Here is a 115343-nt window from a genome sequence, read left to right as displayed (position 1 = left end):
CGTGTTTATTTTTCTGGCGGTTGCCATTTATCATGTGGCCGGGGGTGTTTATCCCATTGCGAAGGTATATGCGTATATCTTTCCTGTCACTATTATTATTTTCCTTATGCTTCTGATGTTCAGCTTTCGTTTATTTCAATTAGATTTTATCCGACCTGTATTTGAAGGCGGTTATCAAAGTTTTTTCTCCTTATTTCCCAAAACCCTTTTATATTTTTCAGGATTTGAAATTATTTTTTATCTCGTTCCCTTTATGAAAGATCCCAAGCAGGTAAAAAAAGCTGTCGCTTTAGGCATTGCAACCTCGACTGTTTTCTATAGCATTACTTTGTTTATGGTCATTGGCTGTATGAGTGTGGCTGAGGCAAAAACAGTGACATGGCCGACCATTTCACTCATTCACGCTTTAGAAATTCCAGGGATTTTTATTGAACGATTTGACCTGTTTTTGCAATTAACTTGGACAGCCCAGCAATTTGCATGTATGCTCGGTTCCTTTAAAGGAGCGCATATCGGCTTAACAGACATCTTTCACCTGAAAAATAAAAACAATCCGTGGCTGCTTACTGCATTGCTGGTTGTTACATTTTTCCTATCAATGTTTCCTGACGATCTTAACGCCGTGTTTTATTACGGTACACTTCTCGGATATGTATTTTTAGGTGTCATTGCAATACCATTTCTTATCTGGTTTTTAAGCTGGGTACAGAAAAAACTGGGGAGGGGTCAGCTGCAATGAAGACAATGATGAAGCTTGCATCAATGGTTCTGATGCTGCAGATGCTCTGTGGATGCTGGGATGTCAAAGATATTGAAAAACTGTCTTTTGCCAGAGGACTTGCGATCGATGAAACTGATGACCATCAGTATAAATTAACGTATCAAAACCTTCTTCCCCAAAGTGAAGACAGCCAAGCATCCGGAAAACCCGAATTTGTCAATGTGACGTCCCACGGGAAAACCATTTTAGAAGCAGTCAGTGATGTATCCATCAAGGACCCTCCTATCTATAGCGACCATTTAAAAGTCATTCTTTTGGGAGAAAAGCTAATGAGGAATCAAAACATTGATCAGGTCTTCAACCATTTCATCCGGGATGATGAGCTGCGGCGCAGCAGCTATTTGATGGCTGCCAGAGGGAAAGCCGGAGATGTTTTTACGAAAGGAAGTCCAAAGCAGCAGCAGCCGATGCCTTCCGAAAAGCTGATTGAACTGACCAATAACAGCGGGTATAACGGGAAGATTATGATGCCGCTTCGCATCGGCAGGGCCTCTATCTATTGCCAAAATGGCTACAGTTTTCTCATTCAAGCCATTAGTAACCAAAAGGGAAAAGCAAAATATGACGGGGCAGGCATTATCAAAAGCGGCAGTAATAAACTCGTTGGATTTCTTTCAGCTGATGAAATCCAGACACTGACATGGGTCATGGGGACGATCCAAGGAGGCGTCATGCCGACGACAGATAAAGGACATCCGATTACATTTGAGATTAAAAAGTCGAAATCTAAAATCAAGCCGGTAATTGAAAACGGAAAGCCTGTCTTTCAGATTTCTGTCAAAACAAAGGGTATCCTGACAGAAGACCAAAATCCGAATGAAAACTCCTTTCATAAAAGCTATTTACACAGGCTTGAGAACATTTTTGAGAAAAAGCTTGAACGCGATGTAAAGAAGGTTATGGATAAACTGCAGCATGAGTATAAAAGCGATCCGATCTTTTTATCGGACTACATCCGGATTCAACACCCTGAATACTGGCATAAAGTAAAAGGACATTGGGATGACATATTTTCTGATGCTGATTTTACATATGATATTTCTTTCAAAATCGTTAACTTCGGCACAGTAGGATCGTGAGAAATCAAAAGGGTGCGCATGCTCGCGCACCCTTTTTTATGTTCCGACAGTCTGCTGTTTTCCAGCCGATCCTCCCTGTCCGTTTTTGTCCCGTAAATCCTGTTCAATTTCTTCAAGGCTTTTTCCCTTCGTCTCTGTCACTTTAAAACGGACAAATAAGAACGCCATGATACCGATCGCGGCATAAATCAGGAATAAATAACTGATGCCGATCGCTTCCATTAATATTGGATAGGTAAGTGAAACAATCAGTGTCCCAACGTGCAGCATCAAGGTCGATACCCCGGTCCCGATTCCTCTGACATGGAGCGGGAACAATTCAGGAAGCATCACCCAGACAACCGGGCCCCAGCTGACCGCAAAGACAACGATAAATACGCCTAAACAAATGACAGTCGTCCATGAGGCAGCCGGGGTGTTATCGAAAAAGAGATTCACCAGCGCAAGAACGATTAAGCTGATCACCATCCCGGCATTCCCGAATAACAATAGCGGCTTTCTTCCAATCTTGTCGATGATTTTAATCGCTACTAACGTCATGAGAACATTGACTGTACCGATTCCGACCGTTCCTAAAATCGATGCAGAGTTTCCGAATCCAACGTTTGTAAAGGTCTTTGGCGCATAATAGATGATCGTATTTGTTCCGATAAATTGCTGCAGAAACGCCAGTCCCAGGCCGGCAATCAGAGCGGGACGCACCCATGGATCGAATAGTTCCTTCAGGCCGCCTTCATCCTGCTTTTCCGCTTCTTGAATATCATGTATTTCCTGATCAATATCTTTTGTGCCACGCAATTTTTCGAGAACCTTTTTCGCTTTATTCTCTTCGCCATTCGTAAACAGCCAGCGCGGGCTCTCCGGCATGAACAAAATGCCAATGAGCAAAAGCAGCGACGGCACAGCAGCTAATCCAAGCATCCAGCGCCATGCTTCGGCATCGGCAAATATGTAATTGACAATGTAAGAAAGAAGGATGCCGACCGTGATCATCAGCTGATTCAGAGATGACAGCGCCCCGCGCTTATGTTTTGGCGCCAGTTCAGATAAATAGAGCGGCACGATCGTCGTCGATGTTCCGACTGCAAGTCCCAAAATGATGCGAAACAGCACCATGACTCCCGTATTCGGGGCAAATGCCACACCAAGCCCTCCTATACAAAACAGCAGTGCTGCCGCCATAATTGCTTTTTTTCTTCCGAACCGGTCAGTCAGCTTGCCGGCCGCTCCTGAGCCTAATATCGCCCCCACCAATAAGGAGCTGACAACAAGTCCTTCCGTAAAGGCATTCAAGCCTAAGTCCTTTTTCATAAATAAAATAGCTCCGGAAATCACTCCGGTATCATAACCGTATAACGCGCCTCCAAGAGCGCCGAAAAAATAAAGCCATATATTGGACTGCTTTTTCATAAAAATGACTCCCTTTCTCCATCAGCTGGAATGACATTGTCTGTGGAGTTTTTTTAGAAATCTTTTAGCCTTTTTTTCTGGCCATTAAACCTTTTCATTCTTGCTGATCATGAGTTTCCAATCATTTACTTGCATTTTTTTCAACGCCATCGAAACATTTTCTCTGCTGCGGCGTCTAATATAGGTAGTTCTGCACATCCGGAATATTATTCGTATAATACTAACATATAAATATAGGGATTTTTTTCGAATATTGTCATTTTATGAGTTGTGATATGGCAAAAAAAATGGTACGCTTCAAATATTAAGGAAACGTGAGGTATTGATATGGAGGAACGATTACAACACAAGAAGAAAAAGAGACGTCTGAAAAAATGGGTTAAATTTACAATTGGTTTGTTTGCTATTCTAATTATTGTAACTGGTTCAATTGGTACCTATGCTTATGTAAAGTTAAACAATGCGTCAAAACAAGCACATATTGATCTAAATGACAATGGTCAATCCGTTAAACGAATAAAAGAATTTGATCCTAAAAAAGACTCATTTACTGTATTACTTCTAGGTATTGATTCTAGAGATTCCAAAGGTGAGACGGTTGATGATGCTCGAAGTGACGCTAATGTCTTAGTTACCTTTAATCGAAAAAATAAAACAGCAACAATGTTAAGTATACCGAGAGATTCTTATGTCAACATTCCCGGCTATGGTTATGATAAATTTACACATGCCCATGCATATGGAGGAGTTAAACTCTCAGCTAAAACCATTGAAAATCTTTTAGATATTCCAGTTGATTATGTTATAGAAAGTAATTTTGACGCTTTTAAAGATGTTGTGGATGAATTAAATGGAGTTAGTGTAAATATACAAAGTGAAAAAATCGTTAATCAAATTAAAAAAGATACAAAAGGAAAAGTCTTGTTGAAAACTGGCGTTCAAACTCTAAACGGTGAAGAAGCACTAGCTTATGTAAGGACACGTAAAGCTGATACAGATTTTCAACGCGGACAAAGACAAATGGAAGTTCTAAATGCTATAATCAAAAAATCTAAATCATTAAGCTCTATACCAGCATATGATGATATTGTTGATAGTTTAGGGGAAAATTTAAAGATGAATTTATCGCTAAATGATGCAATCGGTTTATTCCCATTTATAACCACTTTGAAATCAGTTGATACTGAACAGCTTACCGGATCAGACATGTATCTCTACAGCTCTCGTGAGCGTAAAAAACTTTATTATTTGAAACTTGATAGTGAAAAGCTAGAAGAAGTCAAAACTGAACTAAAAAATGACATAAACGACTGATTTAAACGGAATGGTCTTTACCATTCCGTTTTTTTACTCATTTTGTTGAAAATTTTCAAAGTAACGTTTAGCCTTGGTTTATATGGATTATGTTTCACAGAAAAGCTGAACATACTACACGAAGCAGCTTCATTTTTAAGGAGGTTCCCCCTATATATGAAATTAATTGCGATTGATTTAGACGGTACATTACTGAATAAAGAGAGCGTCATTTCTGCTGAAAACAGAGCGGCGATCAAGCGGGCCGTTGATGCCGGCATCCTCGTCACCATTTGCACGGGAAGGGCAACATTTGATGTAAAAGCGCTGCTGGAAGACTTGGATATCCCTATCATTGCGGCTAATGGCGGAACGATCCACGACACGGGTTACCGTTTGATCAGCCGGACATTAATGGATCAGGAGGCCGGTAAAGCGATCGCTGATTACTTACTGTCAAAAAACATTTACTTTGAGGTATATACAGATAACCATCTGCTTTCTCCTTTTGACGGCGAAGCTAAGCTGCATGCGGAGCTTGATATTCTAAAGAGCGCAAATCCAAACGAGAAGACGGATGAATTGTGGCAAGGAGCCATGACTCAGTTTAAGCAGTTTGGCATTAAACCAATCCCTCATATCGAATCGGTTTTTGACGGTAGTGAAAACATTTATAAGCTTCTTTGCTTCTCCTTTGATATGGACAAGCTGAAACAAGCGAAGGAAGAACTGAAGCATCATAAAAAACTGGCGCAAACCTCTTCTGGAAAACACATTATCGAAATCTTGCCAGCCTCCTCAGGAAAAGGACGCGCGCTGACAGAGCTGGCTGAAAAATACGGAATTGAAACACAGGATATCTATGCGATCGGCGACAGTCCGAACGATTTTTCCATGTTTGAAGTCGCCGGACACCGTATCGCCATGGAAAATGCGATCGATGAATTAAAAGAAAAAAGCACCTTTGTCACAAAAAGCAATGACGAAAATGGTGTGGCCTACTTTATAGACCAGCTTCTTTCCGGCCAATATGCATAAAGAAAAGACTCCAGAGATTCTGGAGTCTTTGTCTTTTATTGCACCCGTATACTTCCCGCATATTTATCTTTCCAATATGTGCTCGTGTTCATATTGGTGATGGTCACACCGTTTGATAATGTGACATGAACAACTTGTCCATTTCCGATATAGATGGCCGGATTTAGGCTTGTTGATTGGAAGAACACAATGTCTCCCGGTTTCAGGTCCGCCTTCTCAATCTTAGTTCCGGCTTTGAACTGGCTTGTTGCGTACCGAGGCAGGGAAATACCAGCTGCTTTCTGATATACATACTGGACAAATCCAGCTGTATCAAATCCTGTCTCTGGAGACACTCCGCCCTGTTTGTAAGGGACTTCTCCGATATAAAGTGTTGCCTCAGACACAATCGGATTTTCTTTCGGGATTGTCAGGTTGTCAAATCGGCGAATGCCTGTCATCTTCGATTTCCAGTAATCCTCTGACAAGTAAGAAATGGTTACTTTTTCTGACCGGCTTGCCTGAATAAACCTTCCTCCGCCTGCATAAATCCCTGCATGTGAAATTCCCGATTTATACGTATTGCTGAAATAGACAACATCACCAGGCTTTATGTTCTGAGGCGCCACCTTCTCACCCACTGCCCACTGCTGTTCGGCTGATCGCGGCAGATAAATGCCGAGTGCCTGTTGAAACACATATTGCACAAGCCCTGAGCAATCAAAGCCCTCTGACGGTGTGCTTCCGCCAAACACATATGGAATGCCGATATACTTTTCGGCCTCCTGAACGACAGGAACATCAGCGGTTGCCGGATCGACTGCGATTCGTCTCGCCCCAATATAAGACCCGCTCCAATAGCTGCTTTTTGCGTAATTGGTAATGATAACCCCTTTTGATTGCGTACTGTGAATCATTTGGCCGTCTCCGATGTAAAGTGCGTCATGTGTCGGAGTTGTCCCGCTGCTTCCCTCTTTCTTGAAAAACAAAATATCGCCCGGCTTCAGGTCTTCGGGCTTTATGGCCGTTCCGACTTTATACTGGTCGTTCACAGATCTCGGCAGATGAATATCAGCCTTACTGAAAACATATTGAATCAATCCCGAAGGATCGAATCCCTCTTTCGGCGTTTCACCGCCGTATTTATACTGATACCCAAGCAGTTTTTTTGCTTCGCTGACGATCAATTCAGATGATGTATCAGCCTCCGCAATCTCCGCTTTTGTCATAATTGGAACCAAAAAACAAATGATAACCGCCACAAGCAAAAACTTCTTCCAGTTTGCCAGTGTCTTCACTTTTATTATCTCCTCCTCTATTTGCAGTTTTAACATCGGTATTTTTTTGAATATGTTAAGAGCCTTTTTGATATTTTTACAGAATGAATGTGCTGGGCAAATAAAAAGAGAATGTCTCATCAGACACTCTCTTTTTGAATTATTTATTAGCGTTTGCCGGTTCTTCCTGCTGTTGGATTTTATGCATTTCCGTATCAATCTTCTGCTTTTCCTGATCTGTCAGCTGATCATTGAATTTAAAAGCTGACATAAACATGAACACGATAGCTACGGCAACAAACGGCCAGATGGCTTTGACAAATTTCATCTTTATCACTCCGATTATTTAGATTTTAGTTTGTCGCTATGATCAACATCAAACGTCAGTTTTCCGTCTTCTACTTTCCATGCGAAGTTAGAATCTTTCGTGAGTTCGCGAATAATCGTTTTTTGTTTAAGGCTTCCTTTTTTCACCGGTGCAGGCGTCGCTTCGTGGATGTCAATCGGCGTCACTTCAAAGCGGCCTATTCCGTTTTTCTTCAGGTGATACTGAACCAGTGCACTGTCTCTCGTTCTTGTCCAGCCTTGGTCAAAGACAAAGTTACCGAGGCTGTAGAAAATGACGGTTCCGTTATATACTTCAATCGGTTCTAAGACGTGCGGGTGATGGCCGACAATGATATCAGCACCAGCATCAGACATGGCTCTTGCAAGCTGACGCTGACGGTCGTTTGGATCATTGTCATATTCTTGTCCCCAGTGTGACTGCACAACGACGATGTCCGCATGTTTTTTCGCCTCTGAAATCATAGGGATGAAGATTTCAGGATCTGCAGGCAGAACGCCCGGCGTATTCTTTTTAGCCGCGAAACCTTTTCCAGACACATCGGTAAAGCCGAGCGTCGCGATGGTTACCCCATTGACTTCCTGGTACGAAATATTCTTTTTCGCATCACTTAAGCTGTATCCTGCTCCAACGATATCAAGGTTTTGCTTCGCAAACTCTCCAAGAGTATCTTTCATGCCTTGAACGCCGTAATCCATTGCGTGGTTGTTTGCGCTGTTGAGAACCGTGAAGTTCATATCCTTCAAGACTTTCACTGATTCCTTATTCGTCTGTAGATGAATCTCTTTATCTGCTTGTTTATAATTCTTTTGATAGGTTACCGGGTTTTCAAAGTTTCCGGCTACATAATCAGAGGCTTTAAAGATCGGTTCAACATACTGAAAAATACTGTCTGCCCCTTTTTGCTCCGTTACTTTTTCAACATAACGCCCCATCATAATATCTCCGACAAATGAGGCTGAGAGAACGTCGTCAGAATACGTTTTGACCTTCGGCGTTTCTGCTTTTCCCGCCCACATAAAAGCGAACATGAGGACAAAAACGATCGGAATGGCAATAAATACGTGCTTATTGGTTTTCTTTTTTTGCTGTTTTGTCAGCTTCAGCAGCTTTTCATGAAAGCTCAGTTCTTTTTTCATCGTTTGACACACCTTACATTAAATTAAGTAGTAAACAAACATGATAGCAAAGGTCGCTCCGCTCAATAGCAGCGTGCTTCCGAACGTAATGGTTAAACCTTGTTTCTGAATGGTATTGGCAATTAAACCTGGCACGATGATGCCGATTCCTCGAAATTCTGCGATTTCAAATGGTACAATCGGGTATAGAAAATCAAACGCGATTTTCAGGACGATCCCTGTTATCAGCATGGCAGCAAATTTTCTACGTCCGTACAAAATCATAAATTTGGATAAACCATATTTCACAATGACATAAGTGAGCAAGCTCACTAGCAAAACGAGTAAAATAAAGACCGGCTGATTAAACACAAGTCCTAAATATCCCGGTACAACCAGTCCTGCCGGCACGATCCCTGTTTTTTCTGCAAAAATCAAACTAAGTAGTACACCTAAAATTAGTGCGATGTATAAATCTGATCCGAACATGTCTGCATTTCCTCCTAGCTTACGAGCTGCTTAACCTTGTATTCGTGGATTTTTTCAATTAAAGGCTCTGCGGCACCATGAATATTGCCGACGCCATATATGACACGGTTGTGCATTCTTTTCTTTAACAATTCCATAATTTCTTCTGTTGACTTGTACTCTAGATCATGCAGTTTGTCTGCAGGAATTTTGCCTTCTTCATAGGCTTTTACGATCGGTTCTGTTGTTTCACCGATTAAGATCAGTTCACTTGCTTCAATATAAGGCAATACGTCATTTGCGAATTGCTGTGTCCGATCCACACGGTCTGCGCGGCAGTTCATGATGATGATTGGATCATCGGTCGGGTAACCGATTTCTTTTACACGTTTCCATATATTCAAAGTAGAAGAAGCGTCGTTTGCGGCAAACCCATTAACAAAGTGCCCAGGCTCGCTCGGACTGATCAGCGGAAGAATTCTCATTGCTCCCGGATCTGGCGGCGCATTCAGCATTCCTTTAAACGCTGTTTCTTCATCAATGCCGAGTGCTTGAGCCACACCCAGTGCGAGAGAAGCGTTATCAGGGAATACCATATATTCAAATTTACGAAGATATTCATCAGTAATTTTCGAGTTATCAGCAATGATGACTTTTGTGTTTCGCTCTTTGGCTTTTTGTTTAAAGAACTCAGTATATTCACTATCAGTAATGACAAGATGGCCATTATAAGGAATAGTAGCCGTAAACGCTTCTGCAATTTCATCAAGCGTCGGCCCCATAACATCCATATGGTCTTCTAAAACGTTAACAATAACACCGATATTGGCTTGCAGAAGTTCTTCCTGAAAGATGATTTGATAATCCGGATTAACAGCCATGCATTCACTGACGATAGCGTTAGCTCCTCTTTCTACTGTTTCTTTCATCACTTCTTTTTGCTCTCCGATATTCGGCCCTTGAGGTTTCCGTTTAATCGGCTTTTCCTCCGGTGTGTCCCAGTAGATCATTCTTGCATCTGTCCCTGTTGTTTTTCCAACAGTTTTGTAACCGGCTTCTATTAATATTCCGGTTGTCAGCCTTGTCACAGTCGATTTTCCTCGGATGCCGTTAATATTCACTCGCACAGGGAGGGCATCAATGTTTTTCTGATGTCGTCGTTTTTCTAATATTCCGATGACCAGTATGACAGCACAGGCTATAATGAGTAACCACATTGCTTTTCGACATCTCCTTCTATATTGTTGTAAATTCATTCATCAGTATATAGAATCACTATGAATTCTCAATCGGCATTATGTAACATAATCTTCCCTAATCCACTAAGCCAAACTTCTCTTTTGAAAGAGATTTTGTACCTACAAACTGTTTTCTATTTTTGGAAAACAGCAGGACTTACACCTCATCTCTTTTTTTAAAAAGCAAAAGGAATGCGCTTACATTTCTCCCCTGATATCCTTCTGGACGTATAGTCACACCTTGGTGTTTGCATTTAATATGCATTTCAAATCAATCTTTTTTACAGCCCGTGATATCAAGCTTTTCCTGCTACCATGCGTGTTTCCGGTTCTTATGAACACAAAATATTTTTTCCTGTTTCTTAAGAACAAGGTCATAATGTCATCCTTTCTGCATGGAAGTGGAAAAATTAGTCCCATTCCAAAATGACTAATGGGGCTATCTATGAAAACGCTAAACATACGGGTCCGAATTCTCTAACATAATTAAACATTTTCTGGGCTGATAGTCTTTTCCGTTTCTCCTCATTTACAGGTCTAAACGCATGACTTTGAAACAATTTTAATAAAACTTAATATTTGTTCAAGAAATCTTCATCCAGAAATGTGAAGACTTTGTCAAAAAAAGAGTGAAAACCTTAAATTTCTCAATTATATATACAATTTACAATAGATTTCTTTCGATATTTTTATTGCCAACTTCGGATTGCTCATGATAATCTATCTATGTAAACGGTTACATAAACAAGGAGGAGCTGTTTTGGCTACAATTAAAGATGTCGCCGGAGCGGCGGGCGTTTCAGTTGCGACGGTTTCCCGCGTCCTGAATGACAACGGCTATGTACACGAAGAAACGCGAACGCGTGTCATAGCGGCGATGGAGAAGCTGAACTATTACCCGAATGAAGTTGCCAGATCTCTTTATAAGAGAGAATCCCGGCTGATCGGGCTTTTGCTCCCGGATATCACAAACCCTTTCTTCCCCCAGCTTGCCCGCGGTGCGGAGGATGAATTGAACCGGGAAGGCTATCGCCTTATTTTTGGCAACAGTGACGAGGAATTAAAAAAAGAACTTGAGTACCTTCAAACCTTTAAGCAAAATCATGTCGCAGGCATTATTGCCGCAACGAATTACCCGGATCTTGAGGAATACAGCGGCATGAATCACCCAGTCGTTTTTCTGGACAGAACACCTGAAGGCGCTCCTTCTGTATCCAGTGACGGCTATACAGGAGGAAAATTAGCCGCCGAAGCCATCATTTACGGAAAAAGCCGACTCATCACGCTCTTGAGAGGCCCCGCTCACCTGCCGACCGCTCAAGACCGCTTTAACGGCGCTTTGGAGATCTTACAGCAGGCTGAAGCTGATTTTCAGGTCATCGAGACGGCTTCATTTTCTTTTGAGGATGCGCAATCGATGGCGAAGGAGCTGTTTGCCGCTTATCCTGAGACAGACGGTGTGATAACGAGTAATGATATTCAAGCCGCTGCAGTTTTACATGAAGCATTGCGGCTCGGAAGAAACGTGCCGGAGGACATTCAAATTATCGGCTATGATGACATTCCGCAAAGTGAGCTGCTGTTCCCTCCCCTGTCTACAATTAAACAGCCCGCATATGACATGGGCAAAGAAGCGGCCAAACTGCTTTTGCGTATCATCAAAAAACAGCCGCTGACAGAAACGGCGATTCAAATGCCTGTCACCTATATAAGAAGAAAGACGACAAGAAAGGAAGATCATGATGCGTAATATTTGTGTAATTGGAAGCTGTTCGATGGATTTAGTGGTTACCTCGGACAAACGCCCAAAGGCCGGAGAAACGGTACTTGGCACGTCGTTTCAGACGGTGCCGGGTGGTAAAGGAGCAAATCAGGCCGTTGCTGCTGCCAGACTTGGCGCCCACGTGTTTATGGTCGGGAAGGTCGGAGATGATCATTATGGAACAGCCATTTTGGATAATTTAAAAGCAAACGGCGTGCGCACCGACTATATGGAACCGGTTACACATAAAAAAAGCGGAACCGCCCACATTGTGCTTGCTGAAGGTGATAACAGTATCGTCGTTGTCAAAGGTGCGAACGATGATGTCACTCCATCATATGCGATAGACGCGCTTGATCAGATCGAAAAGGTCGATATGGTCCTGATTCAGCAGGAAATTCCGGAAGAAACGGTTGATGAGGTGTGCAGATACTGCCATTCTCACGATATTCCGATCATGCTCAACCCGGCACCGGCCCGCCCGCTGAAACAGGAAACAATTGATCATGCCACCTATCTCACGCCAAATGAACACGAGGCGTCGATCTTATTCCCTGGTCTTACCGTTTCTGAAGCCTTGGCTCTTCATCCAGCGAAGCTCTTTATTACGGAAGGAAAACAAGGCGTCCGCTATTCAGCCGGCAACAAAGAGCGCCTCATCCCGTCCTTCCCCGTAAAGCCCGTTGATACAACCGGAGCCGGTGATACGTTTAACGCAGCCTTAGCCGTGGCTCTGGCTGAGGGGAAAGACATTGAAGCCGCATTGCGGTTTGCCAATCGTGCTGCTTCCCTTTCTGTCTGTTCCTTCGGCGCTCAAGGCGGAATGCCGACTAGAAAAGAAGTAGAGGAGCTGCTGTCATGAAAAAACACGGTATACTGAACAGCCATCTTGCCAAGCTTTTAGCCGACCTTGGCCACACTGATAAAATTGTCATCGCAGATGCAGGGCTGCCGGTTCCAGACGGCGTTTTGAAAATTGATCTTTCACTGAAGCCGGGTCTTCCGGCTTTCCAAGATACAGCGGCAGTGCTCGCGGACGAGATGGTCGTCGAAAAAGTCATTGCTGCAGCTGAAATAAAAGTATCTAATCAGGAGAATGCGAGATTTCTAGAGAACCTTTTTTCTGAACAGGAGATAGAATACCTTTCTCACGAGGAGTTTAAGCTGCTGACAAAAGAAGCAAAAGCCATTATAAGAACAGGTGAATTCACACCGTATGCCAACTGCATCCTGCAGGCGGGTGTGCTTTTCTAGAAAGGAGGATGGGACATGCAGATTGACATGAAAGACATTCATAAAGCATTCGGAAAAAACCAAGTGCTGTCAGGCGTTTCCTTTCAGCTCGTGCCTGGCGAGGTTCACGCATTAATGGGAGAAAACGGCGCCGGCAAGTCCACTCTTATGAACATCCTGACAGGCCTGCATAAATCGGATAAAGGGCAAATCCGCATAAACGGAAACGAAACGTACTTTTCCAATCCGAAAGAAGCAGAACAGCATGGAATAGCCTTTATCCATCAGGAATTGAATATCTGGCCGGAAATGACCGTTCTTGAGAATCTATTTATCGGGAAAGAGATATCCTCCAAGCTGGGCGTTTTACAAACAAGAAAAATGAAAGCGCTGGCAAAAGAGCAATTTAACAAACTGTCTGTCTCTCTTTCTCTTGAGCAAGAAGCCGGCGAGTGTTCCGTCGGGCAGCAGCAAATGATTGAAATTGCAAAAGCGCTCATGACAAATGCTGAGGTGATCATTATGGATGAGCCTACCGCTGCTTTGACGGAACGGGAAATCAGCAAGCTCTTTGAGGTCATTACAGCGTTAAAAAAGAACGGCGTATCCATTGTATACATTTCTCATCGCATGGAAGAAATCTTTGCGATTTGCGACAGAATCACCATCATGCGTGACGGAAAAACGGTAGATACAACAAACATCTCAGAAACCAATTTTGATGAAGTTGTCAAAAAAATGGTCGGACGCGAGCTGACTGAACGATATCCGAAACGCACTCCTTCTCTCGGCGACAAAATATTCGAGGTGAAAAACGCCTCCGTCAAAGGACGTTTTGAAGATGTCAGCTTTTCCATTCGTTCCGGTGAAATCGTCGGTGTCTCCGGATTGATGGGAGCCGGCCGGACAGAAATCATGAGAGCGCTGTTCGGCGTTGACAGGCTGGACTCGGGTGAGATATGGATCGCTGGAAAAAAGACAGCCATTAAGAACCCGCAGGATGCGGTGAAAAAAGGGCTCGGCTTTATTACAGAGAACCGCAAAGATGAAGGGCTGCTGCTCGACACCTCGATTCGCGAGAATATTGCGCTGCCCAATCTGTCCAGTTTTTCTCCAAAGGGCCTCATTGATCACAAGCGGGAAGCTGAATTTGTCGATCTTTTAATTAAACGCCTGACCATCAAAACGGCATCGCCGGAAACGCACGCACGCCATTTATCAGGAGGCAACCAGCAAAAAGTGGTGATTGCCAAGTGGATCGGAATCGGACCAAAAGTGCTTATCTTGGATGAGCCAACCAGAGGTGTGGATGTTGGCGCGAAACGGGAGATTTATTCGCTGATGAATGAGCTGACTGAGCGCGGTGTCGCCATCATTATGGTGTCATCAGAGCTTCCGGAAATTCTCGGGATGAGCGATCGCATTATCGTTGTCCATGAAGGCAGAATCAGCGGAGAAATCGATGCGCAGGAAGCAACTCAAGAACGAATTATGACACTTGCCACAGGAGGGCGGTAATATGAAAACGGAACAACTGCAAACAGAACAAAAACGGATTCACTTCGACGGAGTCATGCAAAAACTCGGCCCGTTTCTCGGTTTATTTATTCTCGTTATCATTGTATCTATTTTAAATCCCAGCTTTCTTGAACCGCTGAATATTTTAAACCTGCTTCGTCAGGTAGCCATTAACGGATTAATCGCGTTCGGCATGACCTTTGTGATTTTAACAGGCGGCATTGATCTTTCTGTCGGCGCTATTCTTGCTCTGTCCAGCGCTTTAGTTGCGGGGATGATTGTATCTGGTGTCGATCCGGTTCTCGCGATCATCCTCGGCTGTATCATTGGTGCCGTACTCGGGATGATCAACGGACTATTGATCACAAAAGGAAAAATGGCGCCCTTTATCGCTACGCTTGCGACCATGACTGTATTTCGCGGACTGACGCTTGTGTATACAGACGGAAATCCGATTACCGGACTTGGCACAAACTATGCTTTTCAGCTGTTCGGACGCGGTTACTTTTTAGGCATTCCTGTACCGGCGATTACGATGGTTCTTGCCTTTGTCATCCTTTGGGTGCTTCTTCATAAAACACCGTTCGGCCGCCGAACGTACGCAATCGGAGGCAATGAAAAAGCCGCGCTCATTTCAGGCATTAAAGTGACGCGCGTAAAAGTGATGATCTATTCTTTAGCCGGGCTTTTATCCGCTCTCGCCGGCGCGATATTGACTTCCCGCCTGCATTCAGCCCAGCCGACTGCCGGGGAATCGTACGAACTGGATGCTATCGCGGCGGTCGTCTTAGGCGGAACAAGTCTTTCCGGCGGCCGCGGTCGCATTATCGGTACGTTAATCGGGGTGCTGATCATCGGCACACTTAATAACGGGCTCAACCTGCTTGGCGTCTCATCGTTTTATCAGCTGGTTGTCAAAGGGATTGTCATCTTAATTGCGGTATTATTAGACCGCAAGAAGTCAGCATAGGAGGGTTTTTTACATGAAAAAGGCTGTATCCGTCATTTTAACGTTATCATTGTTTTTATTAACTGCCTGTTCGCTTGAGCCCCCCCAATGGGCAAAGCCGACAAATTCGGGTAACAAAAAGGAATTCACCATCGGCTTGTCCGTCTCAACGCTTAATAATCCCTTTTTTGTCTCATTAAAAAAGGGCATCGTAAAAGAAGCTAAAAAACGGGGAATGAAAGTCATCATTGTCGATGCACAAAATGATTCATCGAAACAGACGAGTGATGTGGAAGACTTAATTCAGCAAGGTGTCGATGCATTGTTAATCAACCCGACTGATTCTTCGGCGATCTCAACGGCAGTAGAATCTGCAAACACAGTCGGTGTGCCCGTCGTAACAATCGATCGTTCCGCCGAACAAGGAAAAGTTGAAACGCTCGTTGCTTCCGATAATGTAAAAGGCGGCGAAATGGCCGCAGAATTCATTGCTGACAAACTTGGAAAAGGAGCAAAGGTGGCAGAGCTCGAAGGCGTGCCCGGCGCATCTGCCACACGAGAACGCGGCTCAGGATTTCATAACATCGCAGATCAAGAGCTCGAAGTTGTCACAAAGCAATCAGCCGACTTTGACCGCACCAAAGGCCTGACTGTCATGGAAAACCTGCTGCAGGGACATCCGGATATCCAAGCTGTTTTTGCTCACAATGATGAAATGGCGCTCGGTGCTCTTGAGGCAATTAACAGCTCGGGAAAAGATATTTTAGTGATCGGTTTTGACGGCAATAAAGATGCGCTCGCTTCCATTAAAGACGGAAAGCTCTCAGCCACCGTCGCTCAGCAGCCTGAATTGATCGGTAAACTGGCTACAGAAGCAGCAGACGATATTTTGCACGGAAAAAAAGTGAAAAAAACAATATCTGCGCCTCTCAAACTAGAAACAAAAAAATAATTGCCACGGATCAGATTTTTATCTGATCCTTTTTAATGTTTAGGAATCTGTGAAAACGTGAATAGGGATATAGAGTGAATTATTTCTCTTACGTGAGGAGAGGAACGAAATGAACAAAACAACAAAAATACTATCAACTTTAGCACTTGCAGCTGGGATGACTGCGGCTTCTGCAGGGGGCGCAAGCACGATCCATGCACAACAGCCAGAAACAACGGTAAGCATTGATGATTTATACAGTTATCCGATTGATTCTTATTTGGTGTCAGCAGAGGCGCTAAATGTCAGAACGAAAGCTTCCGCATCAAGTCAGAAAGCCGATACGCTGTACTTGGGCGACAGCTTAAAACTGATTTCCTTTTCAAACGCTGACTGGGCAAAGGTTCATTATAAAAACGGCAAAACAGGCTTTGTCTCCACTCATTACATTGTAAAAGCAGCTACAACAGTAAAAACCAAAACAAAAACGAAAGTATATACATCCGCTGAAGGAAAAAGCATCAAGACTCTTCCAGCAGACACTAGCGTTTCTTTTTTAGGCTGGAGTAAAACGAAAAAAGGCGGTTTTGATTTTGATTGGGTATTCGTTGATTACGGCGGTGCGACAGGCTATATGAAAACAAAGGACTTACACATGACAAAATAACTGAGAGGGATTCCGTAATTATGCGGAATCCCTTTTATTATGAATTGATTTGTCATATTCTCTAGATATTTCTCAGGAAATATTGTCGTATGCTGTGTCGAAACCTTACATGATCATCGACATTTTTGTTCACGCTAAAAAGTGGAGGTGTAAATATGGATCAATTTGAAACAGCATATGAATCGTATAAAGCCCGGCAAACAACTGCCGATCAGAAAGATGTTCCATCTGGAAAAGAAGAAATTATTGCGGTCAGAAGAAATGAGGAAGACAATATTATCGCAGTAAAAACGAACACAGGAAGAGAGCTCGACTATCCCACTGCGCTGTCAGAAGCAAAAGCGGGAAAACTCGCTCATGTTGATGTCTTCCATAAATACGGGCGTGACACTTTGCGAAGTGAACCGGACGGCTTAAAGGAAAATAACCTGTCTGAGCTTCCGGACTTTTAATCATAAAAAAGCCCTGCCGCATGCCGGACAGGGCTTTCTTTTAAGCGAAAGGCTTCTGGATGTATTCAGCTAAACGTTTTGCACTGAGAGAAATATCCTCTGCAGTTGCATAATTCACGCCGTAGAATACATATGGGGGCAGGTATTTCATGCCGATCAGATTGCTCGTGGCCTGAAATGGTTTCAAAAGCTCACTGATTGAGTAATGATTTGCTCCGCCTGCTTGATATTTTTCTGCTTCGCTCCCTGTTGATACAGCCAGCATCAGCTCCTTGCCATGCAAGGCGTTTCCTTGTGAACCAAAGGCCCAGCCGAAGGTCAGCACAAGATCCTGCCATTTTTTTAAGAGCGGCGGAGAGCTGTACCAATAAAACGGAAATTGGAAGACAATCCGGTCGTATTGCTCGCACAGTTGCTGTTCCTTCGCAACATCTATCGCTTCATCCGGGTACTCCTTATAAAGCTCCCGTACTGTGATATTGTCATGATGACTCAATTCCTCTGCCCATGCCTTATTCACAACTGAGGTTTCCATATGAGGATGAACTGCCAAAACCAATATTTTCATCAGACCACACCTTTACCCTTTTGACGTTATTTTATCTAAAATCAGGAAAAGAGCCAAATAAAAAGAAAGCCCCTCACAAAGGGGCTTTCTTTTTTTCTTTATTCAGGGCTTCCTTCAGTTGTTTCAATATCTTTAGCAAAGTCAGGGTTATCCAGATTCGCATTAAAGAAATCCGCTGTATTCGGAAGTCTGAGATTCATGTTCATTTTTTGAGAAATCGTAACCGTGCAATCCTCAAGCACATAGTCAAAAACGTGTCCGCCTGAATTGCGTCCTTCGTCAATGAAGTGCAGGTGATAGCCAGAAACGGCGATTCCGTTTGCATAAGCTGGTGTTAAGAAGCCTACGATCGTTCCTCTCACGTTGTCGAAGTTAAAAATCGGCTGTGTTTTAACCGCTTCAACCATTGGCACGTAAGGTTTTTCTTGCAGTTCTACCGTTCTTGTCTGCACTTTTTTAAACAATCCGTCAATGCGGATAGCGTAAAATAAGTTTTTGCTTGGCAGAATGCTGTTGATCTCTTTTTCAAACTCTTCACGTGTCATTTTCGCATCAATTTTGTGCGTCATGTCCGGTGTAAAGAATGTAAATGAACAGAACGGAGAACGGTCCCCGTTTTGGACCGGTGTCGCAGTTCCATCTGAACGGAGACGGTAAAATTCACCGTCAAACCCAATCAGCTCTCCGTCAAGCTTGTTAAAGGTTCCGATCCCGAAGTCTCCGTATTTCGGGATCTCTGACAGTTCAAAATCGCCGTCATATACCCCGTCTAATAGAGAAGTCATTGTTGATACTTGATAAATCTGGCTCACAGGCTGATCTTTTTGCCCGCGGCTGAGCACTTGAATGTTGCTTTCGCGTTTCATAATTCCCTTCACTCCTTTTTGTTTAGTGCTGTTCATCAAACAGTGTCGTGATGCGCAGAGTGCTAGAGAGCTTTCGTTTTCATGAGTTCCCCGAATTCTTTCGGAAGCTTGTCACTTGCTAAATTAATGTTATCACTGTAGTCAACCGGGACATCAATGATAACAGGACCCTCAGTGTTCATACCTTGACGCAGAACATCTGCCAGCTGGTCTGGTGATTCAACGCGCAAGCCAGTTGCTCCGAAGCTTTCCGCATATTTCACGATATCGATATTTCCGAAATCGACCGCAGATGTACGATTATATTTTTTCAATTGCTGGAATGCAACCATGTCATATGTGCTGTCGTTCCATACAATGTGTACAATTGGTGCTTTTAAGCGGACTGCTGTCTCTAATTCCATTGCTGAGAATAAGAAACCGCCGTCACCAGAGACTGAAACCACTTTTTCTCCCGGTTTCACCAATGAAGCGCCGATTGCCCAAGGAAGTGCAACGCCGAGTGTTTGCATACCGTTACTGATCATTAATGTTAACGGCTCGTAGCTGCGGAAATAACGTGACATCCAAATCGCGTGTGAACCGATATCGCAAGTCACTGTAACATGATCATCGACTGCGTTTCGCAATTCTTTTACGATTTCAAGAGGATGCACTCTGTCTGATTTCCAGTCTGCAGGCACCTGCTCACCCTCATGCATATATTGTTTTAAATCAGAAAGGATCTTCTGCTCACGTTCCGCAAAGTCTACTTTCACAGCATCGTGTTCGATATGATTGATCGTAGATGGAATATCACCGATCAATTCAAGCTCCGGCTGGTAAGCATGATCAATGTCAGCCAGAATCTCGTCTAAATGAATGATCGTCCGGTCTCCATTGACATTCCAGAATTTCGGATCGTATTCAATTGGGTCATAGCCGATTGTCAGAACAACATCAGCCTGCTCAAGCAGCAGATCGCCAGGCTGGTTACGGAATAAACCGATCCGGCCAAAATACTGATCCTCTAAATCTCTCGTAAGTGTACCGGCAGCTTGATATGTTTCAACGAATGGAAGCTGAACTTTTTTCAATAGCTTGCGAACTGCTTTAATCGCTTCCGGTCTTCCGCCCTTCATGCCGACTAAAACGACAGGAAGTTTCGCTGTTTGGATTTTTGCAATGGCCGCACTGATTGCGTCATCTGCTGCGGGACCAAGTTTTGGCGCTGCGACAGCACGTACGTTTTTTGTGTTTGTGACTTCATTCACAACATCTTGCGGAAAGCTCACAAAAGCGGCCCCAGCCTGCCCTGCTGACGCTATCCTAAATGCATTTGTAACTGCTTCCGGTATATTTTTCACATCTTGAACTTCTACACTGTATTTTGTAATCGGCTGGAATAGTGCCGCATTATCCAAAGATTGATGTGTCCGTTTTAAACGATCTGCACGGATCACGTTCCCAGCAAGCGCAACGACAGGGTCACCTTCAGTGTTTGCTGTCAGCAGTCCTGTTGCCAAGTTAGAAGCACCTGGTCCTGATGTGACTAACACGACTCCCGGTTTTCCAGTTAAACGGCCGACTGCTTGCGCCATAAATGCTGCATTTTGTTCATGCCGGGCAACGATAATTTCAGGCCCTTTATCTTGTAAAGCGTCAAATACTGCATCAATTTTTGCACCTGGAATGCCAAATACATGTGTGACACCTTGCTCCGCTAAGCAATCAACAACAAGCTCCGCCCCTCTGCTTTTCACAAGGGATTTTTGTTCTTTTGTTGCTTTTGTCAACACCCTCACTCCTTATTATGCATTTTAAACATAAAATTTTAAATATTTCTTGTGATACGTTTCACTATACACTCTTTGGAAATTGACCTCCAATATCGATTCGCCTTATGATTAATATGTATTACGAATTATTAACCTATGGAAAGGAATGCATATTGAATGGAGCTTCGCCATCTTCAATACTTTATCGCAGTAGCCGAAGAGCTTCATTTCGGAAAAGCTGCGCGGCGGCTGAACATGACACAGCCTCCTCTCAGCCAGCAGATCAAACAGCTGGAAGAAGAAGTCGGGGTGACGCTTCTGAAAAGGACAAAACGATTTGTCGAGCTTACGGCGGCTGGTGAAATCTTTTTAAATCACTGCCGATCAGCTTTGATGCAAATTGGTCAAGGAATTGAACTTGCCCAACGGACGGCTCGCGGCGAACATGGCCATCTCGTTATTGGTTTTGTCGGATCAGCTACATATGAATTTCTGCCGCCGATCATCCGGGAATACCGTAAAAAATTCCCTTCTGTGAAAATTGAACTGAAAGAAATCGCTTCTTATCGGCAGCAGGAGGAATTGCTCAAGGGAAATATCGATATCGGCATTCTCCATCCGCCGTTAGAGCATCCCGAGCTGCAAATTGAGACAACCCAGAGCAGTCCATGCATCCTCGCATTGCCGAAGCAGCATCCGCTTGCATTAAAAGAATCAATTGACATTACAGATTTGGAAAATGAACCGATCATTACCCTTTCCAAAGAAGCGTGGCCTACGCTATATACCGACTTTATTCAGCTCTGTGAAGACGCAGGTTTTGTGCCGAATATCGTTCAAGAAGCGACAGAATATCAAATGGTGATCGGGCTGGTGACAGCAGGCATCGGCATTACCATTGTCCCATCCTCTGCCAGACGGCTGTTTAACCTTGATGTCACGTATCGCAGCGTGGATCATTTTCAACTCAAAGCAGAATGGATCATCGCATATCGAAAAGACAGCCAAAACCCTGTACTGAGGCAATTTGTGGATATATCCAAATCGTTAAATGAACGGAAATAAAAAAAGGCGCTCCGTTCTCCGGAATCCGCCCGTTTATCGTCAGGATAAAAGATCAAGCTCACTTTTGAGGTAATCAGCTCTTTTTATAATATACTCGCAAATCACATCCGGCTCACGGTCAAAACGCTCAATATCATTCTTTTTATATGGGTCCATCAGGACAAACGGCCTAATCTGCTCATATATCGCCATTATTTTCGGTTTCATATATTCTATTGTAAAAAGAGATTGGAGCGTTTTCTCTAACAGTTGCTTGTAGGACTTGCGAAAATCGGGTTCATCCAAAATCCGGGCGGTTAGTGTATTAAATCCTTGAATTCTTACATAATCGGCAGCCATCCGCTCTCCATGGATATCCCTGCCCCAAGTCGCATCATAATCCCAAGGAATCACCTCAAATAATCCGGTTTCACTGCTTCTGTACAACGAGTAGTTGTGGACAAACCCGTCATAGTTTGAGGTGAATACAATGCCGGCGAGCCAGCGCAAATACTTATCGACATCCACATGCTTTGTCACTTCTGATTTAAACTGGGCTTTAGGGACAGTATTAATTTTAAAAATCATATCCTGTAAATAAAAATCGTCTTCCTCAGTCCCTGTCTTCTTTTCATATCCAAGCTCAAGCGACGTCTTCGTTTCCCTTTCCAAATCGCTCATCAGAGAGAAATTAGCATCATCATCAACCGCGTAAAAAACCGCCCCGTCCGCCAGCTTCCTTTTCGCTAAATAAAATTCATCGACGGATTCAAGTTCAAGATAAACCCCTTCATTCTTCCCATTCACTTTTAAAAACACAAACTCCGCCTTTGGAGACAGCGTCCCAAGCTCTGAGAAAAAATCCAGTGACAACTTGTTTCTCATCATGGAAGGATCTTTATATTCTGCATTCAGGTGAACCTCGCGGGCGCCGCGGAATGTTTTTGGCTGATAAAAGGAAATATGGTATGACTTCTTTTTGAAGTCTCTAATATGTGATCCCCGGTAAGCAATATCAATATCCAGCCTTTTTTGATTTACCTTCATGACAGCCGGCACCGGATCATCGTCCCATATATCTTTTTTTAATTCACGCAAATCTTTTGGATGAACAAACAGCTGATAAAGCGGCAAATTGGATTGATTCTTCATCCATATTCCCCCTCACAAATTTAGGCTTTTATTTTTGTGTGATCTCAGCGGAACACTTATACACTTTTTAAAACTGCGCGTACTATGTGGGTAGTAAGGATCTTCATCCTTAACATCATTTTCAAAAGGAGGATTTCAAATTGGGCCACTATTCCCATTCTGACATCAAAGAAGCGGTGAAATCCGCAAAAAAAGAAGGTTTAAAAGATTATTTATACCAAGAGCCTCATGGAAAAAAACGCAGCCATAAAAAGTCGCACCGCTCTCACAAAAAATCTCGCAGCCATAAAAAATCATACTGCTCTCACAAAAAATCTCGCAGCTACAAAAAATCATACTGCTCTCACAAAAAATCTCGCAGCTACAAAAAATCATATTGCTCTCACAAGAAATCTCGCAGCTACAAAAAATCGTACTGCTCTCACAAGAAATCTCGCAGCTACAAAAAATCATATTGCTCTCACAAGAAATCTCGCAGCTACAAAAAATCATACTGTTCTCACAAAAAATCTCGCAGCTACAAAAAATCTTACCGTTCTTACAAAAAATCTCGCAGCTACAAAAAGTCATACTGTTCTCACAAGAAAAAATCTCGCAGCTATAAGAAATCATGCCGCACACACAAAAAATCATATTGCTCCCATAAGAAAAAATCCCATAAGAAATACTACAAAAAACCGCATCACCACCATTACTACAAAAAAGAGGATGATTATCACAGCAAAAAAGAATTCTGGAAAGACGGCAATTGCTGGGTAGTCAAAAAGAAATACAAATAATCTAAGATTTCATTTTCAATAGGCTGCCGGCGGACGTACGGAAGCCTATTTTTACATTTCCCCTGTATTAGATATATGTCATGACATAACATATGCAACCCACATCATTTGGTTTCCTTGAAACCATTTCGTTATAATCAAGGTATCCTACGATAAAGGCGGTTGTTGCTATGTACATATTTCAAGCGGATCAGCTTAGTGCCAAAGACACATACAAGCTATTGTCGGGTGCTGTCATCCCCCGTCCCATTGCATTTGTAACCACCCTTTCTTCAAGCGGAGCGGTAAATGCAGCGCCTTTCAGTTTTTATAACGTTGTCAGCTCAGATCCTCCGCTTCTCAGTGTTTCTGTTAACAGGGCTGGAGGACGCCAAAAAGATACAGCCCGAAACGCAGTGGAGAACGGAGAATTTGTCGTTCATGTCAGTGATGAAGCCATCATTGAAGACATCAATGAAACGGCGGCAAGCTTAGATCCGGACGAAAGCGAGCTCACACGCACCTCGCTTCATCCCGTCGAAAGCAAAGCTGTTTCAGTTCCCGGCATTAAAGAAGCACGCATCCGCTTTGAATGCACATTAGAGCGGCATATGACGTTCGACAATGATCAAGGCGTTACTACAGCAGATCTGCTTATCGGGAGAGTCGTCTGCTTCCACCTTGATGAAAAGGTGTATGATGCAGAAAAAGGCTATGTTTTGACAGATGAATTAAAGCCTGCTTCAAGATTGGCGGGAAATCACTATGCGAAGCTCGGCGAAGAATTTACGCTGGTTCGTCCAAGCTAAACAGAAGGACTATTTAAATAGAAGAAACTAGTCTAAAAGACCTTGCAATCACAAAAAAGCAGGAAGAAAAATATAGTTAAAAAACACCCGGAGAAAACTCCGGGTGTTCTTTTATGAAACATTTTTCCTTTTCCACCCGTATATAAGATAGATAGGAGGGGTATATATGACAGGCACTCATTTTTTGATTGTGTTACTGGTTGCAGCTTTAATCAATACTACTTTTTATATCTATGCCAGAAAAAAACTAGGCATCCCTAAACCGCCTTGGTGGTATAAACCTGTAAATAGCACACAAGGGCTGCTGGAAATCATCATGCTCATTTTATTAGGTTTTTCTGTTTTATGCTTTCCTCCAGAGATTATGCTTATTTTCTTTCTATTCCTGACGAGTTGTTTTCGTACATTTATGGAATGGAAATATAAGCGTGAAGAAAAACAATATATACACTATTTATTTGGCGCAGTCCTCTTTCTAGTCGTTTTTATTTATATGTGTATTTTCTTCTGATACCTCAAACCCCCACAGCCGCGCCGTCTCCCCGCGGGTCGACTCCGCCTTGGAGAAAGCCTTCCTCATCAACTTTGATTGCTGCTGCGTGTCCCATCAGCGGATCATAGTCACCGACAACCTCGACAAGATGTCCGCTGTCTTTCAGCTTTTCTATTGTTTCCTCTGAGAATCTGCCCTCGACTCTAAGCCCTTCATATTCCTCTCCCCACGTTCTGCCCCACACCCAGCGCGGTTCGCTGATTGCCTGCTGAGGATGCATTTCGTAGTCCAGCATTCTGGTAATGATTGCCGTCTGGGTCTGCGGCTGGCCTTCGCCGCCTTGTGTGCCGTACAGGACTTTCGGTTTTCCGTCTTTGCAGGCTATAGCCGGCATCAGCGTATGGAAGCTGCGCTTTCTCGGTTCAAGCGTATTGACATGATTTTTATCCAATGAGAAAAATGACCCGCGGTTTTGCAGTAATATGCCTGTATCACCAGCGGTGACTGCCGAGCCAAATTCAAAGTACAGGCTTTGAATGAAAGATACTGCATTGCCATCCGCATCGATGACGGCCGCATATGCAGTATCACTTCCTACTGGCCTGCTTTCCGCCGGTTCTGCCAAATAGCCGATTTCTTCCGCCAATTGTTTCGCGTAACGTTTGTCCAAAAGCCTTTCAAGTGGGATGTCCGCAAACGCCGGATCAGTCAGGACGGCATTCCGATCTAGAAAACTCTTTTTCAATGCCTCCACAAGCACATGATAATACTCAAATGAACCGTGTTCGATTTGGGTGAAATCATAGTTTTCCAGAATGTTCAGTGTTAATAAACCGGTAAATCCCTGAGAATTCGGCGGCGCCTGGTACACACTGTATCCTCGGTAATCACTTGAGACAGGCTCCGCCCACTCGCCCCGGTGCGCTTTAAAATCATCGAGTGTCATGTAGCTGCCGTTATGCTGTAAATACGAGACAATCCGCTGAGCGATATCTCCTTCATAGAATGCGCTTCTTCCTTTTTTGGCGACCATGTTCAGACTTTCTGCAAGCTCTTTTTGCACAAACCGCTCTCCCGGGACAGGCGCTTTTCCGCATCTCGTGAAGATGCCGGCCGTGTAAGGCGTGGAGGCCAGCAGTTCAAGATTCGTTTCTGTGTGACGGCACTGATCAGCTGATACTGGAAAACCATTTTGGGCATAGTCCCTTGCGGGCTCCAACACGTCCGCAAGGGACATACGTCCGTACTCCTTCAACACCGCATCCCAGCTATCAACCATCCCCGGAACGGTAATGGCACTGTCGATTCCCCTCAGCGGAATCGCGTTTTTTCCCTTATATACATCTCTCGTTACATGTTTTCCTGAACGGCCGCTGCCATTGTAGACTCTTACCGACTTTGTTTCCTGATGAAAGGTCAGCCAAAAGGAATCCCCGCCAAGCCCCGTCATATGCGGATACACAACTGCCAGACAAGCACTCACAGCAACGGCGGCGTCAAACGCGTTTCCTCCCTTGTCCAGTATTCGGTTTCCGGCTTGAGAAGCGAGATAATGCGGACTGACGACCATTTGTTTTGTACCGATGATAGATTTGTTCATCACAAGTCCCCTTTATCATGAGATTTTCTTCAGTATAGAGAGCTTGATTTTTCACATCTACTCACCCGGCAGAAAAGCTGACGAACTTTATTCCTTTCGTAAACAACAAACCATTTTTATATTCATTGTGAAAATAAATTAAAATTTCATCGTACGAAACGAAACTTATATGATAAAATAACGTCTAAAAGGCTTACGAAAGCAGGTGGAGCAAATGAGCAATGAATACCAAATCCCCAACCTTGTACTTGATGAGATCGACAAACAAATCCTCACCATTTTGCATGAAGAAGGAAGAATTTCTTATACGGATCTTGGCAAGAGAGTCGATTTATCACGGGTTGCCGTCCAAGCTCGGATCAATCAGCTCATTGAAGCAGGCGTCATTGAAAAATTCACAGCGGTCATCAATCCCGCTAAAATCGGCATCCATGTATCCGTGTTTTTCAATGTCGAGGTAGAGCCGCAATTTTTAGAAGAGGTCGCTCTCAAGCTTGAGGAAGAGCCTGCGGTCACCAGCCTTTATCACATGACAGGCCCGAGCAAGCTGCATATGCATGGGATCTTTGCCAACGATCAAGAAATGGAAGAGTTTTTAACAAAACGGCTGTATCCGCTGCGAGGCGTCGTCAGTGTTGATTGCCAGATGCTGATCAAACGATACAAAAGCCGTATGGGAATGAAGCTGTAAAGGAGAGAAACGAATGAAAAACCATCCTTATCGGGATATGACGGCCGCAATGGTGCGCACTGGCATACTAGGGTTCGGTGGCGGACCTTCCGTGATTCCGCTGATCCGCCATGAAGCGGTCAATAAATATAAATGGATTGATGATGATGAATTCGGAGAAATATTAGCGATCGCTAATGCGCTTCCCGGACCGATTGCCACAAAAATGGCTGCGTATCTGGGCTTCAAGCTAAAAGGCACGTTAGGCGCACTCGTGGCGACACTTGCCCATATTCTGCCTACATGTCTTGCGATGGTGGGCTTGTTTGCGGCTGTAAATGTCTTAAGCCATTCAGCAATTGTTGCCGGCATGATTGGTGCCGTAACGCCGGTGATTGCGGTAATGCTTGGCATAATGGCGTACGAGTTTGGCCAAAAAACGCTTAAAGGTTTCGGCTGGGTCACCGGCATCCTGTTTTTTATTATCGCTTTTATCGGCCTGCAAACGTTACAGATCAATCCCGGCCTTGTCATTATCATTTTCTTAGCGTACGGCGCGTTTCATTTTAAACTGAAAGACAAAATCACAAATAAACATTCAAAAGATAAAGGAATGTCGGCCTCATGATATCGATCTATTTATTTATGGCGTTTTTTATCGCAAACCTACTCGGATATGGCGGCGGACCTGCGTCTATCCCGCTGATGTTTGAAGAAGTCGTAAACAGATACAGCTGGCTCTCAAACGACCAATTCTCAAACATGCTCGCACTTGCGAACGCATTGCCGGGCCCGATCGCAACCAAAATCGCCGCGTATGTCGGCTACAGCGCAGGCGGGTGGCCCGGCTTCTTGATTGCGCTGATCGCAACCGTCGTACCGTCGGCGCTTGCATTGATTGTCCTGCTGCGCATCATTCAGCGCTTCCGCCAATCACCCGTTATCAAAGGCATGACGCTGTCCGTTCAGCCTGTCATCGCGGTCATGATGCTCATTCTTACCTGGCAAATCGGCGCAGACGGCATCAAAGCTATCGGCTGGATCCAATCTATAGTGATTGCGGGGATTTCCCTCCTTGCCATGACTAAATTCAAGATGCATCCGGCATTTCTGATTATCGCGGCATTTTTATATGGCGGCCTTGTCATTCCTCATTTATAGAAAAAAGCACCTGGACAGGTGCTTTTTTATTTTGGTCCCGAAATGCCGTTCGATATGACAGTTGTTTCTTCTCCTGCATCACTCTTGATGATGTGCTTGACTTGCAGCGTGGTTCCTGCCATTCTCATAGATTGCTTCAACTGAGGCGAATTGGTTTCAACATCTATCCAAACAGGAGGCTGGACCTTCCAAAATAAAAAGAATGCAAGAATCAGCATGCCAGCAATGACCGACAGCAAAAACTTCATATAGCATCGCTTCTTTTCAGTAAGCGGCTCGCAGCGGACAGCGCCTGATGATCACGAAGAATATCGCCTGGGCGATTGCCTTCTCCCAGCACATAGCCTTTAAAGGGCAGCCCCATAAAATCAAAAATATGTTCAAATTGCTGAATCAGCGGCAGCCCCTTTATTTTTGGATTGTCTCCGCCCACTGCTGTCACATATGCTTGCTTCACCGACATTTGTTGTTGAAAATCAGGAAATCGGGGATCTCTCAACGTCTGTGACCAGCGATCAATAAATAGCTTTAACGTCCCTGACATGCCGAACCAATAAATTGGAGTAGCGAATATGAGAATATCGCACGGCAATATCCGCTCAATAATAGAATTGTAGTCATCATGAACAGGACGGAAGCCGTCTTGAGTGTGACGATGATCTTCAATTGGCTGGATCTGATATTTACGCAAATGAATGTGTTCCGCATCGAATCCTTGAACAGCCTTCTCCGCAAGAATATCCGTATTTCCGCCAGACCGAGTTCCGCCGTTAATAACCGCAATTTTCATGATGCATCTGCTCCTTTGTTTACGAATGATTTTCTTCATCATATAATGGATTCACCAATCATTACAGATGATTATTTTGATTAATTCAATCGGTAAAACCGATTTAGAAAGGAAGAGACAGGTGGAATTGAAGCAGCTGATCACCTTTGTTACGGCGGCAGAACATGTAAACTTCACCCTTACCGCCAAGATGCTTAATTATGCACAATCAAGCATTACCTCCCAGATCAAATCACTTGAAGAAGAAATCGGGACTCCTTTATTTGAACGGCTTGGCAAACGGCTTATCTTGACAGAAGCAGGAAAAACGTTCAAATCCTATGCAGAGAAGATCATTACTTTAACAGAAGAGGCGAAAATGGCCGCAAATCAAGTAAGAGAAACAACGGGAACCTTAAAAATCGGGGCGACGGAAAGCCAGTGCACATACCGCCTTCCGCCTATCATAAAAGAATTTAAACACGCTTTTCCCCAAGTAAAGCTCATATTCAAACCATATATATCCAATGAACAAGCAAAAGAACAGCTCTTACAGGGCCAGCTTGATATCACCTTCATCTTGGATGTAAACCGACCGGACGACACATTGCACATTGAATCTTTGATTCAGGATGAGATCAAAATGGTGGCTGCCAACGACCATCTTTTTCCTGCGGATTTACCAGTAACATTGAAGGATCTTCAAAACGAAACTCTTCTGCTGACAGAGGACGGCTGCTCGTACCGCACGCTCTTTGAGAATACTTTACATGACTCCGGTGTCTACCCTAATAAATTGGAATTCGTCAGCATAGAAGCCATCAAACAATGCGTGATGGCCGGACTTGGGATTGGAATCTTGCCTGAAATGACAGTAAAAGATGATATTGCAGCAGGCCGGATGAAAGAACTTAATTGGCAGAGCGATTGCCCCGTTTTCACTCAACTAGCATGGCATAAGGACAAGTGGATGTCTGCGCCATTAAAGGCTTTTATCGATTTGACGCGGAAAACATTCAAATAAAAAACTTGCGGCCCATGGGTCGCAAGTTTTTGAGTGAACAAGCTTCATATCGATATGCATTCAATGTAAAACCATTTTTTCATTAATCATCCTTACCCCAAACACTCCGCCGGCTGCTGTTCCCTCACTTGATTTGAACGTGACAGTTACTCTCTCTTTTCCTTTCGTATATGCAACTGGAATGTCATAACATACATCAAAAAGCCTTCCTGGGTGATTTGCCTTTAGCTGCTGTCTGGCCAGTAGTTGATCATCTATCATGATCTCAAAATTTCTTTCGTATGTTTGTTCCTCCGATTGAAAGGTATCATCACTTCCAAAATAAGTGACCAGCAAATACATGGGTTGACTCGGCTCTGTTTTCATCTCATAACTGAAAAAACCATCTCCTCTGCTGTCTCGCCAGCCTCTGTGAACGATACTTGCGTAACCGGAGTAAGAGTTTTCTTTTTTCAAGTGATGTTCTATCTCCTGCTGCTGTTCATTCGGCTGAACGGCATCAACGGTTATGCGTCTGATGATTTCCTGCCTTTCTTTTTCTTCATCTGTAAAATCAAGATATTCCTTTTCGGTCATCACATACCAGTAAACGGAATACCGCTGATGATGCACATTGTAGAACGGCATGAATGTGATTTCTTCATTCCCCGGCTGGCCAATCGGTTTCGTTTGAAATACGAGTGATGTTTCATTTACCCGCTTCACCCAATGATCCAATTGACGCTGATCCGCCACCAACACAGGGACATCAATTAACGGATGGTTATTGAGGGCGAGATGATCAGCAAGTATATCTGTTTCAGGGAAGTCCTCTCTGCCTAGTGCTCCTGCCAATACAACCGGCCCATACATCAGGACGCTTTTTTTAGGATCATCCTTCGCTTGATAGATGTGGAGTTTCATCGGCAAATCAATCTCAATACAATCTCCTGTATTCCAATGTTTGTGAATAACGAGGTACCCATTTTTCTCAACCGATTGAATTCGTTTCCCATTGACCGCAGCTTTAAGGCCGCCATTTGTCCAATAAGGAATACGAATATGCAGTGTCATAGGCACACCGTCAGCTTTTTTGACAACTAGCCTGGTTTTTTCGGCTGCTGGAAAAGAGGTTTCCTGTGTGATGATCAGTTGTTTTTCTTGCATGTTTATTTGTGAAGGAATAAATAAATTCACATACAGATCGTTTTGGTCTATATCATAAATATGCTGCGTATAGCGCGCAGGGTTTTCCATCCCGGTGCCTGTACAGCACCAAAAAGAATCTTCTGGTGCACAATACACCTTGAAATGCCCCGGCTGTGTGGAAACAAAATAGGTTTTCATGCCTGATTCGGGATCTTGGGAAGCAAGAATGTGATTATAAAGCGCATTCTCATAGTAATCCGTAAATCTCGCTTCGTGAAACCACCGGAATAAATGCCCAGTCAATTTCAGCATGTTATACGTATTGCACGTTTCTGCGGTTGTCACCCCCAACTCCTCGCTGCCTTCCGCTCCGAAATGCTCTCCAATACTGTTGCCGCCAATTGCGTAGGAACGCTGATATACAACCTGTTCCCAAAAGAAGAGCGCGGCATTTCTATATGCTTCATTACCAGTAATGTCATACAGCTTGGCGGCCCCGATCACCTTTGGAATTTGGGTATTGGCATGCTTTCCTTCAAGCTCATCCTTCCCCTCTGCCAGTGGCTGAAGAATGGCACGATGACAGAAACGTTCCGCAAGTTCAAGATATGCTTTGTTTTTCGTCAGCATAAAAAGATCGGCCATCGCCTCATTCATCCCGCCATGTTCACATATCAGCATACGCTGAAATTGCTCGTCCGTCAGACGATCCAGCCCCTTTTTTGCCCAATCAGCCAGCTTGACGACGACACGTAAAGCCGTCTGATTGCCGGTTAGCCGATACGTATCTATTAATCCCGCAAACAGTTTATGGATGCTGTACCACGGCACCCAAGAACCTCCCAGACTAAAGTGGTCCACCCGAAAATCACCGCTGAACACCTCATCAAAACACGCTCTGGAGAAACCGCTTACATATCCCTCTTCATCAAATTGTTGGATATGACTCAGCTCATTCACTGCGTACTCTGCTTTTCTTTTCAGTTCTTCATCTCCGGAAGCCTGGTACATGGCTGATGCGGCTGACAGCCAATGACCGATCGAATGCCCGGCAATTTCCTTTGCCTCCCACCCGCCGTAGCGCGGTTTTTTAGGCGTCTGTAATACAGCCTCATAACACGGAGCCAAAAGACGGTCTACATCCAAAAAAAGCAAATATTCCTTCCCTTTCATCTGGGAATCATAAAACATACCTTTTAATAATGTTACATCTTTCATATCTCGATCTCCCCCTATCACGTTTCATCATTCATGGTGATGCTTTCATTATCCAAATGATGATATGGGATGTGAATTCATTATTTATCAAAAACATATCCTTTTTTTAGATTGAACCGTTACACTGGAGATAAGAATAGCGAAAGATGGTGAAGCCATGTATAAAGTAAAACTCCAAGCCAATCATCTCCCTAAAATCCGTGAGGCCGGACATATGAAGGATACAGAAGGGACTTTACGTCACCCTGACAGGACGATGGATAGAATCAGTGTATTTTTTTACGTAAAACAAGGCGCGATCCATGTATTTGAGAACGAAAACGAGTACCGCATTCAGGCGGGGGGATATCTTTTTCTTAAGAACAATACACCGCATTGGGGAGGCGATTTTTATACACCCGGCACCGAATGGTACTACATTCATTTTTATGCCGAACCTTCCGTGGATCAGGAGGACGAGTTTTCTCCATTTCACAATTCACCAATCCTTCTCGACAGCATCTATTCATCACAATTAACCTTTCCGAAAAGCGGTTCTGTCTCTCATCGTGAGTACACAGAAAAACAGCTGAGCAGCATTGTTCATGCCTTTGAATCACCAAGTGCTTTCAGGGCGCTCCAAGCGTGTTCTCTCACCTATCAACTCTTCATTGATCTGTATAGAAATGCTATAAACAGTCAGGCCGGCACACGCTCTTCAAGGGTCATCAGCCGAATCATTGAATTTCTGCACCGTAACAAGCATGCAAAGCTGGTCAGCAGAGACTTTGAGGATGCTTTAGAAATGAATTATGCCTACCTTTCCTCCCTCTTCAAAAAGCAAACCGGGAAAAGCATAACAGCTTATAAAAATGAACTGCTGATTGCACAGGCAATTGATCTATTCAAAACAACCAACTTAAATGTAACTGAAGTCAGCAGCACATTAGGCTTTTCTAACCCTTATTACTTCAGCAGAGTGTTCAAACGGGTGACTGGAGTGTCCCCGTCTTTATATATAAGCGAAATATACAGAAATCAATAAAAAACACTTGCAGTTCCGGGCCTGCAAGTGTTACACGTGATTTTTCTGATAGAACGTTCGCAAGATATGTGTTTCTAGGTCAGCAAGGCGGACAGGGATTGGCAGCCTGCTTTCTTGATTGATCAGGCTCATCGTGATCTGATAGCTGCTTTCTAAATCAATATGATTTCCGCAAGACAAGAAGATAGGCTTCACGTCCCGCCGCGTCCGCAACCCCCGACCATATACCTCGCCATCAATGATAATATCGGTATATGCACCAACTTCATTTTCAGGCATGACGAAATCACAGTCTTTGATTTTGAGATAGGTTTTCGCAATCCCAATTGTCGGCTTACCGAGAAAAAAAGCAGCATGGGTGGCAACGCCCATATGGTTGTAATGCAGATACCCGTTGCCATCAAACAAAAACACATCGGGCTCCGTCTCCAGTTTTTTCGCCGCCTCGATGATCAGCGGCAGCTCACGAAACGCAAGGAAGCCAGCAACATACGGCACACTGATTTTCCCCATGCTGTGCACTTTTTCAATGACTTCTTTAGTATCAGCATCAATCACGATAATACTACACACCCCGTACGGTTCGCCGTCCTGCTCCCAATAAGCGAGGTCGACGCCTGCGCAGGTGTTGATGGAGTCTGGGGTGATGGAGGGTGATAGGTCGATTTTATGTTTAAGGGATTGTTGTGTTTGAACAAAATCCGATTCATCTTTTAGATGAAAATCGTGAATTTGATGTACTTTCATTTCACTAGTTTTCCTCTCTTTACTTCTTAAAATAGTTTTCTCTGTTCAGATGTATTGAAGGCGATAAAACTTCCATTAGGATAATCTCCATACCATCCACAATGTAATATAATCGACAGTCCAACCCGTTGGAATCCTAAGTTTAAAAAATTGGGAACCTGTTGGCTTAGTGGCTGCAAATCCTCTAAAACCCCACTTCCCACACTCCAGATTTGATATTCTAACTCTTCTAATACATGTTCTATTTTATCAAAAGATTCTACGTCATAAATCTTATTTATTTTTAAGCCAACCACTTTGATATGGTATTGATCCTCTCTATATATTACCTTAATAATGGCATTACGTTTTTCATTTTGCAGTATTAGTAGTTCATATTCTTCTTCCGTTCTTTTTTCTGAATTTAAATTGTTCAATCCTACAGACCAGCCATCACAGATTTTTAATGGCTGCAATTGAGAAATATGATCTCTGCTCATGCCGCTTCTCCTTGTACTCCACATTGTTATCCTATCTATAAAAAAACTTGCCGATGACAACACGGCAAGTTTTTAACTATAGCAATTCTAATACATCGGTAAACAAGGCATCTCCTAATGTTAATCTTCTGTTGAAAGGCTGTAAATCAGGTAATTGATTCCACTCATAAACCGTATCATAGTAATCATATAAATAACTAAGCTCAATAAAACCTTTTTCTTTCATTATTTTATTAATATAGTTGGTACCCTGTATTAATTCTAAAGATTCAGCTGTTCCTACAATATCATAAGCGCCATCAATTAAATCGTGTCTTAGGGAATAACTATAATCTAGTACATAAACAGGAACCAATTTAGATACTTTCATATTGATTTGCTGTTCTAAATGAAATCCATTTTCTCCAGAAAGATCAAGTAGTTGAATAGTTATGTCCCCAGATGGATTATTCAAATCTCTAACTTCAATTTTTTTCAGGTGTTTTATTTGATTAAATTCTTGAGGAACTTGTATTTTTTCCGCACTTTTGTTTTTGTACCATTCGTCTAATTCCCTCTTCACTAAAAGACGATGCAGCAATTCACCTATCTCCAGGTTTTCAACAGTAAATCTTATTCCATGTTCCATGATTTAACCACAATCCGTTCCTATCAATGGCCTTTTCAACATCTGTACATTGATCGAATGCGATATTCTCTTGCTTTCGCAAATTATAATAGAACTATAAAAGCAGGTAGTTTACCGCACCTGCTTTTACGATTAAATTTTATGATCACAGTTAATTTCTATTACTAGGATAGCTTCGTTTCCGTACTTCTCTTCAATATCCTCCTTTAGGAAATTTCTCATTTAAATGATGCTCCCAGCCATCCATAACCTGAAGACGTAAATTAAAATCTCTTCATCGGACAAATCACTGTAGTCTAAATAATCGTTTATGCAGAGCATATTACAGGATGCTTCATCCCCTGTTTTGTCACCATACATTTTCAAAGTTCTATTCCAATTTATAGTTGGACTATCAGTTAACTCATACTCTAGGTCCAGAATAAAGCAATCGTCTACCATTAACTATATTGGGAGAAATAACATCCGTTAAATTAGATATGTCGACCTTTTGTATTGGTCAGATCTATAAGTCGTTCTTTTAGTCTTCATTTTAAAGGGGCCTTTAACAGGCATCAGCCTATAAAGGTAATAATTCTCTTCCTTATTCATATAAATTTTCTATTTCAATATCCCAAAAGCTTCCTTCTTTTATACAATTTGAGTCTACTCTTTTAAGTTCTTCTTTCAACCACTCTATTACATATTCCGGAATGTCATTATCAATAAAGGCATCCTCACCATTTATTTGTACAGCCTTGTCAATCATTTCTGAGAAAAGTAATATACATTCTGCAAATTGATTTATTGAAGAGTTAATAAATACTTCTTTATATTCATCACCATTATTTAGATAAACGATTCTCTCGTTATTTTCAATAATACATATTGGATCTCCAGAACCAGTGGATCCTAACAACCAATATTTTCGAAATGCTTCAGACATATCAAAGATACTCGTAATTGGTTTAAATGATGATTGAGAGGAAGTAAAATCTAAATAAGGTGGAGGTGTTTCAGGTAAGCCACCTAAAGATAAAAATCGTTTAAATTCCTCCGAAAAAGGAGTCTCTATTAGATCATCATATAAAAACTTTAATAATGGACCATTTTTATTAACATCCCAGTTTCTATTAAATTCTTCTGGTAATAACATCTTGTCACCTTCCTGATTCTTTTCTGAATGTTTCTAGTCTATTCGCAATTTGATCATCTACTCCGGTAATTCCCCATTCTTTTTCAACATTATGAATACCACCATATCCAGGATGCAAGCTTTTAGGTAAAGCTGCTGCTTGACCTCCTTCTCCAATATGATGATGTCTCATAGGATCTTTTAAGTAATCTGCATACTGTGGAAAATGTTTTATAAATTGCTCATCAACAACTGGAACTCTTCCTCTTTTAATCTTAGCAGTATTTTCAGCACTCCAAAACTCAGGATTACTTTTAAGTAACGTGTTAAAAAATTTTTTCGCATTTCTTTCCCAGCCAGCTGCATTTGTTCCAGGTTTGCCTTTCCCCTTAAAATTCATCTCTACTACAAGCCTAGGATCGATTAAATACTTATTATCGTATTTTGAAAGATCTCTACCTGTATATCCTCTAATCCGATCATATTCGCCACCATTACTCCATTTCCCCATCATCTTCACAATCCCAAGATCTTTAACAGATTTCGTTTCAACATCTACACGGACTGTCGGGAATCCGAACGTGAGGCCGTCAGGAGTTACTGGGCGTTCTGCGTATACGCGGACGTTTGTTGGGACTTTGAATTGTTTTACTTTTTCTAGTGTCTTGTTAGCTTTTTGGACTTTTGAATGGGTTGCAAGCGGGATGCCTTTATTAATGTGTTTCGCCAATGCACCTGCGCCAACTAAGCTTAAAGCCGCTTCCAGTGCCCCCTGCTTCCGCTTCTCCTCAGACACTTTGTTTCCAAACATGTCTCTGCCTGTCACGGCTTCTGAGAATCCGTTTGAAGCAACAAGACCGTATGCGCCCATTTCTGACATTTTGAGGATATCTAAGGATTTGCCTGTTTTGTAGGCATCTAAAGCGTGATCGGCCGCGATAGCCGCTTTTCCGGTTTTGTAGATGGCTTTTCCGCCTTTGAAGGCGCGGCCTGCCCAGCCGACGACCGGTATGAAGCCAGCTGCTGCCATAGCTCCTGCTGTCACACGTTCTGCGGTGGAGAGTTTTTCTCCGGTAACCGGATCAACACCTTCGGTTGCTCTTTTATAATCATAATAGCCAGTGACTTCTCCAGTAAAGTTGCAAACTCCATCCCATGTTTTTTCGTACCATGGTTTATTTGCTTCTTCTTCAGCCTTTTCCTGAAGCCGTCTGGCTTCGGCTTGCTGGGCTTTTGCATCGATATAGGTCGTTCCTTGCTTTTCTACTTCAATGACGCTTTTGTAGACTTCATTGCTGTGGAAGGCTTTTTTGTCATAGTACATAGGGGATGCGCTCTTCCCGTTGCTGGTGGCCTGCATGAGAACAGAATATTTGGTGAGCACTGCGTTGTCCAGAGATTCTAAATTTTGATACTCAGTGGTCAGGGATTCATCAAGCTTATCGACTGCTGTGATTGTCTCACGTCTGATTTTTTGGGCATCGCCCATCTTATCGGCATAGTCGTCAAGCGTGTACATGTCGAGATCAATAATATCGCTGATGCCTGACAAAATGGAGTCGATTTCTTCTTTATGAGCGGAGACAATTTCTGAGGCTTTCAAGTCTCCATTGGACAGCTCATGATCCAAAAAAGAAGTTTCCACATATGAATCATTCAGTTCTTGATCTTTAATGTCTCCTGAAATGCCATTTAAAAACGCAATTTGAGCAGAGACAAGAGTCAGCCAGCTTTCGACGATTTCCGCCTGTCCCTGAAAGAAATCTTTAATATTGTCCGCGCCTTTTCCTTTAAAATTGTCGCCTAAATCCGCCACTTCCTGAAACGCTTTTTTCAGAGTATTCAGCTGCTCCTCAAGCGTCTCATATTGCTTTTTTCTGCTCTTCGCTTCTTCGATTAAAGATTTAGATTCAAATACTTTGCTCATCGCACTGCCCTTTCTCTTCTATTTTACAGCTATCGCCTCGTCCTGCTCTTTGAGTGAATCTACGTTGTCCTTTGTATCCTCGATATTTTTCTGCACCGCTTTTTTATAATCTCCGAGCATGGTTTTGATGTTCTCCTCACGCTCATGATATTTTTTCGTGTAATCGAGGCTGTTTTTTCCATTTGATCCTGCGGCGCCGATTGATACGTCAGCCAGCGCGTCTTTGACAGAATCTAAGGTTTTGATGACTGTGTCGTACTTCAGCTTAATTTCTGACATAAAAAAAGATCACCACCATTTTAGTTTACTAATTTGTCTTCCCGCTTCTTCCACGAACTCTTCTCCTTTAGCAAGAAGGTCGCCTGCGGCATTCGCTGCGCTTTTTGTCAAATTCAGCTCGAATTTCTCTGTTTCAAGCCAAAATATTTTGCTTTGAATCGAAGCCATATACTCGTTATATTTATCATTCACAATCTTGGATGCTTCCGATTTTGCGTTTTCTCTGCCCTTGTCGAAATCATCCGCTTTTGTTCCCGTCCAGTGCTTGCCTAATTCCGGTTTCACAATGTCTTTGATTTCAGTAATTGCCTCTTCTTGCAGTGTGTCTATGTCCTTTTTTGCTTTTTTCAGCTTTTCGATCTTGTCTTCTACGTCGGAAATTTTTCCGTTGAGCGAACTTTTGATATCCGCTAACATACTTTCATAACCCATCTGATTCACCTCTTAATACTCAAAAAGTCGTATGGAGGGGCTGATGAAGATAGACTTTTCCATACTTTATTTCCATATATTATATTTTAAAATAGCCAGAAGGCGGCTTAAATAGGGTAAACGGCTTAATTTCGACGTATAACGCTCGCAATGTGTAGGTCTATAATCTTGTTTTTGTTCGTTATACAGCCAACGAAAGCGTTTTATAAGATGAAAACACCTAAAGTCGTAGTTATAAAGACACTTGAAAGAGACAGATGTTGATGATCTGTCTCTTGTCGTAAGAGCATATTTTGTTTTTTCCCTTTAAACCGTAGTAGAAAAGAAAAAAACTGGCTTCCAGCCAGTTTTCTCTTTTCCAACTATTGAATTGCACCTGACGGAACAACCGCCTTCCGTCCCACAGAGTAATACTCCACTCCTGCCTCAGCTGCTTCATCCAATGTGTAGCAGTTTCTGCCGTCAAAGATGAGCGGCGTTTTCATCAAGTTCTGATAGGCCGCTAACGGGAATTGTTTAATGTTGGCCCAGTCGGTTAAAATCATGACGGCGTCGGAGCCTTTGACTGCTTCCTCGATCGTCTCTTTATATTCAACAGCTTGCGGGAGAACATGCTTCGCATGGCTGGCGGCAATGGGATCGTAGGCTATAATATGGGCGTCGAGCGCAGCGAGACGGTCTGCAATGACAATCGACGGCGCTTCCCTCATATCATCCGTATTCGGTTTAAATGACAGCCCTAAAAGGGCAATCGTTTTTCCCGTCACCCCGCCGAGCCTGTTCAGCGCTTTATCAACCAGCATCGCCTGCTGATTGTTGTTGACTTTGATGACCGATTTCAGCAGTTCAAAATCATGCGCGACATTGCCGGCAATTTGCACGAGAGCGTTTGTGTCCTTCGGAAAACAAGAGCCGCCGTAGCCTATGCCGGCTTTTAAAAACTGGCTCCCGATCCGCTTATCCTGTCCCATGCCGTACGCGACTGCTTCAATATCGGCGCCAACCTTTTCACATATATTTGAAATTTCATTTATAAAACTGATCTTAGTAGCCAGAAAAGCATTTGAGGCATATTTGATCATCTCGGCGCTTCTGATATCTGTTTGATAAATCGGGATTTGAAACGGACGGAAAAGCTCCTCAAGCGTCTTGGCTGTTTTCTGATCTGCCGTTCCGATCACGATTCTGTCGCCATGAAACGTGTCATAGATCGCCGATCCTTCACGTAAAAATTCCGGATTGGATGCGACCGAAATGCTGACAGGCTCTGCAAGATGTTCAGTGATTAACCCATCAATCAAATCATTTGTTCCGACGGGCACTGTGCTTTTCGTTACCACAATGGTATCCCGTTTGACATGCCGGGCGATGCGTTTGGCTGCATCTGTAATATGCTCCAGATTCGCGTGCCCGTCGCTTTTCTGCGGTGTGCCAACCGCTATAAAAATAATGTCTGCCTGTGCCAAGCCGTTCTCATAGCTCGTTTCAAAGTTCAGCCGTCCATCAGCTGTATTTTTTCTCATCAGCTCTTCAAGACCCGGTTCAAATATGGGGGAAATGCCTTTTCTCATTTCATCAATCTTGTGAGCGTCAATATCAATGCAGGTTACATGATGTCCAATCTCAGAAAGAGAAACACCTGTCACAAGACCGACATAGCCTGTTCCGATGACTGTTATATTCATTGTTTCCCTCCAACAGTTAAATTGCTGCTTTGCAGCTTTCGTATTATCGTATGAGAACATCCTATCATGAATGCGGATGATCTCCCGCATAGCCTGTCGGGTACAGCCTGTACAGATTTCTGAAATGTGATTCAATCATACAGTATACTATTATATCGCTCTCAGAAAGAAAGTGGTGAAATGAGAACCGGCTGTTTAAAAGAGCCCAAATAATTTTCTTCTTTTGAGCGGCTGCGGAGGCTGCCTGTAGATCGTCTGATTCTGAAGGAGAAGCTCGGCATTTTCCGTCAGCATATAAGGAAATTCCGGACCAAATTCGTTCTTAAGAACATGAAGGGCTTCCTGGTAATGAAAGTCTCTTGTTTTCAGATTATGAGCATCTGATGCTACGAAATGAATCAAATTGGCTTCAGCCAGCCGGAGAGAAAATGCTTTCATCTGTTTTCCGAAAGTACCCGCAAGACTTCCTGAAGTCACTTGAGATGCCGCTCCTTTTTCCACAAGATGATACAGCAAGGACGGGTTTTCGCGAATTTCCCTGTTGCGTTCAGGATGGGCGATAACCGGAATATATCCTTTCAGCTGCAAATCATAAAAAAGCTGCTCCGCATATCGGGGAACCTGATCAAACGGAAACTCAATCAGAATATATTTAGTATCGTTCAGTGTAAGCAGCTGCTGTTCAGCAAGATCCCGTTCCAAATCGCCATAGATTCTGATTTCCTGCCCCGGAAGCACGGTTAAAGGGATGTCTTCTTTGATTAAACGTTTGTTTAACTGATCTGCTGCTTCTCTGACTGCGGCTTGACCGTTTTCATACACACCGTTCTTATGATGCGGTGTCGCAATGATGGTCCGGATTCCCTGATAAACAGCAGCCCTTGCCATTTCTATACTGTCGGCTGAATCGCTTGCCCCGTCATCCATTGCCGGAAGAATGTGACAGTGAATATCTATCATGTCTTAGCCTCCTTTTTTTCGCAAAAATAAATAACGGGCAAGCTGCACGTTATTTATTTTGTATGAAATTTTCCTTGTTTCCGTAATATCCGTATTCAGAGTGCTTCGAAAGCTTTTTGCCGTTCATAATCGCCCCAAGGAGCTTGCTTTTGCACGATTCAAGTGCCTCTTTCGCTTTTGCGGCTTGTTCCTTTTCTGTTTTCCCGCTTGAGATAACCAAAACAGAACCGTCTGCCACGTTGCCTAAAATCTGCGCATCCGCTACAGCAAGAATAGGCGGCGTATCAAAAATGACCATATCATATGCCGCACACACTTCGTCTGCAAGCTCGTTCATCCACTTCGAGGAGAGAAGCTCAGCAGGGTTTGGCGGGATCGGGCCGCTCGTCAGCACGTCAAGATGTGTTGCATTTGAGGCTTGTACAGCCTGCTCCAGTGAGCTTTTCTTTAATAAAACAGTTGTTAAGCCAATCATATTTTCAAGATGAAAGGCCGTATGTACTGTTGGTTTTCGCAAATCGGCATCAATTAGAAGCACTTTTTTTCCCTGCTGGGCAAATACGACAGCCAGGTTAGCGGCCGTCGTTGATTTTCCTTCTCCGGGACAGGCCGATGTGATCATCACTGATTTCATTTGGCGGTCCACTGAAGCAAATTCGATATTCGTACGAATCGTTCTATATTGTTCAGAGTTCAAGGATTTCGGCTCTGTCATCGCAATGACATTTCTGCGTATCCAAGAGCCTCTGCTTTTTCTAAGCGCCAAAATGTCCACTCCCCGCTTTTTCAGATTGGATACCGTGTAGGCTCTTCGCTGTTTTCTGCTCATTCGCAATCGTGGAAACCGTCCCTAAAACCGGTATGTCCAGCAAGGATTCGAGCTGCTCTTCCGATTTGATCGTATTATCTAAATGCTCAAGCAGGAAGGCCAGACCGATGCTTCCCGCCAATCCCGCCGCAAACGCGATGGCAATGTTAAGAAGCGGCTTTGGCGATACAGGTGACGGATGGTCTGAAACCTCGGCTTTTGACAGAATACTGACATTGTCAACATTCATAATGGATGTGATTTTGGTTTTAAAGACAGATGCGATGGTATTGGCAATATGAGCCGCTGTTTCTGCGTTTTCATCCTTGACTGATATGTTAACCACTTGGGAGTCCTGCTCGCTGGATACGGTAATTTTGTCATTCAGTTCCTGAGATGTCATCGACAGGCCCATCTCTTTAATGACTTCGTCTAAGATGGCAGGGCTCTTAATGATAACGTTATACGTATTGATTAACTGTAGATTGGTTTGAACATCGTTAAATTGGACTTCTTTTTGGTTGTTTTTCGATTGATTGACCAGAATCTGAGTTGAATTTTCATAGATGGGTGTAAGTGCGAAGAAACTGATGAGTCCGCCGGCAGCAGTGGCCGCTGCGGTTACAATCATAATCAAAAGTATGCGTTTTGTTAACGTTGATAATATCTCTTTTAAGCTAGTAGATTCTCCCATGATACCTCCAAATCTCTTATAACATCCTTTTCCATCTACGATTATACAACGTAGAAACCGCATTTCTCCAGCTTTTCACGTGACATAATTCGACATTTTTTTACAAAACGTTATGTGGCGATTCTTTATGTAAGCGCTCTATTTATTGTTTTGACAAAGCTTACTCTTTTTCTCCTATTCAGGCAGTCACGTATTCACGCATTAAAAAAATCCCGCAAAAGGCGTGCGGGATTCTTATGTTGCATATCCATTTTTAATATGAGAAATCAAATTTTCAAGCATTTCCTTCGTCGTCATTTCAGATGACCGCTCACCAATTTCATGTGCATGCATCAAAATTTTCAGAAATTCTTCTTGATTCAATTTCTTTTCACTCATCTTTTTTGTTCCTTTCAGCTTCCATTAAGTTGAAAACACGATTATTATATGATGCCGGTTATCAATTTGCAATCTCTAATACATCATTCGACACATCCCATTTTTTATGTCCTTTTTTAGGAAAAACTTTTTCAGGCCGATGTGTTGCGATATAATAGAGAAATTGGATCTTTTTATTACGTGACTCGGTTAGGAGCGATAATCATGCTTCAGAATATGATTTCCAAAGACGATGTGCTGGCATCTGCTGAACAGTTGAAAGAACTCCTTCCCTACAATGAGGAAAATGTTCAGCTGATCAAAAAAGCCCTTATTTTATATCGGCAGGATTCAGTCTATCGTTTACAAGCAGTGAGTCCGACGGAAGTTACGGCTTTTGTGCAGGATGTTGTCCCTGTGCGGGTCACATTGAACTTGTTTGTCATAGTCAAAAGCGGCTGTTCATGTCCGTCCGGAAGAATCTGCCGCCATATGCTGGCTGTGTTTTTATATGTATATGCAATGTTTGAGCGGGTGGGTACTTTTACAGAGTATTGGCTTGAGAGGGAAAAGCTTGAGGAAAGCAAAGAGCTCGTCCGCCGCCAATTCCAGGAAAAGGTGCTGCCTAATGAAGAATCGCTTTCAAGCTGGCTCGCTTTTTTTGATTCAGAGTTCTCTCTCTGGCAGGCGCGCACGCCGGAAAGCAGCCAAAACATGCAGGGCCTCTATTACGGCTACCTGTCCGCATTAAAAAAGCATGCGCCGAACAAGCCGGAGCTGAAAAGCCTGTACCAAATTCATTCCGCGATTGCGGTTTGGCTTCGGATGTTCACATTGATTGAAGCGGGCAAGCTGAACCCCGAGCAAGACTTTTATTCCCTCAATCCGTATGTTGAACAGCTGATGGATACAATCTACAGCTCTATTGATAAATTAAAAACATATGCGCTGTCATTTGCGCTTGATCCGTTTTTGGAAAAAACACCGGAAGTTATCCGACATTTGCTGTTGAAAGAAGATATTTTTCAATATGAACGCATCCGCATCTTCGGTGAAATTTGGAGTGCGTTGCTGTCGCGGCCAAAATGGGTGGCGCGCGAACAGGAGATTTTGAAAAAAGAAGCCGGACGGCGTTTTTCTCCTGAATTGCAATTCGGGCGCCTGCACTTAGAATTCTTGCAGAAGAATGATGACGTTATTTTTGCGGAAGCTGATGAATTCCCGCCGGAAGCGCTGCCGTATACGTTTCAGTGGCTGAGTGAAATCACTGCCAAGAAGGATTGGAAACGGCTGAAAACATGGTACCAGCGGATTGAACCGATTGCGATGGGTTATACGAAACTGGATAAGCCGTTTAAAGAGATTCGCGACGTGATCAGCGAATTGTTCCTTCTGCTGAATGCCTATGTGAAGCAAACCAATGACCAATCGCTGTTTGAACGCTATGCTTCGGGCTGTCTGCCGTATACGTTCACAGAATACAGCCATCACTTATATGAGAAAAAACGGTATACCGAGTGGATCGAAATTCACAGCCTTGTCGGCTTTTCCATCTATGAAATGGATAAAATGATGCTGAAGGAAATTGCAGCAAGCGATCCGGAGGCGCTTATCCCGGCTTACCACAGAGAAGTGGCCTTTTTTATCGATCAGAAGAACCGCAGCTCGTACAAGGAAGCCGCACGGTATTTGAAAAAACTGCGCACCCTGTACAGAAAAGCGAAGAAACTGAAGGTGTGGGAGCGGTATATTCAGCAGCTGAGCTCGCATTACAAGCGTCTGCGCGCGCTTCAAGAAGAACTGCAGAAAGGAAAGTTGATTGATGGCGAGTCTTAAAGAAATTCTCATCCACGTCGAACAAATGGAAGATGGTTCATTTACGCTCTCAGCCTTTGATGAGAATGAACAGCCCCTTCCCTACAGCCATATGAAAAGGCATTTGTTCCAATGGCATGAATCCTCATTTTACGGAACCTTTCTTGAGGATGTCAGCTTCATCGGGACAACCGCTGTTTTGCTTTCTCCATGGATGACTGTAGAGCTTCTCGGCAAAAACTCGTTCAACTCATTCAGCTCCGTGCACCTTACAGAAGAAACGGAGCCGCTGATCGAGGCGGCATCGACCATCTATGAATTTATCGCAGACGGCGATTTTCTGCCTGACTATGAAGCATGGACAAACGGTGTTTTTCGCTGGAAGGACCGCGACAATATACTAGATGGCTTTACTGCGGATTGGTTTTCCGCTGCAGTGCAGGACTACATCCAATACGACGATGACCTGCGGGAGAAATGGGAACACATTAAGGAGAAATCGCCTGCGGTCACGACATTCCGCGGACATTTTCTCGATGAAGAGGATTTTCTTGAAGGGATCGGCTGGATTGACGATCAATCTCCATTTACAGTCGGCCTGCGCTTAAATGAGCCAGACTTTGACGGAGACGATTGGAAAATCGAGATGTTTTTACGCGATAAAAAGAGCGGCGCTGTTGAATTCTTTGACGGGCTGAAGAGCCTTAAGAAATCGTGGCAGGCGTACAGCGATAAAATCGCACGTGAGCAGGATCGCTTTCATAGAACGGTTCCGTGGCTGTCATTTGATTCTGGGACAACGCTGATTTCAGAGGAAGAAGCCTGGATCTTCCTGTCAGAAGCAAGTGAGACGCTTGTCGATATGGGGGTTGAAATTCTCCTGCCGTCCTGGTGGCAGATTGTCAGAGACAGCAACATGATGCTGAAGGCAAAGGTGTCGTCCGCCCCGCGCGGCGAGTCATTTGTCGGCATGAATGCGCTGCTTGATTTCAACTGGCGGTTTGCGACAAATGGAATTGAGCTGACTGAGGCTGAATTTAATGAGCTTGTCGCCAGCAACAGGCGCCTCGTTAATATACGCGGGCAATGGGTAAAAATCGATCCGCAGTTTATCAAACAAATGAAACGCCTGATGGAAAAAGCGGAATCGGAAGGACTCCACATGTCTGATATTCTGGCGCGCGAACTAATGGATCAGGGGGAAGGCGGGCTTGAAGATTCAGATCTGATTGATACATCCGCTTTTGCCGGCATTCAATTTGATCTGTCCAAACAGCTCAGGTCACTGATTCGAAAGCTTACGGCCGCGGAAAATCTGCCGGAGCACGAAGTCAGTCCTTCTTTCCAAGGAACTCTCCGCCCCTATCAGAAATACGGCATGAACTGGCTGCTGTTTCTGCGAGAAAGCGGTTTTGGCGCCTGTCTGGCTGACGATATGGGTCTTGGGAAAACGATTCAAATGATCGCCTATTTCCTACACGTGAAGGAAAGCGGCTGGCAAAAAACGCCGAATTTGATTATCGCGCCGACATCCGTACTCGGCAACTGGCAGCGGGAGCTTCAAACCTTTGCACCTGACCTGTCTGTCGCGCTCCATTATGGGCCGCGCCGTCCAAAAGGTGATGATTTCGCCGCGCATTACGAAAACGCAGATGTGGTACTCACTTCGTACGGATTGTCGCATGCCGATTCGGAAGAGATGTCTTCTGTGACATGGAACACAATCTGCCTTGATGAAGCGCAAAATATTAAAAACGCGCATACGAAGCAATCACGTGCAATCAGAAAGCTGAAAGGGCTTCACCATATCGCGCTGAGCGGCACGCCAATGGAAAATCGCTTAACTGAACTATGGTCCATTTTTGACTTCATGAATAAAGGCTACCTCGGCAGTCTGACGGGCTTCCATAAACGCTATGTGCTGCCGATTGAAAAAGACCGGGACGAAAAGAGAATCGGACAGCTTCAGCAGTTAATCCGCCCATTCCTTCTGCGGCGGACGAAACGTGATGAAGAGGTCGCGCTTAATCTTCCTGAGAAGCTGGAAGAAAAAGAATTTATCCCGCTGTCAGCCGAACAGGCATCACTTTATGAGCAGCTTGTCAAAGACACATTTGACCATATGACGTCACTGACCGGCATGCAGAGAAAAGCGTTGATCCTCAGCATGCTCGGACGTCTCAAGCAAATATGCGATCACCCCGCGCTCTATTTAAAAGAGGATCAAACCGAGCTGCTGGCTGGCAGATCAGTCAAGCTCGAAAAATTGCTGGAACTCATGACAGCGATCCGCGTCCAAAACGAAAGCTGCCTTATTTTCACGCAATACATTCAGATGGGGAACATGATGAAAAGGCTGCTTGAAAAAACGTTCGGCGAACCTGTGCAATTTTTAAACGGGAGTCTCTCCAAGCAAGAGCGGGATACACTCGTTGAGAAATTTCAGAAGAAAGAATACCCGACACTCATTCTTTCACTCAAAGCTGGAGGCACCGGGCTTAATTTGACCGCCGCCAATCACGTCATCCATTATGACAGATGGTGGAACCCGGCCGTTGAAAACCAGGCCACTGACCGGGCATACCGCATTGGCCAGGAGCGCTTTGTCCACGTTCATAAAATGATTACAACGGGAACAATCGAAGAAAAAATTGATGTTATGCTCGAATCGAAACAAACCCTGAACGACCAAATTATCCAAAGTGAAAACTGGATTACCGAGCTTTCCACACAGGAACTCGAAGAATTGTTTACATTAAGCGCCTCAGCGCGATGAGAATGACTATAAAAAAGCTGGCTCTTTGAAAGAGCCAGCTTTTTTCCGTTCATATCCGTCACGCCGAATTTCCAAGGAATCCGTTACGCCGGTTATCAACAGGATGCGCTTTTGATGCAGCATATAAACCTACAGTAAATGTTTAATCATATGTGCGACGCCGTGTTCGTCATTGGTCAAGGTGACAGCATCGGCCATCGCTTTGATATCTTCCCGCGCATTGCCCATCGCTACACCTTTTCCCGCCGCCTCCAGCATCGATTTGTCATTTAAGCTGTCACCGACAGCCGCGGTTTCTGCGATCGGGATATTCAGCCGTTCCGCAAGCCTCTTCAGCGCCTGCCCCTTGGAAGCTTTGCGGGAAGATAGCTCAAAGTTGTGCTCAGCAGAACTGACAAGCGTCAAATCTTCGGCATGCTCATATTTTTTCCAGCCTGCCTCGAGCTTCTCCTTGAAGAAAGAAAAACCGAGAATATTATAAAAGTCGATCTCCTGATCAGCCTCAAACAGCTCTTGAAACGAGCCAATATAAGCGAAGCCGGATTGGCTGTATTGCACCTCGGCCGCCTGCATAAGGACAGAAAGATCTGCTTCCGGATTCGCGCTTCTGAATCTGTCCAGCTCAACCTCAAGAAGCTCCTTGCCGTTTTGCGGCGTATATATGGCTGAACCTGTGAATACCTCGTAATAATAGTTTTCCGACTCAAGCCATGAGAGAATATCATATGCCCGCTTCTTATCAATCGTTTCGTGATGATAAAGCCTGCCATCGGGATCGTGAATGACGGCGCCGTTTGCGCTGATGACCCACGTTTTGATCCCCAGCGGTTCAAAGATTGACATGACGTCAAAATGAGCGCGCCCAGTTGACACCACCACTTCAATGCCGTCCCGCTGCGCCTGCCGCAGCGCGTTTTCATTTTCCAAGCTTACCTGATGCTTGCTGTTGAGTAAGGTTCCATCTAAGTCAATCGCAATCAATTTCAAGTTTGTCAGCCCTTTCCTTCATCCTGCTCTGTCACGAGAAGTTCCACTCCGTTACGGTCAAGCAAGTCACAAAACGCCTGATTCGGCAGCTTGTCTGTGATCAAGAGATCGATTTCACTCAGCGCCGCATACTGATAAAAACTGGTGCTCCCCAGCTTCGAATGATCTGCAAGCGCGATCACCTGCTTTGCCTGCTGGATCATTTTTCGCTTCACCATACCATCCTCTTCATGCGCAATTGTAATGCCATGTTCGGAAATGCCGACCACACCGATCAGCGCTTTATCGACGTGGTAGCTTGAGAGCTTTTCAATCACAGAGGCGCCGTACAGAAAGCGGTGCTCCTTTTCAAGCTTGCCTCCGAGCAGATAGATTTCAATTCCCTCTTTATCGGACAGCACTTCCGCGAGATTAATCGAGTTGGTGATCACCGTACAATCATCCGCATTCAAATGCTTTGCACATGCCTGAACGGTTGTAGAAGCGTCTAAAATCACCCGGTCACCATCATGAATGAGCGATGCGGCAAGCCTGCCGATCTTGTTTTTTTCCTCGGACACTGTTTTCAGGCGGCCAGAGTAACTTTGAATTTTTTGATGCACAGTCGGCAAAATGGCACCGCCCCTTGTACGGATGATGGCATTCTGTTCCTCCAGCTTCACAAGATCCCGTCTCGCTGTATCCCTTGACACCTGAAGAAGCGTACAGATCTGCTCCGTTGTAATTCGGTTATGCTGTTTTAAAAAATCCAAAATCGCTACTAATCTTTCTTCTTGGTACACGCCCTCATTCCTTTTCTTATCAATCATCTTTAAGCAATTATAAGTTTTTATTCAATTTCATTCAACATTATTAAGTGAATTTAAGTAAAAATGCATCATAAGAACCAATTTTTCCTAAATGACACAATAGAAAGAACCAGTCTGGTCGACTGGTCAATTTTGAGGGGATGATGCGGAGATCCGGATAATATGAATGGATAGAAAACGGGAGGATCAGGGGGATGTCAATCGGCAGCTTTTTCCCGGGGTTTAGGGTCCATAAAACGAACAGTGTCAGCCAACACTTCCGTTACATATACGGTAACGCCTTCTGCGTTTTCATAGCTTCTTGTCTGAATCCGCCCGCTTACGCCGACGAGAGAACCTTTTTGGCAATACAACGCCGTGTTTTCAGCTGTTTTTCTCCAAAGTGTGCAATTGACGTAGTCGGCCTCGATTTCACCTGAAGCATTTTTGAAGCTGCGATTTACCGCGAGCGTAACGTGTGCGACTGCCGCACCGGCGGAAGTGTAGCGAAGCTCAGGATCTTTTGTAAGACGTCCGACAAGCATGACCTGATTGAACATGCGATTCCTCCTCTCCTTGCGGTTATATGTATTGTAGATGATGCAATGAGAAAAGAAAAACGTGTAAAAGTGACTTTCAGCCTCTGTTTTTATCTTTCGTTTTCATTTTTCCTTCAGCTAAAAACATCTTTTGTTTTTTCCCTTTAAAGAAATATGTACTTTTTAAAAACCGGAAAAATATTTGCTTTGTCAGCCAATTTTGCGTATTCATACACACATAGGAAGAACCATCCCATGCAAACCACTGAAAGCTCAGTTTTTTTTCCGGCAGTGACACCTTAATTTTATACTGTTCCATGCCGTCTTGCGTTTCGTATAAAAAGCTTATCCTGCCTTTCTTGTTCAGATGAACCTCAAACACTTCTTTACGGCTTAACATATAAGTTACTTCCTTTTGAATCAAACAATCCTCAGAAGGAGTGCCGTCAATATAAATTTCTTTTAAACGAAATTGATTCATACCACATCTCTCCGTAATCTATAGTCAGTTACAGTATAATGAAAAAATAGAAATTATTAAATGTTTCGCCAATACAAAATTCTTTAGCCCCAGCATTGCAGCATTTTTTCCTCTAAAACGTTTATGTTATAATGAAAGGCAAGAAAACTTTGGAAGTAATCGGGGTGAGAAAAGGAATGAAAACCTTTAAACTGGTTGATCTGAATGTGGAACGAGTGGACAAGGAAGAAAAAACAATTGAACAGTTTCCCCTTATCGACGGACTAATTATAAATAAAGAAGACGGTGAAAATCACTGGCTGATCGAAGCGCTTGTAGCGAAAGAACACCTGTCTTTTTTTGAACAGCTTCAAAACAGCCAATCTGAAGCCAAAGTATTTGTAACAATCACGAAAAAAAGCAATCGCCCCGCCCAGCTGACAGCAGCAGTGAAAAATATCGTCAAGCTGGAAGAAAGCATACAGGTTTTAATCTACGGACAAATGGTCACAAGAAAACAGCAAGGCACTGAGACCATTCTTGAATCCCTTGTAAAAGAGGGCTATACAGGAACACAACTCATTGAGGCATTTAGGCAAAAAATATAAAAATGAGGGGATATGTCCCCTGAAGCCGGTACAGAAGCGAAGAGCGGCACAATAGACATTTTGAATCAATATGTTCTACATTAAAAAAGCTGCCGTTTTAGAACGGCAGCTTTTATTTTCGTGCTTGCATATTTAATTTGTATGGCCAAAAGAATCAACCAATTCCCCTTTAACAACGAGGCGCCCTTCGGTTTCGGCCGCCTTGTCGCATGTGATTAACGTAATCTCCTTTTCGTTTGTCTCCTCAATCACATCTGCATCCATTTCCGACATGATTTTTTTGGATGTCACAGAATAAATATAGTCTTTTTTAAAATCTGTGATCACAATTTGAGCACCTGTTTTTATGTTTTCAAGAGGTCCGAACAGAAGACTCTTTTGCTTCAAATGATGGCCAGCCAACGGATAATTTCCCTCGCCCATTTTCTGATCCGGGCGCATTGTTGCCGCCCCGATCAGAAGGTTTTCGTTGGTTGTGCCTTTTGCGATCGGAAGCTCTAGATTGACACTTTTAATCGTTATCCGCCCGATAACCGCTTTTTGATCGTGATTAAAGCCAGCCTTTATGGCATCCACCAACTCAGGCGGCTCGATTGAATCAAATTCAAATTCCGCTTCTTTCTCATTATTTCTTTTCAGCTGCTCCATAGTTAAGGCCGACTCACTCTGGCTTTTGCTAAGATAGGCTATGATTCCTCCTTTCAACAGAGGAGAACAGATAAGCAGCAGTCCTAAAAGAATGAACATCGTAATGATCATTTTCTTGTACATGCAAAAAAATTCCTTTCTTATGCTTCATTCTAAAATGAGCTGTGTCACTTTTAAAAAAGCACCTGATCAATTCTTCAATGATCAGGTGCTTTCATATTTATCCCTTTCTTTGCTTCTTTCTTGAGGCAACAGCTAAGCCTCCGCCTGCCATTAGCAGCAGGATACCGATCATGACCGTTAATGTGCTGTCCGCATCTCCGGTTTTTGGAAGGGATTTGTCTGTTTTCGAATCACCATCTGTACCATTAGTTTTCGAATGATGTCCATCTCCATTCACATTTCCATCCGGTGTAGGTTTATCCGGTTTGTCAGGCGTTGGTGTTTTCACTTTTTGATTAGAAACAACGAGCTCAACAGCTTTTGGCTGTCCTTTTTCTATTGTGAATTCAATTGGTGTTTCATCCAGTTTGTAACCTTCCGGTGCCTTTGTTTCAATCAATTGATAGCTTCCCGGCGCAAGGCCTTTTACTATGAACTGCCCCTTTTTATCCGTTTTCCAGAGTTCAGGCAGCTCTTTGCCATAGCCGTCAGTTTTTACAGGCTTGCCGCTTGCGTCCAATAACTTGAATTCAGCGCCCTCCAAAACTGTAGTTTTATCATCTTGATCCACTTTCGTCACATTCACGTCACCTGGTGTCAATATGTTTTCAGCGGTGATATCAACTGGTTTCGTGTCTGTATTTGTGATCTTGAACGATATAGGTGTTTGGTCTAAATGATAATCCTTAGGCGCTTTTGTTTCGACAAACTGATATTCGCCGGCTTTGAGGCCATGAACCGTGAGCTGTCCTTTGTCATCAGTTGTCAAGCCAGATTTCAGTACTTTGCCTTTGGCGTCTGTCAGATTGAACTCCGCGCCTTGAAGAACTTTATTTTTATCATGCTGATCCACTTTCGTGAGAACAACAAGGTTCTTGGTATTAACCGCTGTTACTTTCACTTGTTCAGGTTTGCCGCTGTATTCACCCTTAATGGTGAATGACACTGGGCTTTCGGATAAAAGATATCCATCTGGCGCCTGTTTTTCAACAAATTGATAGCTTCCCGGCGCTAACCCGTCAACTTCAATTTTGCCGCCTTCTTTTGAAACGAGATCGTCTCTCACTGTTTTTCCATTGCTGTCAGTGATTTTGAATACTGCGCCGGCTAAGCCTTTTCCATCTTGGTCTTGCTTCGTCAGCTGAACCGAGCCTTTATCGTTCACGACGATCCCTGCATCTGCAGATTCTGGTTTTCCTGCTGCTGATTCAGAAATGGTAAACTCTATTTTCTCCGTATTTAACACATAGCCAGATGGCGCTTTCGTTTCAACAAAGGCGTAGCGGCCCGGTGCAAGGTCCGAAGCCTTAACTTTTCCGTCTTTATCCGAAGTCAGCTTTTCTTGAACCGTATTTCCTTCCTGGTCGACAATGTTGAAAACTGCACCTTCCAGTTTCTGGCCTTCAGTATTTTCCTTCGTCAACTCAACAGAGCCTTTATAGTTGATAGCGGTCCCGGCATCCACTGGTTCCGGCTTTCCTGCTGCGGAATCAGAAATCGCAAACTCTATTTTCTCCGTGTTTAACACATAGCCGGATGGCGCTTTCGTTTCAACAAAAGCATAGTGTCCCGATGCAAGGCCTGAAGCTGCGACTCTCCCGTTTTCATCTGAGGTCAGCCCTTCTTGGACCGTATTTCCTTCCTTGTCAATAATCCTAAAGACGGCTCCTTCAAGCTTTTGGCCATCGGCATCTTCCTTCGTCAGCTGAACCGAGCCTTTATCGTTAACGGCAATTCCGGCATCTGCGGCTTCAGGCTTTCCTGCTGCAGATTCTGAGATGGTAAATTCTTTTTTCGTTGTATTCAGCACATAGCCGGATGGCGCTTTTGTTTCCACAAAGGCGTAACGGCCCGGCGCAAGGCCCGAAGCTTCAACTTTTCCGTCTTTATCCGAAGTCAGCTTTTCTTTAACGATATTTCCATCTTGATCGACAATGTTGAATACTGCGCCTTCAAGTTTCTGGCCTTCAGCATTTTCCTTCGTTAGAGAGACTTTCCCTTGGTAATTGGTCATTGCTCCTAAATTGACATCAGACACTTGATTCTTTTCATTCTTTGCGATTGAGAAGTGAATCGCTTTTGTATTCACGATAAAGCCTGCAGGAGCTTGTGTTTCTGTCAAGCGGTAGTAGCCCGCCGGCAAACCGTTCATTTCCACTTTTCCGTTTTTATCGGATTTTATATCTGTTCGTATGAGAGTATAGGTACCGTCATTTGATTTTTTCTCCAGCTTGAAAACAGCACCCGCCAAAGGATTGTTTTGTTCGTCTTGTTTGATAAGCGTCACCTTGTTCTGTTGATTTACGACTTTGTACAGTGCCCCTGTCTTGGAGGAATTGCTGTCTATCTTAACAGAGACTCCTTTTGCATAAGCATCGCTGATGGTATATCCGTCAGGCGCTTTTATCTCTTTTAATACGTAGGAACCGTAGCGAATATTTCCGAATGTAAGCTTCCCGCCGGCATCCGTCGTGCCAGTGCGGAGGAGCTGTTTGGAATCCTCAGACCATAACTGGAATTCTGCTCCTTCAAGAGCTTTATCGTCCTCTCCAGTCTTAAAAATCGTCAGGCTTCCTTTATCTCCGGATCCGGAACCGTCACCGCTTGAAATGGCAACAAAGATCGAGCTGCTGTTTTCCTGAGTCTGCTCCTTCACATTTGTTCCCGAAATGGACACTTTATTTTTAACGTGGCCATTCGTGCCGGCTATGTTAATCAGAGACCGGTATTTGATCACATAGGCGCGGTCAATTTGCTTATAGCTGCCTATGAATTTCAGGACAAACGATTGTTCACCTGTTGTATTGTCAGTTTTGATGTCTAACGTGTAGTCTTTGTCTTTTTGAAGCTCGACATCTCCCGCGGTCAGATTTCCGCTGCTGTCTTTGACCACTCCGTTTTCATCATATTTTGCTTGATATACTTTAAAAGAATCCGCATCTAGGATTTGATTTTCATCCGGCGTGTCAGTAACTTTTACGTCATCCAGCGTTGATTGGCTGGAGTTGACATTGATGTTCCAATCGATGTAGCTTCCATTTTGTTTGCCGCCTTTGAAAACCAGACTTCCTCCGTTCGTAACTGAAACAGAGCCTGTCAACGTGCGGTCTGCATAACCGTCATTATGGTAGGTCGCCTTGTTTGTATACTGATTCTGATCAATGACCTGTCCTTTGAGCGATGTCTTAAACTCAATCAAGTATGGCACAGAATCGCCCGTTTTAAGGTGTACCGTCAGAGTGCGTTCATTTTTTTCTGAAGGCTCTTCGACCTCATACTTGGAAGGGTCAAGCGCGTCTCCTTCTGTGATGGAGCCGTTTTTATTGATCGTATAGCTCTTTACCACAACGGAACCCGGCACAAATTGTTGAGGATCTGTTATGGCATCTTTTATATAAGGATTTTTTGTGGGTTCGCCATTATAATTGATGCCGACTTTCCACGTGATTTCCTTTGAAACTGCGTTGTATGATCCGTTTTTGAATCCATTGTTTGTCGTCTGATGATTCGGCGTAAAACCGCTTGATACCTTATTCGTGCGCTCATTGCCGTATTGATCAGTCCATTTCGACTGAGCTGTATTCTTGACGATTTCGTTAGAATAATCGGCATTGAATGTTGTCGTATACGTGATCTTAAATTGACTGTTTGTTTTCGCGTAATCCCCGATCAATGCCAAAGTAAAGCCTTTATGTTCGGGATTTTTTGTCAACGTGTAGTCTTTGTCTTTCTGCAACGTTTTGTTGTTCGTTGTGTCTTGAATTTTGAACGAGTCATCAATCAGAACCAATCCGCCGCTTTCGAATTGATCATCCAGCGTCCAATTGTTCATCTCATAGTTATTTTTATTAACTGTAATCGTCCAATCAACCGTCTTCTTCTCATAATCAACATTTGAATACCCTTTGATAAGGTTCTGTTGAATGGCTATTCCAGAAGCTTCTTTTGAATCCCCTGTTCCGGTCACCACGCTATTGGTGTATGTTGTCGATTTATCAATGATCACTCCGCTGTTGACCTTTGTTTGATATGTGATTTTGTAAGCGCTGGTAACAGATTTATTAAATTTGATTTCAAATCCGCTTCCATTATCGGTAAGCGTGTAGTCCTCGCCTTCTTTTAAAGGCGTTCCAGCTTGCTCACTGCCGTTCTGTCCAAAGGTAATAGGAATAACCTTCAAAGAGTCTTTCACGAGGTGCAAATCGCCAGTTCCAAAAGAATCCTTAATGCTGGCCTTGGATTGGTCGATCTGTTTCTCACCGTAGTTATATGCAATAGCCCAGCTGAATGTTTGAGATTCTCCATTATAGCCGGTAGATGATTTTGCGATCATTTTTCCATATTTGGCCGTAACAGTGGCTTCTGCAGAAATTGGTTCCAGATTGTCTCCACTGAATGCTGCCTTGTTCGTCAGCGTCACATTTCCGCCCTGGCTCGGCTTTGCGCTATTGTCAATGTCGGTTTCGTACACAAGGCGGTAGGCTGAATCAATTGTCCCGTTAAATGTGACATTTCCTTTTGAATCAACGCTATAGCCGGAAGAAACTTCATTTCCTCTGCTTACAGAACCATCAATGTTCACATTGAGTTCATACACTTTAACTGAACGGTAGATTAAGCCATCCGGGAGGCTTTCTGTGAGTTTAGCATTCTTGACTTGATCTAATTTTTTATTGACATCGACCGTCCATGTTACTTTGCCGGGGTTGATGCCTTTATCCAGAGCACCTGATTTATCAATGGTTTTACTCACATTCGGTTTAAAATAAACCGTTGTCTCAGGAGTATCGGAATTCACAGGGAATGGAATCTTTTGTGTTGTCGAACCCGTTATTTTTTTCTCGTTGAACTGCGTATTGATAACCAATGTGCCTTTGACATTAGAAGTTTCTTTTACCTCGCCGTTAAATGTCATCACCACATGTCCGTTCGTATCAATAGAAAATGTCCCGTATGTGGTGTCTCCGGCTCTTAATGGCAGGTTCACAATGTCATTATGCATAATAAATTCTTTAGGCAAATCAAATTCATACGTATCGCCGGCATTGATTGTTTTTCCTAAATCGTCAGGAATGGCCCAATCAATTGAAATTTTCACCGGAGCATTTGTACTGGCACGATTGCTCTTGTCATATGGCTCCCCGTTTTCATCCGTCAGTGTCACGCCGGTTAAAATATGTTGGGTGATTTGTTTTTCTTCAGTTTGCAAGCTTTTGAAAGCTGATTGACTAGAGGATGACACTTTTTTGGAATCATCACTCTTAGAGGAGTCGCTGCTCTTAGAGTCGGCTGATGGCTGTTGTTCTTCCTCTTTTTGCTCCTTGCTGACTGAAGGTGTAGATTTGTCATCTGTCCCTTCCTGATCACCCGCAGTTTCAGAAGAGTCGTTTTTTGGCTCTTCCGCCTCGGCATCTTGTGTCTCATCTTTCTTAACAGGGATGATCACCTGCTGGGTTTTGCCTCCCCCCAGTTGAAAAAGGGCTGCTACTGTATGCTCATCGTCTTTTACATCTGCAGTAAACGTGGCTGACAGTGTAATGGCTCCCTTGGCATCAGGAGAGTCCGCGGATGCAGTTGTTAATTTTACCGTCATGGTGCTGCCGCCCGCCGGCACTTGATAGCTGCCGATGACTTGGTCAGCAGATTTGATCTCACCTTCTGCACCTTTATCAAATGTAAAGCTTTTAGGTATCTCCACATTGATATCTTGTTCGCTTTCTGCGTCTTTATCTTTTTTTAATGACCATTCATATGTCAGTGTCACTTCATCCCCCGGCGTTAATGCCGGTTCATTTCCTTTTGACCCGTCAACAATCTTGTCATTGCCCTCCTTGACCGTCACCGAATCGAAGAATTGGCTGTCACTTGACGTTACGTCAACAGCCTGTGCTGTAAGAGTATAGCTTGCGATCTGGCTGAAGAAGAAAAAGATGGCCAGGCTTATGATCATAACGATTCGCCCGCTTTTTTTCAGCCCTAAGGGAAAACTCCTTGTTCTCAACTTTTCATTCCTCCCTTTCATATCTATTTTTTCACTTGCCGATTGATCCGCGAGACCATAAAGTCATGTCTCATCCCCCAAAAATAACTACTAATGCCGAATGAGTTTAAAAACTAAGAATTGCCATCCGAACCAAACTACATTGTATGAAATGGAACTATACAAATTCTGTACAACTAAAAATGGAATGAGTTGGAGATTAGAAGTTTCAAGCGGAGACATATGGAGAGGGCCTTCCCTTTAAATGACTTGTACAAAAAAACCAGTGTGCATCGATAGGCAATCGACACACACTGGTTTGGATAAGTTTTTTTGCTTCTTCAATTAATCTGATCTTTCATTTGTTTATAACGCTGATATTCTTTTATTGCCTCTTCTACCTTCCCGTTTTTGTTAAATAGCTGCAGCTTGTATTGCATAATTTTATGATCGCAAGGCTCAATTTTCTCGGCCTGCAGGCAAATATCCATTGCTTGATGATCGTTCATTTCCCGAATGAGGAAATCGATCAGTTCATAAGCCTTTCCAAGCCAAAGCTGGGCGAGACGCGTTTTTTCCGGTTCTGCCCACAAATAGCCGTACTCTAACAGGTAATGACTTTGATAGGCCATGAAAATATCCATGTGCAGATGTAATGTAGCTGTATTGAGCGGAGGAGCCTCTTTTAGTGACTTTTCCCATTCGGCAACATCGATTTTTGCGCCTGAAAGCCGAAGAATATATCCTGTATCGGTCTTCTCGATTGTTTGGCTGAACGGGATCTGGCTGAGTAATTTCCGTATCTGATAAATGGTTGAGTAGAGCTGGGTGCTTGCTTTCGACACATCGTAATTAGGCCAAAAAAGATCGATTAGCATGTCTTTACTGACCACGTGGCCTAGGTTATGAAGTAAAAATGAGTATATTTCGCGTGCTTTCGACGTTCTCCACTTGACTGGAATGTTTGTTTTGACACCCTTTAAGGTTTGATAAAACTGCAGGTTTCCAAAACATTGGATAGAAAAATGCGCCTCGGTATTTTCTGCAGATGCTCTGAGCATGTTATTCGTTCTAATTCGTTCAACAGTTGTCTCGAGCCGCTTGTAATTTACAGGCTTCAGCAAATAATCAATGGCATTCAGCTCAAACGCTTTGATAGCGAACTCATTATAGGCCGTGATGAAAACGACTTGGATGTTTTCATTCATCGATTGAATTGCTTCAGCAAGCTCAATGCCGTTAATCCCCGGCATTTCAATATCAAGAAACACTGCATCTACCGCAGGAATCTCTGGGTGCTCCAGAACTTCAATCGGATCTTGATACGCCATAATAGATTGAAATGCGTTTGTCCGTTCAAGCATATTTTTAAAGTGAAGCAATGCCAGGTGCTCATCATCAACAATTAACGCTTTCACAAAACATCACACCCTATAAATAAAATCGAGATAACAGTAAATAACTTCTATTATATCATGCCAAATTGTCCCTTTATCTGGATTCTTTTTCTTTCTATCTATAGTTTTTGAAAGTTTGCACTTACAATATTTATAAAAATAGGAATTTAGAAAAATCCTATTATAAAGGAGCATTGATATGAAAGAAAAATTCATTTTCACTTCGATTATTTTCGGTTATGCCGCATTCTTTATGGTTTTTATAGCCATTGACCATTTTTCTGGTTCAACACTTCCTGCTGCAAAGCATGGGATCATGGACTTGGAAAACTGGGATTTTCAGAAGGATGGAAATGTACAGCTGAATGGAAAGTGGACATTATATCCCAATCAGCTGCTGTCGCCAAAAGAGATCGCTTCAGCAAAAGGAAAAGATCCCCTCTTCGTTGATGTCCCCAGTAATGTGAAGCTGGCCAAGCAGGGTATTAACGTAGATTACGGAACGTACAAGCTGACGATCAGATCAAAGCAAGACAATCAGGTTTTCGGGATCAGCACGTCGTTTATTTACAGTGCAAATCGCATCTATTTTAATGGCCAATTGATAGGACAAAGCGGCAGCCCTTCAAATAAACCTGATTTTACAGCGCAAAACAGACCGTATACGAGCTTTTTTACGCTTCACAAGGGTGACAATGAACTTGTGGTACAATTTTCAAACTTCGGAAAAACGCCGGGGTGGGGAATCGCAAAGCCGATTACTTTTGGAACGCAGGATAACATATTGCGAGAGAACAAAATTTCCTTTCTTAATGATTCAATCATGATTACGGCTTTTTTCATTACCGGATTATATTTTCTGGGCTTTTTCCTGCAAAGAAAAAAAGATAAACATTTGTTGTTTTTTTCTGTTATGTGTCTTCTGTTTTCGTTCATTATTCTGATGATCGGAAAAGAGCGGATTATATTTCTCCTCAATCCGTCAATTTCATTTTCATTGCTAAATTCAATGAGGGCAATCTCTACAGTGTTTGTCAGCATTGCGGTTTTTCTCTATCTCTATTTTGCTTACCGGAAGATTGTTTCAAAGCGTTTTATTCTCATAGCCACTGTTTCTTCCGGGCTGGTCTTGATCACAGATTTTTTAACCGTGGGTTTTATCGGCCATGCCTCATACATATTACATTCTGTGCTAGCCGTTTCGACCCTGGTTTATATTACATATATTTTTACGATTGCAGCGATCCGCAAAATGGAAGGAAGCCTGTATCTTACAATCGCTTCTATATCAATGAGTGCTTTTGTCATTTTAACGACCATCTCCGCTTACAGCGGAAAAACAGCTTTTTCCTTTAATTCGATCTATTCATTGCCAACAGTCATCGCCTTGCTGGCGATCGTTCTTTTGATGGCACAGCAATTTGCCGGCGCTTTCCGCGAAAATGAAGTGCTGTCATGGAAATTGCTCAGAATTGACCGGCTAAAGGATGAGTTTATTGCCAAAACATCGCATGAATTCAAAACGCCGCTGAACAGCATTATCAATATATGCCAGACGCTGCTGGCCGGCAAAGGAAAAAGAACGATAGAAGAAGAGAAAGAAAATATGCAGCTTGTCATCCGCATGGGCTACAGGCTGTCCAATCTGGTGAATGACATCTTGGATTTAGAAAAAATAAAACAAGGCATGCTTCAGATTCACCCGGTTCCTGTTGATATTTACACTTTAATCAGTTCGGAAATGAATTTTTATCATCTATTGTCCAGGCATAAAAACTTGAACATTATGAACCATATTCCACCCGGCCTTCCTTTGGTACTCGCAGATGAAAACCGCTTTCGGCAAATTGTAACCAATCTAGTAGACAATGCAATCAAGTATACAGCGGAGGGCCGAATCACACTTTCCGCTTCAAAACTGAACAATAACATGATCAAGGTGACAGTAACAGATACCGGAAGCGGCATCTCAGAAACCGATCGCCAAACCATCTTTGAGTCTTTTCAGCAAGCTGAAACGAATAAAGACGACGGAGCCGGTCTTGGTCTAAGCATTGTCAAACAGCTGGTGGAGCTCCAGAACGGAGACATTTGGGTCGAATCGGAAGAGGGAAAAGGTTCGGCATTCCACTTCACATTGCCAATTGCTCAAAATGAATCTGTGCCTGAAACAAAGAAGGGTCTTTCTGATTTACAATCCGAGATAAATATGTCAGATATCTCTTTGAAAACGCCTTATTACTCTGAGAAAACTGACGCTCCAACCATTCTGATTGTCGATGATAACCTTGACAGTTTAAAAATTTTAAGCGATATGCTTGAAGGTGTACCCTACAATGTAATTGCTGCAAAAAACGGAAAGGAAGCATTAGAAGTCATCTCTTGCACGAAGCTTGATTTGGTTATTTTGGACTTGATGATGCCGGATATGTCGGGTTTTGAAGTCTGTACGAAAATTCGTGAACGATTCAGCTTGGTTGATCTTCCCGTTCTGATCATTACAGCAGCCATTATCGGCCATGACAAATACAAGGCTTTTCATGCCGGAGCGAATGACATTTTGCAAAAACCTTATCATTACTCTGAATTTATGGCGCGTATCAAAAACCTGATTATGATGAAACATACAGCAAATCAAGCCACAAGAATGGAAATGGCATTTCTCCAATCGCAAATCAAACCTCATTTTCTTTACAATGTATTAAACACGATCATTTCTCTCAGCCATTTGGATATTGAAAAAGCGCGGGAGGTAACAGAGGAATTTACCAACTATTTAAGAATGAGTTTTGATTTCCAAAATACATCTGCCATCAGTTCATTCAAACATGAGCTTTCTATTATCAGTTCCTATCTTTCCATAGAAAAGACACGCTTCGGCGATCGGCTGGACATCATTTTTGATATAGAAGAAGACATTGACTTTATCCTTCCTCCTTTAATGATTCAGCCCTTGGTGGAAAATGCCGTTCTTCACGGCGTCAGCAAGAAAAGAGGCGGAGGATGGGTCAAGCTGACAGCTAAAAAACAAAGCGAGAATGAGTATTACATCAAAGTAGAAGATAACGGTGCCGGCATAGCTCCGGAAAAACGAGAAGATCTCTTATCTGCGGATTTCGATCGCAGCGTCGGATTGAAAAATATCAACCAGCGGCTGAAACATTTTTGCGGAAGTGAATTGAAGATAAGCAGCACTCCGGATGCCGGCACCTCTGTTTCAATGCTCATTCATCTCGCTGTAACAACAGAAAGCCCCGCAGCATTAAGTGAAAGGAATTGAAAATAAAAAAAGACTGCCGTTTCAAAACGGCAGTCTTTTTATTCCGGCGACTTTGTTTGCTGCTTTAGCAGATCTCTGATTTCCTTCAGCAGCTCCTCTTGCGCATCCGGCGTTTCCTCCGCCGCCTCTTCTTCTGCTTCTTTTTTGCGCCTTAACCCATTCAAAATCCGAATCACAATAAATATGGAAAACGATATGATTAAGAAGTTCACAATTGTCTGTATAAAGCTGCCGTACTTCACCACAGCATCGCCAAACGTAAACGATAAACCTGAAAAATCAAGCCCTCCTAGCAGCAAGCCGACTAAAGGCATGATGATATCATTGACTAGAGATGTGACGATCTTCCCGAACGCGCCGCCTATTACAACACCAATCGCGAGGTCAACGATGTTCCCGCGCATGGCAAAAGCCTTAAATTCATTCCACATACAATCACCTGCTTTTCTCATGTTTTGAAAGAAAAAAAGACAAATGTGCCGCTGCCCATCTGCCTTTTTTCATTTATTCTCCGAGGGCAAAAGTCAGTTCGACTTCGCAAACGACTTCGCCATCAACTGTGGCAACGCCTTTTCCGCGTCCGATTGTGCCGCGCGCACGAATGATTTCAACCTCAAGGTGAAGCTGATCACCAGGCTTGACTTGTTTTTTAAACCGGCAATTATCAATACCTGCAAAGAACGCCAGTCTGCCGCGATTTTCTTCTTTAATCAGCATCGCAACGGCTCCGACTTGAGCAAGCGCTTCTACGATTAATACGCCGGGCATTACCGGATACTGAGGAAAATGCCCGTTAAAGAACTCTTCATTTGCGGTTACATTTTTATAGCCTTTTGCCCGTTTGCCCTCTTCAACTTCCGTAATCCGGTCTACAAGCAAAAACGGATAACGGTGAGGAATAATTTCTTTAATTTGCTGAGTATCAAGCATTCTCTTGACATCTCCTTCATCTGCATTAGTATGTATAGCAATCATTAAAGATCCAATCTGTACATTTGAAAAGTATATTATGAATTAATCTCTTTTTCAACCGCGCTAAAATGTAACCAACTGTCAATGAGAGCCGTCAAAAGTTATGATATGATAATTATAGATTTTACCAATAGCAAAGAGGTAGGAAAATGATTTCGAAGTTTATTGAAAAAAGGATGCAAAACATGTTAGACGAGTGGTATTCCGCAATGAGCAAACGCAAAATGAATCACGTTTGCACACTGAAAGAGAAAATCGACCAGCACCTTCCGAAGATCAAAAAGAACTCAAAACTTTGGATGCGTTATCAATTGTTTCAGGCCCGCCATCAGCTGCTTTTTGAAAACCAGAACGGACTTGATTCATTATTCGATGATCTATACGGCCTGGAAGACAAAATGGATGATGAATTGAAATATTATCTGTATTTTTTCTCAGGATTATATGAAATGGTAAAAACAGCTCCGAAACATGCAGTGAATCATTTTAAAAAAGCTGAACAGTACCTGGCCGCCATTCAAAACACGTTTGAAGCCGCTGATTTATATTATCAAACCGCTGGCGCCTATTACTTGATGAAATCACCGCCGCTTTCCATCCAATACGTCAAAAAAGCATTACACATCTATTTACACCAATTCGGCTATATAAAAAAGGTGATCACCTGCAAGCTTTTGCTCGCCGTTAATTATATTGATCAAGAACGCTATGAAAAAGCTGAACAGCTTTTTAAAGAAATCATTAGGAAAACCCAGCAATTACATGACGAAAACCTGCTTTGCCACGCTTATTATAACCTTGGCTTTTTAAAAGCAACCGAAAAAAAAGACCAGGAAGCGCTTCTTTACTTTAAAAAAGTATTAAGGAATCAAGAATTTGAAACGAATTCTCCCGTCTCGTATCTGCACTGTGTGTACGAATCTGTCAGAGCGCTTTTTAAAACAGGAAAGGTCACAGAAGCGAAAGCCGTCCTGCAAAAAGGGAAAGAATTATCAGAAAAGGTAGACATTCAAACCATTTATCTAAAATTAAAAACGCTCGAAGCGCTCTACACATCAGTTGAAGACCCTTATGATCAGCTGCTCGAATATGTGCTTGAATTAGAAAAAATTGAAGCGTGGGTGGATTTAGAGGTGCTTTTAGAAGATATCACGGAATACTACAAAAAAAAGGACGATTTCGAAAAAGCCGCTTTTTTTATCCTGCGCGGCTGATTGAAAACGCCCATTTCTTATTATCTGACTGAATTGATTAAACCGAGCATTTGATCTCCCATTGTAATCGTTCTGCTGTTCAGCTGATATGAACGCTGGGACGTGATCAAATCTGTCATTTGTTCTGAAATATCGACATTGGACATCTCAAGCGAGCCCTGCTCTATGCCGATGTTTTGTCTATTAGCGCCATTCAGCTCTTCAAAAGCTGCCGCATTATCAATAGAGAACAGGTTATTTCCTTCCGATTTCAGCTCTTGAGGGTTATTCACTTGGACAACTCCGAGATTAAACCGCTGGACCGCGTTTCCGTCAGATGCGGTTAACGTGCCGTTTTTATTGATGGTGATATTCTTCATTGAGCTGTCGATGTTCACTGTATTGCCGTTTTCATCAAGCACCGGATTCCCATTTCCAGTAACGAGCTGAAGCTGGTTGGCATTTGCAGCTGAAGGCGTTACATACAGCGCTCCGTCCCTCGTGTACTGGCGGTTTCCATTCACGTTAACCTGAAGATATTGGTATGGAGACGTAAACGCGATATCCAGATCGCGATCCGTCTTCTGAATGCTTCCTTGATCAGATACAAGGCGTGAATTCATCATCGCTCCGACGCCAAGGCGCAAGCCGGGCGGCGTTTTTCGGGCTTTTGCCACTTCCTCATTTTTTTCATCAACCTGATCGAATTGCTGTCTGACTAGCTCAGAAAAATTCGTATCTTTTGCCTTATAGCCGGTTGTGTTGCTGTTTGAAAGGTTGCTGCTGATTGTGTCAATCTGCTGCTGCAGCTGGTTTAAGGTTGTTGATGCCGTTAGCATTGACCTGAGCATAGTTGATGTCCCCCGTTTTTTCTTCCGTTATCTTAGATTTTTCCGATTTCATTGGCTGCTTTATCCATACTTTTATCGTAAGCCTGAATAACCTTCTGATTGGCCTCAAACGATCTGTACGCTTCAGTCATTTCTGTATAAGCACTTGTCACATCCACGTTTGAAAGCTCCGAGACGCCTTGTTTTAATGAATAGGATACCTGGTTATTGCCGGCTGCGCTTGGCAGATCATTGCCGGCTGCCGTGCTGTACAGATCATTTCCGTCCCTTTTCAGATTGCGGACATCCTCCGCCATTCTGACATCAATCTGGCCAGCTGTCCGTCCGTTCGTTGTCACAGTACCGTTTTCAGACACAGTGAAGTTCTCATTATCAACAGTAATCGGCTGGCTATCCGTCGATAAAATAGGACGCCCGTTGATCGTCAGCTGATTATTCTCATTTAGTGAAAAAGTGCTGCTTTTTGAATAACGGATTCCGTCCGCTGTCTGAACCGGGTAAAAAAGAGCCGCGTTTTCATTGGTTTCCGTATTAACCGGAACTTGATTTTCGACCAATGTGATGTCTGTAGGCTGATCTGTGGACTTCAAGCTCCCCTGTGTGAAAAGGGGCTTAAGCTCCTGCATATACACACCGGTATTCACGGAACCGATTTCCGTCCTTGATGTTCCGGCCGGAGATTTTGATTCTATTCTGCTGAGCAGCATCTCAGGGAACGCGCGCATAGAGCCTTGATCAGCTTTATATCCGGATGTATTTGCATTTGCAATATTATTTGAAAGCATTTCCGTTCTTCGCTGCTGGGCAATCATTGCGGATGTTGCTGTATATAATCCTTTTAACAAGTTTCCCACCTCTAAAATGGCATTTTTTCCAGTTGTCACATAGGAACATTCGTTCTATAATAGAATTCAGTATTTTACCCTATTATCGGCATTTCTCATCAATTCGTGAAGAGTTTTCATAAAAAAACCCCATTCTTTTTCAGAATGAGGTTTAAGTGATCAGCTTAGTTTGCGTTTAGGAAGCTTGTCCATATTATCAAGCATGACACCTGTGCCGACTGCTACACAATCCATTGGATTTTCAGCAACAAGCACTGGAACCTTCAGCTCTTCAGCAAGCAGCTGGTCGAGGCCATTTAAGAGCGCTCCGCCGCCGGTAATGATAACACCGCGGTCAATGATATCAGCAGAAAGCTCAGGCGGTGTTCTTTCAAGCACTTGTTTCGCCGCCTGCACAATAACAGCTACAGATTCGCGAAGGGCTTCTTCTACTTCTTTGCTGTTTACTGTAATTGTTCTAGGAAGACCGGAAACCATGTCCCGTCCGCGAATGGAAATTTCCTCTTGACGTGCGTCTGGGAAAACTGTTGCGACTTTAATCTTAATATCTTCCGCAGTACGTTCGCCGATCAGCAGCTTGTACTCGCGTTTGATGTAATTTAAGATTTCCATGTCAAACTTGTCCCCAGCCATTTTAATAGAAGAGGAGGTGACAATATCGCCCATTGAAATAACCGCGATATCCGTCGTCCCGCCTCCGATGTCTACAACCATGTTACCGCTTGGCTGGAATATTTCCATACCCGCGCCGATAGCGGCAACTTTAGGTTCTTCTTCAAGGTACACATGTTTACCGCCGCTTTTTTCTGCGGCTTCTTTGATTGCTTTTTGCTCAACGGATGTAATATTCGTCGGGCAGCAAATGAGCATGCGCGGTTTTGAGAACAAGCCTTTTACATTCAACTTGTTAATAAAATGCTTCAGCATTGCTTCTGTTACTTCAAAGTCAGCAATAACTCCGTCTTTCAGCGGGCGAATCGCAACAATATTCCCAGGTGTACGTCCAACCATTCGTCTTGCCTCTTCGCCAACCGCCAGCACTTTGCCGCTGTTTTTATCAAGTGCAACTACGGAAGGTTCATTTAGAACAATTCCTTTACCTTTAACATGGATCAGTACATTTGCAGTACCGAGGTCAATACCAATATCCCTTGCAAACATCTATTTATATCCTCCTTGAAAATCTGTTTCACAGTAAATATCCACATTGTGCCCTAATTATATATATTATCATAAAATATAGAAAAAAAGTTGGAAGCGCATTAAGTTCTTTACAAATTTTTGCGGATGTTTTATGAACGATTTCAAGAAGACAATGCCAACTGATAACAGCTGGTAATTACGATTGCTGAACAGGCTCTCCTTCGAGAATTTCATCTTTTTTATATTTGAGTTTTGTCGCTTCTCCTCCTCTTAAATGCCTGATGGATTTATGATAATCGAGTATTTCTTTCACTTCGTTTGCCAAGTCAGGGTTAATTTCAGGCAGACGCTCTGTTAAATCCTTGTGTACTGTACTTTTGGAAACACCAAATTCCTTCGCAATGACACGAACGGTTTTCTTTGTCTCCACGATGTACTTCCCTATCTTGATTGTTCGCTCTTTGATGTAATCGTGCACACCACTCGACCTCCCTAAAATGGATGTGAGAAGTGTGAAATGAGATCCGTATTGTGTAAAGAGTCATTCATTATGCCGCTTCTTCGTTGTATGGTTTTAAAAGTAAGTTTGTGAAATATGCCCACGATCCCTCACCTCAAACACTCTCTTTGTTAGGTTTGTAACAGTGTATTAGCATTCTGTTGGGAATATGCTAAAAACTCAATAAGGACAAGGGGTGAAACGAACTTTTTCGGCTTTAGCTAACTATTTCGCGTCACTAAATTTTTATCTTTACATCCATTCACCGCTCCTGTAAAATGAAAAAAGCAATTAGTTACTTAGGTAAGTTTTTTAGAAGGAGAACGAAATGACCTACGTCAACAGACACCTCATTCATCAAATCAACCAAAGCGCCCGCCTGATTGCCAAGAAAGCCAATGAACAGCTGGAGCCATTCGGCCTTTATTCATCTCAATGGTCAGTTTTATATTGTTTGCGTACGATCGGACCAATGACTCAAAAAGAGATTTGGTCCTATTTAAATGTGGAAGCGCCGACTGTGACACGGACGATCAAACGTCTGGAGGAAAACGGTTGGGTACAGAGACGGCAAGGTGAAGACAAACGGGAAAAACTTGTTGTCCTCACAAAAGAAGCCGAGAAAAAATACGAAGAAATCAATGTGAAAATGCTGAAATTCGAGGAAGAACTGCTTGCAGATTTCCGAGATGAAGATAAGGAAGCTTTTTCTCATTTATTTCGCATGTTTTTACAACAATGAAAATAAGGAAGTGACATACATTTGAAAAAAACGGATGCGATATGGACCAAGGATTTTATTATGGTCCTGCTTGTCAATTTATTTGTGTTTGTGTTCTTTTATACATTTTTAACTGTACTGCCGATCTATACGCTTCAAGAGCTTGGCGGCACAGAATCACAAGGCGGGCTTTTAATCAGCCTGTTCCTTCTGTCAGCGATCATTACACGGCCTTTCTCCGGAGCCATCGTTGAGCGTTTCGGGAAGAAAAGAATGGCAATTGTCTCAATGGCGTTATTCGCCCTTTCTTCTTTTCTGTATATGCCGATTCATAACTTTTACCTGCTGCTTGGCTTGCGGTTCTTCCAAGGAATTTGGTTCAGCATTTTAACGACTGTTACAGGTGCAATTGCAGCGGATATTATTCCGGCCAAACGCCGCGGTGAAGGGCTTGGATACTTTGCCATGTCTATGAACCTCGCCATGGCAATCGGGCCTTTCCTTGGATTGAACTTGATGAAGGTCGTAAGCTTCTCTGTATTCTTTACAGCCTTTGCGCTGTTTATGGTTGCAGGCTTGCTTGTTTCGTTCTTGATAAAGGTGCCCCAAAACCAAGACAGCGGCACGACTGTATTCCGTTTTTCGTTCTCGGATATGTTTGAAAAAGGCGCACTTAAGATTGCGACGGTCGGTTTATTTATTTCTTTCTGTTATTCAACTGTCACAGCGTATTTGTCTGTATTCGCCAAATCAGTTGATCTTTCGAATATCAGCGGATATTTCTTTGTTTGCTTTGCGGTGACAATGATGGTTGCACGCCCGTTCACAGGGAAATTGTTCGACAAAGTCGGACCGGGAATTGTCATTTACCCATCTATCTTGATTTTCTCAGTGGGGCTCTGCATGCTGTCCTTCACACACAGCGGCTTAATGCTCCTTCTTTCAGGCGCGGTTATCGGTCTCGGATACGGATCAATCGTTCCTTGCATGCAAACATTGGCGATCCAGAAATCTCCCGCGCACCGCTCAGGTTTTGCAACGGCAACGTTCTTTACCTTCTTTGACAGCGGAATTGCTGTAGGATCGTATGTTTTTGGATTGTTTGTAGCATCTGCCGGCTTCTCTGCCATTTATTTATCAGCGGGGCTGTTCGTTCTGATTGCTCTGCTTCTCTACGCGTGGAGCCAGAAAAAACCTGCTGAAGCTGAAGGAAAAGTGTCTATTGCAGAATAACGCTCAGACTGCCGGGAATTGCCGGCAGTCTTTTTTTGCATATAAAAAGCGGCGCCCGCTCCGTTGAACGGAAGAGAACGCCGCTTATGGCATATTATTCAATGACCGGCCGTGCAGGTGAATCTGGATCTAACGTAAAGTCATAGGACTCTTCATCACGATACATCGGATCGGCATAAATGGATCGCTGATCGTTATTGGTTGCTTTTCGATACGATGAAAATGAATCGTATTCATTCTTTTTCCACATCCATATGCCGTCTTGATCCGCTTCCTTATGGTACACGTTATGATTGACCGTATTCCCTTCATTTTCTGTAAAATCGTTTCCGATAAATAATCTGGACTCACTGGCCGTCAATATATTCTTTTCAATTGTGTTGTTTTTCGCATCGTACTGCAGCAGCAGCTGTCCGCCATACAGCCCCTTTGTGTCATTCCGGTACATAATGTTGCGGGCAATCAGAGAATTGCTGGTGCCGCCCCGCTTTTTGTCATATCCTCCGATTGAAATACCGGTGTATGCATTGTTGTACACTTTGTTGTCTGTTATCTGAATAGCAGTTGCATATTTCCCTTTGTGTTCAGACGTTGCTTCAATCCCAATATCGTTATCGTAAACTGTGTTTTTCTTAATATCGATACTGTGTCCGCCATCAACATATATCCCGCCCGCTGAGTAATCATCTCCATAAGCTGGGTTTCCGTAAGTCGAGTTTTGATAAACTGTATTGTTTTCTACGACACCGTTTCGCACATAATCGTTTTTGTCTGCGGTTCCCTCATAACCGATAAGATCAATCCCGATGTTGTTATTGTTGCGGACCACATTGCCCGCAATAGTGAAGCCGTCAATATTCCCGTTCAGCACAACCGCCTCACTCGCTCCAAGTGTCAGATTCTCAACCGTATTGTCCTCAATTTGAATGTCTTTCATGCTGCCGGTTCCATAGACCGCGATTCCGTGGGCATTTCCTTCATCCGCTGTTGTCTTAATATCCCGGACATGATTGTTCTTAATGGCAATATGACTGCTGGAGCCTGATACATAAATCCCCATAGCAGTTGCTTCCTCAGATGAAACAGAAAGATCTTGAATCGTTAAACCGCTGATGGCAATGTCGTGTTTATCGTGAATATGAATGAGCGGTGTTTCATATTCTGCGTCCTCAATGGATTCTCCGCTAATCACGACTTTTTCATTTTCATAGTTTCGGAATGTGATAGGCTTTCCGTCCGTACCGCTGTGCTTTACAACAAGTGTTTCATGATACGTTCCTCCCCGAATCATGACAGTTGTGCCGGGGGCAGCCTCCTCTGAAGCGTGTGCCAGTGTACGAAATGGCTTTTCTTTTGTCCCTTCATTTTGATCACTGCCATTTGGCGAAACATATAGGCAATCCCCAGATCGTTCCTCATTCGCTTTTGTCTTATCAAAAACGAAAGCGAGGATGACAGACGTTAAAACACCCGCCAAAAGAATATAATATAATTTTCTCATATTCGATTCCCATTTCGTTTTAGAATAGATTTCTAAAACAATTATAAATGTTCTATTTATGGAAAACCATTTCAAAAATATGAATATATAGCGTGAAATAGATCTTATTCAGCTTGGCGAACCTGCCTAGATTCAAACGGTTCAATCGCAGATGATGCCGGCGGGTGAACACGCATCAGAACAATATAGAAAAGAAATGAAATCAGCACACCTACAAACCAGGAAATGTCGTATAAGCTCTTTAATGCAGGAACATACATTCCAATCAGCGAGATGAGCGCACCCAAAATCGTGGCTGCAAACGCACGGTAATTATAGCCTTTACAATATACATACCGCCCTGTTTCAGAATACAGGTCATCTACCGAGAGTTCCCGTTTGCGAATGATAAAGTAATCAGCCATCATCACGCCTGCCACCGGACCAAGCATGCCGCCTATTAAGCCGAGAAACGCATATACGCTTGTCGCACTCTCCATCAGCTTCCACGGAACCGTAAATAAAGCGAGCAACGCAGTGATAAAACTGCCGCGTTTGAAATTAATATATTTCGGCAGGGCATTCGCTATATCATAAGCGGGCGATACGATGTTCGCCGCGACATTTACAGAGATCGTGGCGATGCAGAGCGTAATCACGGACAATACGATGACATAAGGGTTATCAAACCTCGCCAAAATATCGACAACGTCCCAAATCGGCTCGCCGAAAGCAACCTGCGAACCGGAGGTCACAGTAATACTGGCAAACGCAAACAGCGCGAAGGTTCCCGGCAAACCGTAAAATTGCCCTTTGATTTGCTCTTTTTGCGTTTCTGCAAACCGCGTGAAATCAGGTATATTTAAGATCAATGTCGCCCAGATGCCGATGATGCCGGTAACTCCGGCAGCAAACGGCCAGAACGTTTCTGAAAACGTATGGAACCTTCCTGGCTGAGAATAGATCGGCCCCAGTCCTCCGGCAATATCAACGGCCCACCATACCATGCCGCCAAATACCAAATACACTAAAGGGCCTGCCCATACCTCAAAGCGCTTAATCGATTCCATGCCGTGATGCAATACGAGTAAATGAATAGCCCAAAAGAAGACAAAAGAAAGCAAACCAGACAAGTGAATGCCGAGGATGTTCCACTCGCCGCCAATTTCTCCCCAGCCCGGCCATATATTTAAAAGTAAAATGTTCAGCGCCGTGCTTCCTGCAAAGGTCTGAATGCCAAGCCACATGATCGCTGTAAACGCCCTTAGAAGCGCTGGGATATTCGCGCCGTATATTCCGTAAGAAGCACGGATGATCACCGGAAACGGCAGCCCGTATTTTGTCCCCGCGTGGCCGTTTAAAGCCAGAGCCCCAAACAAGATAAGCGATGCCGTAATAATAATCGCGAGCACCTGCCAAGGCGAAAGACCGATCGCAATTAATCCGCCCACCGTCGCGTAGGTCGGTATATTATGTATACATCCCATCCAAATGGAGGCAAAGTTTATTGCTTTCCACGTCCGTTTCTCCTGTCCCAAAGGCAGCAGATCTTCATTGCTCAGTCTGTTGGATTGATGCTGGCTCTCTTTTAATTTCATAGCCGGCTCCCCTTTCAATATTATCTGTTTTTCGTCATATGTTCAGTTTTCTAACATTTGATGTCACTTAATATAACTGAAGAGTCAGACAATAACATTGGCTATGATATACAATTTTTCTGTTTCTATTTGAACAGCCTAAACAAGAAAAAGAGACAGACTCAGCGTCTGCCTCTTTTCTCATGATGCAGTTTTCATTAATGCAGCAAACCTCACAGCCATTAACAGGCTTGCTCCGCCCGCAATGATCATGATGATTCCCATCATATCAAAATGGGCCGCCGTGATTTCTTTTCCAAAAAGAATACCAAGGATCACCGAAGATAAAATCGACCCTAAGTAACGGCAGGTTTGAAACAGCCCTGAAGTCGTTCCTACCATGTTGGAAGGACTCGTTTTCAGCATCGCTGCCTGCAGCGCGACATTTCCAAGCCCGTAGCCTATACCCAAGATTGACAGGATAAAGCCTTTCCCGATCACCTGAGCGTTGATAAAAAAGATGGTTAAGAGCACGGCTCCAGCCGTCATCAGAAGCGCGCCCGCAAAGATCGGCTTGACGACGCCTGATCGGTCGATCCATTTGCCCGTAATAGGTGACACTACGATGCTCATGCCAGACATAAACAGCATAAACAGACCGCTCGTTTGAACAGAAAGATGCATTTCATCCTGAAAATAACTCGGCAGCCCAAAAAATAAACAATAGAAGAAAACATTCAGCAAAATAAACTGAACATACACAGCTGATAGATTTCGCTGCGTTTTAAACAGACGGACATCAATGAACGGCTTTTCCGTTTTCAGCTCACGCCAAACAAATGCACCGAGCAGAAGCACGCCAAGCACACCTTCAACCGCATGCGGCGACGTGCTGAATGACAGCAGAAAAGATAGAAGCAAAATGATTCCTCCGGCAAATAAAACAATGCCAAGAATGTCGAGCTGCCGAATAATCGTTTTGATTCCAGCCCCTTTTTTCTGATCTTTCGGGAACATATACATGCCTAAGAAAAAGCTGAGGATAATAAACGGCAAATTGACGATAAAGATCGCCGGCCAGCCGCCCCACACAATCAAAAAACCGCCGACAGTCGGTCCGAGCGCCGTCATGGCAGACGCAAAAATAGAGAGCACAGCCAAGGCGGATGCCTGCCGCTCATGAATATGACTCCGAATCAATCCGACTCCTGACGGGTAAATCGCACTGCTCCCTACCGATTGAAACAGCCGCATGATCAATAATGTCATAAACGTTGGCGCAAACGGTGCCCCTATGGCAGAAACCGCAACAAGAATGAGCCCGAATAAAAACAAACGTTTCCGCCCGATCAAATCACCGAGTTTTCCCGTTACAGGCTGAGCTACGGCACTCGCCAGGTAAAACGAGGAAATCAGCCAGGCAACCGTTGTAAACGACAGATGAAATTCATGCTGGATGCTATGGAGCGCAAGAGAAATCATAGACGAGTTCAGCGGATTCAGCATTGTCCCTGAAGCCACCGCTGTCAAAAAAACAGCACGGCTTTTTTTCGATATCATCATTTCACTTGTGCTAGAAATTCTTCCGTTGTCCGCGATTTACCGATTCTCGGGAAAATAAAGCGCAGTGTGGCTTCATGCTCTTCCTCACTGAACGTGGACATGGCATCTGTAATAAAAATCTGCTGATAGCCAAGCTGGAATGCCTCGCGTGCTGTGCTTTCCACCCCGATGTTCGTCGCGATGCCGCACAATACAATCGTGTCAATGCCTCGGCGTCTCAGCTGCAAATCTAAATCTGTGCCGAAAAATGCGCCCCACTGCCGTTTTGTCACAGTGTAATCTCCATCCTGCACACCGATTTCCGGAACAAATTCAGCCCAGTCCGCAGGCATTTCCCCCGAACCTCCCTGCGCAGGCTCATCCGTTTGCGGCTTCAGCGCATCCGCTCCATCATGGAAGGCTACATTCACAAAGCTAATAAATCCGTTATGTTTCCGAAATTCATCGATGAGTTTTTTCGCATTTGGGACAACCTGTCCGCTTTGATCTATCGGCACAATTCCTTTTTGCAAATCAATGATAACCAATGCAGTTTTTTGAAAATCAATATTGAGTGTATTCATCATACGTCTCCTCCTGATGCTGTTAGTGTTTCTCGCATTGCATATTTTACTCTTCACGCTGCCTAAGTTCTTTTATTATGCTTGTGAAACTCTCAGAAGGAGCGCTTTTCTCATGATTTTTCTTTTATGTAAAAGTAACAGGTCGTGCATACAAACAGACCGGCAAGCACTGTAATCATAAGGGGTGTCATCGCTTCATCACCTGCCCGCCGTTTATCGGCTCCTGTCTGAACATGCCCATGAATTTGCGGCGGTCTACCCAAAGCAGGATGAGACACATGACCATTAATATCGTGCTAAGATCCTGCACGCCAATATCAAAACAATAGTTAATCAAGACGATGTTCACAATAATCGGCATAAAAACAACTGCCCCTAATGCAGATGTTCGCGGAATCAGTAATAAAACAGCTGCAACGATTTCGCCGAAACCTATAAACAGTTCGTAAACATGAGAATAACCGAAAAATGTCCACGCAATTGTAAACCCCTTCCCAGCAACTGCCTCGATTTCAGGCGTCACCTCGCCAAACTGGCCTATTACCACTTTCGCCAGGCCGTACACGAAAAAATTAAAAGCTAAAAACAATCGGAACGTCATCGGAATCGATTTACTTACCGCTCTCCTCAGCCTGCCGCCTTTATTCATAACGCATCCTCCCCTAATGTGTATTAATTGGATTAGTACACTTAATACAGTATGAAATAATCTAATAATTGTCAATTCCCTTTTCTGCTCATATGGACAGCTTCTTTTATAGATATAAAGACTTATATCGTAAAAATGACATTTTCCATTCTTTACATCCCTCGATAACATTCCCTAAAAAACCATGTTAGGAAATCTTACATGAAAATGTTTTATCATTCTTTTTTCTCTATAATGAAGAAATATAATAATTCTGAAAGATACGGAGGAATGAGACATGCAAATGGGCGATACAGTTTTTATGTTCTTTTGCGCTTTACTCGTGTGGCTGATGACCCCGGGATTAGCGTTATTTTATGGAGGAATGGTAAAAAGCAAAAATGTGCTGAGCACTGCAATGCACAGTTTTTCTTCTATTGCCATCGTTTCCATCGTTTGGGTGCTGTTCGGATATACACTTGCCTTCGCACCAGGCAATTCGATCATTGGCGGACTGGAGTGGGCCGGTCTGAAAGGGGTCGGATTTGATCCCGGAGATTACAGCGATACCATTCCTCACTCATTATTTATGATGTTCCAAATGACGTTCGCTGTTCTGACTACAGCCATTATTTCCGGGGCTTTCGCAGAACGGATGCGATTCGGTGCTTTTCTTTTATTCTCGGTTTTATGGGTTTCTTTGGTTTACACACCGGTTGCTCACTGGGTGTGGGGCGGCGGCTGGATCGGCCAGCTTGGCGCGCTCGATTTCGCCGGCGGCAACGTTGTTCATATTTCCTCCGGGGTGGCAGGACTTGTTCTCGCTATTGTGCTCGGTAAACGGAAAGACGGTACAGCGTCTTCCCCGCACAACCTCATTTACACCTTCTTAGGAGGGGCTTTGATTTGGTTCGGCTGGTTCGGTTTTAACGTTGGCAGCGCCCTGACCTTAGATGGTGTGGCCATGTTCGCTTTCATCAACACAAACACTGCCGCAGCAGCCGGGATTGCCGGCTGGATCTTAGTAGAATGGATCATTAACAAAAAACCAACGATGCTCGGAGCGGTATCTGGCGCAATCGCCGGACTTGTCGCAATTACGCCTGCTGCCGGATTTGTCACACCTTTCGCTTCCATCATTATCGGCATCATTGGCGGAGCGGTTTGTTTCTGGGGCGTATTCTCGCTTAAAAAGAAATTCGGATACGATGACGCGCTCGACGCCTTTGGACTGCACGGCATCGGCGGCACATGGGGCGGGATCGCAACAGGATTATTCGCGACAACCTCTGTTAATTCAGCGGGCGCGGACGGATTATTCTACGGTGATGCAAGCTTAATCTGGAAACAAATCGTAGCCATCGCCGCCACTTATGTTTTTGTATTTATTGTCACTTTCGTTATTATTAAGATTGTAGGCCTCTTCCTTCCCCTTCGCGCAACCGAAGAAGAAGAATCACTTGGGCTTGACTTAACGATGCACGGGGAAAAAGCATATCAAGATTCTATGTGAGGAGTGACGCTATGAGCGGTCAAATGTTCAAGGTAGAAATTGTAACGCGTCCGGCAAATTTTGAAAAGCTGAAGCAGGAACTCGGAAAAATCGGAGTCACCTCTCTGACCTTCTCTAATGTTCACGGCTGCGGCCTTCAAAAAGCACACACGGAGCTTTATAGAGGGGTAAAAATAGAAAGCAATGTATATGAGCGTTTAAAAATTGAAATTGTAGTCAGCAAGGTTCCTGTTGATCAAGTGACTGAGACCGCTAAAAGGGTTCTGAAAACGGGATCACCGGGTGACGGTAAAATATTTGTCTATGAAATCAGCAATACAATCAATATCCGCACCGGCGAGGAAGGACCTGAAGCACTGTAATCGTTTTGAAGAGATTCGGAATTCCGGATCTCTTTTTTTACGCATAGAAAAAACCCCCAGAAACACTGTCCCCCCTTCGAATTCTCTTCAAGCATCACGCATTTTGGCAAACTCTTTTTTGATTTGAAACTTTTTATGAGTATAATGAGTCTATTATTAAAAATGTAAAAGGTGATTATTTGAATTACGAAATCTTTAAAGCCATCCATGGACTAGCTCATCACAATTCAGTTCTCGATTCTATTATGGTCTTCATAACGGAATATGCGATTGTCGCCTATGCCCTTATCCTATTGGCAATCTGGCTGTTCGGGAACACGCAAAGCAGAAAAAATGTGCTTTACGCGGGACTTACAGGAATTGCGGGTCTTGTCATCAACTTTTTGATTACACAAGTTTATTTCGAACCGCGCCCGTTCGTTGCGCACACCGTGCATACGCTGATTCCGCATGATGCGGATGCTTCATTTCCGAGTGACCACACTACAGGTGCGTTAGCGATTTCTATTGCGATGCTTTTCAGAAACCGCAAAATCGGCTGGCCGCTTGTCATTTTCGGGCTTTTGACAGGCTTTTCGAGAATTTGGGTAGGGCATCACTATCCGGTAGATGTATTGGGCAGCCTTGTTGTCGCCATCATTATCGGGTTCCTATTCTTTAGATTTTCAGATCTGCTTCGCCCATTCGTCGATTTGATTGTAAGAATCTATGAAGCCATCATCAATAAACTGACGAAAAAACCAACTGATCAAAATTTCTAGAAAAAACAAAAGCCGGCGTCTGAACCTAAGACAGCCGGCTTTCATATTTTTCGTACATTTCATGTTTTCTCCGCTTCGCCAACACATATAAACCACAAAACAATACAATTCCAACAGTATCGATGAGCACATCCCGAATACATCCGTTCCTGCTGAAGAAGAGCTGAAGAACTTCTGTGAAAAAAGCAAACGCGAATGAGCCGGCTGCAGCTGATTTTATGCTGCCCCGCTGTTTCCACAGCAAGTATGTCAGCACAAAGAAAGAAAACACGTGCCCGATTTTTTGGATAAACGCTACAGGTACAGTAAGCTCAGTAAAATCCATGTCTAAAAATTGAGACAGATCAGGGTGCGGCTGAAAATGAAAAGCCACCGTTTGCGATACGACCAAGCCGCTGAAGCTTTCCGTACAAACAGAGAGCAGAATAAAAAAGATCCAACCCGCGAGCAATAGACGGTTCATGACATAACCTCCTTTATAACGAACGTGCCTATGTGTAACTACATAGACGGTGAAACAAAGCAAAAAGTAACAGAAAAAAAACGCCCATCACACGGATAGACGTTTTCTACATTAAGACTGTTCAGTGTCTTCTGTTGTGCTGCTTTCTTTAGATCCAGATTTGTCAGTTGAATCATCCGTTTTCTCACCGGATTTTTCTTCTGTTCCTTTTTCAGGTGATCCATCCTTTTTCTCGGAAGATTGCTGAATGGATTCTTCTGTTTCTTCAGTGGCAGCTTTTTCTTCAGCAGCTGCTGCTTTTTCAATAGAAGAAACCGGCTTGTCCATAAAGTTCAGCGGGTTCATTGCGACTCCATCTTTACGGATTTCAAAATGTACGTGATTTCCGCTGTCTTCGCTGTAAAGGTTCTTGCCAGACTTTCCGATCACTTGGTTTTGTTTTACTTTGTCACCTTGCTCAACACTTACTTCAGAAAGAGATTGGTACACAGTTGATAATCCGTCGGCATGTTCTACTTCCACAACATATCCCAGCACCGGATCTTTTTCAGCTTTAACAACCGTACCGCTCAGAGAAGCAGAAACATCGAAATCTTTTCCGTCTTTCTCAGCTAAGTCAATTCCTTTGCTTAGGCTGTACGTGTTATTATAGGTAACGAGTGCTGCTTCTTTTTCTTCTTTTGCGGCATCGGTTTCATAGAACTTTTTCACAACAGAAACGTTTTCAGAATCAACAACCGGCATTGCGACATTTTCCATTGACTTTCCTACTTCAACTGCATCGTCGTTGTTGTCATACGCGGAGTTTCCGCCGTTATCAGCTAACTGATCCTTCACTTCATCGTTTGATACAGATTGATACCAAAGGACAGCTGTTAAAATGACGGCCGCACTGACTAAGTAAATTGCAGGGAACACCCAGCGTTTACGAAAAAACTGCTGAAGTTTTTTGACTTGAGAAGTTTTCTTTTCTTCCTCTCTCATTGTTTATCACCTCAGCAACATTCTGAACACTTTTCTGAAAATATATACACCTATCCAAAAAAACTTTTTTTAGATGTAGTTTGCGCAGACTGATACGAAAATATGTCTTTTTTTGAGAGGAGTGCCAAAAACGTATGAACATGACATTGCGTCTTGCTGAACATAAAGATCTGGAGGCTGTTGTTGCGATTTATAATTCAACGATTGCTTCTCGAATGGTAACAGCCGATACCGAACCGGTAACTCCTGAAGACCGGATGGAATGGTTTTTGGGCCATACAGAGGCACGTCCCCTCTATGTTGCCGAGGACGAAAACGGGAACGTCGCTGCCTGGATCAGCTTTGAAACATTTTACGGAAGGCCCGCCTATAATAAAACAGCGGAGGTCAGCATATACATTGACGAAGCATGCCGCGGCAAAGGCGTTGGATCGTATTTGCTTCAGGAAGCGCTCCGCATTGCGCCGGATCTAGGAATCCGCTCACTTATGGCCTTCATTTTCGGACATAATAAACCAAGCCTGAAGCTGTTTGAAAAGCACGGGTTTGCAGAATGGGGACTATTCCCCGACATTGCCGAAATGGACGGCAAAAGATATGATTTAAAAATTTTAGGGAGAGAGCTGTCATGATTAGTCTGGATAAAGATGAAAACGAGATTGAAAATCATAATGAAGAAAATAGCCCCGCTGAGCAGGAGATTGAACCTGCAGAAAGTGAGGGCCGCCAGCTGAGTGCCTCTGCTGTCAAGTCGCTATCAGACATTGCCAAGTGGGGCAAAATTTCAGGCATTTTGCTGATCATTATGGGATCGCTGGTTACTCTGTCTACCTTAATGACAGTCATCGGCGCCATTCCGGGCGTACTGCTCATTATTTCGGGCGTCTTTCTGATGCGTTCAGCAAAAGCAGCCGCGGAAGCCGAAGGAAATCTTAGCGGCACCGCTGGCGAAAGCATGCTGGAGAATTACGGGACATTTATTAAAATGCAGCTGTTTTACGCAGCATCCAGTATCGTCACTGGCCTGATCGGAATCATTTTGGCCATTTTCGTGCTGGTGGTTATCGGCATTGCTGCTTTTGAAAACACCAATACGTATGAGGATCCGGATTCTTATTATTATGAGGATGATCCAGTTTTTGAATAAAGCCATTGAACAGTACCGGGCATGTGTTCCAGACAAAGCGGAACCATGCCTTTTTTATTTGTCCATTTTTCACCCTTTACCTCAATTTGACGGATATTTGCCAATCAAAGCAGGCAGGTGCAAACACTAAGTTCTTAAGCAAGCATACAATCTAATAAAACGACTTGGTCTTTTTTTAGAGACAGTTTTCAAAAGTGGCACCTGCCATATCACTGCAGGATTGTCCCAATAAAAATAAAGGAGTGGGGCATTTGGAAAGTAACAGCATTTCGGAAAAAGTAAAAGTCATTGCTGAAATCGCAAACGCCCATCAAGGAAAAGAGGAGAACCTCAAAGCACTCATCAAGGCTGCTGCAGAAAGCGGAGCAGATGGTGTGAAATTTCAGTGGTTCAAGTATGACCGTATTGCAACACCGTGTTTTTTTGCTTATGAGTCATATATCGAGCTGTTTTTGAATGAGGATGTATGGAAAAATTGTGTCGCTTATGGAAAAAGACTTGGATTAGAAATTTGGGTGGATATTTTCGATTCATGGGGGGCAGAGCTCTTTTTGCATCTGCAGCATGACATTGATGGCATAAAGCTTCCAACAACCATCCTTCAATCCACGGAAATCATGAAAACGATCGGTATGACAGAGAAGCCTGTGCTCATCGGAGTTGGGGGATGGTATGAAGAAGAGATCGATCAGATGATGTCGCTTGTAAAACAACATATGGCAAATCAGCTCATTCTCATGCACGGATTTCAAGGGTATCCGACAAAATTAGAGGATATTAACCTAAAACGGATACAACATCTACAAAAAAGATACAAGGTTCAAATTGGATTTGCGGATCACATTGACGCAGATCATCCGCTTGCAGCCGATCTCCCTGTCTATGCATTTTTCTCAGGGGCAGCTGTTATTGAAAAACATATTACCCTACATCGGGCAGCTAAAGGGTTTGATTATTATTCTTCACTAGAGCCGAACGAATTCAAAGTGATGACGGAAAAGCTCCAGCAGGCCCAAATTGCAGATGGTTCAACTGAAGTAAAGGAATCCGAAAGAAAGTATTTGCATGATTCATCATTACGCGTAACAGCCAACCGGGATATAAAAAAAGGAGAAATCATTACACTGGATAAAACGAGCTACAAAAGATGCGGAAATGAGAATGCATTAATGCCCTTACAAGCCGAGGACGCTTTTCCTCAAGTAGCAACTGCTAATGTATCGTTAAACCAGCCAATTACACCCAACGAAATAAAAAGTCCAAGAATTGCGATTGCAGTGATATGCCGGCTAAAATCGACTCGTTTGCCGAAAAAAGCGCTGCTCCCTATTTACGGAATACCATCTGTTGATCGCTGTTTAATCAATTGCCTGGCTGTCCCTGGTGTTCATGAAGTTGTATTGGCAACGTCAAATCTTCCTGAAGACGACCCGCTTGAAGCTTTTACTCTAAACGGAAAGGTCAGAATCGTGAGAGGCGCCCCCGAAAATGTGGCAGAAAGAATGCTTGAAGCCGCAGCTTTAACAAAATCCGATATTATTATCCGTGTGACAGGTGATTGTCCAGTGGTTTCACCTGAAGTGCTTCAATATTTAATTGACCGGCACTTGCAAAAAGGTGCAGATTATACTCAGGAGCTTTCAAGTTCAGCAGGAATTTCCGGTAATGTCATTACTGTTGAAGCCCTTCAGCGGCTTGTGCAGCAGCCAAAACCGTTAACCCATACAGAATATCTTTCTTTTTATTTTTTAAACAACCCTTCCCTATTTTCCATCAATCAAGTCAGCCTGCCAGAAGAACTCCATTATCCATCTTGGCGTTTAACACTGGATGAACCTAAAGACTTAGAGTTGTTTGAACAAATATATCGAAACCTGGATGTCAAAAACGAACCGCTCTATTTCAGCCGGATAAGAGATTATTTATCAGAAAACCAACACGTTTCAAAAATAAATCAAGATGTGTCGACCAAATGGATCGATCAGACATCTCTAGTGAAGGAAATCAACAAAGCAACGCTGTTGTCATCGGAGAACAAATAATATCTTGCTAAAAAACAGTGCATGAGTTCGGGACCATTCCGAAACCGTGCATTTTTATTACGACTGCCCACATCCCTAGTGTCTAAAAAAACACCCGATTGTCAGGCAAATCCCAACATTCCGGGTGCAGTTCTTATTTAATACATTTTCTTGCGTCTGTCTTCCTCAGTCAAAAATTCTACAAAACTTCGCATCGCAAACGGTTCTTCCTTAATCTGTCGCGTATAGGAGTCTTTTCTCTCTTCTGAAAGGATTTCGCTCTTTTTGATCCTGTTCAGCATATAGATGTGAACCGTTTTTTGGATTTGTTTATGCTGATAGCCTGCTTCTTTGAAAAATGCCAGCCCAAGCGCCGCCAAAAGGGCGAATATACCTGCGCTGATTAAGGACTCCCTGTCAGCTGAGGCGTGAAATAGAAAAGCAGCTAAATTAAAGAGAGAGAATGCAGCAAGCGGAATAGCAAGAAAACGGTAAATGACGGTTTTTTTCATGAAAGGCTGTACGGCCTTTTGAATTTTTTGCATTTCTGTTTTAATGAACCCCGGCATTTGTTCGACTCTGTAAAAGTTCATGTAATCCTCCCCCTTTATTTTGTTGCAAGGCTTCACGGACGTTATGATATGTGTTTATTTTAACGCAGGTGCAAGCTGGTTTTAAAGAAATCTGCCCGTATTTTTCACGAAGAATCTGGATCGCCGCTCTTTATTCTTTTAAAATGTGAGTGTTATAATTTGTAATGGGAATCAGATCGCTGTTAATCATGGAATACTAATGGCAATCTTCTTGATAAATATGAATGAGCGGGGTTACAAAGTGAGTATTTCTTCCATCCTTTTATCACTTTTTTTCATTTTGAATATTCTTTTGGCTATCATTGTCATTTTTAAAGAACGGCGCGATGCCAGCGCATCTTGGGCGTGGCTGCTTGTTCTTTTCTTTATTCCCGTTTTAGGCTTTATTTTATACTTATTATTCGGCCATAATCTCAGGCGTAAGCATTTGTTTCAATGGGAGGACCGAAAAAAGATCGGAATTGAAAAGCTGCTGAAGCATCAGCTTGAAGACTTAGAAAACAAGCAATTTCAGTTCAACAACCGGGCAACCTTTGATAACAAAGATTTAATATATATGCTTATCATGAATAATCATGCTGTGTTCACTGAGGATAATTCAGTTGACGTCATTACAGATGGACGGGATAAGTTTCAGCGGCTGCTGAATGACATTTCAAAGGCTAAAGATCATATCCACTTACAATATTATATTTATAAAGGTGATGAATTAGGCAAAAAATTACGGGACGCTCTCATCCAAAAAGCGAAAGAAGGCGTTCAGGTCAGAGTGCTTTATGATGAACTCGGGTCCAGAACGCTGCGAAAAAAGTTTTTTAAAGAGCTCCGCGAGGCCGGCGGGCATGTGGAGGTCTTTTTCCCTTCAAAACTCAGGCCAATTAACTTGCGGCTGAATTACCGGAACCACCGCAAGCTTGTCATCATAGACGGAATAATCGGTTATGTCGGAGGATTTAACGTCGGAGATGAGTATCTCGGGCTTAATCCGAAATTTGGTTATTGGCGTGATACGCATATCCGGCTCCAGGGGACGGCCGTGCATGCCATCCAGACGCGTTTCATCCTTGACTGGAACCAAGCTTCCCATCACCATACGCTGACATATATTCCGAATCACTTTCCTGATTACGGGCCAAAAGGCAACGTCGGGATGCAGATTGTCACAAGCGGACCGGATTCCGAATGGGAACAGATTAAAAATGGCTACATTAAAATGATTTCGAATGCCAAGCGTTCCATTTTGATTCAAACGCCTTATTTTATCCCGGACGCAAGCCTGCTGGATGCTTTGAGGATCGCGTGCCTATCGGGTGTTGACGTCAATATTATGATCCCGAACAAGCCTGATCATGCCTTTGTATACTGGGCGACACTTTCGTACATCGGCGATCTGCTGAAAGCCGGAGCCACTGTCTATATTTACGATAATGGCTTTATTCATGCGAAAACCATCGTGGTGGATGACGAAATCGCATCTGTCGGCACAGCGAATATCGATGTCCGAAGCTTCAGGCTGAATTTTGAGGTTAATGCATTTATTTACGATATCACCATTGCGAAAAAACTGGTTTCTACATTTAAAGAAGATTTGCTCGTATCCAGAAAATACACCTATGAAGAATACCTGCAGCGCCCCTTGTGGATCCGAATTAAAGAATCCGTCTCGCGCCTGTTGTCGCCGATTTTATAAGATGTGCCAAAACCCCGGCCTTTATAGCCGGGGTTTTTCCTGTTGGTCACAGTAAATGATGATCGCCTCCCGCAAAAAAGCGGCAAGACCTTCTCCATATTGATTGATTGCATTTGTAAATCGTTCGTCAGTGATATACACTTCTCCAAGCCCTCTGAAAATGTCGAGCGTGCATTCGTAATGATATTGGCAAATATGATCACGAAACGCCCCCACAGCGGACTGAACCTCTGCATCATCGGGGCCGTGTATCATTCGTGCCGCAATTTGTCTGTAAATCGAATCAAATTCAGCCATGATCGCGCGCCAATCGTCCGCTGAGTATGCGGATGTCCTTTTCTCTGTTTCTTCTGCAATTTCCCTTCCATACAGCTTTCTGACTTCATCAGCGTATGTCTGCTGGTGCTCTTCAATGTCTTTCATGCTTAACCCGGCAAATAAATCCCGCTTATCCATATGTTCTCCTCCCTCAATAGATTGAAGCGTCCTGTCAACCGTTTGAATCATCTCTTCCATTCTTTGTTTTTTCTTCATCAACATATCCTTTTGCGACTGAAGTGCCGCTTTCCGGTCAAAATTCGGATGATCCAGCATCTCTTTAATATCATCTAGACGAAACCCAATTTCCCTAAAAAATAAAATCTGCTGGAGTCTTTCCAGATCTGCATCACTGTACAAACGATACCCTGCGTCAGTAAGCGCTGAAGGTTTCAGAAGCTGAATATCATCATAGTGATGAAGCGTCCGAATGCTGACACCAGCTATGTCCGCCACTTGTTTGACTTGGTATTTCATAAATAACACCTCCTCTTCTTCTATCGTAAACAATCACGCTGCGTCAGGGTCAATCCCAAAATGTTATTTTTTATATACAAAACTTCTCACAAATAGTGTATAAAAGAAAAGTGAGTATTTTTTTGTAAAGGGGAGCCAGTGTACATGAATCCTGAAACCATGAACAAAACCCTCATTAGCATTTCGAAATGGGGAAAAGCAACAGGCATTTTATTTATTATTATGGGCGCAATTACCGCGCTTTCAGGCGCGTTCTTTTTTCTAATCGGTGCCGTGCCGGGCGTACTGCAAATTATTTCCGGAATCTTTTTGATGCGTTCCGCTAAAGAAGCAGGGCAAATGGCTGAACACCATAGCGGACAGTCTGAGGACTTAATGCTGGAGAATTACGCGAAGTTTGTAAAGATGCAAGGGATTTATTTAATCGTAAGCATTGCTGTATCCATTCTTGCGATTATCGCCTTCTTCGTCTTCTTAATGCTTGGAATTGCTGACGGCCTTTTCAGCGATTATGATACGTACAACACTTATTAATGAGAAAAACCCGGAGGAAGCTCCGGGTTTTTTATTATTCCGCTTCGCTTACCACTGTGAAGCGTTCATTTTTGTGTGCAGGTTGTTCAAGCTCATCCAATACGGCAATGGCATAATCTGCATAGCTGATATAGCTGTCGCCTTTTGCGTTTACGATGACATTGTCTTTTCCTTTTTGGTAAGAACCCGTCCGTTTTCCTGCCGGATCAAAAAATGCCGCAGGGCTGAGGAACGTCCAGGAAATGGAGTCTGTCTGCTGCAAATCTTTCAGGTTCTCCCCTTGATTTGATGCAGTCGGCAAATATTCTTTCGGGAATTCCGGTGTATCCATTAAACGGGTTGTTTTGGCTTCATCAACAAACAGGCTTCCTGCTCCGCCGACGACTAGCAATCTTGTGTTTTTCGCATTCTTTAAGATGCTGATTAGCGCTCTGCCTGCCTCAACATGAAGGTGTTCCTGGCCAGGCGCTGCTCCAAAAGCGTTTACAACCGCTTCGAAAGGCTTGATGTCTTCTGCAGTCAGTTCAAACACATCTTTCTCCAAAATCGCTATGTCCTGTTCCTGCACTTTTGAAGCGTTTCGGACGATGGCAGTCACTTCATGGCCTCTTGTTTTCGCTTCTTTCAAAATCTCATTTCCTGCTTTTCCGCTTGCGCCGATAATTCCAATTTTCATTTTTCATTTCCTCCTTATTTGTAACAATTTTAGTTACATGTTAGCGGTGAGAAGTCATCTCTTTTGATTAAAAGAGATGATTCATAACATCTTTTAATGACTTGCTTGCCAGTTCATTTTCCATCGCTTTTTGCACACTTTCAAATGTTTCATCCAGAGCGATCTGAATTTTTTTCCCTACCGGACATTTCGGATTGGGGTTTTCATGAACCGCAAAGAGTTCCTCTTGCTTTTGGACAGCCCGGTACACTTCTAAAAGAGAAATATCAGCAGGATCTTTTTTGAGGCTTGCACCCGGCACCCCGGCGCGTGATGTGAGAATATCCGCTTTTTTCAGCAGGCTGATCATTCTTCGCACGACTACCGGATTCGTGTTGACACTGTCAGCAATGATTTCTGAAGATGTTTTTTCATCCATCGAGATGAGGGATAAAATATGAATGGCAACAGCAAGACGGCTGTTAATCATGTTTTTCACCACCGTTGTAACTATAATAGTTACATTTGATTCGTTTGTCAACATCTAATATACACTAAATACGGGGTTATTGTGCACCGTTTTTAGTCAATAGAACGGCCGGATGCACTCCGGCCGCGTCTTGTCAGAATAAGAAATATCTTTGTCCAAGCGGAACATAATCGACAGGCTGGCAAGACAATTCCTCTCCGTCAGCGAAGACCTGATAAGTTTTTGGATCAACCTCAATCTTCGGCAATGCTGAGTTCAATTTCATATCCAGCTTGCTCAGCTTTCTGATATTTTTGACAGGAGAAATTCTTTTTTCCAACCCTAAGCTTTCCGCCACACCCCGATCAATGCTTGCTTGAGACATAAATGTAATGGAGGTTGAGCGATTGGCTTTTCCGTAAGACGCATACATTTGGCGCATAAACATCGGTTCAGGAGTCGGGATGGACGCATTCGGATCCCCCATTTGCGCACGTGCAATCATGCCGCCCTTTAAGACAAGTTCAGGTTTTACGCCGAAAAATACCGGGTCCCACAGAACAAGATCTGCGAGCTTCCCTTTTTCCACCGAGCCGACTTCATGGCTGAGCCCGTGAGTAATCGCCGGATTAATTGTGTATTTGGCAACGTAGCGTTTTGCACGCACATTGTCGTTTCTGTTTTCACCGGCAAGTGCACCGCGCTGCTTTTTCATTTTATCGGCTACCTGCCATGTTCTGATGATCACTTCACCGACACGCCCCATCGCTTGGGAATCCGATGATGTCATGCTGATCGCGCCGATATCATGGAGTATGTCCTCTGCCGCAATGGTCGCAGCCCTGATTCTGGAATGGCTGAACGCCACATCTTCAGGCACTTTCGCATCTAAATGGTGGCAGACCATCATCATGTCAAGATGCTCATCCATCGTATTAACGGTATAAGGAATGGTTGGCGTTGTGGATGACGGCAGAATGTTTGCGTAAGAGGCGAGCTTCATAATATCCGGGGCGTGGCCGCCGCCCGCTCCTTCAATGTGATAGGTATGAATGACCCGGTCCCCGATCGCATCGAGCGTGTTTTCCAAAAAGCCCGCTTCGTTAATCGTATCGGTATGGATGGCGACTTGAATATCCGCCTCATCCACAACTTCCATACACGTTTTGATGGCGCTTGGCGTCGTGCCCCAGTCTTCATGAAGCTTAAGGCCGATGGCGCCTGCTTCCACCTGCTCGATCAGCGGCGCTTTATCGGATGCATTCCCTTTTCCTAAGAAGCCGACATTAATCGGAAACTCCTCGGCCGCTTCCAGCATCCTTGCCATATACCACGCGCCGGACGTACATGTTGTCGCTTTGCTTCCTGTAGCAGGTCCTGTTCCGCCTCCCAAAAGGGTCGTCACACCTGAAGAAAGCGCAACTTCCATCTGCTGAGGACAAATAAAATGAATGTGCGTGTCCACTCCTCCGGCTGTTAAAATTTTGCCTTCACCGGAAATCACCTCTGTACCCGCGCCGATGACCATATGCGGATCGACTCCGTCCATGATATCAGGGTTTCCGCTTTTTCCGACGCCAACAATCCGGCCGTCTTTCACACCGACATCCGCTTTGACAATGCCTGTGTAATCCAATAGGACGACGTTTGTGATGACCAAATCCAAAGCGCCGTCTTTGGCTGTAATTCTGCCGTTTTGGCCCATGCCGTCGCGGATCGTTTTTCCGCCGCCAAAGATCATTTCTTCACCATATACAGTGAAATCCTTTTCGACTTCGATCCATAAATCCGTATCGCCCAATCTGATTTTATCGCCCGTTGTCGGGCCAAACAGCTCCGCATATTCCTCCCGTGACATTTTCATCGGATTACACCCTCCATCCAGCCGGCTTGTTTTAAGTTGGCTAACGTTTTTTCTTTGCCGCGTTCATCGATAAACGTGTCGGCCATTCCGTTCAGGCCTCTAATTGTCTTTCGTCCGCCGATTTCCACAAGCGTGACTGTTTTCTGCTCGCCCGGCTCAAAACGTACCGACGTGCCTGATGGAACATCAAGGCGCATGCCGATCGCTTGCTCACGGTCAAATGATAATGCCCCGTTGGCTTCCGCAAAATGAAAATGCGAGCCGACTTGAATGGAGCGTGATCCGGTGTTTTTTACCGCTACCTCCCGTGTCTCACGGCCTTCATTAATCGTAATCGTTCCCTCAGCAATTTGGAATGCTCCCGGCTTCATGACTTCACCTCCGCAGAAATTGGCTGATGTACCGTAACAAGCTTCACTCCATCAGGAAATGTGGCCTCCACCTGAATGCTGTCTAGCATCTCAGGAACACCCTCCATCACATCTTTTTCTGTTAACACATGGCGGCCGGCTTCCATCAGCTCTGCTACTCCCTTTCCGTCACGTGCGCCTTCCATGATAAAACAGGTGATATAAGCGGCAGCCTCAGGGTAGTTGAGCAGAACGCCCCGCGCCTTTCGCTGTTTGGCTAATTCCCCCGCTGCAAAAATGAGCAATTTCTCTTGTTCAACCGGTGTCAGTTTCATCTGTAGTCCTCCTTCTTTTGTCGTATAAAGCGGATGTGGTTACTGCGAATTTGCGGAACATGCAGGCGGGACATCACCTCCCTTTCTTCAAGTACCGGGTCATACGGTAAGATGCCTTTCAAAGCGGCGTGCCGTTTCTTCATCGGCCTTTCCATGGTCGACAACCGTTCCCCTGTCGATCACATAAAGGTAGTCAGCACATGTTAACGCGTTTTCCAGACTGTGCTCGACTAAAACAACGGAAATGTCTTTTTTTCTGGAAATTTCTACGATAACTTGTCTGATTAGTTCGATAATTGACGGCTGAATTCCTTCCATTGGTTCATCAAGTAAAATAATTTTTGGATTTCCCATCAGCGCTCTGGCAATTGCAAGCTGCTGCTGCTGGCCTCCGCTTAAATCGCCGCCTTTGCGGTCAAGCATCTCCTTTAAAACAGGAAACCATTGAAAAATGTCTTCCTTGACCTGCCCCGTTCGCTCCTTCTTCGGAAGCGGCTCTTCCCCAAGCAGCAGGTTGTCACGAACGGTTAAGGAGGAAAAGATGTCTCTTCCCTGCGGAACGTACGCAATTCCCGTTCTTGCCCGTGTTTCCGCCTTTTCGTTTTGAACAAACGTTTGATTAAAACAAATATCCCCCTGTTTTGCCGGAAGCAGGCCTATGATTGTTTTCAGCAAGGTGGATTTGCCGACTCCGTTTCGGCCTAATACAGCGACAATCTGCCCCGGGCGAACCTCCATGCTGAGGCTGTGCAAAACCATCGATTGATCGTAACCGGACGTTACATTCCTGACGGCAATCATGACACACCGCTCCTTCCTAAATACACCTCTGCCACCTCTTCATTGCTTGTGATGTCATCCATCGACCCTTCACAAAGCACTTTGCCTTCATGCATGACCGTGACTTTTCTGGAAAACGAGCGCACAAAATCCATATCGTGCTCGACAATCAGAACAGAGCACGTTTTTGCAATTTCTTCAAGCAGGGCTCCGGTTTTTTCCCGCTCCTTTCCTGTCATGCCGGCAATCGGTTCATCCAGCAGCAAAAGCTTCGGCTCCATGGCGAGCTGCATGCCGATCTCAAGCCATTGCTTCTGTCCGTGTGACAGGCTGCCAGCTGTTAGATCCCATTTGTCATCTAACCCAATCAGCCGCAGGATGTCTATGATCCTGTCACTTTGCTCTTTTGTCATACGAGCTGTCAGCAGTGAAAGGATCGTTTTTTTCTGTTTCATGGCAAGTTCGAGGTTCTCAAACACAGTCAGCTGCGTAAAAACACTCGGAGCCTGAAACTTTCTGGCGACCCCCAGTTTGGCGATCTGATATTCCCGCGCTTTTGTCAGTTCATTCGTTTCTTGAAATAGCACTTCGCCCGAATGCGGCTTCGTTTTTCCGCAAATGATGTCCAGCAAAGTCGTTTTTCCGGCGCCGTTCGGCCCAATTAAAAAATGGATATCACGTTCCTCCACGCTGATATCAGCGCCCTGCAAGGCCCAAAATCCGTCAAACTCAACCTTCACGTCACGGCAGGTAAGTATCGGTTTCATAAGCAGCCGCTCCTTTCTTTTTCGAGGAAGAAAGCTGGGTTCTAATCTTCTCGAACAGCCCGACAATCCCTTTTGGCATATAGAGCACGACGATGATAAACAGCGCGCCGAGGAAGTACAGCCAAATGTCAGGGTAATATTCGCTTAAATAGCTTTTCATGCCGTTCGTTAACAGCGCGCCAAGCACCGCCCCGAAAATGGAGTGCCTGCCGCCGATCGCGACCCACAGCACCATTTCCACCGAAGGGATGATGCCCATCATTTCCGGCGAGATCATCCCATCCTGAAGCACAAACAGCATCCCGGCAATCCCCGCCATCGCAGCAGATACACAGTAAATAAACACTTTAAAAACGGTGGAGTGATATCCGAAAAAACGAACCCTGTTTTCTCCGTCGCGCACCGCCTGCAATAGCCGCCCAAAACGGCTTCTCGTCAGAAACAAAGCAAACATGACAGAAACACCGAGGAAAAAGACTGTCGTAAAATACAAAATCCGCTTTATTGCAGGATCGGCCAAAGCATATTGAAAAACGGTAAAGAAATTCGTGAGGCCATTCGTGCCGCCGGTGATGTCCTGGCTGCCGATGAACAATGTGACAACCACCACCACAACAGCCTGAGAAATCAACGAAAAATAAACACCCTTTATGTTGTTGCGGAAGGTAAAGTAACCGAGTAAAAAGGCCAAAAAAACAGGCACAATAACGGCTGCAGCAATCGCACTAAAAGGATTACTGAACATTGCCCAAATCCACGGCAGTTCACTGACGCCGGTCCACTCCATAAAATCAGGAATGCCTGACGGTGAGGCTTCTATTTTTAAGTACATGGCCATGCAGTAAGCGCCCAATCCGAAAAAGACGCCATGTCCCAAACTCAAAATGCCTGTATATCCCCAAATCAGGCAAATGCCGACCGCCACAATCGCGAAGCATAAAAACTTCGCCAACAGCCCTAATCGAAACTCCTGCAGAAAGAACGGAGCGGCGATAAAAAGGGCAAACATCACCAGATACGGACTGAATTGTGAAAACCGCTTCATCCGGTTCCCTCCTAATCAAGTAATCTCGTTCTGACACTCGCAAGACCTGAAGGCCGCCATTGCAGAAAGAGAATAATAAATGCAAACACGACTACCTTTGCAATCGTAGCGCTTGTGGAATACTCAACGAATGTGCTCAGCAAACCGACCGTCACCGCGCCGATAATGGTGCCTTTTAATTTTCCAATTCCGCCTAATATGACGATCATGAAGGCATCGACGAGGTACGACGAACCGAGAGTAGGCCCGATCGAACCAAGCAATGTGAGTGAGCTCCCCGCGATACCGGCCAGTCCGCTTCCGAGCGCGAAAGCCAATGTATCTGTTTTTCTCACAGATACGCCGAGACACGATGCCATGCTCCGGTTCAGCGTAACCGCCTGCATCCTCCGCCCCGCAGAGGTTTTAAATAAATAGAAACCGAGCAGTGCCAGCGTAAAAAGAACGAGCGCCAAAATAAACAGCCTTTTATACGGAAAGGTAACCGAAAACAGCGTCACCCCTCCCGTCAGCCACTCAGGTGACTTGACGGCCACATTCGGCGCGCCAAAAATCGATCTTGCTGCCTGCTGCAGTATCAAGCTCACCCCCCACGTCGCCAAAAGGCTGTCGAGCGGACGGTCATATAATCGCCTGACAATCACTTTTTCAATGACAATCCCAATAAGCGCCGCAACCGCAAACGCCATGATGATTGCGAATAAAAAATAGTAAGAAAACAGAGAAGCCGGCAAATAACTTAAAAACAGCTGCTGAACGACATATGTCGTGTAGGCTCCTGCCATAATCAGCTCACCGTGTGCCATATTAATAATGTTCATCAAACCGAATGTAACGGCTAATCCAATCGCAATGAGAATCAAAATAGAACCGAGACTGATCCCGTTAAATAATTGAGTAACGACGACAGACATGCTCCGCCTCCTCCCCCGCAAACGGCTTTGATTTATTTAGATAACCCCTTTGCCCAGTCGTACGTTTTTAAATATGGATCAGGTTTTACCGGTTCACCTGAGTTCCATACTTCTTTAAACTGTCCATCCCCCGTGATTTGCCCGATTCTGACCGTTTTGTAGAGATGCTGTGTATCCCCGTCAATTTTCACTGTGCCGCCCGGTGCCTTGAATGCAATCCCGTCAGCGGCTTTCTTCACCTTATCGACATCAAAGGACTTGGCTTTTTCAACAGCCGCCGCCCAGAGATAAACCGCATTATAGCCGGCTTCAATCGGATCGCTCGTCACCCGGCTATCACCGTTCATCTTTTTATAGCTTTTCACGAATGTTTGATTTTCGCTCGTATTGGTTGTCTGGAAGTAATTCCACACCGCATAATGTCCTTTTAACACATCAGAGCCGATCCCCCGAATTTCTTCCTCAGCGACACTTGCCGACATGACAGGCATATCATCAGCCGATATCCCCGCATCTTTCAGCTGTTTGAAAAACGCCACGTTGCTGTCGCCGTTTAATGTGTTAAAAATGACATCAGGCTGTTTTTCTTTGATTTTGCTGACGAGCGTACTGTAATTGGTGTGGCCTAGCGGCGTATACTCTTCACCGGCAATTTCTCCTCCGTCCGCTTTTACTTGTGCTTTAATGATTTTATTGGCTGTTCTCGGGAACACGTAATCTGATCCGATCAGAAAGAACTTCTTACCTTTATTTTTCAGCAGCCAATCGACAGCCGGCACAATTTGCTGATTCGTCGTTGCTCCGGTATAAAAAATATTAGGTGATGTCTCCATTCCTTCGTACTGCACCGGATAGAACAGCAGGCCATTGTTTTGCTCCACAACCGGAAGCATGGCTTTGCGGCTAGCAGATGTCCATCCGCCAAAAACAGCAGCCACTTTGTCTTGCTGAAGCAGCTTTCTCATTTTTTCCGCATATGTAGGCCAGTCTGAAGCGCCGTCTTCCACGACGGGTTCAAGCTTTTTGCCGAGAACTCCGCCTTTTTGGTTGATTTCTTGAATCGCCATTAACTCTGCATCATGGACGGACACTTCGCTGATCGCCATTGTCCCGCTTAGTGAGTGAAGAATCCCGACCTTCACTGAATCCCCGCTTGTGTCGATATCAACTGTTCTTTTCGCACTTCCGCTGGCTTCTGACACTTTCTTCGGCGCAGCACACCCCGTCATCAACACCATGATCAGAAACAACAGAAAAACAGCCTGTATTCCAACCCCTTTGTTTTTCATTCAGAACCTCCCTTTGTCATGTGATGTTACAAAAGTTAACAACTCATGTCATTATTATATAGAAGAGGTTCATTGATTCAAAGAATATTCCAAAAATTTAGATACTTTAACCAAATCGATTGCTTTTTTTGTTACATTTATTCACATTCAAAAAAGCACACAAAAAAAGACAAGAAACATATCGTTTCCTGCCTCTTTCGTATGATTAATCTTTATTTGTGAATGTATCCTTTGCTTTCCCGATATCCTTTTGGATCTCGCCTTTTGCCTTATCCTTTTTGCCTTCAGCCTGCATGTCCGTTTTATCGGTCATATCTCCGACTTTATCCTTCGCTTCTCCTTTGGCTTTATTTAAGCCGCCTTTCATTTTATCTTTTACACTATCGTTACCCATGTTGATTCTCTCCCTTCATTATGTGTGTACTTGTTACCTTCCCGATCTGAGAGGCGGTAAACATTTGAATGTTACTTATCGATTTCGTAGCGCTCTCCGTAGCGGAGCACCTTGTAAATCGCCAGACCGTCTGATGACTTTTTCTCTGAATATCGAACCGGCAGCAGGGCGAAAAACACATAATACGTAGAAAAATAGACAAACTGATAAAAAAACATATTCGGTTTTAATACACTGTGTATAATTAGCAAATTGACTATAAAAATCGTTATCAGGTTAAACAGGCTGCCCCCGGCATACACAAGTGCATGCGAGAACCGATTGTCGGTTTTCAGCTCACCAAACCTGCAAAAGGAATCTATGAAATAGATCGCTCTGATCCGTATCGGCCCAATCTTGAACAGCGTTTTGCCCATCCCAATATCCAACGATCCTTTTCCGCCAAAAATAAGTGCCATGAAGCTGTGCCCTGAAACATGTATGATCTGTACAAGCGGCAGAACAATGAGGAAAGACCATAGAAACTTCACCATATCATTGAAACCGAACATCGAATTCCCCCTCACGCCTGTCATTGACCCAGGCACCGTCTAAACCCGGCTATTTTGAATTTGATCAAAAGCATATGTAGCGAATTTTCCTGTTCTGCCCGAAAATAAACGTTCCGATGCTCTCCTTTTTTTGTATATAAAAAAACCATCTGGCAGCAGATGGTTTCGTCTTACACTTGATATAAACAGTCGTTTCTTTGGATCATTTCTCTCATACTGACTGCTTTTTCATAAAAATACACCGCTTCTTTGTAGTGTTCGCGATGACTGAAATAGGAGGCAGCATCCAAAGCGAATTCTTCAATATATACGTAAAGGGCTTTTTCTTCCATATAGTCAAATACTTCTTGAATCATATCTACATTAACAGATTCCACATATAAGGCCTGCAAAAATTTATATTTCGCCAGACTGAAGAAGTCGTTTCGTTTTTGGGCGATGGCAATCCCTTTTTCATAGTACTGCATCGCAGCTTGGACATCTTGCTTTTTGAAAAGAACGCGAGTCAGGCTGAAGAGCGCTTTTGGAAGCTGTTCCAGCTGATGCTCTTCAAAGACAGGAAGCGCTTTTTCAAAGTATTCCGCGGCTTGATCCAGCTCTCCTTTGTCATCATAGCAATTCCCGATATTATAGAGGGCTGATCCGATCAAACGGGGCTGTCCTTCCAATAAAGCCAGACGATACGCGTCATCCAAATGCTCAAGCGCTTTTTCATAATGTCTGTAGTCAATGTAGTTTCCTGATATGACGAAATGGCATTGAATTCTTCTGACTCTGTAAAAGTCGTGAGCCTTGTATGTCTCAAGCGCCTGTACGGCGTGGTTCATGGAAAAGTGCGTCTGCTTCATGATATAAAAGACTTCCGCCACTTTAAAATGAAATTCCGCTCTTTCAATTTCATCTTCTACAAACGCGAGCATCTTCTCAGCTTTCCGATAAAAGGATATAGCCGAGATGTAATTGTTCTGTTCAAATTCGTACATTCCTCTGAACAAGTGAAAATAATACTCAGATAATCCCGAGATGCTGTCCTGATTGCTTTCCAGCGTTTTGATCAATTCACGATATTGAAGCTGAGATTCCTCGTGCAGGTCAGGCTTTACATAATCCAGCATAATTTGGTGCCGGTAACTGATCAGCTGATAATACAGGAGAAGCAGCTGATCCTCTTCCATCTGTTCTATGTCTTGATCAATCTCTTCCTTCAGCTTAACGGCATCAGCCACTTGAAATGCTAAAATGTGCTTGTACCACTTATTGATTTTCACTCCTACTTGAGATGACGGGATCTCGTACGCGGCCATGCCCCTCCAACCCTTTCTATTTTCTAATTGGTTATATTTTATCATAATGTATGGCTTTGGAATTAAGATTTCTTACAATGATTCCTTCCTTATGCCTATCTTTATATATTTCGGTTTTTGTAAGTATTTTTTGCACTTGGATGTTTATAAAAAAAGCTTATCGGACAGTGCCGATAAGCTTTTTATTTCATATTAACCGCCAATATAAGACATTTCCACTTTCTTTTTGCCTGATGCTTTTGATAGAGTACGATCGACCGAATACTGATCGATCCGATTTTTCCATACGGTGCCGATCATCTCTGACAGTTCGTCATCACTTAATTCCTGACGAACTGGCCCTCTGAGGTCAAATCCGCTTGAAGCGAATAAGCAGGTAAACAGCTCCCCTCTCGCAGAAAGACGGGCCCTGTTGCATGATCCGCAAAATGCATCAGATACAGATGATATGACGCCGATTTCTCCAGATCCGTCCAAGTAGCGGAATCTGGAAGCCACTTCGCCTTTATAATTCGGCGCTATTGGTTCAACCGGCATGTGTCCATTGATCAAATCAATGATTTCCGCCTTTGTCATGACGTCCTTCTTTTCCCATTGGTTGGTGTTGCCCACGTCCATAAATTCGATGAATCTCAGGATATGCCCTTTTTCTTTAAAATAACGGGCCATAGGCAGTATATCTTTTTCATTGACGCCCTTTTGGACGACCATGTTGATTTTAACACCGAGCCCCGCTTGCTTCGCCGCTTCAATGCCTTCCAGCACCTTGCTGACAGAAACCCCGCGTCCGTTTATCTTTTTAAAACGCTCGTCCTCTAAGGAATCAAGGCTGATCGTGACCCGTTTCAGCCCTGCTTCCTTGAGCTTCTCCGCATAAACAGGCAGCAGGGATCCGTTTGTCGTCATCGCAATATCATGGACACCCGGAATGCGGGCCAGTTTTTTGATTAATTCCGGCATATCCTTTCTCATGAGGGGCTCTCCGCCGGTTAAGCGGATTTTTTCAACACCGAACCTTGTGACAAATAGCGTCGCAAGCCGTTCCAGCTCTTCAAACGAAAGCAGCTCCTCTTTCTTTAAAAAAGGATAATCCGGGCCGAATAATTCGGCGGGCATACAGTACGTGCATCGGAAGTTGCAGCGGTCTGTAACAGAAATGCGAAGGTCTCTCAGCGGTCTGTTCCTCTTATCCAACATCTGACGCGATTCTGTAATCATAGCTACAGCCCCTTCCTATCCCCTGATTCTCTCAGGGTGTGTATATACATTAAATGATCCGTTTCTGACAAATCCGATCGCTGTGATATTTAATTCTTCCGCCATTTGAATCGCAAGCTCCGTCGGGGCCGATTTGGAAATGACGATCGACACGCCGATTTTTGCCGCTTTCAACAGGACTTCTGATGAGATTCTTCCGCTGAACACAATCAGTTTGTCGCGGACGGACATCCCGTTCAGAAGGCAGTGTCCGTATAATTTATCAAGCGCGTTGTGCCGGCCGATATCTGTGCGCATTAACAGCAGTTTCTCTGTGTCGCAAAGCGCCGCATTATGAACGCCTCCCGTATCCTGAAACGTTCCGCTCCCTTGTTGCATGTCTTTCATAAGCGCCAGACATGCTTCAGGCGATATCTTGATTTGGCTGACAGCCGTTTTGGCGGTTTTGACATCCTGCTGAAAATAAAAATGGCGGCCCTTTCCGCAGCATGAGCCGATCACCCGTTTCGTATAATCCTTTTGATCCAATGTATCAGGATGAACAAGATCGACATAAACAAAACCGAGACTTTCATCTATTGTAAACCTTTTAATCTCTTTTTGAAATCGTATAACACCCTCTGATGCGAGAAATCCAATGACAAGCTCTTTGATATGCTCCGGCGTACAAACGAGCGTCACAAATTCACTTCCGTTCAGTATCACTGTCAAAGGGTATTCCGTCACCATCCGGTCTTCTATTTTGCTTATTTCCCCTTGTTCATAGCGCCATACATCCCTGACCGCAGTTACTTTATCGTTCAATGTCTCTTCCCCTCCGCAATGTTCCTGCCTTTATATTTTTTCACACTCCTCGGATTTTGTCGAATTCTGAGACACAAAAAGAGCCCTCTATATAAAGGGCTTTCACAGGATGTGATGACGGCGGTGTTTAGGCAGGACGCCTAAGCATTTAGCCGCCGTTCCTTTTATAACACGTGAGCACCAATGTGCATTGACAACGAACGCGGGGTTTGTCGACACGCTGAGAGCCCTCTATATAAAGGACTCTATGTTTGATTATGCTGATTTTTTTTCAGGATCGTAAACAGCACAATAGCTGCGATCAAAGTGAGCATGCTGACAAAAAAGAAGGCTGCCAGTTTTAGAAAAACACCGAGCAATATGAATGCCACGGCGGCAATAAGAAAAATCATTCCTAATAATTTCATATGTTCAACCCCTTTTAAGGGTATCATTCCCGCCCAAGCTGTTTTTAAACCAATTAAAAAAGGCGCCTGGGGGAGCGCCTAATCGTTAGGTTCTTTACTCAGTAAATTTTTGTGCTTCTTTTTCCCAAGCCTGTTCGAACTCATCCGCACTGTTCGCTGAAATATATTCTCCGCCGCCAGCAACAGCCGCTTGTTTCATCTCTTCATTACCTTTGATATCAAAGTTGAAGCCAATGATGTTTACAATGGTATCCACATTCGATTCACGAAGCTTTTCAATTTCCGCTGCGGGGTCTCCGCCGCACGTTTCTTCACCGTCAGTGATTAAATACACCACGTTTTTCCCGTCAGCGTCAAATGCTTCAAATTCTTTTCTTGTATCTGAAAGTGCTTTGGCAATCGGTGTCCAGCCAGTCGGCTTGATCTCACTCAATGAATTGTCAAACAGCGATCCTTCATATGGATGAAGGCCGTAAATGGTTTCCGTCGTACTGCATGAAAGAGCTTTGCCGGACAATTTATTGTTTCCAGCATGTCCGAAAACGCGAAGCATGAGATTTGTATCCTTCGGAAGAAGCTCGGCAAAAGACTTTACTGATTTTTTGGCAATGTCTATTTTGCGCTCTCCCCCTGTTTTTTGAATCATACTTCCGCTTCCATCAAACAAAACAGCTACATTTGTGTCAGCCTGTTTCTCAGCGGCAAAAGACGGGGACGCAAAGGAGACAGTCAGCAACCCAATGATACCGGCAGCCAGCAATTTTTTCATATTATTCTTCCTTTCTTTATCATATTTTCCAACTATAGTTGGATTCCTCTTTATGCTAGAATATGAAAATGCAAAAAGATATAGGGCAAGCTGCCTTTTGTGCCGCTTTCACTTTCTATTCAAAATCGCTTGAAATGCCGATGATATTTAGCCTTTTTCGCCCAGAAAGCATATACAGTTTGTGACATCATTCATTCTTTTTTCGCCTGGATCATCACAGAAAAACGGAAATCTGCTACTATGCTACAGGCTGACACCTGATTACTTTTGAACATTATGTTACATACAAAAAAGAGGCTGACCACTATCAGCCTCTTTTTTCTTATTTAGATAGCATCAATGATTGCTGAGTGAAGATTTTCTCAACATCTTTTTGAGTATAAGCAGGGAAGTATTCACCGCCGCCTACTTTCGCAATTGCGTTCAGCTGGCCTTTGTATCCCTCTTTATAATCAAAACCGATCACATTAACAGTGATATTGTCTTTATGCAGTTCTTTTGCTGTTTTAATTGGATTTCCTCCGCACGTTTCCTCACCGTCTGTCAACAGATACACTACTTTTTCCCCTTTAGTATCAAGCTGGTCGAAAGAAGATTTCGCCTCGTTCAGCGCTTTGGCAATTGGCGTCCAGCCAGTCGGCCCAATTGCATTGAGAGAATTGAGGAAGCTTTGCTCGTTAAAGCTTTGGAAGCCGTATACGTTACGGATGGATTCACAAGATTGAACCTTTCCGGAATTTTTATTGTTTCCTTCTGAACCAAACACACTCATTTTCACCTGAGTTCCTTCCGGCAGTGAGCTTGCAAACTTAGAAATTTCTTTTTTAGCTGAATTAAATTTAGATACACCGTCTATTCTTTTCGCCATACTTCCGCTGGCATCAAGCAAGACTGCAACGTTTGCCGGAGCTTCAGCCTCCGGTTCTTTCTTTTCAGCCGCAAAAGCAGGTGAAGTTAATCCAAATAACAATCCTGTCATCATGATCAGTGAAAATCTTTTCTTCATGTTCGTACCCCTTTACAAGTTTGTTTCTGCGTGCAGATGTTCAACGCTGAACATAACTTATCGTAATCGACAAAAACAGAGAAATAAATAGGGCGGGCTTCCCCATTGCTGTTGTTTACTTTTGCATAGAAACCTTTGTTTTTATTAGTGATTTCCGCCTAACACTACTATGAAAAAAGAAGATTGTCGGCCTTTCGGCTTTCGTTATATGAGTCTGTCGAAGTCTGTCGATACATGTGGATTACTTTACCACAATCTCAAAGTCATAAATCAGGAAAAAGGGCCTTGTCGCTCTAAAGACTGTCAGGAGCTTCTCTAAACAGTTTTAACCGCTCTTAGATAAAAAGACATTCAGGAACAGAAAAAGACGCTCAATGAGCGTCTTTTTTACTTCTTCGCCATATATTTATTCAAAAACGAATCTGCATCTGAAATTTGTGTGCCTTGGTAATAATACTTCACAATTTGATCAACCGTTTTGCCTTCTTTCGCCATAAAATTCGCGCCATATTGGCTCATCCCGACACCGTGGCCAAATCCTTTCGTCGTGACTGTAATCGTGTCTCCGTTTCGCTCCCATACAAAATCGGCTGAATTGAGGCCCAGCTTTTCACGGATGTCTCTACCTTTCAGCGTCTTGCCGTTAATAACGGCTGTTGCGACCTGGTGGCCCGGCGTCTCTCCGGTAATCTTTCCGACTGTGCCAGACCCATCCAGCTTGACGCCAAGCTTTTGCTCAAATTCTGAGGCTGTAAAGGTTTTCGTTGCCTTATATTTCGGAGACTTTTTATCCCATGAGCTTTTGACGCTTTTTAAATATGGGATGGCACTTGTCCAATAGGCTTCTGCGTTTTCAGTGTAGCCGTTGCTTGTGGAGAAAAAAGAGGCTTCAATCGGCTGGTTGTTGTACGTTAAAATTCTGCCTTGTGTGCTGGCTACCGCATCTGTGATTTTCTTCAGTTTTCCCTCATAGCTCGCGCCCCACTGTTTTTTCAGCTCCGCTTTGCTTTTATACACCTGGAACATCTGTGTATCATCCACCAGCGAGCCTTTAGGAGCCTCCACTGCTGAATTTGAGACCATCAGTCTGACAATAAACGTTCTGGCGGCGAGAGCCTGGGCTTTCAGCGCTTCAGATTCAAAGGTTGCCGGCATTTCGGAGGCGACGACTCCAATGACATACTCTTCAAGCGGAATGTCTTCTACGGATTGATTTGCGGTTCGATAGACGGGAATAGAAACAGGCGATGCTTTCAACGTTTCCGCTCCTTTTGATGCTGGTTTCGTGCTGACTGCTGTCTTTCCTGATTCTACGCTGGCCCCCGCTTCTTTGTTATGCTGGAACGGAATGACCAAGAGTGTGGGAATCAAGAGAATCAATGCACATAGTACAGATAGTGTGATTACGAATTGTTTCATATTCAGCTGCCTCCTGCTCGGGATTCGACTCTAGTCTAGTCTATGGGCAGGGACAAGCTAATATGACTCTCGTTTGGGACAGAAACTTTATTTGTCATTTACGTATTCTTTTTTGCTATTTTGCGCATAATGATGATAATACACAAAAAATAAAAAAACCAGTATGCCAGAATGACATACTGATTTTTAGGTAAGTTTATGCGTTTAAGTCAGAAACGACTTCTTTGTTCTCTTGCTCAGAAGCAGACTCATCATTTACACGTTCGATGTCTGCGCCAATAGCTGCAAGCTTCTTATGGAAATCAACGTAACCACGGTCTAAGTGCTTCAGTTCAGTAACACGTGTATGACCTTCAGCCACTAACCCCGCAAGAATCAGCGCTGCACCTGCACGCAAGTCAGTCGCTGCAACTTCAGCTCCCTGAAGCTGTACAGGGCCATTAATGATGACAGAACGTCCTTCAATCTTGATATCGCCATTCATACGGCGGAATTCTTCCGCATGCATAAAACGGTTTTCAAAAACAGTTTCTGTAATCATGCTTGTGCCGCTTGCACGAAGCAGAAGCGCCATCATTTGTGACTGCATATCAGTCGGGAAGCCCGGGTGAGGCATTGTTTTAATGTCGATCGGTTTGAGTTCTTTCGGGCCGATGACACGAAGGCCTTCACCTTCATCCTTAATCGTTACACCCATCTCTTCCATTTTGGCAATTAAAGAAGTGAGGTGTTCAGGAACCGCTCCTTTAACTAATACGTTTCCTTCAGTGATTGCAGCAGCAACCATAAATGTGCCCGCTTCAATGCGGTCAGGAATAATATGATGTTTTACACCGTGAAGCTTTTCGACTCCTTCAATTTTGATGGTGCCAGTGCCAGCTCCGCGGATTTTTCCGCCCATGCCGTTGATATAGTTTGCTAAATCAACGATTTCGGGTTCTTTCGCCACGTTCTCCAGCGTTGTTGTTCCTTCAGCTAGAGCGGCTGCCATAATCAGGTTCTCTGTAGCTCCTACACTTGGGAAGTCCAGATAGATTTTTGCGCCTTGCAGACGGCCTTTTACTTCAGCTTCGATGAAGCCATTGCCGACTTTGATTTCTGCGCCCATTGCTTCAAAACCTTTTAAATGCTGATCGATCGGTCTGGAACCAATTGCGCATCCGCCTGGAAGCGCAACTCTTGCATGACCAGTACGCGCAAGAAGCGGCCCCATGACAAGCACGGACGCACGCATTTTACGTACATATTCAAAAGGTGCTTCAGTTTGCAAAGCGTATGAAGCATTTACAGTCACTTCATTATTTTCAAAATGCACATCTGCTCCTAAATGACGCAACACTTCGTTAATTGTATATACATCGGAGAGCGTAGGTACATCACAAATTACGCTTTTTTCTTCACTTGCTAATAAAGATGCAGCGATAACAGGTAAAACGGCATTTTTAGCGCCTTCAACTTTGACTGTGCCGTTTAACTTTCGACCGCCGCGGACGATGATTTTTTCCAAGGTATTCCCCTCCGCGTCCCTAAATTCTCTATATTAATATTCAGTCGTAACGATTGGTGTGCCAACCGTAACGGTATGTTTTCCGCCCATTCCTGCACTTCTAAGTGCAATTTGCAAATTCATTTTATGTTTCGAGGTCATGATGTACTCTTTCCACTCATCTGTAAACGCAGAAATAGAAACGAAATTTGGCTCAACTACATGTTCAACAGATCTTGCTTGAAATTCATTTAATAACTGATTTGCTTTTTTTTGCAAAACAATATTCATATTATCATCTAAATGACCATTTAGACAAGTAAAAACAACTACTTTTTCTTGGAATATCCCGAGTGTCTCCCGTTCAAACTGTTCATATGTATCATTCCAGCTATCCGGTGTCTTAAGACTCATTTGCTCATATAGTAAATACGAAGTTGGGTTGTGTTTTTTGAGGGTTGTGACAAGCTGTAGTCTAAAAGAAGTGTGATTTTTTTTGTCAGTATACGTGCCAACTGCCTTTACGATTTTATCTTCCTGTGCAATCGCCCAATCATATTGACGATACTCTGATTTTAAACGTTGCACTTTTTGATAAAATTCTTTTTCGGTCAGCGACATGTTTTGTTTTGCATGCAATGCCCACTTATCTATTGACACATCTTGGCGTTCCATCCCCTCTGCCATTTGTGCTAACGGCGTTAACTCACTCGCATGAATGGTATGGAAAACAGCAATGACGAAGCTTAACATTACGGATATGATAATGGCGTGGCTTACTTGTTTTTTCTTCATGTTCATCTCTCCCCCTTATCCCCAGTTTTACCGGAGGCAAGAGGCGCCATACGTAAAAATCTTCGTCAAAACTCGCGTTATACGCTTCAACCCGCTTCCCAAACCATTCCCGTGATTATAATGTTCAAAACCTATTAAAATAGGTAGGGAAGCTGCTGTGAATAATTGAGGTAATCTAAAAAGAAATTCGCAACAGTCGTTCCAATAGCGATTGTCAGTAAAATCATCAGGAGTCTTGCCTGCACGACTTTGCCTTTTTTAATTAACGGATCGATATTGACGGCTTGCAACGCCCACCAAGTCACCGCTATAAAAATCAGATGAACGACAATACCAATTGCAGCCTGCTGTCCCAATACACTCATCTATTCCACTCCTTTCATCCTTTCTCCGCGTTTATACCCTTTCTTATTATATAAGAAGCACGGATAAAGATGATACATTTTATACAGAACGGAATAATCAGCCAAATCTAGGGTTAATCCCCACTTAAAGTGCGATTCTTTTACATGGTATACTTTATTGGAAAGGAGCTGGCAAATGTGAATCATTCTTTTTTTCAGCCTGAAGAGCAATACGGTGAGAACCTGCCAATTTTTGAACAGGAATGGGAAGCAATTGCATTCTATTATGATTATAGACAGTCACAGATTGAAGAACTGAATGAATTGTGTCAGTTTTATAACATTTCTCTTACCTATACGAGAGAAAGCCTTGAAGAGCTTGAAAACCTTTATTTTCAAAGTATACAAGAGCTTTTGCTTGCTGATTGGAATCTTCCTATTGAAGAATTCGAGAAAATGATCAGTGTTTATCTTATAGATTGCGTGATTGCCCAACATGAAGATGCTGAATGGATCGTAAAGCCTTACCCATACACAGACGGCGCTTATACAATGGGCTTTAGAAGACATCGCAAATCATGGCATACAATGAATTGCTGTGATCGTTTATACTTGCAGCAAAAAGAGGATAAGCCGCTTCTGTCGCTGTTTGATTCTCTTGTGTGTTCATAAAAAAATCCTTCTCATACATGAGAAGGATTTTTTCTTATTTCCCTGCTACATCCAATCTGTTCAAAGCCCGCTGTAACGCAAGCTCAGCCCGACGAATGTCAGTATCATCTGATTGAGAATTCAAACGCTCCTGCGCCCGCTGACGTGCAGCTGCAGCGCGCTCTTTATCAATGCCTTCCGCTGTTTCAGCAGCCTGGGCAAGGATGGTAACCTGATCAGGACGGACTTCTACAAATCCGCCGCTGACCGCAACCAATTCAGTCTGTCCGTCTTTTTTCAGACGGACAGCGCCGATTTTAAGAGGAGCCACGGTTGGAATATGACCTGGCAAAATACCGAGATCGCCGCTTTCGGCTCTCACGCTCACCATTTCGATATCCGCATCGTATACTGGGCCGTCGGGAGTAACGATATTGACTTTAACGGTCTTCATGCTTTTACCCTCCTAGGACCAGATTAAACTTCTACACCCATTTCTTTTGCTTTCTCAACAACTTCTTCGATACGGCCTACAAGACGGAACGCATCTTCAGGAAGATGGTCGTATTTGCCGGCTAAGATTTCTTTGAAACCTTGAACCGTTTCTTTTACAGGCACGTAAGAACCTTTTTGTCCAGTGAACTGTTCAGCCACGTGGAAGTTTTGAGAAAGGAAGAACTGAATACGGCGTGCGCGTTGAACGACAAGCTTGTCTTCATCACTCAATTCATCCATACCGAGAATCGCAATGATATCTTGAAGCTCTTTGTAACGCTGAAGCGTTGACTGTACTTCACGGGCAACTGCATAATGCTCTTCTCCAACAATTTCAGGAGCAAGGGCGCGTGATGTAGAAGCCAACGGATCAACCGCAGGGTAAATACCCATCTCAGTTAACTTACGCTCAAGGTTTGTTGTCGCATCCAAGTGAGCGAACGTTGTTGCCGGCGCCGGGTCAGTGTAGTCATCGGCAGGCACGTAGATCGCCTGGATAGATGTAACTGATCCAACGTTAGTAGACGTGATACGCTCTTGAAGCTGACCCATTTCTGTCGCAAGCGTCGGCTGATAACCAACCGCTGAAGGCATACGGCCAAGAAGGGCAGAAACCTCTGAACCTGCTTGTGTGAAACGGAAAATGTTATCGATGAAGAACAGTACGTCCTGTCCTTGTTCATCACGGAAGTGCTCAGCCATTGTAAGACCTGTCAAAGCAACACGCATACGTGCGCCCGGCGGCTCGTTCATTTGTCCGAATACCATGGCTGTTTTGTTGATGACGCCAGAGTCGCTCATTTCGTAGAAAAGGTCGTTCCCTTCACGAGTACGCTCTCCTACACCGGCGAATACAGAGATACCGCCGTGCTCTTGCGCGATGTTGTTGATTAATTCCTGGATTAATACGGTTTTACCTACACCGGCACCGCCGAACAATCCGATCTTACCGCCCTTGATGTAAGGAGCAAGCAAGTCAACAACTTTAATACCTGTTTCAAGAATTTCAACTTCTGTTGAAAGCTGATCAAATGAAGGCGCCTGTCTGTGAATCGGATCCTTTTTCGCATCCGCAGGAACTGGCTCATTCAAATCAATATTTTCTCCGAGTACGTTAAATACACGGCCAAGTGTTACATCACCAACCGGTACTGAGATTGGCGCTCCTGTATCTACAGCTTCCATTCCGCGCTGAACACCGTCCGTAGATGCCATTGCGATTGTACGGACTGTATCATCACCTAAATGAAGAGCGACCTCAAGCGTTAAATCAATACCTACTTCGTTTTCACTTGCAGCTGGCTGTGAAATTTTAATCGCATTATAAATTTCAGGCAAATGACCGTCTTCAAAACGCACGTCGACGACCGGTCCTAATACCTGGCTAACGCGTCCTTTCTTCATCGCTATCCCTCCTGACAAAATCTTTCTATTCTAAAGCGGCTGCTCCGCCGACAATTTCCGTAATTTCTTGTGTGATGGCTGCTTGGCGAGCGCGGTTGTAAGAAAGCGAAAGTGAATCGATAAGTTCCTTCGCGTTGTCTGTCGCGTTTTTCATCGCCGTCATTCTTGCTGCATGCTCACTTGCTTTACTGTCAAGAAGCGCACCGAAGATTAAGCTTTCTGCATATTGAGGAAGCAAAACCTCCAGAACCTCCTCTTCAGACGGTTCAAATTCATAAGACGCCGTTCTCTTTCCGCCGCCGCTGCCCAAATCAGATAACGGCAGAAGTTTTTTCTCCGTTACTTCTTGAGAAATGGCGCTGACAAAATGGTTATAAACAAGGTGCAATTCATCAAACGCCCCGTCTATAAACATTTGGATCGTTTGTCGGGCAAGATCCTTAATTTCTGTAAACGTTACTTCATCTCCAAGTCCTGTTAACTCGGAAATGATCGGAATCTCACGTTTCTTAAAGAAATCACGGCCCACTCTTCCGATGACGATTACCGCATACTCATCCTTAGATTGATGACGTTCTTGCATGGCCTGATAAGCACTTCGTAAAACCGAACTGTTAAAAGCGCCGGCAAGACCGCGGTCAGACGTAATGACAAGGTATGCTGTCTTTTTCACTTCTCTGCTGAGAAGCATCGGATGTTTCACGTTGCCGGAAACTCTCCCGACATTTGACACAACCTCTTGGATCTTATCCATATATGGCACAAATGATTTTGCATTGTTTTCAGCACGATTCAGCTTAGCCGCAGATACCATCTGCATGGCTTTTGTAATCTGGCTCGTTTTTTTCGTTGACGTGATCCTTGACTTAATATCGCGTAATGAGGCCAAAGATTTCACCACCTTTTCTCTTCATCTGCGTAAAAAGAGAGAAAAAGAGAACCTTTTTCTCTCATCAGCATTCGAGTTAGTTGCTTGGTGCAAATGTGCGTTTGAAGCCTTCGATTGCAGCTTTGAAGTCTTCATCAGCAGGAAGGTTTCCTGTTTTCGCAATTCCATCAAGCAGTTCTTTATGGTTTTGGTCAAGGTACATGTAGTACTCTTCTTCAAAACGTCTGATATCCGCTACAGGAATATCATCAAGATATCCTTTTGTCAGCGCATAAAGAATGGCTACTTGCTTTTCAACCGGAAGCGGCTTGTTCAGATCCTGCTTCAGCACTTCAACTGTACGCGCACCGCGGTTCAGTTTCGCCTGAGTCGCTTGGTCGAGGTCAGATCCGAATTGAGCGAATGCTTCCAGCTCACGGTATGATGCAAGGTCAAGACGCAAAGTTCCTGATACTTTTTTCATCGCTTTGATTTGCGCTGAACCGCCGACACGGGATACAGACAATCCGGCGTTGATCGCTGGACGTACGCCTGAGAAGAACAAATCAGATTGCAGGAAGATCTGTCCGTCGGTGATGGAAATGACGTTCGTCGGAATATAAGCAGAGATATCTCCGGCTTGTGTTTCTACGAACGGCAGAGCTGTAATTGATCCTGCGCCTTTCGCGTCACTAAGCTTTGCTGCACGCTCAAGCAGACGGGAATGAAGGTAGAATACATCCCCAGGGAACGCTTCACGGCCTGGCGGACGGCGAAGAAGCAAGGACAGCTCACGGTAAGCAGCCGCTTGTTTAGAAAGATCATCGTATACAACAAGAACGTGCTTGCCGTTGTACATAAATTCTTCTGCCATTGTAACCCCTGCATATGGAGCCAGGTACAGAAGCGGTGCCGGCTGTGACGCAGACGCCGTTACAACGATTGTATAATCAAGCGCGCCGTGCTTACGCAATGTTTCTACTACGCCGCGGACTGTTGATTCTTTTTGACCGATCGCAACGTATACGCAGATCATGTCTTGGTCTTTTTGGTTCAGGATCGCATCGATCGCAACAGAAGTTTTACCTGTTTGACGGTCACCGATGATCAGCTCACGCTGGCCGCGGCCGATTGGAATCAGTGCATCGATCGCTTTAATACCCGTTTGAAGCGGTTCATGAACGGATTTACGGTCCATAACGCCTGGTGCAGGGCTTTCGATCGGACGTGTTTTGCTTGTGAGGATCGGGCCAAGTCCGTCTACCGGCTGACCTAATGGGTTCACAATACGGCCGATTAGTTCCTCACCGACAGGAACCTCCATGATGCGGCCTGTTCTTTTTACTTCGTCTCCCTCACGGATCTCACTGAAAGGTCCTAAGATGACGATACCTACGTTTGATTCTTCAAGGTTTTGAGCCATACCCAAAACACCGTTTGAAAATTCGACAAGTTCACCGGCCATACAATTGTCAAGGCCGTGTACACGAGCAATACCGTCACCGACTTGGATGACTGTACCTACGTCTTGAACTTCAATATCAGATTGATAATTTTGTATTTGCTGTTTTATCAGCGTGCTAATCTCTTCAGCTTTGATGCTCACTTAGGTTTCACCCCTTCTATCGATTTTCCCCGGCTAGTTGACGTTCAATGCGCTGAAGCTTTCCGCTTACGCTGCCGTCAAAAATCCGGTTACCAATGCGGACTTTAATGCCGCCTATTAAATCCGTCTGCACTTCATTTCTGATTCTCAGTGAAGCGACTCCGGCTTTTTTTGCAAACACTTGTGATAATGATAAAATTTCTGCATCCGTCAGCGGTTTCACTGAATATACGGTCGCGTCTTCTATTTGACGAGCCTCATTTGCGAGTTTGATAAACTCATCTGTGAGCTCAGGCACAATCGCGGCACGATGGCGGTCAATCAAAAGAAAAATCGTATTGAGCACGGACTGCGACAAAGAGCCAAATGCATTTTGAATCAGCTCTTTTTTCTTCGCAGCCGGCACCTTCGGATGGTTTAACACGTCATTAAACGCTTTTTCATTTTGAAACACTTGTTTTACAACGGTTAGCTCTTCTTCAACTTGATTCAGCTGAGCGGACTCATTGGCAATATCAAAAAGAGCTGACGCATATCGTTTAGAGACAGCTGATCCACTCATCGGCTTTCTCCTACCTCTTTAAGATAGTCCTGGATCAATTTCTCTTGAGCTTGTTCATCCAGTTCTTTTTCGATCACTTTCGACGCAATCATGACAGAAAGAGACGCTACTTGCTCGCGGAGAGCAGAAACCGCCTGTTCTTTTTCCTTCACGATTTCAGTTCTTGCTGCTTCTTTCAGACGTTCAGATTCTGCACGTGCAGCCTGAATAATCTCTTCTTTTTGCTTATCTCCCAGTTTCTTTGCGTTTTCGATAAGAGTTTGGGATTCCTGTCTTGCTTCTTTTAAAAGAACGCGCTGCTCTTCAATCAGCTGCTGCGCTTCTTTATTTTTTTCTTCAGCAGACGTAATTTCTCCAGCGATGTGGTCTTCACGCTGTTTCATTATGTTTAATAGCGGCCCTAAAGCGTATTTCTTCAGAAGCGCTAATAAGATTAACATAGCTAACAGTTGGAACAGGATATCTCCGCCGTTAAACGAAAATCCTAGTTCAAGTGGTAATTGAGACATCTACTACGGCAACTCCCTTCTGCAGGTTTTTCTTTGCTGATCCAGCAGCCGCACTTGTCTCTTTTCAGCCGGCAAGGCGGGATGCTTATCAGACATAAAGCAATGGCGAAGGTTCTCTTGGAATGATCTTCGCCATTTTTAGTTCATATAAGGCTTTTATGCTTAGCCAAAGAACGCTAAGAATGCGATAACGACAGCAATAATAGGAAGGGCTTCAACTAATGCGATACCCATGAACATAAGAGTTCTAAGTTCTTTACCTGCCTCCGGCTGACGGGCAATCCCCTCTACCGTACGTGAAACAATCAAACCGTTACCAATACCTGCACCAAGTGCACCTAAACCAATTGCAATCGCAGCTGCTATTAAATTCATGAAAAAGTTCCTCCTTTAAAATGTTATCCGTTTGGATATAATGTTTTAATGATCATGACTGATTTTATGAGACATGTACACCATCGTCAGCATTGTAAAGATAAACGCTTGGATGGCACCTATAAATAAACTGAATGCTTGCCATGCCAGCATTGGCAGAATGGCGCCGATTGTACCAACAAGACCGAGAGCCAAGCTTTGTGAGTAATGGCTTGTCGCTAATCCCGCAAGCAGGCCGAGAAGAATCTCACCGGCGAAGATGTTACCATAAAGCCGCAAACCGAGAGTCAGCGTATTCGCAAACTCTTCGATGATTTTCATCGGGAGCATGAATGGAACAGGTCTTAAATAGTCTTTGGAATATTCCTTGAGCCCTTTCATCTTCACACCATAGTAGTGAGTTAAAGCAACAACCATCACGGCTAGCGTTAATGTAATGGCAGGATCGGCTGTCGGAGATTTCCACCAGAGCTCATGTCCGATTGTAATAGAGAACGGCAGCCCCAGCATATTCGACACAAATATGTACATCAGCAATGTGACACCAAGTGCCAAGAAGTTAGCCCCTGTTTTCAAATCCATTGTACTGCCGATAATATTGCGGACGAAATCCACAACCCATTCCATAAAATTCTGGGCTTTTCCGGGACGGATCGAAAGCGTTCTTGTCGTTAATATAGCAATCAATAAAACAATTACACTCGCCACAGTAATCATCAGAATGTTTGTCAGATTAAAAGTAAGACCTAGAAATTCAATAGTTCTGTATTCATGATTCAAAGGGTTTTCACCTCTCTTCCATTGATGAACGTTTAAGCTGGATAAAGGAATCTATCATAATGACAGGGTATATTGTCATTAATCCAATAACTGTACTTGCCATATGAAAATGCTCGGGATTTTTATAGGCAACAGCCGCAGCAAGAATCGCATTGCACCACCGCGCTGCGCTCCCAAGAGATCGTATGGACTTCCCTTTCTCAACGGCTCTGTCAAAAGCGTTCATTCTCCTGACGAGCAGTAAAAAATTAAACAAACTGAAAACAGTTCCCAGAATAAGGCCTAAAAAAACGGTTTTATACGCTGTTAAACCATAACCCAGTACATACACTGCCAAAATGAACAATAGATATTTACGTTGTCTGCTAAATGTAAGCTTGGGATCGTCCATCAATTATCTGTCTCCTGATGAAAAAATAATGTATAGCATAGATACGGCATAAATCAGCGGTTAACCCTAGTAGAAGACCTTTTTTGACCGGCAAAACGGGCCTGTTCGAAAAAATCATTCATCCGCAAGCCTTGCAAGGATGCTGTTTCATTCGCTTAAATAAATCCTCATAATACGGGTTTACTGAGAGGATTTACATTGAGGATGAGGACTATAATGAAAGCTATGAAAACCTTCTCATAATACCCTCGTTTAGCATACAATAGCCCCTAACATGTGTCAATCTGTTTAAAGTTAAAAAACTTTTTATACTGTACGCCTCCACAGAATGTTCACATTTTCACCTATAATTGTATACAAATTGACCGAATAGCAAATAACTGGATAAAAAAAGAAAACCCTTTTCGGGGGTTTTCTTTTTTATTTTGTTCCAAACATACGGTCTCCCGCGTCTCCGAGACCTGGAACAATATAACCTTTTTCATTTAGTTTTTCATCAAGTGCCGCGATGTAAATATCCACGTCTGAATGATGCTTCTGCAATTCTTCCACACCCTCCGGTGCCGCTACAAGACACATGAAACGAATATTTTTCGCACCGCGCTTTTTGAGGCTGTGAATGGCTTCAACTGCGGAACCGCCTGTGGCCAGCATCGGGTCAACCACGATGAATTCACGCTCTTCCACGTCAGAAGGAAGCTTGACATAGTATTCCACGGGTTTTAAGGTTTCAGGATCACGGTACAGGCCGACATGTCCCACTTTTGCTGCAGGAATCAGTTTTAAGATACCGTCAACCATTCCCAATCCCGCTCTGAGGATAGGAACCACTCCAAGTTTTTTCCCTGAGATGACTTTCGATTTCGCAGCCTGAACCGGTGTATTGATATCCACTTCTTCTAAAGGAAGATCGCGGGTAATTTCAAACGCCATAAGAGTGGCTACTTCGTCTACAAGCTCTCTAAAATCTTTCGTACCTGTATTTTCATTCCGTATATATGTCAGCTTGTGCTGAATTAAAGGATGATCAAATACATATACCTTTCCCATACTGTGTTTCAGCTCCTTTTTTATTGTCCCATCAACAATTACACACTTCTATTGATTCTACAAAAAAAGACATGGAGTTTCAAGAACATCGTCAAAAAACCCGCCGGGCATTGGCCCGAGCGGGTTTTAGGATCTTAGTAATCTAATTTTTTATATAGAGGAAATTTGTCAGTCAGAGCAGCTACACGCTGTCTCGCTTCTTCTAGTTTTCCTTCATCTTCGTGGTTTTTCAATGCAAGCCCAATGATGGCACCGACTTCATCCAATGCGTCTCCGTCAAAACCGCGGCTTGTCACAGCAGCTGTACCAAGACGGATACCGCTTGTTACGAAAGGTTTTTCCGGATCGTATGGGATTGCGTTTTTGTTAGACGTAATACCGATTTCATCAAGCACGTGCTCAGCAACCTTACCAGTCAGTCCGAGA

At 43.7% G+C, this 115343-nt stretch carries 118 protein-coding genes and 2 pseudogenes (2 of these 120 cut by a window edge); 38 read left to right on the top strand and 82 right to left on the bottom strand.

What is annotated here, in order from left to right:
- Both AC0DBE_RS18915 and AC0DBE_RS18910 read left to right on the top strand, forming a co-directional pair.
- A protein-coding gene (locus AC0DBE_RS18915) for a spore germination protein (RefSeq protein ID WP_072565374.1) crosses the window boundary here: on the top strand, nucleotides 1-739 show its 3' portion. The gene continues 368 nt to the left of window position 1, outside the view; only the last 739 of its 1107 coding nucleotides appear in the window; the start codon falls outside the window, past its left edge; its stop codon occupies nucleotides 737-739.
- Nucleotides 736-1860, top strand: coding sequence for a Ger(x)C family spore germination protein (locus tag AC0DBE_RS18910; protein WP_472963321.1), 1125 nt, complete (start codon nucleotides 736-738; stop codon nucleotides 1858-1860). The genes AC0DBE_RS18915 and AC0DBE_RS18910 overlap by 4 nt, the downstream gene beginning before the upstream one ends.
- A gap of 36 nt (nucleotides 1861-1896) precedes the next feature.
- On the opposite strand, the gene AC0DBE_RS18905 is transcribed toward AC0DBE_RS18910, so the two are convergent.
- Entirely contained in the window at nucleotides 1897-3270 is a 1374-nt protein-coding gene (locus AC0DBE_RS18905) for a sugar porter family MFS transporter (protein ID WP_061186437.1), read from the bottom strand.
- Between the two features lie 327 nt (nucleotides 3271-3597).
- Here AC0DBE_RS18905 and AC0DBE_RS18900 point away from each other — a divergent pair, with 327 nt between their 5' ends.
- Together AC0DBE_RS18900 and ywtE are read left to right on the top strand one after the other, a co-directional pair.
- Nucleotides 3598-4584, top strand: coding sequence for an LCP family protein (locus AC0DBE_RS18900; RefSeq protein WP_014115402.1), 987 nt, complete (start codon nucleotides 3598-3600; stop codon nucleotides 4582-4584).
- Nucleotides 4585-4740: 156 nt separating this feature from the next.
- The gene (ywtE, locus tag AC0DBE_RS18895) at nucleotides 4741-5601 is read left to right on the top strand and encodes a 5-amino-6-(5-phospho-D-ribitylamino)uracil phosphatase YwtE (protein WP_472963317.1); all 861 of its coding nucleotides are present in this window, start codon (nucleotides 4741-4743) and stop codon (nucleotides 5599-5601) included.
- Between the two features lie 35 nt (nucleotides 5602-5636).
- On the opposite strand, the gene pgdS is transcribed toward ywtE, so the two are convergent.
- The 5 genes from pgdS to pgsB form a co-directional block, all read right to left on the bottom strand.
- Nucleotides 5637-6878 (bottom strand): gamma-DL-glutamyl hydrolase, encoded by a 1242-nt coding sequence (pgdS, locus tag AC0DBE_RS18890; RefSeq protein ID WP_014115404.1) that lies wholly within the window; start codon nucleotides 6876-6878, stop codon nucleotides 5637-5639.
- A gap of 139 nt (nucleotides 6879-7017) precedes the next feature.
- On the bottom strand, nucleotides 7018-7185 hold the full coding sequence (edmS, locus tag AC0DBE_RS18885; RefSeq protein WP_014115405.1) for an extrachromosomal elements maintenance protein EdmS: 168 nt from the start codon (nucleotides 7183-7185) through the stop codon (nucleotides 7018-7020).
- 14 nt (nucleotides 7186-7199) lie between these two features.
- Nucleotides 7200-8342: a capsular polyglutamate synthetase PgsA gene (pgsA, locus tag AC0DBE_RS18880; protein WP_014115406.1), complete on the bottom strand. Its 1143-nt coding sequence runs from the start codon at nucleotides 8340-8342 to the stop codon at nucleotides 7200-7202.
- Nucleotides 8343-8360: 18 nt separating this feature from the next.
- Complete coding sequence (gene pgsC / locus AC0DBE_RS18875) at nucleotides 8361-8810, bottom strand: poly-gamma-glutamate biosynthesis protein PgsC (RefSeq protein ID WP_003227889.1); 450 nt, start codon at nucleotides 8808-8810, stop codon at nucleotides 8361-8363.
- A 14-nt stretch (nucleotides 8811-8824) separates the two neighbouring features.
- Nucleotides 8825-10006: a poly-gamma-glutamate synthase PgsB gene (gene pgsB / locus AC0DBE_RS18870; protein ID WP_003219593.1), complete on the bottom strand. Its 1182-nt coding sequence runs from the start codon at nucleotides 10004-10006 to the stop codon at nucleotides 8825-8827.
- A 781-nt stretch (nucleotides 10007-10787) separates the two neighbouring features.
- On the opposite strand from pgsB, the gene AC0DBE_RS18865 reads away from it, so the two are divergent.
- The 8 genes from AC0DBE_RS18865 to AC0DBE_RS18830 all read left to right on the top strand — a co-directional run bounded on the left by AC0DBE_RS18865 (nucleotide 10788) and on the right by AC0DBE_RS18830 (nucleotide 17539).
- Nucleotides 10788-11777, top strand: a complete 990-nt coding sequence (locus AC0DBE_RS18865; RefSeq protein WP_472963312.1) for a LacI family DNA-binding transcriptional regulator — start codon at nucleotides 10788-10790, stop codon at nucleotides 11775-11777.
- Entirely contained in the window at nucleotides 11770-12651 is an 882-nt protein-coding gene (gene rbsK / locus AC0DBE_RS18860) for a ribokinase (RefSeq protein WP_472963310.1), read from the top strand. Before AC0DBE_RS18865 ends, rbsK begins: the two co-directional genes overlap by 8 nt.
- A complete protein-coding gene (rbsD, locus tag AC0DBE_RS18855; RefSeq protein ID WP_268393153.1) occupies nucleotides 12648-13043 on the top strand; it encodes a D-ribose pyranase in 396 nt (131 codons plus the stop codon). Before rbsK ends, rbsD begins: the two co-directional genes overlap by 4 nt.
- Before the next feature lie 15 nt (nucleotides 13044-13058).
- Nucleotides 13059-14540: a ribose ABC transporter ATP-binding protein RbsA gene (gene rbsA, locus AC0DBE_RS18850; RefSeq protein ID WP_087987264.1), complete on the top strand. Its 1482-nt coding sequence runs from the start codon at nucleotides 13059-13061 to the stop codon at nucleotides 14538-14540.
- 1 nt (nucleotide 14541) lies between these two features.
- Nucleotides 14542-15510 (top strand): ribose ABC transporter permease RbsC, encoded by a 969-nt coding sequence (rbsC, locus tag AC0DBE_RS18845; protein WP_014115411.1) that lies wholly within the window; start codon nucleotides 14542-14544, stop codon nucleotides 15508-15510.
- Between the two features lie 13 nt (nucleotides 15511-15523).
- Entirely contained in the window at nucleotides 15524-16441 is a 918-nt protein-coding gene (gene rbsB, locus AC0DBE_RS18840; RefSeq protein WP_472963307.1) for a ribose ABC transporter substrate-binding protein RbsB, read from the top strand.
- A 109-nt stretch (nucleotides 16442-16550) separates the two neighbouring features.
- The gene (locus tag AC0DBE_RS18835; RefSeq protein WP_061186444.1) at nucleotides 16551-17087 is read left to right on the top strand and encodes an SH3 domain-containing protein; all 537 of its coding nucleotides are present in this window, start codon (nucleotides 16551-16553) and stop codon (nucleotides 17085-17087) included.
- 155 nt (nucleotides 17088-17242) lie between these two features.
- A complete protein-coding gene (locus tag AC0DBE_RS18830) occupies nucleotides 17243-17539 on the top strand; it encodes a DUF3892 domain-containing protein (protein WP_472963305.1) in 297 nt (98 codons plus the stop codon).
- Nucleotides 17540-17579: 40 nt separating this feature from the next.
- Here the strand turns inward: AC0DBE_RS18830 and AC0DBE_RS18825 are convergent, their stop codons facing one another.
- From AC0DBE_RS18825 to alsS, 3 genes are all read right to left on the bottom strand, one after another.
- Nucleotides 17580-18107 (bottom strand): NAD(P)H-dependent oxidoreductase, encoded by a 528-nt coding sequence (locus AC0DBE_RS18825; protein ID WP_014115415.1) that lies wholly within the window; start codon nucleotides 18105-18107, stop codon nucleotides 17580-17582.
- 98 nt (nucleotides 18108-18205) lie between these two features.
- Nucleotides 18206-18973, bottom strand: coding sequence for an acetolactate decarboxylase (gene budA / locus AC0DBE_RS18820; RefSeq protein WP_003235587.1), 768 nt, complete (start codon nucleotides 18971-18973; stop codon nucleotides 18206-18208).
- A gap of 62 nt (nucleotides 18974-19035) precedes the next feature.
- Entirely contained in the window at nucleotides 19036-20748 is a 1713-nt protein-coding gene (gene alsS, locus AC0DBE_RS18815) for an acetolactate synthase AlsS (protein WP_072565381.1), read from the bottom strand.
- 159 nt (nucleotides 20749-20907) lie between these two features.
- Here alsS and alsR point away from each other — a divergent pair, with 159 nt between their 5' ends.
- Nucleotides 20908-21795, top strand: a complete 888-nt coding sequence (gene alsR / locus AC0DBE_RS18810) for an acetoin biosynthesis transcriptional regulator AlsR (protein WP_014115417.1) — start codon at nucleotides 20908-20910, stop codon at nucleotides 21793-21795.
- Between the two features lie 39 nt (nucleotides 21796-21834).
- On the opposite strand, the gene cotH is transcribed toward alsR, so the two are convergent.
- Nucleotides 21835-22926: a spore coat protein CotH gene (gene cotH, locus AC0DBE_RS18805; protein WP_014115418.1), complete on the bottom strand. Its 1092-nt coding sequence runs from the start codon at nucleotides 22924-22926 to the stop codon at nucleotides 21835-21837.
- Between the two features lie 140 nt (nucleotides 22927-23066).
- Between cotH and cotG the strand changes: the two genes are divergently transcribed.
- From cotG to AC0DBE_RS18790, 3 genes are all read left to right on the top strand, one after another.
- Nucleotides 23067-23705, top strand: coding sequence for a spore coat protein CotG (gene cotG / locus AC0DBE_RS18800; protein WP_472963301.1), 639 nt, complete (start codon nucleotides 23067-23069; stop codon nucleotides 23703-23705).
- Nucleotides 23706-23875: 170 nt separating this feature from the next.
- Entirely contained in the window at nucleotides 23876-24493 is a 618-nt protein-coding gene (locus tag AC0DBE_RS18795; RefSeq protein ID WP_014115420.1) for a flavin reductase family protein, read from the top strand.
- A 166-nt stretch (nucleotides 24494-24659) separates the two neighbouring features.
- Nucleotides 24660-25004 carry a DUF4181 domain-containing protein gene (locus tag AC0DBE_RS18790; protein WP_072181889.1) on the top strand — a complete coding sequence of 115 codons (345 nt, stop codon included), beginning with the start codon at nucleotides 24660-24662 and terminating at the stop codon, nucleotides 25002-25004.
- Nucleotides 25005-25008: 4 nt separating this feature from the next.
- Here the strand turns inward: AC0DBE_RS18790 and ggt are convergent, their stop codons facing one another.
- Nucleotides 25009-26586 (bottom strand): gamma-glutamyltransferase, encoded by a 1578-nt coding sequence (ggt, locus tag AC0DBE_RS18785; RefSeq protein ID WP_472963298.1) that lies wholly within the window; start codon nucleotides 26584-26586, stop codon nucleotides 25009-25011.
- Nucleotides 26587-26800: 214 nt separating this feature from the next.
- Between ggt and chrS the strand changes: the two genes are divergently transcribed.
- Genes chrS through chrA form a run of 3 tightly spaced genes read left to right on the top strand, consistent with a single transcriptional unit; the run spans nucleotide 26801 to nucleotide 28417 of the window.
- On the top strand, nucleotides 26801-27277 hold the full coding sequence (chrS, locus tag AC0DBE_RS18780; RefSeq protein ID WP_014115423.1) for a chromate efflux transcriptional regulator ChrS: 477 nt from the start codon (nucleotides 26801-26803) through the stop codon (nucleotides 27275-27277).
- Nucleotides 27278-27290: 13 nt separating this feature from the next.
- Nucleotides 27291-27884, top strand: coding sequence for a chromate efflux transporter subunit ChrB (chrB, locus tag AC0DBE_RS18775; RefSeq protein ID WP_114151147.1), 594 nt, complete (start codon nucleotides 27291-27293; stop codon nucleotides 27882-27884).
- Nucleotides 27881-28417: a chromate resistance efflux protein ChrA gene (chrA, locus tag AC0DBE_RS18770; RefSeq protein ID WP_014665634.1), complete on the top strand. Its 537-nt coding sequence runs from the start codon at nucleotides 27881-27883 to the stop codon at nucleotides 28415-28417. Before chrB ends, chrA begins: the two co-directional genes overlap by 4 nt.
- Before the next feature lie 26 nt (nucleotides 28418-28443).
- Here the strand turns inward: chrA and AC0DBE_RS18765 are convergent, their stop codons facing one another.
- Both AC0DBE_RS18765 and AC0DBE_RS18760 read right to left on the bottom strand, forming a co-directional pair.
- Nucleotides 28444-28665 (bottom strand): hypothetical protein, encoded by a 222-nt coding sequence (locus AC0DBE_RS18765; RefSeq protein ID WP_072565385.1) that lies wholly within the window; start codon nucleotides 28663-28665, stop codon nucleotides 28444-28446.
- Entirely contained in the window at nucleotides 28662-29207 is a 546-nt protein-coding gene (locus AC0DBE_RS18760) for a flavodoxin family protein (protein ID WP_014115427.1), read from the bottom strand. The genes AC0DBE_RS18765 and AC0DBE_RS18760 overlap by 4 nt, the downstream gene beginning before the upstream one ends.
- 121 nt (nucleotides 29208-29328) lie before the next feature.
- Between AC0DBE_RS18760 and AC0DBE_RS18755 the strand changes: the two genes are divergently transcribed.
- A complete protein-coding gene (locus AC0DBE_RS18755) occupies nucleotides 29329-30210 on the top strand; it encodes a LysR family transcriptional regulator (protein WP_061186451.1) in 882 nt (293 codons plus the stop codon).
- A 60-nt stretch (nucleotides 30211-30270) separates the two neighbouring features.
- Here the strand turns inward: AC0DBE_RS18755 and AC0DBE_RS18750 are convergent, their stop codons facing one another.
- On the bottom strand, nucleotides 30271-32556 hold the full coding sequence (locus tag AC0DBE_RS18750) for a beta-L-arabinofuranosidase domain-containing protein (protein ID WP_472963294.1): 2286 nt from the start codon (nucleotides 32554-32556) through the stop codon (nucleotides 30271-30273).
- Between the two features lie 157 nt (nucleotides 32557-32713).
- Here AC0DBE_RS18750 and AC0DBE_RS18745 point away from each other — a divergent pair, with 157 nt between their 5' ends.
- On the top strand, nucleotides 32714-33580 hold the full coding sequence (locus AC0DBE_RS18745; RefSeq protein ID WP_014115430.1) for a helix-turn-helix domain-containing protein: 867 nt from the start codon (nucleotides 32714-32716) through the stop codon (nucleotides 33578-33580).
- A 30-nt stretch (nucleotides 33581-33610) separates the two neighbouring features.
- Here the strand turns inward: AC0DBE_RS18745 and AC0DBE_RS18740 are convergent, their stop codons facing one another.
- The 12 genes and pseudogenes from AC0DBE_RS18740 to AC0DBE_RS18685 all read right to left on the bottom strand — a co-directional run bounded on the left by AC0DBE_RS18740 (nucleotide 33611) and on the right by AC0DBE_RS18685 (nucleotide 43711).
- Nucleotides 33611-34327: an endonuclease V gene (locus tag AC0DBE_RS18740; RefSeq protein WP_014115431.1), complete on the bottom strand. Its 717-nt coding sequence runs from the start codon at nucleotides 34325-34327 to the stop codon at nucleotides 33611-33613.
- 99 nt (nucleotides 34328-34426) lie between these two features.
- Nucleotides 34427-34806 (bottom strand): annotated as a pseudogene (locus tag AC0DBE_RS18735) (hypothetical protein); the annotation flags it as partial.
- A gap of 76 nt (nucleotides 34807-34882) precedes the next feature.
- On the bottom strand, nucleotides 34883-35434 hold the full coding sequence (locus AC0DBE_RS18730; protein ID WP_041521091.1) for a hypothetical protein: 552 nt from the start codon (nucleotides 35432-35434) through the stop codon (nucleotides 34883-34885).
- A gap of 583 nt (nucleotides 35435-36017) precedes the next feature.
- The gene (locus AC0DBE_RS18725) at nucleotides 36018-36569 is read right to left on the bottom strand and encodes an SUKH-4 family immunity protein (RefSeq protein ID WP_003221754.1); all 552 of its coding nucleotides are present in this window, start codon (nucleotides 36567-36569) and stop codon (nucleotides 36018-36020) included.
- 4 nt (nucleotides 36570-36573) lie between these two features.
- Entirely contained in the window at nucleotides 36574-38475 is a 1902-nt protein-coding gene (locus AC0DBE_RS18720; protein ID WP_014115435.1) for a T7SS effector LXG polymorphic toxin, read from the bottom strand.
- A gap of 18 nt (nucleotides 38476-38493) precedes the next feature.
- Entirely contained in the window at nucleotides 38494-38754 is a 261-nt protein-coding gene (locus AC0DBE_RS18715; protein ID WP_003221757.1) for a YwqI/YxiC family protein, read from the bottom strand.
- Between the two features lie 9 nt (nucleotides 38755-38763).
- A complete protein-coding gene (locus tag AC0DBE_RS18710) occupies nucleotides 38764-39186 on the bottom strand; it encodes a YwqH-like family protein (protein ID WP_014115436.1) in 423 nt (140 codons plus the stop codon).
- Nucleotides 39187-39548: 362 nt separating this feature from the next.
- Nucleotides 39549-40871, bottom strand: a complete 1323-nt coding sequence (gene uglF / locus AC0DBE_RS18705; RefSeq protein WP_242733750.1) for a UDP-glucose 6-dehydrogenase UglF — start codon at nucleotides 40869-40871, stop codon at nucleotides 39549-39551.
- A 195-nt stretch (nucleotides 40872-41066) separates the two neighbouring features.
- Nucleotides 41067-41831 (bottom strand): tyrosine-protein phosphatase, encoded by a 765-nt coding sequence (locus tag AC0DBE_RS18700; protein ID WP_472963287.1) that lies wholly within the window; start codon nucleotides 41829-41831, stop codon nucleotides 41067-41069.
- A 49-nt stretch (nucleotides 41832-41880) separates the two neighbouring features.
- On the bottom strand, nucleotides 41881-42597 hold the full coding sequence (locus tag AC0DBE_RS18695; protein ID WP_072565391.1) for a CpsD/CapB family tyrosine-protein kinase: 717 nt from the start codon (nucleotides 42595-42597) through the stop codon (nucleotides 41881-41883).
- Nucleotides 42587-43333 carry a protein-tyrosine kinase activator TkmA gene (gene tkmA, locus AC0DBE_RS18690; protein WP_014115441.1) on the bottom strand — a complete coding sequence of 249 codons (747 nt, stop codon included), beginning with the start codon at nucleotides 43331-43333 and terminating at the stop codon, nucleotides 42587-42589. Before tkmA ends, AC0DBE_RS18695 begins: the two co-directional genes overlap by 11 nt.
- Nucleotides 43334-43567: 234 nt before the next feature.
- Nucleotides 43568-43711 (bottom strand): YwzD family small protein, encoded by a 144-nt coding sequence (locus AC0DBE_RS18685; RefSeq protein WP_003221769.1) that lies wholly within the window; start codon nucleotides 43709-43711, stop codon nucleotides 43568-43570.
- Between the two features lie 204 nt (nucleotides 43712-43915).
- Here AC0DBE_RS18685 and AC0DBE_RS18680 point away from each other — a divergent pair, with 204 nt between their 5' ends.
- Both AC0DBE_RS18680 and AC0DBE_RS18675 read left to right on the top strand, forming a co-directional pair.
- Complete coding sequence (locus AC0DBE_RS18680) at nucleotides 43916-45526, top strand: SWIM zinc finger family protein (protein WP_472963284.1); 1611 nt, start codon at nucleotides 43916-43918, stop codon at nucleotides 45524-45526.
- Nucleotides 45513-48281 (top strand): DEAD/DEAH box helicase, encoded by a 2769-nt coding sequence (locus AC0DBE_RS18675; RefSeq protein ID WP_472963281.1) that lies wholly within the window; start codon nucleotides 45513-45515, stop codon nucleotides 48279-48281. The genes AC0DBE_RS18680 and AC0DBE_RS18675 overlap by 14 nt, the downstream gene beginning before the upstream one ends.
- Nucleotides 48282-48410: 129 nt before the next feature.
- Here the strand turns inward: AC0DBE_RS18675 and ywpJ are convergent, their stop codons facing one another.
- The 4 genes from ywpJ to ywpG form a co-directional block, all read right to left on the bottom strand.
- Nucleotides 48411-49268 carry a phosphatase YwpJ gene (ywpJ, locus tag AC0DBE_RS18670; protein ID WP_072565394.1) on the bottom strand — a complete coding sequence of 286 codons (858 nt, stop codon included), beginning with the start codon at nucleotides 49266-49268 and terminating at the stop codon, nucleotides 48411-48413.
- Between the two features lie 5 nt (nucleotides 49269-49273).
- Nucleotides 49274-50050, bottom strand: a complete 777-nt coding sequence (gene glcR, locus AC0DBE_RS18665) for a transcriptional regulator GlcR (RefSeq protein WP_079288864.1) — start codon at nucleotides 50048-50050, stop codon at nucleotides 49274-49276.
- 224 nt (nucleotides 50051-50274) lie between these two features.
- On the bottom strand, nucleotides 50275-50616 hold the full coding sequence (gene ssbB, locus AC0DBE_RS18660; protein WP_014115447.1) for a single-stranded DNA-binding protein SsbB: 342 nt from the start codon (nucleotides 50614-50616) through the stop codon (nucleotides 50275-50277).
- Between the two features lie 76 nt (nucleotides 50617-50692).
- On the bottom strand, nucleotides 50693-51076 hold the full coding sequence (gene ywpG, locus AC0DBE_RS18655) for a DynA interaction protein YwpG (RefSeq protein ID WP_045385247.1): 384 nt from the start codon (nucleotides 51074-51076) through the stop codon (nucleotides 50693-50695).
- Between the two features lie 176 nt (nucleotides 51077-51252).
- Between ywpG and AC0DBE_RS18650 the strand changes: the two genes are divergently transcribed.
- A complete protein-coding gene (locus tag AC0DBE_RS18650) occupies nucleotides 51253-51663 on the top strand; it encodes a YwpF-like family protein (protein WP_242733744.1) in 411 nt (136 codons plus the stop codon).
- Between the two features lie 132 nt (nucleotides 51664-51795).
- On the opposite strand, the gene AC0DBE_RS18645 is transcribed toward AC0DBE_RS18650, so the two are convergent.
- From AC0DBE_RS18645 to AC0DBE_RS18635, 3 genes are all read right to left on the bottom strand, one after another.
- Nucleotides 51796-52434 (bottom strand): class A sortase, encoded by a 639-nt coding sequence (locus AC0DBE_RS18645; RefSeq protein ID WP_242733741.1) that lies wholly within the window; start codon nucleotides 52432-52434, stop codon nucleotides 51796-51798.
- Between the two features lie 97 nt (nucleotides 52435-52531).
- Nucleotides 52532-58474 (bottom strand): SpaA isopeptide-forming pilin-related protein, encoded by a 5943-nt coding sequence (locus tag AC0DBE_RS18640; protein ID WP_472963278.1) that lies wholly within the window; start codon nucleotides 58472-58474, stop codon nucleotides 52532-52534.
- Between the two features lie 320 nt (nucleotides 58475-58794).
- Complete coding sequence (locus AC0DBE_RS18635; protein WP_472963275.1) at nucleotides 58795-59871, bottom strand: response regulator; 1077 nt, start codon at nucleotides 59869-59871, stop codon at nucleotides 58795-58797.
- Between the two features lie 178 nt (nucleotides 59872-60049).
- Between AC0DBE_RS18635 and AC0DBE_RS18630 the strand changes: the two are divergent.
- Nucleotides 60050-61939, top strand: a pseudogene (locus tag AC0DBE_RS18630) (sensor histidine kinase); the annotation flags it as partial.
- 120 nt (nucleotides 61940-62059) lie between these two features.
- Nucleotides 62060-63130, top strand: a complete 1071-nt coding sequence (locus tag AC0DBE_RS18625) for a response regulator (RefSeq protein ID WP_309294814.1) — start codon at nucleotides 62060-62062, stop codon at nucleotides 63128-63130.
- 38 nt (nucleotides 63131-63168) lie between these two features.
- Here AC0DBE_RS18625 and mscL read toward each other — a convergent pair whose 3' ends face one another.
- Together mscL and fabZ are read right to left on the bottom strand one after the other, a co-directional pair.
- On the bottom strand, nucleotides 63169-63561 hold the full coding sequence (mscL, locus tag AC0DBE_RS18620) for a large conductance mechanosensitive channel protein MscL (RefSeq protein WP_242733737.1): 393 nt from the start codon (nucleotides 63559-63561) through the stop codon (nucleotides 63169-63171).
- A 73-nt stretch (nucleotides 63562-63634) separates the two neighbouring features.
- Nucleotides 63635-64060, bottom strand: coding sequence for a 3-hydroxyacyl-ACP dehydratase FabZ (fabZ, locus tag AC0DBE_RS18615; protein WP_003221796.1), 426 nt, complete (start codon nucleotides 64058-64060; stop codon nucleotides 63635-63637).
- A 191-nt stretch (nucleotides 64061-64251) separates the two neighbouring features.
- On the opposite strand from fabZ, the gene rapD reads away from it, so the two are divergent.
- Nucleotides 64252-65316: an aspartate phosphatase RapD gene (gene rapD, locus AC0DBE_RS18610; RefSeq protein WP_072181870.1), complete on the top strand. Its 1065-nt coding sequence runs from the start codon at nucleotides 64252-64254 to the stop codon at nucleotides 65314-65316.
- Nucleotides 65317-65336: 20 nt separating this feature from the next.
- On the opposite strand, the gene flhP is transcribed toward rapD, so the two are convergent.
- The 5 genes from flhP to AC0DBE_RS18585 form a co-directional block, all read right to left on the bottom strand.
- Nucleotides 65337-66146: a flagellar hook-basal body complex protein FlhP gene (gene flhP, locus AC0DBE_RS18605; protein ID WP_087987286.1), complete on the bottom strand. Its 810-nt coding sequence runs from the start codon at nucleotides 66144-66146 to the stop codon at nucleotides 65337-65339.
- Between the two features lie 32 nt (nucleotides 66147-66178).
- Complete coding sequence (gene flhO, locus AC0DBE_RS18600) at nucleotides 66179-66991, bottom strand: flagellar hook-basal body complex protein FlhO (RefSeq protein WP_472963270.1); 813 nt, start codon at nucleotides 66989-66991, stop codon at nucleotides 66179-66181.
- 159 nt (nucleotides 66992-67150) lie between these two features.
- Nucleotides 67151-68152 (bottom strand): cell shape-determining protein Mbl, encoded by a 1002-nt coding sequence (mbl, locus tag AC0DBE_RS18595; protein ID WP_014115458.1) that lies wholly within the window; start codon nucleotides 68150-68152, stop codon nucleotides 67151-67153.
- Between the two features lie 178 nt (nucleotides 68153-68330).
- Entirely contained in the window at nucleotides 68331-68612 is a 282-nt protein-coding gene (spoIIID, locus tag AC0DBE_RS18590; protein ID WP_003221804.1) for a sporulation transcriptional regulator SpoIIID, read from the bottom strand.
- A gap of 14 nt (nucleotides 68613-68626) precedes the next feature.
- Nucleotides 68627-68737, bottom strand: a complete 111-nt coding sequence (locus tag AC0DBE_RS18585; protein WP_072181869.1) for a protein usd — start codon at nucleotides 68735-68737, stop codon at nucleotides 68627-68629.
- 224 nt (nucleotides 68738-68961) lie between these two features.
- Between AC0DBE_RS18585 and AC0DBE_RS18580 the strand changes: the two genes are divergently transcribed.
- Together AC0DBE_RS18580 and AC0DBE_RS18575 are read left to right on the top strand one after the other, a co-directional pair.
- Complete coding sequence (locus AC0DBE_RS18580; RefSeq protein WP_003235672.1) at nucleotides 68962-69375, top strand: MarR family winged helix-turn-helix transcriptional regulator; 414 nt, start codon at nucleotides 68962-68964, stop codon at nucleotides 69373-69375.
- Nucleotides 69376-69396: 21 nt separating this feature from the next.
- On the top strand, nucleotides 69397-70587 hold the full coding sequence (locus tag AC0DBE_RS18575; protein ID WP_014115459.1) for an MFS transporter: 1191 nt from the start codon (nucleotides 69397-69399) through the stop codon (nucleotides 70585-70587).
- 94 nt (nucleotides 70588-70681) lie between these two features.
- On the opposite strand, the gene AC0DBE_RS18570 is transcribed toward AC0DBE_RS18575, so the two are convergent.
- The 5 genes from AC0DBE_RS18570 to AC0DBE_RS18550 all read right to left on the bottom strand — a co-directional run bounded on the left by AC0DBE_RS18570 (nucleotide 70682) and on the right by AC0DBE_RS18550 (nucleotide 76419).
- Complete coding sequence (locus AC0DBE_RS18570) at nucleotides 70682-72088, bottom strand: right-handed parallel beta-helix repeat-containing protein (protein WP_472963265.1); 1407 nt, start codon at nucleotides 72086-72088, stop codon at nucleotides 70682-70684.
- A gap of 104 nt (nucleotides 72089-72192) precedes the next feature.
- Complete coding sequence (gene pucI / locus AC0DBE_RS18565) at nucleotides 72193-73665, bottom strand: allantoin permease (RefSeq protein ID WP_014115461.1); 1473 nt, start codon at nucleotides 73663-73665, stop codon at nucleotides 72193-72195.
- Between the two features lie 180 nt (nucleotides 73666-73845).
- Complete coding sequence (locus AC0DBE_RS18560) at nucleotides 73846-75204, bottom strand: MFS transporter (protein ID WP_472963262.1); 1359 nt, start codon at nucleotides 75202-75204, stop codon at nucleotides 73846-73848.
- Nucleotides 75204-75773, bottom strand: a complete 570-nt coding sequence (locus AC0DBE_RS18555; RefSeq protein ID WP_014115463.1) for a hydrolase — start codon at nucleotides 75771-75773, stop codon at nucleotides 75204-75206. Before AC0DBE_RS18555 ends, AC0DBE_RS18560 begins: the two co-directional genes overlap by 1 nt.
- A 184-nt stretch (nucleotides 75774-75957) precedes the next feature.
- On the bottom strand, nucleotides 75958-76419 hold the full coding sequence (locus tag AC0DBE_RS18550) for a hypothetical protein (protein WP_014115464.1): 462 nt from the start codon (nucleotides 76417-76419) through the stop codon (nucleotides 75958-75960).
- A gap of 277 nt (nucleotides 76420-76696) precedes the next feature.
- Here AC0DBE_RS18550 and amtB point away from each other — a divergent pair, with 277 nt between their 5' ends.
- The 3 genes from amtB (at nucleotide 76697) to bcrC (ending at nucleotide 79034) form a co-directional block, all read left to right on the top strand.
- On the top strand, nucleotides 76697-77911 hold the full coding sequence (gene amtB / locus AC0DBE_RS18545) for an ammonium transporter AmtB (RefSeq protein ID WP_014115465.1): 1215 nt from the start codon (nucleotides 76697-76699) through the stop codon (nucleotides 77909-77911).
- A gap of 11 nt (nucleotides 77912-77922) precedes the next feature.
- Entirely contained in the window at nucleotides 77923-78273 is a 351-nt protein-coding gene (locus tag AC0DBE_RS18540) for a P-II family nitrogen regulator (protein ID WP_003221829.1), read from the top strand.
- A gap of 179 nt (nucleotides 78274-78452) precedes the next feature.
- Nucleotides 78453-79034, top strand: coding sequence for an undecaprenyl-diphosphate phosphatase BcrC (bcrC, locus tag AC0DBE_RS18535; RefSeq protein ID WP_472963258.1), 582 nt, complete (start codon nucleotides 78453-78455; stop codon nucleotides 79032-79034).
- Between the two features lie 25 nt (nucleotides 79035-79059).
- Here the strand turns inward: bcrC and AC0DBE_RS18530 are convergent, their stop codons facing one another.
- Together AC0DBE_RS18530 and spoIIQ are read right to left on the bottom strand one after the other, a co-directional pair.
- Entirely contained in the window at nucleotides 79060-79497 is a 438-nt protein-coding gene (locus tag AC0DBE_RS18530; protein WP_072181864.1) for a VanZ family protein, read from the bottom strand.
- A gap of 111 nt (nucleotides 79498-79608) precedes the next feature.
- Nucleotides 79609-80481 (bottom strand): stage II sporulation protein spoIIQ, encoded by an 873-nt coding sequence (spoIIQ, locus tag AC0DBE_RS18525; protein WP_061186472.1) that lies wholly within the window; start codon nucleotides 80479-80481, stop codon nucleotides 79609-79611.
- 140 nt (nucleotides 80482-80621) lie between these two features.
- On the opposite strand from spoIIQ, the gene AC0DBE_RS18520 reads away from it, so the two are divergent.
- From AC0DBE_RS18520 to AC0DBE_RS18510, 3 genes are all read left to right on the top strand, one after another.
- Nucleotides 80622-81113 carry a GNAT family N-acetyltransferase gene (locus AC0DBE_RS18520; RefSeq protein WP_472963364.1) on the top strand — a complete coding sequence of 164 codons (492 nt, stop codon included), beginning with the start codon at nucleotides 80622-80624 and terminating at the stop codon, nucleotides 81111-81113.
- Nucleotides 81110-81628, top strand: a complete 519-nt coding sequence (locus tag AC0DBE_RS18515; RefSeq protein ID WP_072181862.1) for a DUF5362 family protein — start codon at nucleotides 81110-81112, stop codon at nucleotides 81626-81628. Before AC0DBE_RS18520 ends, AC0DBE_RS18515 begins: the two co-directional genes overlap by 4 nt.
- A 251-nt stretch (nucleotides 81629-81879) precedes the next feature.
- The gene (locus AC0DBE_RS18510; RefSeq protein WP_472963254.1) at nucleotides 81880-83670 is read left to right on the top strand and encodes an N-acetylneuraminate synthase family protein; all 1791 of its coding nucleotides are present in this window, start codon (nucleotides 81880-81882) and stop codon (nucleotides 83668-83670) included.
- 137 nt (nucleotides 83671-83807) lie between these two features.
- Here AC0DBE_RS18510 and AC0DBE_RS18505 read toward each other — a convergent pair whose 3' ends face one another.
- A complete protein-coding gene (locus AC0DBE_RS18505; protein WP_014115472.1) occupies nucleotides 83808-84242 on the bottom strand; it encodes a DUF5392 family protein in 435 nt (144 codons plus the stop codon).
- 241 nt (nucleotides 84243-84483) lie between these two features.
- Here AC0DBE_RS18505 and cls point away from each other — a divergent pair, with 241 nt between their 5' ends.
- Nucleotides 84484-85932, top strand: a complete 1449-nt coding sequence (gene cls / locus AC0DBE_RS18500; protein ID WP_014115473.1) for a cardiolipin synthase — start codon at nucleotides 84484-84486, stop codon at nucleotides 85930-85932.
- A gap of 21 nt (nucleotides 85933-85953) precedes the next feature.
- Here cls and AC0DBE_RS18495 read toward each other — a convergent pair whose 3' ends face one another.
- A complete protein-coding gene (locus AC0DBE_RS18495) occupies nucleotides 85954-86727 on the bottom strand; it encodes a MerR family transcriptional regulator (RefSeq protein WP_326200295.1) in 774 nt (257 codons plus the stop codon).
- A 144-nt stretch (nucleotides 86728-86871) separates the two neighbouring features.
- On the opposite strand from AC0DBE_RS18495, the gene AC0DBE_RS18490 reads away from it, so the two are divergent.
- Nucleotides 86872-87261, top strand: a complete 390-nt coding sequence (locus AC0DBE_RS18490; protein WP_014115475.1) for a DUF5362 family protein — start codon at nucleotides 86872-86874, stop codon at nucleotides 87259-87261.
- A gap of 34 nt (nucleotides 87262-87295) precedes the next feature.
- Here the strand turns inward: AC0DBE_RS18490 and AC0DBE_RS18485 are convergent, their stop codons facing one another.
- From AC0DBE_RS18485 to AC0DBE_RS18380, 22 genes are all read right to left on the bottom strand, one after another.
- Nucleotides 87296-87937: an NAD(P)-dependent oxidoreductase gene (locus AC0DBE_RS18485; protein WP_472963251.1), complete on the bottom strand. Its 642-nt coding sequence runs from the start codon at nucleotides 87935-87937 to the stop codon at nucleotides 87296-87298.
- Between the two features lie 67 nt (nucleotides 87938-88004).
- Complete coding sequence (locus AC0DBE_RS18480; RefSeq protein WP_072565405.1) at nucleotides 88005-88406, bottom strand: Rrf2 family transcriptional regulator; 402 nt, start codon at nucleotides 88404-88406, stop codon at nucleotides 88005-88007.
- A 133-nt stretch (nucleotides 88407-88539) separates the two neighbouring features.
- Nucleotides 88540-90249, bottom strand: a complete 1710-nt coding sequence (gene ureC / locus AC0DBE_RS18475; protein ID WP_472963248.1) for an urease subunit alpha — start codon at nucleotides 90247-90249, stop codon at nucleotides 88540-88542.
- Entirely contained in the window at nucleotides 90246-90620 is a 375-nt protein-coding gene (ureB, locus tag AC0DBE_RS18470; RefSeq protein WP_014115479.1) for an urease subunit beta, read from the bottom strand. Before ureB ends, ureC begins: the two co-directional genes overlap by 4 nt.
- Nucleotides 90617-90934 carry an urease subunit gamma gene (gene ureA, locus AC0DBE_RS18465; protein WP_003227724.1) on the bottom strand — a complete coding sequence of 106 codons (318 nt, stop codon included), beginning with the start codon at nucleotides 90932-90934 and terminating at the stop codon, nucleotides 90617-90619. The genes ureB and ureA overlap by 4 nt, the downstream gene beginning before the upstream one ends.
- Nucleotides 90935-91033: 99 nt before the next feature.
- The gene (urtE, locus tag AC0DBE_RS18460) at nucleotides 91034-91735 is read right to left on the bottom strand and encodes an urea ABC transporter ATP-binding subunit UrtE (RefSeq protein ID WP_014115480.1); all 702 of its coding nucleotides are present in this window, start codon (nucleotides 91733-91735) and stop codon (nucleotides 91034-91036) included.
- Nucleotides 91732-92481, bottom strand: a complete 750-nt coding sequence (gene urtD / locus AC0DBE_RS18455; protein WP_268455890.1) for an urea ABC transporter ATP-binding protein UrtD — start codon at nucleotides 92479-92481, stop codon at nucleotides 91732-91734. Before urtD ends, urtE begins: the two co-directional genes overlap by 4 nt.
- On the bottom strand, nucleotides 92456-93526 hold the full coding sequence (urtC, locus tag AC0DBE_RS18450) for an urea ABC transporter permease subunit UrtC (protein WP_242733720.1): 1071 nt from the start codon (nucleotides 93524-93526) through the stop codon (nucleotides 92456-92458). Before urtC ends, urtD begins: the two co-directional genes overlap by 26 nt.
- 11 nt (nucleotides 93527-93537) lie before the next feature.
- Complete coding sequence (gene urtB, locus AC0DBE_RS18445) at nucleotides 93538-94440, bottom strand: urea ABC transporter permease subunit UrtB (protein ID WP_014115483.1); 903 nt, start codon at nucleotides 94438-94440, stop codon at nucleotides 93538-93540.
- 32 nt (nucleotides 94441-94472) lie between these two features.
- A complete protein-coding gene (gene urtA, locus AC0DBE_RS18440; protein WP_472963239.1) occupies nucleotides 94473-95729 on the bottom strand; it encodes an urea ABC transporter substrate-binding protein in 1257 nt (418 codons plus the stop codon).
- A 205-nt stretch (nucleotides 95730-95934) separates the two neighbouring features.
- Nucleotides 95935-96123 carry a CsbD family protein gene (locus AC0DBE_RS18435; protein WP_014115485.1) on the bottom strand — a complete coding sequence of 63 codons (189 nt, stop codon included), beginning with the start codon at nucleotides 96121-96123 and terminating at the stop codon, nucleotides 95935-95937.
- 71 nt (nucleotides 96124-96194) lie between these two features.
- On the bottom strand, nucleotides 96195-96674 hold the full coding sequence (locus AC0DBE_RS18430; RefSeq protein WP_014115486.1) for a hypothetical protein: 480 nt from the start codon (nucleotides 96672-96674) through the stop codon (nucleotides 96195-96197).
- Nucleotides 96675-96844: 170 nt separating this feature from the next.
- Nucleotides 96845-97978, bottom strand: a complete 1134-nt coding sequence (rapB, locus tag AC0DBE_RS18425) for a response regulator aspartate phosphatase RapB (protein ID WP_014115487.1) — start codon at nucleotides 97976-97978, stop codon at nucleotides 96845-96847.
- A gap of 192 nt (nucleotides 97979-98170) precedes the next feature.
- The gene (gene moaA / locus AC0DBE_RS18420; RefSeq protein ID WP_372402242.1) at nucleotides 98171-99196 is read right to left on the bottom strand and encodes a GTP 3',8-cyclase MoaA; all 1026 of its coding nucleotides are present in this window, start codon (nucleotides 99194-99196) and stop codon (nucleotides 98171-98173) included.
- 15 nt (nucleotides 99197-99211) lie between these two features.
- A complete protein-coding gene (gene fdhD / locus AC0DBE_RS18415; RefSeq protein WP_072565410.1) occupies nucleotides 99212-100000 on the bottom strand; it encodes a formate dehydrogenase accessory sulfurtransferase FdhD in 789 nt (262 codons plus the stop codon).
- Between the two features lie 245 nt (nucleotides 100001-100245).
- The gene (locus AC0DBE_RS18410) at nucleotides 100246-100407 is read right to left on the bottom strand and encodes a hypothetical protein (protein ID WP_014115491.1); all 162 of its coding nucleotides are present in this window, start codon (nucleotides 100405-100407) and stop codon (nucleotides 100246-100248) included.
- A 94-nt stretch (nucleotides 100408-100501) separates the two neighbouring features.
- Nucleotides 100502-101176, bottom strand: coding sequence for a vWA domain-containing protein (locus tag AC0DBE_RS18405; protein ID WP_014115492.1), 675 nt, complete (start codon nucleotides 101174-101176; stop codon nucleotides 100502-100504).
- A 322-nt stretch (nucleotides 101177-101498) separates the two neighbouring features.
- Nucleotides 101499-102182, bottom strand: a complete 684-nt coding sequence (locus AC0DBE_RS18400; RefSeq protein ID WP_014115494.1) for a vWA domain-containing protein — start codon at nucleotides 102180-102182, stop codon at nucleotides 101499-101501.
- A 387-nt stretch (nucleotides 102183-102569) separates the two neighbouring features.
- Nucleotides 102570-103601: a stage II sporulation protein D gene (gene spoIID / locus AC0DBE_RS18395; RefSeq protein ID WP_014115495.1), complete on the bottom strand. Its 1032-nt coding sequence runs from the start codon at nucleotides 103599-103601 to the stop codon at nucleotides 102570-102572.
- A gap of 196 nt (nucleotides 103602-103797) precedes the next feature.
- Entirely contained in the window at nucleotides 103798-105108 is a 1311-nt protein-coding gene (gene murA, locus AC0DBE_RS18390; RefSeq protein WP_072181854.1) for a UDP-N-acetylglucosamine 1-carboxyvinyltransferase, read from the bottom strand.
- Between the two features lie 33 nt (nucleotides 105109-105141).
- Nucleotides 105142-105882 (bottom strand): YwmB family TATA-box binding protein, encoded by a 741-nt coding sequence (locus AC0DBE_RS18385; protein ID WP_014115498.1) that lies wholly within the window; start codon nucleotides 105880-105882, stop codon nucleotides 105142-105144.
- A 134-nt stretch (nucleotides 105883-106016) separates the two neighbouring features.
- The gene (locus AC0DBE_RS18380) at nucleotides 106017-106247 is read right to left on the bottom strand and encodes a DUF1146 family protein (protein ID WP_003221879.1); all 231 of its coding nucleotides are present in this window, start codon (nucleotides 106245-106247) and stop codon (nucleotides 106017-106019) included.
- 177 nt (nucleotides 106248-106424) lie between these two features.
- Here AC0DBE_RS18380 and AC0DBE_RS18375 point away from each other — a divergent pair, with 177 nt between their 5' ends.
- Complete coding sequence (locus AC0DBE_RS18375) at nucleotides 106425-106898, top strand: hypothetical protein (protein WP_014115500.1); 474 nt, start codon at nucleotides 106425-106427, stop codon at nucleotides 106896-106898.
- Between the two features lie 34 nt (nucleotides 106899-106932).
- On the opposite strand, the gene AC0DBE_RS18370 is transcribed toward AC0DBE_RS18375, so the two are convergent.
- The 11 genes from AC0DBE_RS18370 to glyA form a co-directional block, all read right to left on the bottom strand.
- Nucleotides 106933-107331 carry a F0F1 ATP synthase subunit epsilon gene (locus AC0DBE_RS18370; protein WP_003221882.1) on the bottom strand — a complete coding sequence of 133 codons (399 nt, stop codon included), beginning with the start codon at nucleotides 107329-107331 and terminating at the stop codon, nucleotides 106933-106935.
- 23 nt (nucleotides 107332-107354) lie between these two features.
- Nucleotides 107355-108776 (bottom strand): F0F1 ATP synthase subunit beta, encoded by a 1422-nt coding sequence (gene atpD, locus AC0DBE_RS18365; protein ID WP_003221884.1) that lies wholly within the window; start codon nucleotides 108774-108776, stop codon nucleotides 107355-107357.
- Between the two features lie 25 nt (nucleotides 108777-108801).
- On the bottom strand, nucleotides 108802-109665 hold the full coding sequence (gene atpG / locus AC0DBE_RS18360; protein ID WP_003235766.1) for an ATP synthase F1 subunit gamma: 864 nt from the start codon (nucleotides 109663-109665) through the stop codon (nucleotides 108802-108804).
- 76 nt (nucleotides 109666-109741) lie between these two features.
- The gene (gene atpA / locus AC0DBE_RS18355; RefSeq protein WP_014115501.1) at nucleotides 109742-111250 is read right to left on the bottom strand and encodes a F0F1 ATP synthase subunit alpha; all 1509 of its coding nucleotides are present in this window, start codon (nucleotides 111248-111250) and stop codon (nucleotides 109742-109744) included.
- Nucleotides 111251-111266: 16 nt separating this feature from the next.
- Complete coding sequence (locus tag AC0DBE_RS18350) at nucleotides 111267-111812, bottom strand: F0F1 ATP synthase subunit delta (RefSeq protein ID WP_014115502.1); 546 nt, start codon at nucleotides 111810-111812, stop codon at nucleotides 111267-111269.
- The gene (atpF, locus tag AC0DBE_RS18345) at nucleotides 111809-112321 is read right to left on the bottom strand and encodes a F0F1 ATP synthase subunit B (protein ID WP_003235774.1); all 513 of its coding nucleotides are present in this window, start codon (nucleotides 112319-112321) and stop codon (nucleotides 111809-111811) included. The genes AC0DBE_RS18350 and atpF overlap by 4 nt, the downstream gene beginning before the upstream one ends.
- A 162-nt stretch (nucleotides 112322-112483) precedes the next feature.
- Complete coding sequence (gene atpE, locus AC0DBE_RS18340) at nucleotides 112484-112696, bottom strand: F0F1 ATP synthase subunit C (RefSeq protein WP_003151167.1); 213 nt, start codon at nucleotides 112694-112696, stop codon at nucleotides 112484-112486.
- 45 nt (nucleotides 112697-112741) lie between these two features.
- Complete coding sequence (gene atpB, locus AC0DBE_RS18335; RefSeq protein ID WP_472963222.1) at nucleotides 112742-113476, bottom strand: F0F1 ATP synthase subunit A; 735 nt, start codon at nucleotides 113474-113476, stop codon at nucleotides 112742-112744.
- A gap of 7 nt (nucleotides 113477-113483) precedes the next feature.
- Nucleotides 113484-113867 carry an ATP synthase subunit I gene (gene atpI, locus AC0DBE_RS18330; RefSeq protein WP_003221899.1) on the bottom strand — a complete coding sequence of 128 codons (384 nt, stop codon included), beginning with the start codon at nucleotides 113865-113867 and terminating at the stop codon, nucleotides 113484-113486.
- 420 nt (nucleotides 113868-114287) lie between these two features.
- Nucleotides 114288-114917: a uracil phosphoribosyltransferase gene (upp, locus tag AC0DBE_RS18325; protein ID WP_003227670.1), complete on the bottom strand. Its 630-nt coding sequence runs from the start codon at nucleotides 114915-114917 to the stop codon at nucleotides 114288-114290.
- A gap of 134 nt (nucleotides 114918-115051) precedes the next feature.
- Nucleotides 115052-115343, bottom strand: the end of a protein-coding gene (gene glyA / locus AC0DBE_RS18320; protein ID WP_072181852.1) for a serine hydroxymethyltransferase. It continues 956 nt past the right edge of the window; the window shows 292 of its 1248 coding nt (coding positions 957-1248); its start codon lies off the right edge, out of view — the gene reads right to left on this strand; it ends in the stop codon at nucleotides 115052-115054.

The organism is Bacillus sp. VA15 (assembly GCF_055721145.1).
The sequence above is the reverse complement of the archived record's forward strand: the minus strand, read 5'-3'. Positions and strand labels throughout refer to the sequence as shown.

Bases quoted from the DNA above. Each gene is read 5' to 3' on its own strand.
- AC0DBE_RS18910 (WP_472963321.1), top strand. From the start codon at position 736: ATGAAGACAATGATGAAGCTTGCATCAATGGTTCTGATGCTGCAGATG.
- AC0DBE_RS18905 (WP_061186437.1), bottom strand. From the start codon at position 3,270: ATGAAAAAGCAGTCCAATATATGGCTTTATTTTTTCGGCGCTCTTGGA.
- AC0DBE_RS18900 (WP_014115402.1), top strand. From the start codon at position 3,598: ATGGAGGAACGATTACAACACAAGAAGAAAAAGAGACGTCTGAAAAAA.
- ywtE (WP_472963317.1), top strand. From the start codon at position 4,741: ATGAAATTAATTGCGATTGATTTAGACGGTACATTACTGAATAAAGAG.
- edmS (WP_014115405.1), bottom strand. From the start codon at position 7,185: ATGAAATTTGTCAAAGCCATCTGGCCGTTTGTTGCCGTAGCTATCGTG.
- pgsA (WP_014115406.1), bottom strand. From the start codon at position 8,342: ATGAAAAAAGAACTGAGCTTTCATGAAAAGCTGCTGAAGCTGACAAAA.
- pgsC (WP_003227889.1), bottom strand. From the start codon at position 8,810: ATGTTCGGATCAGATTTATACATCGCACTAATTTTAGGTGTACTACTT.
- pgsB (WP_003219593.1), bottom strand. From the start codon at position 10,006: ATGTGGTTACTCATTATAGCCTGTGCTGTCATACTGGTCATCGGAATA.
- rbsK (WP_472963310.1), top strand. From the start codon at position 11,770: ATGCGTAATATTTGTGTAATTGGAAGCTGTTCGATGGATTTAGTGGTT.
- rbsD (WP_268393153.1), top strand. From the start codon at position 12,648: ATGAAAAAACACGGTATACTGAACAGCCATCTTGCCAAGCTTTTAGCC.
- rbsA (WP_087987264.1), top strand. From the start codon at position 13,059: ATGCAGATTGACATGAAAGACATTCATAAAGCATTCGGAAAAAACCAA.
- rbsC (WP_014115411.1), top strand. From the start codon at position 14,542: ATGAAAACGGAACAACTGCAAACAGAACAAAAACGGATTCACTTCGAC.
- rbsB (WP_472963307.1), top strand. From the start codon at position 15,524: ATGAAAAAGGCTGTATCCGTCATTTTAACGTTATCATTGTTTTTATTA.
- AC0DBE_RS18835 (WP_061186444.1), top strand. From the start codon at position 16,551: ATGAACAAAACAACAAAAATACTATCAACTTTAGCACTTGCAGCTGGG.
- AC0DBE_RS18830 (WP_472963305.1), top strand. From the start codon at position 17,243: ATGGATCAATTTGAAACAGCATATGAATCGTATAAAGCCCGGCAAACA.
- AC0DBE_RS18825 (WP_014115415.1), bottom strand. From the start codon at position 18,107: ATGAAAATATTGGTTTTGGCAGTTCATCCTCATATGGAAACCTCAGTT.
- budA (WP_003235587.1), bottom strand. From the start codon at position 18,973: ATGAAACGCGAAAGCAACATTCAAGTGCTCAGCCGCGGGCAAAAAGAT.
- alsR (WP_014115417.1), top strand. From the start codon at position 20,908: ATGGAGCTTCGCCATCTTCAATACTTTATCGCAGTAGCCGAAGAGCTT.
- cotH (WP_014115418.1), bottom strand. From the start codon at position 22,926: ATGAAGAATCAATCCAATTTGCCGCTTTATCAGCTGTTTGTTCATCCA.
- AC0DBE_RS18795 (WP_014115420.1), top strand. From the start codon at position 23,876: ATGTACATATTTCAAGCGGATCAGCTTAGTGCCAAAGACACATACAAG.
- AC0DBE_RS18790 (WP_072181889.1), top strand. From the start codon at position 24,660: ATGACAGGCACTCATTTTTTGATTGTGTTACTGGTTGCAGCTTTAATC.
- ggt (WP_472963298.1), bottom strand. From the start codon at position 26,586: ATGAACAAATCTATCATCGGTACAAAACAAATGGTCGTCAGTCCGCAT.
- chrS (WP_014115423.1), top strand. From the start codon at position 26,801: ATGAGCAATGAATACCAAATCCCCAACCTTGTACTTGATGAGATCGAC.
- chrB (WP_114151147.1), top strand. From the start codon at position 27,291: ATGAAAAACCATCCTTATCGGGATATGACGGCCGCAATGGTGCGCACT.
- chrA (WP_014665634.1), top strand. From the start codon at position 27,881: ATGATATCGATCTATTTATTTATGGCGTTTTTTATCGCAAACCTACTC.
- AC0DBE_RS18765 (WP_072565385.1), bottom strand. From the start codon at position 28,665: ATGAAGTTTTTGCTGTCGGTCATTGCTGGCATGCTGATTCTTGCATTC.
- AC0DBE_RS18760 (WP_014115427.1), bottom strand. From the start codon at position 29,207: ATGAAAATTGCGGTTATTAACGGCGGAACTCGGTCTGGCGGAAATACG.
- AC0DBE_RS18750 (WP_472963294.1), bottom strand. From the start codon at position 32,556: ATGAAAGATGTAACATTATTAAAAGGTATGTTTTATGATTCCCAGATG.
- AC0DBE_RS18745 (WP_014115430.1), top strand. From the start codon at position 32,714: ATGTATAAAGTAAAACTCCAAGCCAATCATCTCCCTAAAATCCGTGAG.
- AC0DBE_RS18740 (WP_014115431.1), bottom strand. From the start codon at position 34,327: ATGAAAGTACATCAAATTCACGATTTTCATCTAAAAGATGAATCGGAT.
- AC0DBE_RS18730 (WP_041521091.1), bottom strand. From the start codon at position 35,434: ATGGAACATGGAATAAGATTTACTGTTGAAAACCTGGAGATAGGTGAA.
- AC0DBE_RS18725 (WP_003221754.1), bottom strand. From the start codon at position 36,569: ATGTTATTACCAGAAGAATTTAATAGAAACTGGGATGTTAATAAAAAT.
- AC0DBE_RS18720 (WP_014115435.1), bottom strand. From the start codon at position 38,475: ATGAGCAAAGTATTTGAATCTAAATCTTTAATCGAAGAAGCGAAGAGC.
- AC0DBE_RS18715 (WP_003221757.1), bottom strand. From the start codon at position 38,754: ATGTCAGAAATTAAGCTGAAGTACGACACAGTCATCAAAACCTTAGAT.
- AC0DBE_RS18710 (WP_014115436.1), bottom strand. From the start codon at position 39,186: ATGGGTTATGAAAGTATGTTAGCGGATATCAAAAGTTCGCTCAACGGA.
- uglF (WP_242733750.1), bottom strand. From the start codon at position 40,871: ATGAATATAACAGTCATCGGAACAGGCTATGTCGGTCTTGTGACAGGT.
- AC0DBE_RS18700 (WP_472963287.1), bottom strand. From the start codon at position 41,831: ATGATAGATATTCACTGTCACATTCTTCCGGCAATGGATGACGGGGCA.
- tkmA (WP_014115441.1), bottom strand. From the start codon at position 43,333: ATGGGAGAATCTACTAGCTTAAAAGAGATATTATCAACGTTAACAAAA.
- AC0DBE_RS18685 (WP_003221769.1), bottom strand. From the start codon at position 43,711: ATGAGTGAAAAGAAATTGAATCAAGAAGAATTTCTGAAAATTTTGATG.
- AC0DBE_RS18680 (WP_472963284.1), top strand. From the start codon at position 43,916: ATGCTTCAGAATATGATTTCCAAAGACGATGTGCTGGCATCTGCTGAA.
- AC0DBE_RS18675 (WP_472963281.1), top strand. From the start codon at position 45,513: ATGGCGAGTCTTAAAGAAATTCTCATCCACGTCGAACAAATGGAAGAT.
- ssbB (WP_014115447.1), bottom strand. From the start codon at position 50,616: ATGTTCAATCAGGTCATGCTTGTCGGACGTCTTACAAAAGATCCTGAG.
- ywpG (WP_045385247.1), bottom strand. From the start codon at position 51,076: ATGAATCAATTTCGTTTAAAAGAAATTTATATTGACGGCACTCCTTCT.
- AC0DBE_RS18650 (WP_242733744.1), top strand. From the start codon at position 51,253: ATGAAAACCTTTAAACTGGTTGATCTGAATGTGGAACGAGTGGACAAG.
- AC0DBE_RS18645 (WP_242733741.1), bottom strand. From the start codon at position 52,434: ATGTACAAGAAAATGATCATTACGATGTTCATTCTTTTAGGACTGCTG.
- AC0DBE_RS18625 (WP_309294814.1), top strand. From the start codon at position 62,060: ATGTCAGATATCTCTTTGAAAACGCCTTATTACTCTGAGAAAACTGAC.
- mscL (WP_242733737.1), bottom strand. From the start codon at position 63,561: ATGTGGAATGAATTTAAGGCTTTTGCCATGCGCGGGAACATCGTTGAC.
- fabZ (WP_003221796.1), bottom strand. From the start codon at position 64,060: ATGCTTGATACTCAGCAAATTAAAGAAATTATTCCTCACCGTTATCCG.
- rapD (WP_072181870.1), top strand. From the start codon at position 64,252: ATGATTTCGAAGTTTATTGAAAAAAGGATGCAAAACATGTTAGACGAG.
- flhP (WP_087987286.1), bottom strand. From the start codon at position 66,146: ATGCTCAGGTCAATGCTAACGGCATCAACAACCTTAAACCAGCTGCAG.
- mbl (WP_014115458.1), bottom strand. From the start codon at position 68,152: ATGTTTGCAAGGGATATTGGTATTGACCTCGGTACTGCAAATGTACTG.
- AC0DBE_RS18580 (WP_003235672.1), top strand. From the start codon at position 68,962: ATGACCTACGTCAACAGACACCTCATTCATCAAATCAACCAAAGCGCC.
- AC0DBE_RS18570 (WP_472963265.1), bottom strand. From the start codon at position 72,088: ATGAGAAAATTATATTATATTCTTTTGGCGGGTGTTTTAACGTCTGTC.
- pucI (WP_014115461.1), bottom strand. From the start codon at position 73,665: ATGAAATTAAAAGAGAGCCAGCATCAATCCAACAGACTGAGCAATGAA.
- AC0DBE_RS18560 (WP_472963262.1), bottom strand. From the start codon at position 75,204: ATGATATCGAAAAAAAGCCGTGCTGTTTTTTTGACAGCGGTGGCTTCA.
- AC0DBE_RS18555 (WP_014115463.1), bottom strand. From the start codon at position 75,773: ATGATGAATACACTCAATATTGATTTTCAAAAAACTGCATTGGTTATC.
- AC0DBE_RS18550 (WP_014115464.1), bottom strand. From the start codon at position 76,419: ATGAATAAAGGCGGCAGGCTGAGGAGAGCGGTAAGTAAATCGATTCCG.
- amtB (WP_014115465.1), top strand. From the start codon at position 76,697: ATGCAAATGGGCGATACAGTTTTTATGTTCTTTTGCGCTTTACTCGTG.
- AC0DBE_RS18540 (WP_003221829.1), top strand. From the start codon at position 77,923: ATGAGCGGTCAAATGTTCAAGGTAGAAATTGTAACGCGTCCGGCAAAT.
- AC0DBE_RS18530 (WP_072181864.1), bottom strand. From the start codon at position 79,497: ATGAACCGTCTATTGCTCGCGGGTTGGATCTTTTTTATTCTGCTCTCT.
- spoIIQ (WP_061186472.1), bottom strand. From the start codon at position 80,481: ATGAGAGAGGAAGAAAAGAAAACTTCTCAAGTCAAAAAACTTCAGCAG.
- AC0DBE_RS18520 (WP_472963364.1), top strand. From the start codon at position 80,622: ATGACATTGCGTCTTGCTGAACATAAAGATCTGGAGGCTGTTGTTGCG.
- AC0DBE_RS18515 (WP_072181862.1), top strand. From the start codon at position 81,110: ATGATTAGTCTGGATAAAGATGAAAACGAGATTGAAAATCATAATGAA.
- AC0DBE_RS18505 (WP_014115472.1), bottom strand. From the start codon at position 84,242: ATGAACTTTTACAGAGTCGAACAAATGCCGGGGTTCATTAAAACAGAA.
- AC0DBE_RS18495 (WP_326200295.1), bottom strand. From the start codon at position 86,727: ATGAAATACCAAGTCAAACAAGTGGCGGACATAGCTGGTGTCAGCATT.
- AC0DBE_RS18490 (WP_014115475.1), top strand. From the start codon at position 86,872: ATGAATCCTGAAACCATGAACAAAACCCTCATTAGCATTTCGAAATGG.
- AC0DBE_RS18485 (WP_472963251.1), bottom strand. From the start codon at position 87,937: ATGAAAATTGGAATTATCGGCGCAAGCGGAAAAGCAGGAAATGAGATT.
- AC0DBE_RS18480 (WP_072565405.1), bottom strand. From the start codon at position 88,406: ATGATTAACAGCCGTCTTGCTGTTGCCATTCATATTTTATCCCTCATC.
- ureC (WP_472963248.1), bottom strand. From the start codon at position 90,249: ATGAAAATGTCACGGGAGGAATATGCGGAGCTGTTTGGCCCGACAACG.
- ureB (WP_014115479.1), bottom strand. From the start codon at position 90,620: ATGAAGCCGGGAGCATTCCAAATTGCTGAGGGAACGATTACGATTAAT.
- ureA (WP_003227724.1), bottom strand. From the start codon at position 90,934: ATGAAACTGACACCGGTTGAACAAGAGAAATTGCTCATTTTTGCAGCG.
- urtE (WP_014115480.1), bottom strand. From the start codon at position 91,735: ATGATTGCCGTCAGGAATGTAACGTCCGGTTACGATCAATCGATGGTT.
- urtD (WP_268455890.1), bottom strand. From the start codon at position 92,481: ATGAAACCGATACTTACCTGCCGTGACGTGAAGGTTGAGTTTGACGGA.
- urtC (WP_242733720.1), bottom strand. From the start codon at position 93,526: ATGAAGCGGTTTTCACAATTCAGTCCGTATCTGGTGATGTTTGCCCTT.
- urtB (WP_014115483.1), bottom strand. From the start codon at position 94,440: ATGTCTGTCGTCGTTACTCAATTATTTAACGGGATCAGTCTCGGTTCT.
- urtA (WP_472963239.1), bottom strand. From the start codon at position 95,729: ATGAAAAACAAAGGGGTTGGAATACAGGCTGTTTTTCTGTTGTTTCTG.
- AC0DBE_RS18435 (WP_014115485.1), bottom strand. From the start codon at position 96,123: ATGGGTAACGATAGTGTAAAAGATAAAATGAAAGGCGGCTTAAATAAA.
- AC0DBE_RS18430 (WP_014115486.1), bottom strand. From the start codon at position 96,674: ATGTTCGGTTTCAATGATATGGTGAAGTTTCTATGGTCTTTCCTCATT.
- rapB (WP_014115487.1), bottom strand. From the start codon at position 97,978: ATGGCCGCGTACGAGATCCCGTCATCTCAAGTAGGAGTGAAAATCAAT.
- moaA (WP_372402242.1), bottom strand. From the start codon at position 99,196: ATGATTACAGAATCGCGTCAGATGTTGGATAAGAGGAACAGACCGCTG.
- AC0DBE_RS18410 (WP_014115491.1), bottom strand. From the start codon at position 100,407: ATGAAATTATTAGGAATGATTTTTCTTATTGCCGCCGTGGCATTCATA.
- AC0DBE_RS18405 (WP_014115492.1), bottom strand. From the start codon at position 101,176: ATGAAAAAATTGCTGGCTGCCGGTATCATTGGGTTGCTGACTGTCTCC.
- AC0DBE_RS18400 (WP_014115494.1), bottom strand. From the start codon at position 102,182: ATGAAGAAAAGATTTTCACTGATCATGATGACAGGATTGTTATTTGGA.
- spoIID (WP_014115495.1), bottom strand. From the start codon at position 103,601: ATGAAACAATTCGTAATCACACTATCTGTACTATGTGCATTGATTCTC.
- AC0DBE_RS18385 (WP_014115498.1), bottom strand. From the start codon at position 105,882: ATGAAGAAAAAACAAGTAAGCCACGCCATTATCATATCCGTAATGTTA.
- AC0DBE_RS18380 (WP_003221879.1), bottom strand. From the start codon at position 106,247: ATGAGTGTATTGGGACAGCAGGCTGCAATTGGTATTGTCGTTCATCTG.
- AC0DBE_RS18370 (WP_003221882.1), bottom strand. From the start codon at position 107,331: ATGAAGACCGTTAAAGTCAATATCGTTACTCCCGACGGCCCAGTATAC.
- atpD (WP_003221884.1), bottom strand. From the start codon at position 108,776: ATGAAGAAAGGACGCGTTAGCCAGGTATTAGGACCGGTCGTCGACGTG.
- AC0DBE_RS18350 (WP_014115502.1), bottom strand. From the start codon at position 111,812: ATGAGTGGATCAGCTGTCTCTAAACGATATGCGTCAGCTCTTTTTGAT.
- atpF (WP_003235774.1), bottom strand. From the start codon at position 112,321: ATGTCTCAATTACCACTTGAACTAGGATTTTCGTTTAACGGCGGAGAT.
- atpE (WP_003151167.1), bottom strand. From the start codon at position 112,696: ATGAATTTAATAGCAGCTGCGATTGCAATTGGTTTAGGTGCACTTGGT.
- atpI (WP_003221899.1), bottom strand. From the start codon at position 113,867: ATGGACGATCCCAAGCTTACATTTAGCAGACAACGTAAATATCTATTG.
- upp (WP_003227670.1), bottom strand. From the start codon at position 114,917: ATGGGAAAGGTATATGTATTTGATCATCCTTTAATTCAGCACAAGCTG.